Genomic DNA, 115,343 nt, shown 5'->3' on the forward strand with positions numbered 1-115,343 from the left:
TCGAGACGCGATATGCGACGAACGCCGATTACCTCCCTGCCGCCTACCCATCCACGTGGGCGCCCGCGACCGACTACACCTTCGACAGTGGTGTCGTGATCGTTAGCAGCTCGCGTTCTGCGTGCTACTGGGTGGCCGACGAAGACTGAACTCAGTGACTTAGGAGACGAGACCTAGACCGTCGGCCCCTTGCCCGGGTTGCCGCGGTCGCGGCGGCGCAGGTACCGCTCGAACTCGCGCGCGATCGCCTCGCCGCTCGCCTCGGGCAGCTCCACGGTGTCCTTCGCCTCCTCGAGCTGCTGGACGTACTCCGCGATCTCCGCGTCCTCCGCGGCGAGCTCGTCGACGCCGTGCTGCCACGCCTCGGCGTCCTCGGGCAGGTCCCCGAGCGGGATGGGCTCCGAGAGGAGCTCCTCGACGCGGGCGAGGATCGCGAGCGTCGCCTTGGGCGACGGCGGGTGCGCCACGTAGTGGGGCACCGCCGCCCAGAGCGACACCGACTGCAGCCCCCGCTCGGCGGCGGCGTGCTGGAGCACCCCGACGATCCCCGTCGGCCCCTCGTACGTGCTCGGCTCGACGTCGAGCACCGCCTGGAGACCGACGCTCTCCGACGTCGCGGTCATGGGGATGGGACGCGTGTGCGGGACGTCCGCGAGCAGCGCGCCGAGCGTGACGACCGTGCGCACGTCGTGCTCCTCCGCGATGTCGAGCAGCTCGCGGCAGTACCGGCGCCACCGCATCGACGGCTCGATGCCGTGCACGAGCACGACCCGGCGCCCGGTCGGCGACAGGACGGCGGACGCGATCGTCGTCGTGGGCCACGTGATCTCACGGCGCCCGTCGTCGTCGGTCGTGACGACAGGGCGGTTCACCTGGAAGTCGTGGTACTCCTCCGGGTCGAGCTCGTCGACGTCCTCGGCCCCCCACACCTCGTGCAGGTGCTGGAGGGCGGCCGTGGCGGCGCTCCCCGCGTCGTTCCAGCCCTCGAACGCCGCGATCATCACGGTCTGCCGGGTGCCCTCGGTCGCGTTCTCGGTCATCGCCCCAGCCTATGCGGCGGGGCCCGACGACGGCGGAGGTGGTTCGCGCGTGGCGTAGTCGGCGACTGCGGTGCCTCGGAGCCGCGCCGCGCGCCCTGTGCGGGGCGACCGCCCGGTCCTTCCTCGGGACGAGCCTCGCTGCGGCGGGGTCCGACCCCGGTGGGACGTCGCCCCGCGCCGGACGGTCGAGGATCGACGGGTGCCCTTCACCCTCTCCCACCCTGCCGCGGTGCTGCCCCTCGTGCGGGCCCCCTTCGTCCCCGCCGCCCTCGTGGCGGGAGCCGTCGCTCCGGACGTCCCGTACTTCGTCCGCGTCCCGCGGTCCGCGGACGCCTGGTACGAGCCGTTCGTCAACGCGACGACGACGCACGAGCCGCTCGGCGCGCTCGCCGTGGCGGTGCCGACCGCCGCGGTGCTCCTCGCGCTCTGGTCCGTCGTGCGCGCCCCGCTCCGCGCCCTCGCCGTCGGGCAGGAGCGCGCGGACGTCCGCAGGCTGCCCAGGAGCGGATCTTGGGGCGTCCGCGCGTGCTGGGTCGTCGTCTCGCTGGTGCTCGGTGTCGCGACGCACGTGGTGTGGGACGCGCTGACCGACGACGCCGGACTCCTCGTCGAGCTCCTCGTGCCGTCGCGCGAGCCCGCCGCGACGGGGTGGGACGGCAGCCGTGTGCTGCAGCACGCGAGCACGGCGCTGGGACTCGGGGTGCTCGGGGTGTGGTCGTGGCGCCGGTTCGCCGCGTGGCGAGGTGACGGGGGTCGCCTGCGGCTCACCTCGGGCCGGGCGGCGGTCGTCGCCGGGATCGTCGCGCTCGTCGTCGGGGTCACGGTCGCGGCCGCCGTGCACGCGGGTCAGGACGAGCTCGCCGGGGTCGAGGGGGTCCTCACCGCGGTCGCGAAGGCCGCGGGGTCCACGTTCGCCGCAGCGGTGCTCGTGTACGCCGTCGCGTGGTGGTGCTGGGCCGGTCGGCGGCGCTCGGCCACGAGCATCGGCACGCAGCCGTGACGAGAGCCCGCGCCGGGCGTCCCGGCGTGACGCGAGGGTCCGGCGCGTCCCGCGCGCCTGGGCCTGGGGCTGGGTCGATCAGCAGGGACGGTCCTGTGCGCGGCATCCTGGCCGGGGACGTGGTGCCCGGCGATCGTCGCGGGCGAGCGGCTAGGGTCGGATGCTGCACGACGTGTTGCACCGTTCCGTTGGGAGTATGTGATGGCCGCCCTTCATGGCGAGATGAACGCAGTTCACGGGACGTCTTCGAGCGTGGTGCTGCCTGACGCTGTCCTGTGGGACATGGACGGGACGCTCGTCGACACCGAGCCGTACTGGATCGCGGCGGAGCACGAGCTCGTCGAGGCGCACGGGGGCACGTGGACGCACGAGGACGCCATGTCGCTCGTGGGGAACCCGCTGCGCGAGTCCGCGCGGATCATCCGAGAGCGTGGGGGAGTGGACCTGCCGATCGACGAGATCGTCGCGTTCCTCCTCGGCCGGGTCGTCGAGCAGGTGCAGGCCGCGGTCCCGTGGCAGCCCGGCGCGCGCGAGCTCCTCACGGCGCTGCGCGAGGCCGGCGTGCCGTGCGCGCTCGTCACCATGTCCTACCGCGAGCTCGCCGCGCCCGTCGCGGAGCTCGCGCCGGACGACGCGTTCCAGGTGCTCGTGTGCGGGGACGAGGTCGAGCGCGGCAAGCCCGACCCCGAGCCCTACCTGCTCGCGGCCGAGCGCCTCGGCGTCGACGTCACGCGCTGCGTCGCCATCGAGGACTCGCCCGCCGGCATCGCCTCGGCCCGCGCGGCCGGCGCGGCCACGCTCGGCGTGGAGGCCGTGGTCCCCGTCCTCCCGGCGCCCGGCCTGAGCCGGACTCCGTCGCTGGAGCTCGTCGACCTCGACCTGCTCGCCCGGCTGGTCTCCGGCGAGGTCGTCGACCTCATAGCCGACGACGCGGCCTAGCCCCGGGGGAGGCGCGCCGCGTCGCGGCGGTGCAGCGCGGCGTGGTCGTGCAGGTCCAGACGATCGGTGTCCCGGGCGTGCGCGTCCGTCCAGTCGGCGAGGTCCAGGAGACGGTCGTGCATCGCCGACAGCACGTCGTCGGGAGCCGGCGCGCGGTCGCGGCCGTAGCCGGTGAGCAGCTCGGCGAGCCGCTCGTCTGGCGCGAGCCCGGGCGGGGCCGGCATGTCCTCGCACCAGCCGCACAGCCGGTAGGCGAGGTACGCGACGTCCCAGACCCGAGGCCCGGGCGACGCCATGTCCACGTCGATGAACCCGACGAGGGTGCCGTCCGCACGGACCATGTTGTACGGCGCGGCGTCGTTGAGGCACACGACCTCGGCCGGCTCGCGCACCGGGGAGCGCCAGACGGCCCGCTCGAGACCGAAGCCGACCGTCGCGTCGTGCCACGCCCGCAGCATCGCGCCCGACTGGCGGAGCGTCGCGCGGTCCCAGAGCCAGTCCGGGAGCGGCCAGCCGCCGACCTCGCCCTCGGTCCAGGTCAGCACCTCGCGCCCGGCCGCGTCGCGGCCGAGCGGCGCGGGGGCCACGGCGACCCCCTGGGCGCGGACCCAGGCGAGGAGCGCGTGGACCGTCGGCGTCCACGGCCCGGCCGTCCGCCGCACGGTGTCGCCGACGCGCACCACGGCGTTGACGTTCCCTCCGGTCAGCGGGACCTCGACCTGGTCGTCGTCGTGAGCGTGCACGGCCCGATCATCGCACCCGCCGCCCGCCCGACGTCCGGGTCGGCGCGCGGAACGCATAGGCTCTCAGGGTGGACGGACCCGAGCCCAGAGCCCCCCGCACGCCCGCACCGGCCGGCCCGCGCACGAAGGGCTGGGTCATCGGTCGCATCGTCGGCGCACCGGTCATCCTCACGCCGTCGTGGTTCCTCGCCGCGGCGATCCTCACGGTGCTGTTCGTCCCCACGGTCCGACGGCTCGCGCCGCAGCTGGGCAACGAGGTGTACCTCGTCTCGTTCGCGTTCGTGCTCCTGCTGTTCGCGTCCGTGTTCCTGCACGAGGTGGCGCACGCGCTCGTCGCGCGGGCCCGGGGGCAGCACGTCACCGAGCTCGCCGTCACGCTGTGGGGCGGCCACACGGCGTACTCCGGGACGTCGTCGCGCCCGCTCGACGGGTTCCTCATCTCCGTGGTCGGGCCGCTGACCAACCTGGCGCTCGCGGTCGTCTTCTGGGTGACGTTCCAGGCGCAGCCGACGTTCTCCGTGCCCGCGCTCCTCCTCTACGCCGGGGCGTTCTCCAACGCGTTCGTCGGGTTCTTCAACCTCTTGCCGGGCCTGCCGCTCGACGGCGGCCAGATCCTCGAGTCTGCCGTGTGGGCCGTGACGGGTTCGCGCACCAGGGGCACTGTCGCTGCCGGCTGGGTCGGGCGCGCGGTCGCGGTCGGCGTCGTCGCCTGGGCCCTGGTGTGGCCGCTGACCGTCGGCCGCCAGCCCGACCTGTGGACCGTCGCGTGGGCCGCGCTCATCGGCGCGTTCCTCTGGAGCGGCGCCGGGCAGGCGATCACCGCGGGCCGGGCGCGCGAGGCGGTCTCCGGCCTCTCCGTGCGCGGCCTCGCGCGCCCCGCCGTCGCGGTGCCCTCCACGGCGACGGTCGGGGCCGTGGGCCGGTCGGTCGCGCTCGCGGGCGGCCCGCACGTCCTCGCCGTGCTCGTCGACGGGACCGGCCGGCCCGTGGGGTACGCGGACCCTGGTGCTGCCGCCGCCGTGCCACCGGACGCCGCCGAGACCACGCCCGTGGGCGCCGTCGCCGTGCCGCTGCCCACGGGCGCGACGATCGACGCGCACCTCCAGGGTCAGGACATGCTCGCCGTGCTCTCGCGGGTCGGGCGGGACGGCGCCGTCGTCGTCGTGACCGACGACGGCCGCGTCGTCGGGGCGCTCGAGGTCGCGCGGGTCGTGGCCGCGCTGCGGGAGGCGCAGCGCGGTCGCTGACCGCGCGCGGCCCGTAGGATGGTCGCCCGTGACCTCCGAGCCCGCCGCCACGCCCGGCCCCCAGACGACACCACCCGGACCGGAGAGCACCGCCGTGCCCGCGGCCACCGCCTCGGACCGCCCCGGCGCGACGGGCGCCGGCGAGCGTCGCGGGCCCCTGCGCGTGGGCGACAAGGTCCAGCTCACGGACCCGCGCGGACGCCTGCACACCATCACGCTCGCGCCGGGCGCGACCTTCCACACGCACAAGGGCTACCTGCGGCACGACGACCTCATCGGGCAGCCCGAGGGGAGCGTGGTCCGCAACACGGCCGAGATCGAGTACCTCGCGCTGCGCCCGTTGCTTGCCGACTACGTGCTGTCCATGCCGCGCGGCGCCGCGGTCGTCTACCCCAAGGACGCGGGGCAGATCGTCGCGATGGCGGACATCTTCCCCGGTGCGCGCGTCGTCGAGGCGGGCGTCGGCTCGGGCGCGCTGACGATGTCGCTCCTGCGCGCCGTCGGCGACGCGGGCGAGCTGCACTCGATCGAGCGGCGCGAGGACTTCGCCGCGATCGCGCGCGGCAACGTCGAGACGTTCTTCGGCGGGGAGCACCCGGCCTGGACCCTGTCCGTCGGCGACCTCGCCGACGTGCTGCCCACCGTCGCCGGGGACGGCACGGTCGACCGCGTCGTGCTCGACATGCTCGCGCCGTGGGAGAACCTCGACGTCGTCGCGCGCGCGCTCGTCCCGGGCGGCGTGCTCGTCTGCTACGTCGCCACGACGACGCAGCTCTCGCGCCTCGCGGAGGACCTGCGCGCCGACGGCCGCTACGCCGAGCCGGTCGCGTGGGAGTCCATGGTGCGGGGCTGGCACCTGGAAGGCCTCGCCGTGCGCCCGCAGCACCGCATGATCGGGCACACGGGCTTCCTGCTCACCGCGCGCCGTCTGGCCGACGGCGTCGCGCCGCCCGAGCGCAAGCGCCGCCCGGCCAAGGGTGCGTACCCGACCGACGCCGAGCAGTGGTCGCCCGAGGAGCTCGGCGAGCGCCCGGTGTCGGAGAAGAAGATCCGCCGGGTGCGGCGCGACGTCGGCCAGGGGCCGGAGCCGGTCGTCGAGCAGGGCGAGCACCCGTCCGACGTGTCGGCGCCGTGACGGTCCGGTAACGATCGGGACCCGGTCGTCTCACCCTGGGTGTCGTCCGTGTGCACGGGCGAGAATTGTGCCTAAGGTCTACACCCGACCGCCGGACGGTGGTCGGCACGGGTCCTCCCGCGGGTCCGCCGCCTGCCGTCCACGACGCGGTCGGGCGAGCCGCCGGCGAGAGGGGACACCCCATGAGCGAGACATTCGGCCGTAGCGACGAGGCCCCGCAGAGCAGCGCGAGAGAGCTCGCGCTGCTGTCCGCGAAGAACGAGAGGCTCGCCGAGGCGCTCCGTGCCGCGCGCGACCAGATCCTCGACCTGAAGCGGCAGATCGACGACCTCGCCAAGCCCCCCGGGACGTACGCGGTGTTCCTCGCGGCGCACCCGGACGGGTCGGTCGACGTGTCCGCCGCCGGGCGCAAGATGCACGTCGGAGCCAGCCCGAGCCTCGACGTGGAGCGGCTGCGTCCCGGCCAGGAGGTCAAGCTCAACGAGGCGATGACGGTCGTCGCGGCGGGCGGGTACGAGCGCACGGGCGAGATCGTCACCGCCAAGGAGATCCTCGACGCCGACCGCGTGCTCGTCGTGGGTCGCGCCGACGAGGAGCGCGTCGTGCGCCTCGCCGGCTCGGTCGCGCACACGGCGCTGCGCGTCGGGGACTCGTTGACGATCGACACGCGCAGCGGGTTCGTGTTCGAGGTGATCCCCAAGTCCGAGGTCGAGGAGCTCGTGCTCGAGGAGGTCCCGGACATCGAGTACGAGGACATCGGCGGCCTCGGCCCGCAGATCGAGCAGATCCGCGACGCCGTGGAGCTCCCGTTCACGCACCCCGACCTCTTCCGCGAGCACGGGCTGCACCCGCCCAAGGGCGTCCTCCTGTACGGCCCGCCCGGGTGCGGCAAGACGCTCATCGCCAAGGCCGTCGCGAACTCGCTCGCGCACACCGTCGCGCGGGCGCGCGGTGAGGAGGTCGAGGCCGGGTCGGGCGCGGCGCGCAGCTACTTCCTCAACGTCAAGGGGCCGGAGCTGCTCAACAAGTACGTGGGCGAGACCGAGCGGCACATCCGCCTGATCTTCGCCCGCGCGCGGGAGAAGGCGTCCCAGGGCACCCCGGTCGTCGTGTTCTTCGACGAGATGGAGTCGCTGTTCCGCACGCGCGGCACGGGCCTGTCGTCGGACGTCGAGACGACGATCGTGCCCCAGCTCCTCGCCGAGATCGACGGCGTGGAGCGCCTCGACAACGTCATCGTCATCGGGGCGTCCAACCGCGAGGACATGATCGACCCCGCGATCCTGCGGCCCGGCCGCCTCGACGTGAAGATCAAGATCGAGCGGCCCGACGCCGAGGGCGCCAAGGAGATCTTCGCCAAGTACCTCACCGAGGACCTGCCGATCCACGCCGCCGACCTCGCCGAGCACGGCGGCAACCAGCGCGAGGCCCTCGACGCGATGATCCGGTCCGTGGTCGAGCGCATGTACTCCGAGGAGGACGAGAACCAGTTCCTCGAGGTCACCTACGCGAGCGGCGACAAGGAGGTCCTGTACTTCAAGGACTTCAACTCGGGCGCGATGATCCAGAACGTCGTCGACCGGGCCAAGAAGTCCGCGATCAAGGACTTCCTCGCCACCGGTCAGCGGGGCATCCGCGTCGACCACCTGCTCTCCGCGTGCGTCGACGAGTTCAAGGAGAACGAGGACCTCCCCAACACGACCAACCCCGACGACTGGGCGCGCATCAGCGGCAAGAAGGGCGAGCGCATCGTCTTCATCCGCACGATCGTCCAGAAGAAGGGCGAGGGCGGCTCTCCGCGCACCATCGACACGGTGACGAACACGGGTCAGTACCTCTGATCCGGCGGGGCGCGGCCTCGCCGGCCCGGCGGCCGCAGGGCCGGTGGGTCCTCGTGGTGCGGCTCCTGTGGGTCGCCGGCTTCCTCGTGGGGACGACGACGCACGTGCTCGACCTGACGGCGGGCGGGACCGGCGTGTACGCCGGCTTCCCGCCCGCCGTCCGCGCCTTCTGGGTCTCGCTCACGCTCCTCGACCCGCTCGTCGTGCTCCTGCTCGTGCTGCGTCGTCGGGCCGCCGTCCCGCTCGGGGTGGCGGTCATGGTCGCGGACGTCGCCGTCAACGCGACCGTGGCGGCCCGCGTCGGCGGGCTGGCTCCGTGGGGCCTCGTCAACCAGTCGCTGTTCTGCGTCCTCGTCCTGGTGACCGCCCGTGTCCTGTGGCGCGCCGACGAGCCGGGCGCTCGTGGACAGGACCGACGCGCCGTCGGTGGACCGGCATAGGGTGAGCGCGTGAGCGTCCGACGGGTCATGGGGATCGAGACCGAGTACGGCGTCCTGCAGCCGGGGAAGCCGATGGCGAACCCGATGCTCATGTCGAGCCAGGTCGTCACCACCTACCGGGCGCTCGCCGCGCGCAGCGACGGCGCGCGGGGCCGGGCGCGCTGGGACTACGACGACGAGGACCCGCTCCAGGACGCGCGGGGGTTCCACGTGCCGCGCGCGTCGGCGCACCCGTCGTTGCTCACCGACGACCCGACCCGGCCCGCGCCGTCGGGCCCCGCGGCGGAGCCCACGGGGGACGGGGCGCCCGAGAGCTCGCTCCAGGAGGTCGCGCGGCCCACGACGGACGAGTACGACGACCCGAGCGCGGCGAACGTCATCCTCACGAACGGTGCCCGGCTCTACGTCGACCACGCGCACCCGGAGTACTCCTCGCCCGAGGTCACGGTGCCGCACGACGTGGTGTGCTGGGACGTGGCGGGGGAGCGCGTGATGCTCGCGGCGTCGCGGGAGCTCGCCCAGGTACCGGGCGGGTCCGTGGTGCTGTACAAGAACAACGTCGACGGCAAGGGCGCGAGCTACGGCACGCACGAGAACTTCCTCGTGGACCGCGACGTCCCGTTCGGGGTGCTCGTGGAGATGCTCACGCCGTTCCTCGTGACCCGGCAGGTGTTCGCCGGCTCGGGCCGGGTGGGCCTCGGCCCCACGGGCGAGGAGCACGGCTTCCAGATCTCGCAGCGCGCGGACTACGTCGAGGCCGAGGTCGGGCTGGAGACCACGCTGCGCCGCCCCATCGTCAACACGCGCGACGAGCCGCACGCCGACCGGCAGCGCTGGCGCCGGTTGCACCTCATCATCGGCGACGCGAACATGCTCGAGACCGCGACGTACCTCAAGACGGGCACGACGTCGCTCGTGCTGTTCGTCGTCGAGCACCTCGAGGAGCTGGGGCCGCAGGTGCGGGCGCGGCTCGCGGGCCTGCGCCTGGCGGACCCGGTCGCGGACGTGCAGCGGGTCAGCCGCGACCTCGACCTCACCGGCCGCCTGACCCTCGCCGACGGGCGCGAGCTGACCGCGCTGGAGGTCCAGCGCGAGTACCTCGCGGTGGCCGCGGAGGCGTCGGAGCGGCTCGCCGGCACCGACGGCGTCGACGCGCCCACGCGCGACGTGCTCGCCCGGTGGGCCTCGGTCCTCGACCGGCTCGCGACGGACCGCGACGCGTGCGCGCGCGACGTCGAGTGGGTCGCGAAGCTGCGGCTCCTCGACCGGCTGCGCGAGCGCGACGGCCTCGACTGGGGCCACCCGCGGCTCGCGGCCATGGACCTGCAGTGGTCTGACGTACGGCCGGAGCGGGGGATCTACCACCGGCTCCTCGCGGCCGGCGCGGTGGACCGGGTCGTCACGGAGCGCGAGGTCGGGGCCGCCGTGCACCACGCCCCGGACGACACCCGGGCGTTCTTCCGTGGCGAGGTGATGGCCCGCTACGGCGACCAGGTCTCGGCCGCGAGCTGGGACTCCGTGATCTTCGACGTGCCGGGCGCGCCCTCGCTCCAGCGGGTCCCCATGATGGACCCCTTGCGGGGGACGCGGGCCCACATCGGCGCGCTGCTCGACGCGAGCCCGGACGCGGCGACGCTCCTGGCGGGTCTGGCGGGCCCGTCGTGATCCGCGGCGACTAGGCTGGACGTACGACGGCGCCCCGCTCCTCGCGGAACGGGCGCCGCGTGCGAGCAGGGCCGGGAAGGGCGCGAGCCCCGACCGGGTTGGAACGGACAGAGCGTCGGCGCGGCACCGGGCCGACGGACGAGGAGGCAGCCATGGCGGGTACCGAACGCACCCACGCGTCGCACGAGGACCGGCGCCCCGACGACGAGCCCGAGGGCCCCGAGGTCCCGGTCGCGCCGCAGGCGCAGTCGCGCGACGCGGAGGTCGACGCGCTCCTCGAGGAGATCGACGAGGTGCTGGAGACGAACGCGGAGTCCTTCGTCCGGGGCTTCGTCCAGAAGGGCGGCGAGTAGGAAGGGTGACGGCAACCCGATGAGCACGGACCAGCCAGGGCGCCTGCCCGACGCGTTCACGACCCCCGGGTCGTCGTCCTTCCTGGACTTCCTGTCCGGGCACGCCCCCGACCTGCTGCCGTCGCACCGCGCCGCCGGGCACGCGACCACGGGCGTCGTGCCCGACGCGCCGCACGCGACGACGATCGTGGCGCTCACGTTCGGCGCCGAGGGCGTCGCGGGCGGCGTCGTGATGGCGGGGGACCGCCGCGCGACGATGGGCTCGATGATCGCGAACCGTGAGATCGAGAAGGTCTTCCCGGCGGACGAGTTCTCGGCGGTCGGGATCGCGGGGACCGCGGGCATCGCGGTCGAGCTCGTGCGCCTGTTCCAGCTCGAGCTCGAGCACTACGAGAAGATCGAGGGCTCGCTGCTCTCGCTGGACGGCAAGGCGAACCGCCTGTCCACGATGATCCGGCAGAATCTCGGCCTCGCCATGCAGGGCCTCGCCGTGGTCCCGCTGTTCGCCGGGTTCGACCTCGACCGGGCCACGGGTCGCATCTTCTCCTACGACGTGACCGGCGGCCGGTACGAGGAGCGCGCCTACCACTCGGTGGGCTCCGGGTCGGTGTTCGCGCGCAGCTCGCTGAAGAAGCTCTGGCGGACGGAGCTCGACCGGGACGCGTCGGTGCGCGTCGCGGTCGAGGCCCTGTACGACGCGGCGGACGACGACTCCGCCACCGGCGGCCCCGACCCGGTGCGCCGGATCTGGCCCGTCGTCGCGGTCGTGACCCGGGACGGCTACGAGCGTGTCGCGGACGACGAGCTCGCGGCCGTCGTCGAGCAGATCGTGGCCGAGCGGTCCGGCACGGGCGTGCCGCGCCGCAGCCCCGCGGTGACGAACGCCGAGGCGGTCCCGCACGACCAGCCGCACGACCTGTCGCAGGGCCCCACGTCGGGAGGTGACGCCGAGTGAGCATGCCCTTCTACGTCTCGCCCGAGCAGCTCATGAAGGACCGGGCGGACTTCGCGCGCAAGGGCATCGCGCGCGGCCGCTCCGTCGTGGTCCTCGCGTACGAGGACGGGATCGCGTTCGCCACGGAGAACCCGTCGCGCGCGCTGCACAAGATCTCGGAGATCTACGACCGCATCGCGTTCGCCGCGGTGGGCAAGTACAACGAGTTCGAGAACCTGCGGGTCGCGGGGGTGCGCTACGCGGACCTGCGCGGGTACTCGTACGACCGTACGGACGTGAACGCGCGCGGTCTGGCGAACGCCTACGCCCAGACCCTGGGCACGGTGTTCACCACCGAGTCCAAGCCGCTCGAGGTCGAGCTCGTCGTCGCGGAGGTCGGCCGGACCGCGGCGCACGACCAGCTCTACCGGATCTCCTACGACGGGTCGGTCGCGGACGAGCAGGGCGTCGTCGTCATGGGCGGGCAGGCGGACCAGCTCGGCCGCGTGCTCGAGGACGCGTGGCAGCCCGGTCTCGGCCTGGCGGAGGTGCTGCGCCTCGCCGTGCGCGCGCTCGGGTCGGGCGGCGACGGCGAGGAGGCGCGGACCATCCCGGCCGCGCAGCTCGAGGTCGCCGTCCTGGACCGCACGCGCCCACGGCGCGCGTTCCGCCGCATCTCGGGGAGCGCGCTCGAGGACCTCCTCGCAGGCGGCGACGGCCCGACGACGGCCGCCGACGCCGCGACCGACGACGCGGGCGACGCGGCGGGCACCGGCCCCGCGACGGACGAGGGGTAGGACCGCATGGACCGCAGGATCTTCGGGCTGGAGACCGAGTACGGCGTCACGTGCGCGTCCGACGACGGCCGGGGGCTGTCGGCGGACGAGGTGGCGCGCTACCTGTTCCGCAAGGTGGTCGCGTGGGGCCGGTCGTCCAACGTCTTCCTGCGCAACGGCTCGCGGCTGTACCTCGACGTCGGCTCGCACCCCGAGTACGCGACCGCGGAGTGCGACGACGTGCACCAGCTCGTCGCGTACGACCGCGGCGGGGAGCGGATCCTGGAGGGTCTCGTCGCGGACGCGCAGCAGCGCCTCGAGCACGAGGGGCTGCCCGGCCGCATCCACCTGTTCAAGAACAACACCGACTCGGCGGGCAACTCCTACGGGTGCCACGAGAACTACCTCGTGCGGCGCCAGGGCGACTTCGCGCGCCTGTCGGACGTGCTCGTGCCGTTCCTCATCACCCGGCAGGTGCTCACGGGCGCGGGCAAGGTCCTCGCGACGCCGCGCGGGGCCGTGTACTGCTTGTCGCAGCGCGCCGACCACATCTGGGAGGCGGTCTCCAGCGCGACGACGCGTTCCCGCCCGATCATCAACACGCGAGACGAGCCGCACGCCGACGCGGAGAGCTACCGGCGCCTGCACGTCATCGTCGGCGACTCGTCCATGGCGGAGACGACGACGATGCTCAAGGTCGGCTCGACCGACCTCATCCTGCGCATGATCGAGGCGGGCGTGCCCATGCGGGACCTCGCGCTGGAGAACCCGATCCGGTCGATCCGCGAGATCAGCCACGACATGACGGGCAAGCAGCCGGTCCAGCTCGCGAGCGGACGGACCGTCACCGCGATCGACCTGCAGGGCGAGTACCTCCAGCGGGTGAAGGAGTTCGTCGAGCAGGACGTCTCGCCGACGCCCGTCGTGAAGCAGGTCCTCGACCTGTGGGAGCGGGGGCTGCGCGCGCTCGAGACGGGTGACCTCTCGCTGGTCGACCGCGAGCTCGACTGGGTCATCAAGTACCGGCTGATCCAGCGGTACCAGGCCAAGCACGGGCTCGAGCTCGACGACCCGCGGATCGCGCGCCTGGACCTCGCGTACCACGACATCTCGCGCACCGAGGGGCTGTACAACCTTCTCGCGGCGCGCGGGATGGTCGAGCGCGTCACGACGGACCTCGAGGTGTTCGAGTCGACGGCGGTCCCGCCGCAGACGACGCGCGCCAAGCTGCGCGGCGACTTCGTGCGCGCCGCGCAGGAGGCGCGCCGGGACTACACGGTCGACTGGGTGCACCTCAAGCTCAACGACCAGGCGCAGCGCACCGTCCTGTGCAAGGACCCGTTCCGGAACGTCGACGAGCGCGTGGAGCGCCTCATCGAGTCGATGTGATGCGGGACGTGATGTGACGAACCTGGTTCCTCCGACCGGGAGCCCCGTGCAGGGTTCCCGGTCCGCTCGTCGTCGCGCGCCGCGCGCCCGAGGGGCGCTCGCGCTGCTCGTGGCGTTCGTCGTCGCCGTCGTCCTCGCCGCCTGCACGGAGCCCGAGGACGCGACGCCGACGCCCCTGAACACCGACCTCACGATCGGCGGGTCGTCGGGCGCGCCCCCGGAGTTGCAGTACCGCGCCCCGCTCGACGTGCCGGAGGCGACGTCGGAGGTGGTGTGGCCGGGCGCCGGGGCCGAGCTCGTCGACGGCGGTCCGCTCCTGCTCAACCTCTACGCCCAGGACGTGAGCGACGGGACCGTCCTGCAGAACACCTACACCGACGCGCCGCGCTGGCGCGCGCTGACGGACGAGTCGATCGGACGGGACCTGCGCGACCTCCTGCGCGGCCAGCGGGTGGGCGCGCGACTCCTGCGGCTCGAGGAGGACGACGGCGTCCCCGTGGCGCTGGTCGTCGACGTGCTCCCGACCCGGGCATCGGGCGAGGCGGTCGCGCCCGTCGAGGGGCTGCCGACCGTGACGCTCGCCGAGGACGGCGCGCCGAGCGTCACGATCCCGCCCGAGACGACCCCGCCCACGGGGCTCGTCGTCCAGCCGCTGGTCCGCGGCGACGGCAACCAGGTCGAGGTGGGCCAGGTCGTCACGGTCCGGTACACGGGCGTGCGGTGGTCCGACGGCGAGGTCTTCGACACGACCTGGGCCGACGACACGGCGCCTCTGTCGGTCATGATCGGCATCGGCGAGGTCATCGAGGGGTGGGAGCAGGGGCTCCTGGAGCAGTCCGTGGGGAGCCAGGTGCTGCTCGTCGTGCCGCCGGACCTCGCCTACGGCGAGACGGCCAACCCGCTCGCGGGCGAGACGCTCGTCTACGTCGTGGACATCCTCGACGCCCAGTTCCCGGTGACCGCCGAGGAGGCCGCCGAGGGCGGCACCGACGGCGCCGGTACCGACACGACCGGCGAGGCGCCGGCCGACCAAGGAGAGTCCTCATGACCGTCGCGATCCGTGTGATCCCGTGCCTCGACGTCGACGCCGGGCGCGTCGTCAAGGGCGTGAACTTCGAGAACCTGCGCGACGCGGGCGACCCCGTGGAGCTCGCCTCGCGATACGACGCCGAGGGGGCCGACGAGCTGACGTTCCTCGACGTCTCGGCGTCGTCGGGGAACCGCGAGACGACGTACGACGTCGTGCGGCGCACCGCGGAGCAGGTCTTCGTGCCGCTCACCGTCGGCGGCGGCGTGCGCTCGGCGGAGGACGTGGACCGCCTCCTGCGCGCCGGCGCGGACAAGGTCGGCGTGAACACGGCGGCGATCGCCCGGCCGGAGCTCATCGCCGAGATCGCGGACCGCTTCGGCAGCCAGGTGCTGGTCCTGTCCGTCGACGCACGTCGCACGACGGGCGACGTGCGCACCGACTCCGGGTACGAGGTCACGACCCACGGCGGGCGCCGGGGGACGGGCATCGACGCCGTGGAGTGGGCCGCCCGCGCCGCGGGGCTGGGGGCGGGCGAGATCCTCCTCAACTCCATGGACGCCGACGGCACGACCGCGGGCTTCGACCTCGAGATGCTCGCGGCGGTGCGCTCCGAGGTCCAGGTCCCGCTCGTCGCGAGCGGCGGGGCGGGGACGCCCGAGCACTTCGTGGCCGCGGCGCGCGCCGGGGCCGACGCGGTCCTCGCGGCGAGCGTCTTCCACTTCGGGGCCCTGACGGTCGCCCAGGTCAAGGACGCGATGCGCGCGCAGGGCGTCGAGGTGCGCTGAGCGGGTCGCGCGCGGGGGCCTCCGGGGCCCGACCAGATCGCGCCGTGGAATACCGTCGGGCCCTGTCAGGGCTGCATGAGAGGATCGTGCAACCCCCTGAACGAAAGACGAGGACCGTCCCGTGCCCGGCAGCAGGACGCGCCCCACCGGCGCCGACGCCCCGCCCGCCCCGACCGACCTGCCGGCCCTGACGGACCGGCCCGACCCGCCCCGGGACCTGCTCCCCGACGAGCCGACGGTCCGGCGGCCGCACGCCCTGACCGGGTCGCGCGTGCGCCGGTCGCTGGCCCTCATGGGCCGCGGCATCCGCGACGAGCCGCGCACCTATGCGCTGGCGATCGGGTCCTCGGCCCTCTTCGGGGCGCTCACCGTCGCCGTGAGCAGCGCGATCGGCACCGCGACCGACGAGGTCGTCGTCCCCGCGATCGCGGGTGACGAGACCGCGCGCGGCCGCATCTGGGTCGCAGGCCTCGTCCTCGCCGGCATCGCGGTCTCCCTCGCGCTGAGCGTGGCCGCGCGCCGCATCTTCGCGGGCAACGGGTACGCCGCGCTCCAGGCCCGGCACCGCACCGCGGTGACGCGCCAGTACCTCCGCCTGCCCATGTCGTGGCACCGCTCGCACCCTGCCGGCCAGCTCCTGTCGAACGCGAACTCCGACGTCGAGGCCGCCACGGGGGTGTTCAACCCGCTCCCGTTCGCGCTCGGGGTCGTCGTCATGATCGGCGTCGCCGCGGTGATGCTGTTCCGGGTGGACGTCTGGCTCGCGTGCGCCGCGCTCGTCGTGATCCCGGTCGCGATCGCGGTGAACATCGTCTTCCAGCGCTACATGTCGCCCGCGATCACGCGCGCGCAGCAGCTCCGTGCCGAGGTCTCGGACGTCGCGCACGAGAGCTTCGAGGCCGCCCTGCTCGTCACCTCGCTCGGGACCGCGGACCGCGAGGAGCGCCGCTTCGCCGAGCGCACCGACGAGCTGCGCGCCGCGAACGTGCGCGTCGGCGTCGTCCGGGCGTTCTTCGACCCGGTCATCGAGCTGCTGCCGTCGCTCGGCACGCTCCTCGTGCTGGCCGTCGGGACCGTCCGGCTCACGTCCGGCGGTGTCGCGGCGGGAGACATCGTCACGGCCGCCTACCTCCTCACGGTCATGGCCGTCCCCGTCCGGGCGTTCGGGTGGGTGCTCGGCGAGCTCCCGCGCGCGCTCGTCGGGTACGAGCGCATCAGCCGCGTCGTCGACGCCGGCGGGGTGCTGCGCCCCGGGACCGGTGACCTCCCCGGTGGGGGCTCCGGGCTGGGCGTGCGCCTCGAGGGCGTCGGCGTGGACGTCCGCGCGGGCGGTCGGGTGATCACCCTGCTCGACGAGATCGACCTCCAGGTCGATCCCGGCACCACGGTCGCGGTCGTGGGCCCCACGGGCGCGGGCAAGACGACGCTCGTGTCGCTGCTCGCCCGGCTCTCGGACCCCACCCGCGGACGCGTCCTGCTCGACGGCACCGACGTGCGCGACGTGCGCGAGGCCGACCTGACGTCCCAGGTCGCGCTCGTGGCCCAGCAGGCGTTCGTCTTCGAGGACTCCGTGCGGGCGAACGTCACGCTCGTCGACGACGGCGACCCGGGCCCGGACGACGACCAGGTCTGGGAGGCGCTGCGCCTGGCGCGCGTGGACGACGTCGTCGCGCGCCTGCCGGAGGGCCTGGACGCGCCGCTGGGGGAGCGCGGAGCGAACCTGTCCGGCGGCCAGCGTCAGCGGCTCGCCATCGCGCGCGCCCTCGTGCGCCGCCCGCGCCTGCTCGTCCTTGACGACGCGACGTCGGCGGTCGACCCGCGTGTCGAGCAGCAGATCCTCGCGGGCCTCGCGCGCGAGGGGTCCGACCGCCCGACCGTCGTCATGGTGGCCTACCGCATGTCGAGCGTCGCGCTCGCGGACGTCGTCGTGCACGTCGAGTCCGGCCGGGTGGTCGACGTGGGCACGCACGACGAGCTCCTCGCGCGCGACCGTGGCTACCGCGAGCTCGCGACGGCCTACGCCCGCGAGGCGGAGCGGCGCGAGCAGGAGCGCGCGGACGCCACCGACGACACCGCGCTGGAGACGGCAGCGGACGCCGACGCCGACGAGAGCCGGGGCGACGACCTCGCGCGTCGGGGGGAGATCGAGGAGGACGACGTCGTGCGGCACGTCGAGACGGGGGCGCTGGAGGAATGAGCCGGACCACCACCACGGAGCGCTCTGCGACCCGGAGCGCGACCCCTGCGCCCGGCGGCACGCCGGGCCGCGCCGAGGCGCGCATCGCCGCGGCGAGCTCGCTCGGCGTCCTCGCCACCCTGCGTCGCGGCGTCCAGGTCTCGCCGCAGATCCTCGACGGCATCTGGATCACGCTCGGCCTCGCGGTCGCCGCCGCCCTGGGGCGCGTCGTCGTGCCCGTGACCGTCCAGCAGACCGTGGACACGGGCGTGCTCGCCGACGGCGGTCCGGACACGGCCCGCGTGGCCGTGCTCGTCGGCGTGGCGGCGGTCGTCATCGTCCTCGCGGGCCTCTGCTCGGCCTTCGTCAACGTCCGGCTGTTCCTCTCGACCGAGGCGGGGCTCGCCGGCCTGCGCGTGCGCGCGTTCCGGCACGTGCACGACCTGTCCGTCCTCACGCAGAACACCGAGCGGCGCGGCTCGCTCGTCTCGCGCGTGACGAGCGACGTCGACACCATCTCGCTCTTCGTGCAGTGGGGCGGCATCATGCTGCTCGTCTCGGTGCTGCAGATCGGCGTCGCGACCGTCCTCATGGCCGTCTACTCGTGGCAGCTCACGCTCGTGGTCTGGGCGTGCTTCGTCCCGCTGTTCCTCGTCCTGCGCCCCGCGCAGGCCCGGGTCAACGACGCCTACACGCAGGTCCGGGCGCGCGTCGGCGGGATGCTCGGCGCCATCTCCGAGTCGATCGTGGGCGCGGAGACGATCCGCGCCTACGGTGCGGGCGCGCGCACGGCGCGTCGCATCGACGCCGCCGTCGACGCGACGCGGCGGGCGATGGTCCGGGCGCAGAAGCTCGTCGCCGTCGTCTTCTCGAGCGGGGTGCTCGTCGCGAACCTCGTGCTCGCGGTCGTCGTGGTGGTCGGCTCGTACCTCGGGGTGGCCGGCGACATCTCGGTCGGCCAGCTCCTCGCCTTCCTCTTCCTCGTCCAGCTCTTCACGGGCCCCGTGCAGATGGCGACCGAGATCCTCAACGAGCTCCAGAACGCCGTCGCCGGATGGCGCCGCGTGCTCGCGGTGCTGGAGACGCCCGTCGAGGTCGTCGACAAGGGCGCCGACGGCGAGCGCAGCCCCCGCGGACCGGCCCACGTGCGGCTCGAGGGCGTCCGGTTCGCCTACCCCGACGGCCCGGAGGTGCTGCACGGCGTCGACCTCGACCTCCCGGCCCGGGCCTCGGTCGCCGTCGTGGGGGCGACGGGGTCCGGCAAGACGACCATCGCCAAGCTCGTCACGCGCCTCATGGACCCGACCGCGGGGCGCGTGCTGCTCGACGGCACCGACCTGCGCGACCTCGCCGTCGAGTCCTTGCGCGAGCGCGTCGTGCTCGTGCCGCAGGAGGGCTTCCTCTTCGACGGCACGCTCGCGGACAACGTCGCCTACGGGCTGCGGGGCGACGCGGAGCGGGAGCCGGAGGCCGCGCGTCGCACCCGGATCGCGGCCGCCGTCGGACGGCTCGGGCTCACCGACTGGGTCGCGGACCTCCCCGACGGGCTCGACTCCGCGGTCGGCCAGCGTGGTGAGTCGCTCTCGGCGGGGGAGCGGCAGCTCGTCGCGCTCGTGCGTGCGTACCTCGCGGAGGCCGACCTGCTCGTCCTCGACGAGGCGACGTCCGCCGTCGATCCCGCGACCGAGGTCCGCATCGCCCGCGCCCTCGCGTCGCTCACCGCGGGCCGCTCCACCCTCACCATCGCGCACCGGCTCTCCACCGCCGAGGCGGCCGACCTCGTCGTCGTGGTGGACGCGGGCCACGTCGTCGAGATCGGTCACCACGACGACCTCGCCCGCGCGGACGGCGTCTACGCCCGCATGCACGACGCCTGGGTCTCGCAGACCCGCTGAGCCGCCCGTCGCCGGGTCGGGGCGTCGTGGGGCGCGTGGTGGCGCGGGACGCGACCCCGGCCCGACCGGGGACGAGGCGAGACGGCGGACCGGGGAGGGCACGGCGTCTGGCAGGATTCTCAGGTGCCCGACTCCACGACCGGCCCGCAGCCCACGACCGACCTCTCGCTCGACCCCGAGATCGCCGCGCGGCTCAAGCGCGACGACGCCGGGCTGGTCGCCGCGATCGTCCAGCAGCACGACACGGGCGACGTGCTCATGCTCGGCTGGATGGACGACGAGGCGCTGCACCGGACGCTGACGACCGGGCGCGTGACGTTCTGGAGCCGGTCCCGCCAGGAGTACTGGCGCAAGGGCGACACCTCGGGCCACGTGCAGGTCGTGCGCTCGGTGGCGCTCGACTGCGACGGGGACGCGCTGCTCGTGCGGGTCCACCAGGTCGGGGCCGCGTGCCACACCGGCACGCGCACGTGCTTCGAGGCCGGGGGAGACCTGGGCGCCGTCGTCGGCGACCTGCCGCCCGGCGCCGTCGACCCCTCGACCACGCCCGACCCCGATCCTGAGGAGGAGAACCAGTGAGCGCGACCGTCGACCCGGCCGAGACCACCACCGTCCCCGCGGGCGGTCCCGCGTGGGGCGAGACGTGGCCCGTGCTCGACGGCTTCCGCGCGCTGGCCACGTCCCGACGGGTGGTCCCCGTCGTCCGGCGCCTGCTCGCCGACGACGTCACGCCCGTGGGCCTGTACCGCACGCTCGCGCAGGGCCGGCCGGGAACGTTCGTCCTCGAGTCCGCCGAGTCGGACGGCCGCTGGGCGCGGTACTCGTTCGTCGGCGTCGCGTCCCGCGCGACGCTCACGGCGCGCGGCGGCCGCGCGGTCTGGTCCGGTGACGTGCCCGCCGGCGTCCCGCTCGCGGGGGACGTCGTAGACGTGCTGGAGGCGACGCTCGAGGTGCTGCGCACGCCGGCCGTCGAGGGCCTGCCGCCGCTCACGGGCGGCCTCGCGGGCGCGATCGGCTGGGACGTGATCCGGCACTGGGAGCCGACCCTGCCCTCGGACGCGCCGGACGAGCTCGGCGTGCCCGAGCTGACGTTGTGCCTCGCGACGGACCTCGCGGTCGTCGACCACGCGGAGGGCAGCGTGTGGCTCGTCGCCAACGCGATCAACTTCGACGACACGGACGAGCGCGTCGACGAGGCGTACGCGGACGCCGTCGCACGGCTGGACGCGATGCAGGACCGGCTCGTGGCACGCGGCGCGCACGTCGCGTCGGTCCTCGCTCCGGACGTCGCCGAGCCGGAGCTCGAGTTCCGCTCCACGCGCGAGGAGTTCGAGGCGTCCGTCGTCGCGGGCAAGGACGCGATCCGCGAGGGCGAGGTGTTCCAGGTGGTGCTGTCCCAGCGACTGGACCTCGACTGCCCGGCGGACCCGCTCGACGTCTACCGCGCGCTGCGGACGATCAACCCGAGCCCGTACATGTACTACTTCCAGCTCACGGACGCGGACGGGCGGGACTTCGCGGTCGTCGGGTCCAGCCCCGAGACGCTGGTGAAGGTCGAGGACGGGCGTGTCACGACGTTCCCGATCGCCGGCTCGCGCCCGCGCGGCGCGACGCCCGAGGAGGACGTCGCGCTGGGCGAGGAGCTCCTGCAGGACCCGAAGGAGCTCGCCGAGCACATCATGCTCGTGGACCTGTCGCGCAACGACCTCGTGAAGGTGTGCGAGCCGACGTCCGTCGAGGTCGTGGAGTTCATGGCGACCAAGCGGTTCAGCCACATCATGCACCTGTGCTCGACGGTCGTCGGGACGCTGCGCGACGGCGCGACCGCGCTGGACGCCTTCCGGGCGACGTTCCCGGCCGGGACGCTCTCCGGCGCGCCCAAGCCGCGGGCGATCGCCCTCATCGACGAGCTCGAGCCGGCGTCGCGCGGGATCTACGGTGGGACCGCGGGGTACTTCGACTTCGACGGGAACATGGACATGGCCATCGCGATCCGGACCGCGCTCATCCGCGACGGCCGGGCGAGCGTCCAGGCCGGCGGCGGCATCGTCGCGGACTCGGTGCCGGCACTGGAGTACGCGGAGTCGCGCAACAAGGCGGCGGCCGCGGTCCGGGCCGTCCAGGTCGCCGCGCGGCTGCGGGGGCTGGCATGAGCCGGCCGGCCGGGCCGAGCCGGCGCACCGCGATCTGGGTCCTGCTCCTGCTCGGCGGCGCGACCCTCGCGACGGCGGTGCCGACGTGGCTGAGCACGACCGGCGCGACGGCGCTCGACCCGGAGGTCGAGGTGGCCGTCGCCGGGACGTCGGCAGCGCCGGGGGTGAGCGCGTCGGCGCTCGTGCTCGTCGCCGCCGCGCTCGCGCTCGGGCTCGTCGGCCGCGTCGGCCGGTGGGTCGTGCTCGCGGTCGCCGCGGCGAGCGGTGTCGTCGCGACCGTCTCCGCGCTCGGCGTCGCGCTCGACCCGGAGCCGAGCGCCCGGTCGGCCGTCGCGGACGCGACGGGCGTCACGGAGCTCACCGCGCCCGTCGAGCTGACCGTCGCGCCCTGGCTCGCCGCGGCGCTCGGCGTCCTCACGGTGCTCGCGGTGGTCTGGGTCGCCGTCGGCTCGCGGTCGTGGGCGGGCGCCTCGACCCGGCACGAGCGCGCGTCCGGCGCGACGGCGCCCGCCGCCCCAGCGGCGGGGACGGCGGTGCCCGAGGAGCGGCCGGACCGGTCCCGGGCCACGGAGCCCACCGCCCCCGACGACCTCACCGACCACGACGCGTGGGACGCGCTGTCCCGCGGCGAGGACCCCACGGACCGCTGAGCAGCGCGGACGCCCGCTCGCGTCGCCGTCCGCCGCGGCCGTGCGGGGGACGGGCACCAGCCCGGTCCGATAGGCTCTGACCACATCTTGACGAAAGGCACGACCCTCATGGCCGAGAACCAGCAGACCACCGAGATCGCCTACCTGCCGCCCGCGGCACCGCCCACGAACCACGGCCACACCGTCGCCGCGTGGTTCACCATGATCGGCATCATGGTCGGGTCCCTCGTGGCCGCGATCGGGGTGGTCATCGCCGCCGTCTGGCTGTTCTGGGTCGGCATGGGCGTCGTGGCCGTCGCGCTGATCGGCGGGCTCGTGCTGCGGAACGCGGGCTACGGCCAGAAGCAGGCCACGCGGTGACGCAGCCGCCGGGTCCCGGCCCGTACGATCCCGCAGGCCCCCAGGACGGGTCGCAGGCGCCGTACGGCTCGTCGGCGCCCGGCGGCTCTCCGCAGCATCCCGGGGGTGACCCGGCGGGCGCCTCGTACGCGGCGCAGCCGCAGTACCCCGGCGAGCAGTACCCCGGTCAGCAGTACCCCGGACAGCAGTACCCGGCGGGCGCCTACGGGGCGCCGCCGTACTACCCCAAGAACAGCCTGGCCATCTGGTCGCTGGTGCTGGGGATCGCGTCGTTCGTGCTGAGCTGCGGGTTCTTCACGGGCATCCCCGCCGTGATCGTCGGCAATGCCGCGAAGCGCGCGGTCGCGGAGGGCCAGGCGGACAACGACGGCATGGCGACGGCGGGGATCATCCTCGGTTGGGTCGCGATCGGGCTGTCGGTCGTCGGTGTCCTCTTCCTCCTCCTCTTCTTCCCTGCCTTCCTCGCCTGGGTCGGCACGATCCCGGACCAGTACTGACGGGTGCGCACGTGACGTCCGAGGCCGTCCGACGTCGACGGGTCCCGCGCGCGGCGCAGGCACCGGTCGTCGTCGGCGCGCTCGTCGCCGCGGCGACGGCCTACGTCGGTGCCGTCGACCCGAATCGTCCGGGGCACTACGTCACCTGCCCCCTGCTCGCGCTGACCGGCCTCGCGTGCCCGGGGTGCGGCGGCCTGCGCGCCACGCACGACCTCGTGCACCTCGACCTCGCCGCGGCCTGGTCCATGAATCCCCTGTGGGTCCTCGTCGCGCCGCTGCTCGTCGTGCTGTGGGCCACGTGGCTCGTCCGGGCCTGGCGCGGGCGCCCGGCCCCCCGCCTCCCGGCCTGGCTCGCGTGGGTCTCGCTCGGCGTCCTCGTGCTCTTCGGCGTCCTGCGGAACGTGCCCGCCCTCGCCCCGTGGCTCGGCCCGGTGGCGGTCTGAGACGGTCGGGCAGCCCCGCGACGGTCGTCTCGGGGGCTGGGCCGTGGTCATCGTCACTCGGGGGCGGCTCTACGATGGCAGGTACCTCCCTGTCAACGGGTCGGCCCGAACCTGTGGGTGCACGATGGCCGACCGGCCCGGCCGGGGGGCGGGACGACACGGGGAGTGGTGGGACGATGACGGTTCTGGACGACATCGTCGCGGGCGTGCGCGAGGATCTCGCGGTACGGCAGGCGGCGACCTCGCTCGACGAGCTGAAGGAACGTGCGTCCCGCGTCCCCGGCGCGCTGGAGTGCGTGAGCCGCCTCAAGGCGGACGACGCCGTCGCGGTCATCGCCGAGGTGAAGCGCTCGAGCCCCAGCAAGGGCGCGCTCGCGGCGATCTCCGACCCGGCGGAGCTCGCGGGGGAGTACGAGAAGGGCGGCGCGGCCGCGATCTCGGTGCTCACGGAGCAGCGGCGGTTCAACGGGAGCCTCGCCGACCTGGACGCCGTGCGCGCCCGGGTCGACGTCCCCGTGCTCCGCAAGGACTTCGTGGTGACGCCGTACCAGGTGTGGGAGGCGCGGGCGCACGGCGCCGACATCGTCCTCCTCATCGTCGCCGCGCTCGAGCAGACGGTCCTCACGTCGCTCGTCGAGCGCGTCCACTCGCTCGGCATGACCGCGCTCGTCGAGGTGCACACGCTGGACGAGGTCTCGCGCGCGCTCGACGCCGGCGCGCGCGTCGTCGGCGTGAACTCGCGCGACCTCAAGACCCTCGACGTGGACCGCACGACGTTCGCGCGCCTCGCGCCCGCCATCCCGGACGAGGTCGTCCGCGTCGCCGAGTCCGGCGTGCGCGGCCCGCACGACGTCATGGACTACGCCCGTTCCGGTGCGCACGCGGTGCTCGTCGGCGAGGCGCTCGTGACGGACGACGCCCCGCGCTCGTCCGTCGCGGACCTCGTCGCGGCCGGGTCGCACCCGTCGCTGTGGTCCGTGCGGCCCTGAGGCACGACGGCACCGTCCGTCACGCCGCAGGCGCCGCGCCCCGGCCCAGCACACCCCACCACGCAGGAGGACCGGCCCCGTGCCCGACTCGACACCTTCGACCACCTCCCGGAGTGCCGAGCACTCCGTGCGCGCCGACCTGACGCGCTCCCTCGCGACCCAGGAGGGTCCCTACTTCGGGGAGTTCGGCGGACGGTTCGTCCCCGAGGCGCTCATCGCCGCCCTGGACGAGCTGGAGACCGAGTACCGCAAGGCGCTCGACGACCCGGCGTTCGTCAACGAGCTCGCGCGGCTCCAGCGCGAGTACACCGGGCGTCCGAGCCCGCTCACCGAGGTGCCGCGCTTCGCGCAGCACGCGGGCGGCTCGCGCGTCTTCCTCAAGCGCGAGGACCTCAACCACACCGGATCGCACAAGATCAACAACGTGCTCGGCCAGGCGCTGCTCGTCAAGCGTATGGGCAAGACGCGCGTGATCGCCGAGACCGGGGCGGGTCAGCACGGCGTCGCGACGGCGACGGCCGCGGCCCTGCTCGACCTCGAGTGCGTCGTGTACATGGGCGAGGAGGACACGCGGCGCCAGGCGCTCAACGTGGCCCGCATGCGCCTGCTCGGCGCGGAGGTCGTCCCCGTGACGATCGGGCAGCGCACGCTCAAGGACGCGATCAACGAGGCGCTGCGCGACTGGGTCGCGAACGTCGACACGACCCACTACCTCCTGGGCACGGTGACGGGCCCGCACCCGTTCCCCGAGATGGTGCGCGAGTTCCACCGCGTCATCGGCGAGGAGGCGCGCACGCAGATCCTCGACCGCATCGGTCGGCTGCCGGACGCGCTCGCGGCGTGCGTCGGTGGCGGGTCCAACGCGCTCGGCCTGTTCAACGCGTTCCTCGACGACGACGCGGTCGAGCTCTACGGCTTCGAGGCCGGCGGCGAGGGCGTGGAGACCGGGCGGCACGCGGCCCGCTTCAGCGGCGGCGCCCCGGGCGTCCTGCACGGTGCTCGCTCGTACCTGCTCCAGGACGACGACGGCCAGACCCTGCCCAGCCACTCCGTCTCGGCGGGGCTGGACTACCCGAGCGTCGGTCCGGCGCACTCGTGGCTGCACGACCTCGGTCGCGCGACCTACGAGCCCGTGACCGACACCGAGGCGATGGACGCGTTCCGGCTGCTGTGCCGCACGGAGGGCATCATCCCCGCGATCGAGTCGGCGCACGCGCTCGCGGGCGCGCTGCGGGTCGGTCGCAGGGCTGCCGAGGCCGGCCGTACGGACCACGTGATCCTGGTGAACCTCTCGGGGCGCGGGGACAAGGACGTCGCGACCGCCGCCCGGTGGTTCGACCTCGTGGACGACGACGCGATCGCCGAGACGGCGACGGGCACGGAGGGACAGCTGTGAGCGCGGCGCAGACCAAGGACGCCCCCGGGGCGCCGACCGCAGGGACGGCGTCGGTCACGGCGCGGCGCCTGCTCGAGCTCCGCGCGGAGGGACGTGCGGCGCTCGTGGGCTACCTGCCCGTCGGCTTCCCGACCGTGGACCGCTCGATCGAGGCGGCGCTCGCCCTCGTCGAGTCGGGCGTGGACGTGCTGGAGCTCGGCATCCCGTACACCGACCCCGTGATGGACGGCCCGGTCATCCAGGCCGCCGCGCAGACGGCGCTCGACGCGGGCGTGCGCGTCGCGGACGTGTTCCGCGTCGTGGCGGCGGTCACGGAGCGCACCGGCGGGCGAGTCCCCGTCCTCGTCATGACGTACTGGAACCCGGTCCTGCGGTACGGCGTCGACGCGTTCGCGCGCGACCTCGCCGCCGCCGGGGGTGCCGGGCTCATCACGCCCGACCTCATCCCCGACGAGGGCCGCGCCTGGCTGGACGCCTCGGAGGCGCACGGGCTGGACCGCGTCTTCCTCGTCGCGCCGAGCTCGACCGCCGAGCGGCTGCGGCTCACCGCGCGCGCGTCGCGCGGGTTCGTCTACGCCGCCTCGACGATGGGCGTCACGGGCGTGCGTGCCGCCGTCGGGCCGCAGGCGGCACGGCTCGTCGCCGACACGCGCGCTGCCGGGGCAGACCTCGTCTGCGTCGGGCTCGGGGTGTCCACGGGCGAGCAGGCTGCCGAGGTCGGCCGCTACGCCGACGGCGTCATCGTCGGCTCGGCGTTCGTCCGCCCCCTGCTGGGCGACGCCCCGTGGGACGAGCGCATCGCCGCCCTGAAGGTCGTCGCGGCGGGCCTCGCCGCAGGCGTCCGTTCGGGGCGGGAAGGGGCCGGTGACGACGTCCCGACCGGCACGACGACGTCCGGAGGGGTGGTCGCATGAGCGCCGTGCTCGCCGTCGGGCAGCTCGTGGAGGCCGCGGGCACCCTGCCCGCCGCGCTCCCGAGCCCCCCGCAGCACACGTGGTACGTCGGCCCGTTCCCGATCCGGGCGTACGCGCTCGCGATCCTCGCGGGCATCGCCGTGGCTCTCTGGCTCACCCGGCGCCGCTGGGTTGAGCGCGGGGGAGAGGCGGACGACGTCCTGGAGATCGCCTTCTGGGCGGTGCCCTTCGGCATCGTCGGCGGCCGGCTCTACCACGTCTTCTCGACCCCGGACCCGTACTGGGGACCGAACGGTGACCCCGTCCGCGCGCTCTACGTGTGGGAGGGCGGGCTCGGGATCTGGGGCGCGGTCGCGCTCGGAGCGGTCGGTGCGTACATCGGGTGCCGTCGCCAGCGCGTGAGCTTCCCCGCGTTCGCCGACGCCCTCGCGCCCGGCCTGCTGCTCGCGCAGGCCGTCGGCCGGCTCGGCAACTGGTTCAACCAGGAGCTGTTCGGCGCCCCGACGACCCTGCCCTGGGGGCTGCGCGTCGACGACTCGGTGGCCGCCGCCGCGGGGTACCCGCCAGGCACCTTGTTCCATCCGACGTTCCTCTACGAGATGGTCTGGAACATCGGTGCTGCCCTGCTCCTGATCTACCTGGACCGTCGGTTCCGGCTGGGTCATGGTCGGGTATTCTGGCTCTACGTCTTCGTCTACACGCTCGGTCGTGTGTGGATCGAGATGCTGCGCATCGACGAGGCCGAGCACGTCCTCGGCCTCCGGCTGAACGTCTGGACCTCGATCCTGGTCGGCGTCGGTGCGTTGATTGCGTTTATCGTTGTCGGGCGTCGCCACCCCGGGCGCGAGGAGACGGTGTCCCTCGACGCTCCGGACGAGGCGTCCACCACGGGGTCCGAGGAGCCGGTCGAGGAGTCGACCGACGACGAGGACCCCTCGACGACCGAGGACTCCGACGACTCGGAGGAGTCCGAGCAGGCAGGTGCCGCGCGACCAGACCCCGGTCGCTGAGCATCCGTCATTCATAGGCGAATCCGCCGGGCGACCGCCCGGTGGGTTCTGTCATGTCCATAGGGCCGACGACGTCCCGAATCCCCCAGCTGGAAACCAGCCCGGCCGTCTCGGTCGGGCGCCTGTGAGGACGGTGTTGATGACCACGCCGCAGTATCGGGACGCGCACCGGGCACCCGCCCTGTCCGCCCCTCCCACGGCATCCGGTCTGTACGACCCCGCCGCCGAGCACGACGCGTGCGGCGTCGCCTTCGTGGCGACGCTCCGCGGCACGCCCGGACGCGACATCGTTGACGCGGGCCTGACGGCCCTGCTCAACCTCGACCACCGCGGCGCCGTCGGCGCCGAGGAGAACAGCGGCGACGGCGCCGGGATCCTCACGCAGATCCCCGACGCGTTCGTGCGCGACGTGGTCGACGCGGAGCTCCCGCCCGCCGGGCACTACGCCATCGGCATGGCCTTCCTCCCGCAGGACGCCGGCGCGGCCGCGGAGGCGGCCCGCGGCGTCGAGGCGATCGCGGCCGAGGAGAAGCTCGAGGTCCTCGCGTGGCGCGACGTGCCCGTGACCGCAGACCTCGTCGGCCCGAGCGCACGCGCGTCCATGCCGTTGTTCCGCCAGGTCGTCGTCGCGGACCCCGCGCGCGAGCTGTCCGGCGTCGAGCTCGACCGTCGCACCTACCGCCTGCGCAAGCGGGCGGAGAACGAGCTCGGCCTGTTCTTCGCCTCGCTCTCGGCGCGCACCCTCACGTACAAGGGCATGCTCACGACGGCGCAGCTCGAGCCGTTCTTCCCGGACCTGTCCGACCCGCGGTACGCGAGCGAGATCGCGCTCGTGCACTCGCGGTTCTCGACGAACACGTTCCCGTCGTGGCCGCTCGCGCAGCCGTTCCGGATGATCGCGCACAACGGCGAGATCAACACGGTGCGCGGCAACCGGAACTGGATGGCGGCGCGCGAGGGCACCCTCGCGAGCGACGCCGTCGGCGACCTCGCGCCGCTCCTGCCCGTGTGCTCGGAGGGGTCGAGCGACTCGGCCAGCTTCGACGAGGTGCTCGAGCTGCTGCACCTGTCGGGCCGCTCGCTGCCGCACGCGGTGCTCATGATGGTCCCCGAGGCGTGGGAGAACCACGCCGACATGGACCCGGACCGGCGCGCGTTCTACGAGTACCACTCGACGCTCATGGAGCCGTGGGACGGGCCGGCGTGCCTCAACTTCACGGACGGCACCCTCATCGGCGCGGTCCTCGACCGCAACGGCCTGCGCCCGGGGCGCTACTGGGTGACCGAGGACGGCCTCGTCGTGCTCGCGAGCGAGGCGGGCGTGCTCGACCTCGACCCCGCGACGATCGTCCGCAAGGGCCGCCTCGAGCCGGGCCGCATGTTCCTCGTCGACACCGGTCAGGGCCGGATCATCGAGGACGAGGAGATCAAGTCCCAGCTCGCCGCGCAGCGCCCGTACGCGCAGTGGGTCGCCGAGAACGCGGTCTACCTCGACCAGCTCCCCGAGCGCGAGCACGTCGCGCACAGCCCCGCGTCCGTCGAGCGGCGCCAGCGTGCCTTCGGGTACACGCAGGAGGAGCTCAAGGTCATCCTCACCCCGATGGCCAACACGGGTGCCGAGCCGCTGGGCGCGATGGGCACGGACACGCCGATCGCCGTCCTCGCACAGCGCCCGCGCCTCCTGTTCGACTACTTCACGCAGATGTTCGCGCAGGTGACGAACCCGCCGCTCGACGCGATCCGCGAGGAGCTCGTGACGTCCATCGGCGGCGCGATCGGCCCGGAGCCGAACCTGCTCGTCGACACGCCCGAGCACGCGCGCAAGCTCATGCTGCCGTTCCCCGTGCTCGACAACGACCAGCTCGCGAAGATCATCCGCGTCGACAAGGACCCGAAGCTCGCCGGCGTCTTCCGCGCGGTGACGATCAAGGGCCTGTACCGCGTCGCGGGCGGCGGCGAGTCGCTGCTCGCCCGGCTCGAGGAGATCTTCGCCGAGGTCGACGAGCACGTCGCCGCGGGCGCGAGCTTCATCGTGCTGTCGGACCGCGACTCGGACGCCGAGCACGCCCCGATCCCGTCGCTGCTGCTCTCGAGCGCGGTGCACCACCACCTGCTGCGTCGGCACACGCGCACCCAGGTGTCGCTCGTCGTCGAGGCCGGCGACGTGCGCGAGGTGCACCACGTCGCGCTGCTCATCGGCTACGGCGCCGCCGCGGTCAACCCGTACCTCGCCATGGAGACGGTCGAGGACCTCGCGCGCCGCGGCTACCTCACGGTCGACCCGGCGAAGGCCGTCGCGAACCTCATCAAGGGGCTCGGCAAGGGCGTGCTCAAGGTCATGAGCAAGATGGGCATCTCGACCATCTCCTCGTACCGCGGCGCCCAGGTCTTCGAGGCGGTGGGCCTGTCCCACGACCTCGTGCAGGCGTTCTTCACGGGCACGACGTCGCGCCTCAGCGGCATCGGGCTCGACGTGGTCGCGGCCGAGGTCGCGGCGCGGCACGTCGACGCGTACCCCAAGTCCGGCAACCACCGCCCGCACGTCCGTCTCACGACGGGCGGCGAGTACCAGTGGCGCCGCGACAGCGAGGAGCACCTGTTCGACCCGGAGACGGTCTTCCGGCTCCAGCACGCCACGCGCGAGCGCCGGTTCGACATCTTCCGTCAGTACACGCACCGCGTGGACGAGCAGTCCTCGCGGCTCATGACGCTGCGCGGCCTCCTCGCGCTGCGCGAGGGCGAGCGCCCCGCGGTGCCGCTCGACGAGGTCGAGCCCGTGAGCGAGATCGTCAAGCGCTTCAACACCGGCGCCATGTCGTACGGGTCGATCTCCGCGGAGGCGCACGAGACCCTCGCGATCGCGATGAACCGCCTCGGCGGCCGGTCGAACACCGGCGAGGGCGGCGAGGACCCGGAGCGCCTGTACGACCCGGAGCGCCGCTCCAAGGTCAAGCAGATCGCATCGGGGCGCTTCGGCGTCACGAGCGAGTACCTGACGAACGCGGACGACATCCAGATCAAGCTCGCCCAGGGCGCCAAGCCCGGCGAGGGCGGTCAGCTCCCGGGCCACAAGGTGTACCCGTGGGTCGCCAAGACCCGGCACTCGACGCCGGGCGTCGGGCTCATCTCGCCGCCGCCGCACCACGACATCTACTCGATCGAGGACCTCGCGCAGCTCATCCACGACGCCAAGAACGCGAACCCGGCGGCGCGCATCCACGTCAAGCTCGTCTCCGAGTTCGGCGTCGGGACGGTCGCGACGGGCGTGTCCAAGGCGCACGCGGACGTCGTCCTCATCTCGGGTCACGACGGCGGCACGGGCGCGAGCCCGCTGACGTCGCTCAAGCACGCGGGCACGCCCTGGGAGATCGGACTCGCCGAGACCCAGCAGACGCTCGTGCTCAACAACCTGCGCGACCGCATCGTCGTCCAGGTCGACGGCCAGATGAAGACCGGCCGCGACGTGGTCGTGGCGGCGCTGCTCGGGGCCGAGGAGTTCGGCTTCGCGACCGCCCCGATGGTCGTCTCGGGGTGCGTCATGATGCGCGTGTGCCACCTGGACACGTGCCCGGTGGGTGTCGCGACGCAGAACCCCGAGCTGCGCGCCCGGTTCACGGGCAAGCCGGAGTTCGTCGTGAACTTCTTCGAGTTCATCGCCGAGGAGGTGCGCGAGTACCTGGCTCGGCTGGGGTTCCGCACCATCGAGGAGGCCATCGGCCACGTCGAGTACCTCGACACGCGCAAGGCCGTCGACCACTGGAAGGCCCAGGGTCTCGACCTCGGCCCGGTGCTCGAGAAGCCCGTGCCCGTCGAGGGCGCGTCGCTCCGCAACACCACGACGCAGGACCACGGTCTCGACAAGGCGCTCGACAACCAGCTCGTCGCGCTCGCCGAGGACGCGCTCGAGCGGCGCGAGCCGGTCCGCATCTCCCTGCCGGTGCGCAACGTCAACCGCACCGTGGGCACGATGCTCGGCCACGAGGTCACCAAGCGGTTCCGTGGCGAGGGCCTGCCCGACGACACGATCGACGTGACCCTCACCGGGTCCGCCGGCCAGTCGCTCGGCGCGTTCCTCCCGCGCGGCGTCACGCTGCGCCTGTTCGGCGACGCGAACGACTACGTCGGCAAGGGCCTGTCGGGCGGGCGGATCGTCGTGCGCCCGGACCGCAACGCGGTCCTCACCGGGTCGAGCAACGTCGTGGCGGGCAACGTCATCGGCTACGGCGCGACGTCCGGCGAGATCTTCCTGCGCGGTCGCGTCGGGGAGCGGTTCGGCGTGCGCAACTCGGGCGCGACGCTCGTCGTCGAGGGCGTGGGCGACCACGGGTGCGAGTACATGACGGGCGGCACGGTGCTCGTGCTCGGTCCGACCGGGCGCAACTTCGGCGCCGGCATGTCCGGCGGCACCGCGTACGTGCTCGACCTGCGGGAGGGCGCCGTGAACACGAGCGCGCTCGCGACGGGCGAGCTCGGCCTGAGCCCGCTCGAGGACGCCGAGGTGGCGCTCGTCGAGCAGCTCGTGCGTCGTCACCACGAGGAGACCGGGTCGCCGCTCGCGGCCGAGCTCCTCGAGGACTTCTCTGCGGCCGTCCAGCGCTTCACGCGCGTGCTGCCGACCGACTTCGCCCGTATGCGCTCGGCGCTCGAGAAGGCCGAGTCGGCCGGGCTCGACCCCGCGGCCCCGGGCGTGTGGGACCAGATCTTGGAGGTGGCCCGTGGCTGACCCCCGCGGATTCCTGAAGGTGCGGGAGCGCGAGCTCCCGCCCAACCGCCCGGTGGCCGTGCGCCTGCGGGACTGGAAGGACGTGCACGCGCACCTCGAGGAGGGCCAGGTCTTCCTCAAGGAGCAGGCGGGACGCTGCATGGACTGCGGCATCCCGTTCTGCCACCAGGGGTGCCCGCTCGGCAACCTCATCCCCGAGTGGAACGACCTCGTCTACCGCGACCAGTGGGCCGACGCGATCGACCGCCTGCACGAGACGAACAACTTCCCGGAGTTCACGGGTCGCGTCTGCCCGGCGCCGTGCGAGTCGAGCTGCGTGCTCGGCATCAACCAGCCGGCCGTGACGATCAAGAACGTCGAGGTCTCGATCATCGACGAGGCGTTCGCGCGCGGCTACGTCACGCCGCAGGTGCCGCAGCGCCTCACCGGCTCGACCGTCGCCGTCGTGGGCTCGGGTCCGGCCGGCCTCGCGGCAGCGCAGCAGCTCACGCGCGCCGGCCACACGGTCGCCGTGTACGAGCGGGACGACGCGATCGGCGGGCTGCTGCGCTACGGCATCCCCGACTTCAAGCTCGAGAAGCTCCACATCGACCGTCGCGTGGCGCAGATGGAGGCCGAGGGCACGCGCTTCCGCCCGGGCGTCGAGATCGGCGTGGACATCACCTGGGACGACCTCCGCGCACGGTACGACGCCGTCGTGGTCGCCACGGGTGCGACCGTCCCGCGCGACCTGTCGATCCCCGGGCGCGAGCTCGACGGCATCCACTTCGCGATGGACTTCCTGCACCAGGCGAACGCCGTCGTGGCCGGGCGCGAGGTCGCCGACCAGATCACGGCCACGGGCAAGCACGTGATCGTCATCGGTGGCGGCGACACCGGGTCGGACTGCCTCGGCACCTCGCTGCGCCAGGGCGCGGCGAGCGTGACGACGCTCGCGATCGGCAAGCAGCCGCCGCTCGAGCGGTCCGCGACCCAGCCGTGGCCGACGGACCCGATCCTGTTCGAGGTGTCCTCGTCGCACGAGGAAGGCGGTGAGCGCGAGTTCCTCGCGTCCACCGTCGAGTTCCTGGGCGACGAGAACGGGGCCGTGCGCGCGCTGCGCGTCGCGGAGACCGAGTACCTGCCCGACGGCCGTCGCGTGCCCAAGGAGGGCACCGAGCGCGAGATCCCCGCGGACCTCGTGCTCGTCGCGATGGGCTTCACCGGGCCGGAGACGGCGACCATCACGACCCAGGCCGGCGCGGACCTCACGGGCCGCGGCCTCGTGGCGCGCGGCGACGACTTCGCGTCGTCGCTGCCCGGGGTCTTCGTGGCCGGCGACGCGGGTCGTGGGCAGTCGCTGATCGTGTGGGCGATCGCCGAGGGTCGGGCGGCGGCGGCATCCGTCGACGCCTACCTTCAGGGAGGGACCGAGCTGCCCGCGCCTGTGCGCGCGAACACCGTGTCCTTGCGCGCTTGACGTGCACCCCGGCGTCGGGTGTCCGGCGCCGGGACGATGAGCGGGGCATCCTAGGGAGGGGCACCCCGCGACGACCGGCTCCCGGCCGGTCGGAAGACTAGAGGCTGGAGATATGCGCAGAGCAAAGATCGTCTGCACCATCGGACCCGCGACCGAGTCGAAGGAGCAGCTCCGCGCGCTCGTCGACGCGGGGATGGACGTGGCGCGGATCAACCGCAGCCACGGCAGCGCCGAGGAGCACGCGGCCGTCTACCAGGGCGTGCGCGAGGCCGCCGCCGAGTCCGGCCGCTCCGTGGCGGTGCTCGTCGACCTCCAGGGGCCGAAGATCCGCCTGGGCCGCTTCGGCGGCGACGAGAAGCACTGGCTCGAGGAGGGTGACACCTTCACGATCACGACCGAGGACGTCGTCGGCACCAAGGAGCTCGTCTCCACGACGCACAAGGGCCTGCCGGGCGACGCGCGCGTCGGCGACCCGATCCTCATCGACGACGGCAAGGTGCTCGTCCGCGTCACCGCCGTCGAGGGCCCGCGCGTGGTCACGCGCGTCGAGGTCGCCGGCCCGGTGTCGAACAACAAGGGCCTGAACCTCCCGGGCGTCGCGGTCTCCGTGCCGGCGCTGTCCGAGAAGGACCAGGACGACCTGCGCTGGGCGCTCCAGCTCGGTGCGGACATCATCGCGCTGTCCTTCGTGCGGTCCGCGAAGGACTTCGACGACGTCAAGCGGATCATGGACGAGGAGGGCCGCACGGTCCCCGTCGTCGCGAAGATCGAGAAGCCGCAGGCCGTCGACAACCTCGCCGAGATCGTCGACGCGTTCGACGGCGTCATGGTCGCCCGCGGCGACCTCGCGGTCGAGCTCCCGCTCGAGCAGGTCCCGCTCGTCCAGAAGCGCATCGTCGAGCTCGCGCGTCGCAACGCCAAGCCCGTCATCGTGGCGACGCAGGTGCTCGAGTCCATGACGAACTCGCCGCGCCCGACGCGCGCCGAGGCGTCCGACTGCGCCAACGCCGTCCTCGACGGCGCCGACGCGGTCATGCTCTCGGGCGAGACCAGCGTGGGCGAGTACCCGATCCTCACGGTCGAGACCATGGCTCGCATCATCGAGGCGACGGAGGAGGCCGGCCGCGAGCGCATCGCGCCGCTGGGCTCGACCCCGCACACGCGCGGTGGCGCCATCACGCGTGCCGCCGCCGAGATCGGCGAGATCCTCGGCGCGAAGTACCTCGCGACGTTCACCCAGTCGGGCGACTCCGCGCGCCGCATGTCGCGCCTGCGCTCGTCCATCCCGCTGCTCGCCTTCACGCCGCGCGAGCACGTGCGCAACGTCCTGTCGCTCACGTGGGGCACCCAGACCTACCAGGTGCCCGAGGTGGAGAACACCGACGCGATGGTCGGCCAGGTCGACACGACCCTCCAGGCCAACGGCCTCGCCGAGGTCGGCGACCTCGTGGTCGTCGTCTCCGGCGCCCCCGTGGGCCAGCCGGGCACGACGAACTCGATCCTCGTGCACAAGATCGGCGACCACTCCGACACGCGCGCCTGACGCCGTCGCGCCCGTGAGGGCGCGGTCTCGCGCGACGCCCGACGGCGGCGCCCCTCTCGCGGGGGCGCCGCCGTCGTCGTCTCGCCGTCGAGCCCCGCGACCACCCCGCGCGTGGGTGGCCAGGGACGGAAAGACCACGACACGCAGGTCGCGGTGTCCCTACCCTCGCGGGATGCGTGCCGTGCCGGACTCCCTGGACCCTGCGGTCGTGCGTCGGGTCGACGCGCGGCTGGACGCCGTCATGCGCGACGAGCAGGTCGCCCTGCCGCTCGCAGTGGAGAGCGGGAGCCGTGCGTGGGGGTTCCCGTCGCCGGACTCGGACTACGACTGCCGGTTCGTCTACGTGCGTTCAACGGCGGACTACCTGGACCCGTGGCCGCGGCGCGACGTCGTCGAGACGCCGCTCGACGCCGTGCTCGACGTGAACGGCTGGGACCTGGTCAAGGCGGTGCGGCTGCTCGTGCGGGGCAACGCGACGCTGCTGGAGTGGCTGCGGTCGCCGATCGTGTACCGCGCGGACGACGCGTTCCGGGCGGACCTGCTCGCGCTCGCGGAGCGCGTCGTCGACCGTCACGCGCTGCGGCGCCACTACCTGCACGTCGCTCGGGGACAGCGGGAGCGGTGGTGGTCGAACCCTGAGGTGCCGCTCAAGAAGGTGTTCTACGCCGTGCGCCCGGCGGCGACGCTGCGCTGGCTCCGGGTGCGGGCCGAGGCGGCGGTCCCGCCGATGGACCTCGGGACGCTGCTCATGGAGGGCGAAGCCCCCGAGACCGTCGTGCGGGCGGTGTCCGAGCTCGTGGCCCTCAAGGCGGTGTCGCGCGAGATGGGTGCCGGCCTCGTCCCGGAGCCCCTGGCGCACCTCGTGGCCGACGAGCTGGCGCTCGCCTCCGAGGTGGTGGAGCGCGACGGCGACCGCGCCAGTGCGCGCGCGGTCGCCGCGGAGTCCTTCCGGATGCTGGTGTCGCGCTACGGCCCGGACGCGCCGCCGTCGGACTCCGGCCTCAGGCGCGTACCGGACGTAGCTCGTTGACCCACCGGGGCGCGGTGGGGGACGCCACGAGACGGGCGAGCATCGCGTCGAGCACGGCGGCCCGGTCGAACTGCAGCGCGTACGTCCGGGCCGCGTCGGCGCGCGCCCGACGCGCCGGGGGGTCGAGGGAGAGAACCACGTCGAGCGCGTGCGCGACCGCGGCAGGGGAGTGCGTCGGGACGATCGTCGCGTGCGGCCCGACGGCCTCGCCGATACCTCCCGTGTCCGTGGTGATGACGGGCCCTCCGCCGGAGAGCATCGCCTCGGCGAGCGCGATGCCGAACGTCTCGACGAACTCGGGGCGCGGCTTGCTCGGGAGGACGAACGCCGCGCTGCCGGCCATGAGGTGTGGCTTGGTCGCGTCGTCGACGTCGTCGAGGAAGTCGATCCGGTCGGCGGCCGCGCTCGCCGCGGCGCGTGCGCGCAGGTCGGCCTCGGCCGGACCGCGGCCGGCGACGACGAGGCGGGCACCGACGGCGCGGGGGGACTGCGCGAACCCGTCGATCAGGTCGTCGACGCCCTTCGCGGCGGCGAGCCGGGACAGGAAGAGCACGTACGGGCGGTCGTCCAGACCGCGCCCGGCGAGCACGTCGCGCGTGACGGCCGGGTCGAGACCGGTGTACGCGCCGGTGTCGATCGCGGGGTAGGAGACCTGCACGCGCTCGGCGCACTGCTCCGCGAAGAACGTCCCGTGCCGGTCGTCGATCTCTTGGGCGCACGCCACCACCAGGTCGCGCGTGTACCAGGAGACGGCGACGCACAGGTCGCTGGCCAGATACCCGGACAGGACGTGCGCGGCGGCCCCGAAGCGGCCGTCCTCGACGCACGAGCGGACGACGTTCGTCACGTCGGAGCCGACCGCCTCGGCGATCGTGGCCACCTCGACGGGGAGGCCGGTGCTGCGTGCCACGCGCACGGCGTCGGTCACCGCGGTGGTGTGCGGGCTGAGGTACAAGGAGAGGCAGACGGTGGGCACGCCGTCGGTGAACAGCTCGACGAGGCGGCCGGTGAGCCCGGCGAGGTATCGGCCGTCGGGCACCTTGTAGTCGCCGACGGGACCTGGCCGCTCGACCGTGATGCCCGGGCCGTAGGGGAGGACGGAGTCGAGGGGCTTGAGCGGGAGCCCGGCGGCCTCGAGGCGCTCGACGGGCCAGGTGACGATCCGCACCTCGGAGAACCCGCGGTGCAGCGCGGCCTCGGCGAGGTTGCGGGCCTCGCCCGAGTGGCCGCAGATCACGGGATCGGCGCGGACGACGACGACGAGGCGGCGGGCGGGCGTCGGGCGCGGGATGGTGGTCATGACGTCTCCGGGGTCTGGTCGGTCGGGTGGTGGAGGGGGCTCCCGTCGGGGTACGACGGCGGCCGGTGCTCGGGCGCGGTGCCCCAGCCCGTGGGGTGCGGACCGAGCTCGAGGAGGAGGCGCCCGCCGCGACGCACGCGCGTCGCGGGGAGCCAGGTGCGGTCCAGGGGCTGTCCGTCGAGCCACGCGGCGCGCACGTACTGCGGCCCGGTGGTCGGCTCGGGCTCGACGAACCCGGTGGTCTCGACGGTCAGTACGCCGCCCGGGAGGCGGAGGCGGGACTCGGCGAACGACGGCGCGCTCACGAGGAAGAGGCCCTGCCCGGCGACGGGGAAGAGCCCGAGCGAGGCCCAGACGTACCACGAGCTGAGCGCCCCCGAGTCGTCGTTGCCCGGGAGGCCGCCAGGGCCCGTACCGAAGCGTTGGTGGACCGCGGCGTGCACCACCTCGGCGGTCCGGTCCGGGCGGCCCGCGTAGTGGTAGGACCACGGGGCCTCCATGTCGGGCTCGTTGTTGAGGCCCTCGAACCGGTTCAGCGCGTACCCGGCGGCCATCTCCGTGGCGCCGGGCCGTTCCCCGGGCTGGGTGACGGGCGGGGCGCCGAACCCGAAGAACCGGTCGAGCAGCGCGACGAACGCGTCGTCGCCGCCCGCGAGCGCGATCCTGGCCGCCATGTCGTGCACCAGGCGGAAGGAGTAGTTCCACCGGCCGCCCTCGTAGAAGGTGGAGTCGCGCAGGAGCCCGGTGGCAGGGTCGAACGCCGCGGTCCAACCGTGCGCCCGCAGCGCGAGCTCCTCGGCGAGCGCGCGGTCTCCGACGCGGCGCGCCACGCGCGTGGTGCACCAGTAGCCGAACGCGAGGTCGAGCGTGTGGCTGATCGGGTGCGCGACGCCGTGGAGGAGGTAGTCCTCGCCGTAGGTCCGGCGCAGGTCGTCGTGCAGGTGCACGAGCGCCCAGTCCCAGTCGATGCCCGGGACGTCGAGGGCGCACAGGTCGGCGAGGAACGTGTGGGCGAGCGCGCTCGCCTGGCGTGAGAACCGGTCCGCGCCGCGGGCCATCCGGTACCCGATGGGAAAGTTCCCCTCCTCCTCGCAGACGTGCAGGAGTGCGGTCGCGAGCTCGACGGCGCGGTCCGGCCAGAAGGTCGTGAGGAGCGGGAGCTGGGTCCGGTAGACGTCCCACATCGTCGAGACGTCGAAGGCGAACGGCGTGTCGCCGGGCCAGAACGGGCTCTCGTCCGGGGCGAGGCAGGGCTTGAGCAGCGCGTGGTACAGGGCGGTCGCGAAGACCGTGCGGCGTGCCGGGTCCGGGCACTCGACCTCGATCCGGTCGAGGTGCTGCGCCCAGGTCGTCGTGGTGCCCTCGTGTCGGGCGACGAAGGCCGCGGGGCCGGGGCCGCAGTCCGCGCGGAGGTTCGCGCGGGCCTGCTCGGTCCCGCGCAGCGAGAAGCCGAGCCGGACCTCGACGACCTGACCGGCCGTCGTCGGGCCCGCCCAGAGGAGACCGAAGGGGCGCAGCGTCGTCGGCCGGATGTCCGCGAAGTCCAGGCGGGTGCTGCCGGGCATGAGGCGCCGGTCGTACCAGAGCATCTGCCGCCACGGGTGCGCGTCGCACTCGAGGTGGACTGCGAGCGGCGCACCCTCGACGACGATCTCGCCCGCGGCCGTCCCCGGCCCGAGCGTCGCGAGATGGGCGCGGAGCGGGACGGTCGCGCCGTACGGGATCGCCAGGCCGCCGAGCGAGAGGTCGACGACGAGGCGCGCGTCGGGGTGCGCGGGGAACGTGTAGCGGTGGACGGCGCTCTTGGGCCCGACCGTGACCTCGCATCGGACCCCGTTGCCGAGCGTGGCGGCGTAGTAGCCGGGGGAGGCCTCCTCGTCGAGCAGGTCCCAGTGCCGGCCGAGCGCGTCGAGCGGCTCGAGCATGGGCGTCACGCGCACGTAGTTGTAGTACTTGCGGATCGCGCCCGTGCCGGACTGCTGGAAGTGCGTGACGCCCGACGCGACCGGGTGGTCGAACAGCGTGGGTGGCACGCCCTCGGTGCCGAGGTCGTACCGGCCGTACCCCGTCGGGTAGGCGCCCGAGTAGGCGCACGCCGAGACCATCCCGAGCGGGTGGGTGGCCCCGGGGTGGGTGTTCCCGACGAGCGGCTTGGGGGACCACCACGTCGCTGCGAGGCCGGTCGACGCCGGGAGATCGGTCACACCCGTCCCCACGAACGGGTCCACGTGCTCGAGCACGGTCACCTCCGTCCCGGGCACGAGGAACGTGCCCTGCTCGGGACGGTACGAGCGAGGTGTGTCGAGGGTGTTTCCTGCGGTTTCCTGCGCGTCACGACGCCGGGACGAGGTCAGGAGGTAGAGGGTGCCCCGGGTGGGATTCGAACCCACACTGGATCGGGTTTGAGCCGAACGCCTCTGCCGGTTGGGCTACCGGGGCGGTGCGCGTCAGGACCGGTCCGAGCTGGTCCGCAGCGCGTGCACCATCGAACCACACGCGTGCGCCTTCACGAGAATCACACTCCTCCGAGGGTGAAACACGGGGGCGGCAGGGGGTGCGGCGCACTACAGTGAACCCCGTGAGTGACCAGACAGCGCAGCCCGAGGACAAGCAGCCGCTCGACCTGCCCCCGATGATCGAGCCCGAGCCCGCCGCGACCCCCGCCCCGTCGGGCCGTCCCGCGCGACGCGCGGTCGTCGCCGAGGACGAGGCCCTGATCCGTCTCGACGTGGTCGAGACGCTGCGCGACGCCGGGTTCGACGTCGTCGGCGAGGCCGGCGACGGCGCCACGGCGGTGAAGCTGGCGCTCGAGCTCAAGCCGGACGTGGTCGTCATGGACGTCAAGATGCCCGAGCTCGACGGCATCTCCGCCGCGGAGCAGATCGGCAAGGCGCACGCGGCGCCCGTCGTCCTGCTGACGGCGTTCTCGCAGGCGGAGCTCGTCGAGCGGGCGCGTGACGCGGGGGCCATGGCCTACGTCGTCAAGCCGTTCACGCCGGCGGACCTGCTGCCCGCGGTCGAGATCGCGATCTCGCGCTACTCGCAGATCACGGCGCTCGAGTCCGAGGTCGCGGACCTGGCGGAGCGTTTCGAGACGCGCAAGCGCGTGGACCGGGCCAAGGGTCTGCTCATGACCAAGATGGGCCTGTCGGAGCCGGAGTCGTTCCGCTGGATCCAGAAGACGTCGATGGACCGCCGCCTCACGATGCGCGAGGTCGCGGACGCCGTCATCGAGCAGGTCGGCGGCGCCTGAGCCTGCACCGGCGACCGATCGGCCGTGGCCGGGGTCCTGAGCAGGACCTTTGTCACGGCGCCCTGGGCGGGCTATCGTCTTGGACTGGCGTCCAGTAGTTCCCGGGGCGGTGGACACGCGGTCGCCACGTAGTGCTCAGTCGACGGCCGACGGCGCCGTCCGAGCGACGTGGACCATCTCACCCCCCACGTCCCTCGGTGCCGTCGGTCCCACGGTGCGAACGAGGAGGAGCGCGGTGCGCCCAGCAGTGGAGGTCAGGCCCGCGGTCGGTGACGACCTGCCGGGGATCGCTGTGCTGTGCTCGGAGGCGCGCCGCGAGTCGGCGTCCGGGGCGCAGATCTGCGCGCCCGACGAGGACCGCCTGGTCCGGCACCTGTCGGTGCTGCTGACGCTCCCCGGCGGCAACGTCCTCGTCGCCCTGCACGACGGCCGCCCCGTCGGGTTCGTGCTGGCGCGCGTGCTCGACCCGCACCTGTTCGCCGACGAGCCGAGCCTGTACGTCGAGGCCGTCTACGTCGGCGAGGACGCGCGCCGTCGTGGCGTGGGCCACGCGCTGCTCAGCGCCACCGCCGACCTCGCCGCCACCGCCGGCGCGACGCACGTCTACTCGGTGCCGATCCCCGGCTCGCGGGGCGTCCAGCGCTTCCTCGCGCGGCTCGGCTTCGGCCCGGTCGCGGGCCACCGCGTCGTGTCGACCGCGGTGCTGCAGCGCCGCCTCGCGGCCGACCTCACGCCCACCCGCCGGGGCACCCGATCCCTCGAGGACCTCATCGCGCGCCGCCGTCGCGCCCGGACCGAGACGATGTCCGGCCCGGTCGACCTGCGCGAGTTCCAGGCGGAGTACCGCAGCCGCAGCGGCGTCGTGACGCCGGTCGAGGCCCGCGAGACCCTGCCCGGCTGAGCCGGCGACCGTGCGGACCCGGCGGACGGGCGCCCGCGGCGTGGTCAGTCCAGGCTGAGGATCATGCACGTGAGGCGCGCCGTGCACACGCGACGCCCCTCGTCGTCGGACACCACGATCTCGTAGCTCGCCGTCGTGCGGCCCCGGTGCACCGCGACCGCCTCCCCGTGGACCCAGCCGTCGCGCACGCCCCGGTGGTGCGTCGCGTTGACCTCGATCCCCACGGCGGCGCGCCCGGGCCCGCCGTGGAGCTGGGCGGCGATCGACCCCAGCGTCTCGGCGAGCACGACCGACGCGCCCCCGTGCAGGAGCCCGGCGGGCTGGGTGTTGCCCGCGACCGGCATGCGAGCCGTGACGCGCTCGGCGCTCACGTCCTCCAGCTCGATGCCCATGCGCTCGATGAGCGTGCCCGCGGTGCGCAGGCCCATGGCCTCGTAGGCGTGGCGCGGGGCCTCGACGGCTCCTGTCGAGGCGGGCGCGGGCGCGGTGGGGTCGGTGGTCCGGTCGGGGCCGTGCGTGTCGGTCATGGACTGTAGGTTGGCACCCGTGACGACCTCCGCGCGACCTCGCCTCCTGCTCATCGACGGACACTCCATGGCCTACCGCGCGTTCTTCGCGCTCCCGGCGGAGAACTTCTCGACGACCACGGGGCAGCACACCAACGCGGTGTACGGGTTCACGTCGATGCTCATCAACCTCCTGCGGGACGAGGAGCCGACGCACGTCGCGGTCGCGTTCGACGCGGGGCGCCAGTCGTTCCGCACCGAGATCCTGCCGAGCTACAAGGGGACGCGCGAGTCCTCGCCCGAGCCGTTCCGCGGCCAGGTCCCGCTCATCAAGGAGATCCTGGAGACGCTGCACATCCCGACCCTCGAGCGCGAGGGCTACGAGGCGGACGACATCTTCGCGACGCTCGCCACGCAGGGTGCGGCGGCCGGGATGGAGGTCCTCGTCTGCTCGGGCGACCGTGACTCGTTCCAGCTCGTCGGCCCCGACGTCACGGTGCTCTACCCCAAGAAGGGCGTCTCCGAGCTCGCGCGCATGGACAGCGCCGCGGTCGTCGAGAAGTACGGCGTGCCGCCCGAGCGCTACCCGGACCTCGCCGCGCTCGTGGGCGAGACGTCGGACAACCTGCCGGGCATCCCGGGCGTCGGCCCCAAGACCGCCGCCAAGTGGATCACCGCGTACGGCGACCTCGACGGCCTGCTGGACCACGCCGACGAGATCAAGGGCAAGGCAGGGGAGAACCTGCGCGCGCACCTCGACCAGGTCCGCCTCAACCGGCAGCTCAACGCGCTCCTGCGCGACCTCGAGCTGCCTCTCGGCCCGGACGACCTCGTGACGCGCCCCTGGGACCGCGAGGCCGCGCACCGCGTGCTCGACGCCCTGGAGTTCCGCGCCCTGCGCGACCGGCTCTTCGCGATCGCCCCGGAGGGCGAGGTCGAGACGGAGGCCGGGTTCGACGTCGAGCTCGCCGACGTGCTGCCCGGCGGGCTCGGTGCGTGGCTCGCCGAGCACGGCGACCGACGGCTCGGGGTCGAGGTGGCCGGCAAGGCGGTGCCCGGCGGCGGGGACGCCTGGGGGCTCGCACTGTCCGACGACGCGGGGGCGGCGGTCGCGCTCGAGCTCGCCGACGTCGCGGGTGCCGACGACGAGGCGCTCGCCGCCTGGCTCGCCGACCCGGAGCGGCCCAAGGTCGTGCACGGCGCCAAGTCCGCGTGGCACGAGCTCGCGGCGCGCGGCTACGACCTCGCGGGCGTCACGTTCGACACCGAGCTTGCGGCCTACCTGTGCCACCCGGACCAGCGCGGCTACGACCTGGGGGACCTCGTCGTGCGCCATCTGCACCGCGAGCTGCGCCCCGACACGGAGTCCGGCAACGACGCGCAGGGTGCGCTGGACCTCTCGCTCGACGGCAGCGGCGAGCAGGAGCGCGACGCCGTGCGTGCGCTCGCCGTCGCCCAGCTCGGGGACGTCCTCGCGGGCGAGCTCGAGGACCGCGACGCCACCACGCTCCTCGCCGACCTGGAGCTCCCGCTCTCCCAGGTGCTCGCGCGCATGGAGCAGCGCGGCATCGCGGCCGACGTCGAGTACCTGCGCGAGCTCGAGCAGCACTTCGGCGACCTCGTCGCGACGGCCGCGGCCGAGGCGTACGCCGTCATCGGGCGTGAGGTGAACCTGGGCTCGCCCAAGCAGCTCCAGGAGGTCCTGTTCGACCAGCTCGGCATGCCCAAGACGAAGAAGATCAAGACGGGCTACACGACCGACGCGTCGGCGCTCGCGGACCTCTTCGTCAAGACGCAGCACCCGTTCCTCGAGCACCTGCTCGCGCACCGCGACGCCTCGCGACTGCGCCAGACGGTCGAGGGGCTGCTCAAGTCCGTCGCGGACGACGGCCGCATCCACACGACGTTCCAGCAGACCATCGCGGCGACGGGCCGGCTCAGCTCGACCGACCCGAACCTGCAGAACATCCCGATCCGCACGGAGGCCGGGCGCCGGATCCGGCGCGCGTTCGTGGTCGGTGAGGGCTACGAGACGCTCCTGACCGCCGACTACAGCCAGATCGAGATGCGCATCATGGCGCACCTGTCCGGCGACGAGGGGCTCATCGAGGCGTTCCGCTCGGGGGAGGACCTGCACTCCTACGTCGGCTCGCGGGTGTTCGAGGTGCCGGCGGCCGAGGTCACGCCCGCGATGCGGTCGAAGATCAAGGCGATGTCGTACGGTCTCGCGTACGGGCTGTCGGCGTTCGGGCTCTCGCAGCAGCTCACCATCGAGGTGGGCGAGGCGCAGAAGCTCATGGACGACTACTTCGAGCGCTTCGGCGGCGTCCGCGACTACCTGACGGGCGTCGTCGACGAGGCGCGCGCCACGGGGTACACGGCGACCATCCTCGGGCGCCGCCGGTACCTGCCCGACCTCACGAGCGACAACCGCCAGCGTCGCCAGATGGCCGAGCGCATGGCTCTCAACGCCCCCATCCAGGGGAGCGCCGCCGACATCATCAAGGTCGCGATGCTGGGCGTCCAGCGCGCGATCGACGAGCGGGGGCTGCGTTCGCGCCTGCTCCTGCAGGTGCACGACGAGCTCGTGGTCGAGGTCGCCCCGGGCGAGCGCGACGCCGTCGAGGACGTGCTGCGCACGCAGATGGGCGCGGCGGCAGACCTCGACGTGCCGCTCGACGTCTCGGTCGGCGTCGGCGCCACGTGGCACGACGCGGGGCACTGACGAGGGTTCGTCAGCCCGGGAGGCGCGTGCGGAAGATCGCCGTCCCGGGCAGGTAGGCGCCGCGCACCGGGCCCCAACCGCCCCAGACCTCGGTGTTGTCGGCGGGCCACTCGGGCTCGACGACGTCGCGCACCTCGAGCCCGGCGGCGACCACCTCGCGCACGTGGTCGCCCAGCGTGCGGTGGTACTCGGCGTAGACGACGCGGCCGGCGTCGTCCGTCTCGACGTACGGCCGCCGGTCGAAGTAGGAGCGGTTCGCAGTCAGCCCGTGCGCGCTCGGGTCGTCGGGGAAGGCCCAGCGTGTGGGGTGCGTGACCGAGAACGTCCACGTGCCGCCGGGCCGCAGGACGCGCGCGACCTCGCGGTGGATCGCGTCGGCGTCGGGGACGAACGGGATCGCGCCGAACGACGTGAACGCGACGTCGAAGACGTCGTCCGCGAACGGCAGGCGGCGCGCGTCGGCCTGCACCGCCGGGACCCGGACCCCGGTGGCCCGATCGAGCGCCGTCCCCGCAGCGAGCATCCCCCGGGAGACGTCCGTCGCGACCACGTGCGCCCTCTGCGTGGCGAGCCAGCGCGAGCACTGAGCCGCCCCGGCGCCGACCTCGAGCACGCGGAGTCCCGCGACGTCGCCGAGCAGTCGGGCGTCGCGCTCCCGCAGCCCCTCGGGGCACCAGCAGAAGTCGGCGGCGCCGAGGAACGCTCCGTGCTCGTCGAGGTACTCGGCGGCGTTCGCGTCCCACCACCCGCGCCCGGCGTTCCCGCCCTCGGCGGCGGGCACGTCGCGGTAGCCGGCGTCGGCCGTCGGACCGGGCGGGGCGACGTCGTCCGGCGGGACCTGGGACGGCACGGGGGGTGGGGTCGCGCTCATCCGGCCATTCTCCCGGGCGTCACCGGTACCGGGCACCGCGGGGCGCCGCACGACCCGGACGCTCGGGACCTTGGTCGTCGGCGTGCCCGAGGACCGGGACGGGCCGTGACCCACGCCGCGGGGTTGACTAGGGTTGTGGGTGACGCGGTGCCGCGGAGGTCGGCACCTCCGTCGACGCCGGGCACGCGCGAGGACGCGCGACGCGACGACGAGACGGAGGAAACAGGTGCGCATCGGACTTCTCACCGGCGGAGGCGACTGCCCCGGCCTGAACGCGGCGATCCGGGCCGTGGTCAAGCAGGGGACGGGGGAGTACGGGCACACCATCATCGGTTTCCGCAACGGGTGGCGCGGCGTGGTCGACGGCGACGTGCACCCGCTCGGGCGGCAGGACATCCGCAACGTGCTGCCGGTCGGCGGGACGCTGCTCGGCACGGCGCGGTTCCACCCCCGCGAGGAGGACGGCAGCATGGACGCCGTCCTCGCGACGGTCGAGGCCGAGCACCTGGACGCCCTCATCTGCATCGGTGGCGACGGCACGCTGCACGCCGCGAGCCGCGTCGCGGAGGCGGGCGTCAAAATCGTCGCGATCCCCAAGACGATCGACAACGACGTCGAGGGCACGGACCTGTCGATCGGGTTCCACACCGCGGTGAACATCGCGACCGAGGCCCTCGACCGTGTGCACACGACGGCGGAGAGCCACAACCGCGTCATGGTCGTCGAGGTCATGGGCCGTCACGCCGGGTGGATCGCGGTCAACGCGGGCATCGCGGGCGGCGCCGAGGTCGTCCTCGCCCCCGAGGAGCCGTTCGACATCGACCAGCTCGTGAAGTTCCTGCGGCACCGGCACCGCGCGCACGCGAACTTCTCGATCGTCGTCGTCGCGGAGGGCGCGGTCCCGCGCGAGGGGTCGTCGATGGAGTTCACGCAGCAGCTCGGCCGCTTCGGCGAGATCGTCGCCGGGTCCATCGGAGAGCGCGTGAGCGCGGAGATCGCGGAGCGCACGGGGTTCGACACGCGGCTCACGGTGCTCGGGCACGTGCAACGCGGTGGCGAGCCCACGCCCACCGACCGCATCCTCGGCAGCCGGTTCGGCGTTGCCGCCGTCGACGCCGTGAGCGCGGGGACGTCGGGCGTGATGACGGCGCTGCGCGGCGAGCGCGTCGAGCTCGTGCCCCTGGCGGAGGTCGCCGGCCGGCCCAAGCGCGTGCCCGAGGAGCTGCTGCGCGTCGCGCGCGTGCTCGCCTGAGGCGACCCCGGGTGAAGGACGCCGGGCCGCCGCGCTCGCGTTGACCACCGGGGTGACACCCGGATAAGGTGGACGGCGGTGCGTTGCGCCTGCCTTCGTCCCGGACCATGACGCCAACCATGACGTCACCTGGTCCACGGACCAGCGGCAGCGGCGCGCCGAGAACCCTACCCGCTCGACTACACCTGTCCGCATCGGAGCATCGAACTCAATGACCATCTCTACCCCCGCGAAGTCCGCACCCCAGGTTGCCGTCAACGACATCGGCACCGAGGAGGACTTCCTCGCCGCCGTTGACGCGACCATCAAGTACTTCAACGACGGCGACATCGTCGAAGGCACGATCGTCAAGGTGGACCGCGACGAGGTCCTCCTCGACATCGGCTACAAGACCGAGGGCGTCATCCCCTCCCGCGAGCTGTCCATCAAGCACGACGTGGACCCCGGTGAGGTCGTCAACGTCGGCGACGCGGTCGAGGCCCTCGTCCTCCAGAAGGAGGACAAGGAAGGCCGTCTGATCCTGTCCAAGAAGCGCGCCCAGTACGAGCGCGCCTGGGGCACGATCGAGAAGATCAAGGAGGAGGACGGCGTCGTCACCGGCACCGTCATCGAGGTCGTCAAGGGTGGTCTCATCCTCGACATCGGCCTCCGTGGCTTCCTCCCGGCCTCCCTCGTGGAGATGCGTCGCGTCCGCGACCTCCAGCCGTACGTCGGCAAGGAGATCGAGGCGAAGATCATCGAGCTCGACAAGAACCGCAACAACGTCGTCCTCTCGCGCCGCGCCTGGCTCGAGCAGACGCAGTCCGAGGTCCGCTCCACCTTCCTGCAGACGCTGCAGAAGGGTCAGGTGCGCCCCGGTGTCGTCTCCTCGATCGTCAACTTCGGTGCGTTCGTGGACCTCGGCGGCGTCGACGGCCTCGTGCACGTCTCCGAGCTGTCCTGGAAGCACATCGACCACCCCTCCGAGGTCGTCGAGGTCGGCCAGGAGGTCACGGTCGAGGTCCTGGACGTCGACTTCGACCGCGAGCGCGTCTCGCTGTCGCTGAAGGCGACGCAGGAGGACCCGTGGCAGACGTTCGCCCGGACCCACGCGATCGGTCAGGTCGTGCCGGGCAAGGTCACCAAGCTCGTCCCGTTCGGTGCGTTCGTGCGCGTCGAGGACGGCATCGAGGGCCTCGTGCACATCTCGGAGCTGGCCGTGCGCCACGTCGAGCTGCCGGAGCAGGTCGTCAACGTCGGCGACGAGGTCTTCGTCAAGGTCATCGACATCGACCTCGAGCGTCGTCGCATCTCGCTCTCGCTCAAGCAGGCCAACGAGGGCGTGGACCCGGAGTCGGACGACTTCGACCCCGCGCTCTACGGCATGGCGGCCGAGTACGACGAGCAGGGGAACTACAAGTACCCCGAGGGCTTCGACCCGGAGACCAACGAGTGGCTCGAGGGCTTCGAGACGCAGCGCGAGGCGTGGGAGGCGGAGTACGCCAAGGCCCACGAGCGCTGGGAGGCGCACCGCAAGCAGGTCGCCGAGGCCGTCAAGGCCGACTTCGACGCCGCGTCGGGCGACTCGGGCTCCTCGAGCTCGTCGTCGTCCTCGAGCAGCACGTCCTACTCGTCGGCCCCGGCCGCCGAGGCGACGGGCACGCTCGCGTCGGACGAGGCGCTCGCCGCGCTCCGCGAGAAGCTCACCGGCAACTGATCTCCTGACGCCCTTCGCCGATCAGGCGGAGACGTCGCAGGTCGCAGAAAGGCCCGCCACCCCCAGGGTGGCGGGCCTTTCGCCGTTCCCGGCAACCGACCCTGCCCCGCCGAACATGGGGTTGCCGCCCGTCCGGGCCCAGGACGGGCCGCAACCCCAAGTTCGGCGGTCAGCAACCGCATGCTCGGCGTCAGGCCACGGGCACCGGGGAGTCGGCGAACTGGGTGTGGTAGAGCGCGGCGTACCGGCCGTTGCGGGCGAGCAGCTCGGTGTGCGTGCCGGTCTCGACGACGCGTCCTGCGTCGAGGACGACGATGAGGTCTGCCTCGCGCACGGTCGAGAGCCGGTGCGCGATGACGAGCGACGTCCGGCCGCGCAGCGCCTCGGCCAGGGCCGCCTGGACCGCAGCCTCGGAGCCCGAGTCGAGGTGTGCCGTCGCCTCGTCGAGGACGACGAGCCGCGGCGCCTTGAGGAAGACGCGCGCGATCGCGAGGCGTTGACGCTCGCCGCCGGACATGCGGTACCCGCGGTCGCCGACCACGGTGTCCATCCCGGACGGCAGCGTCGCGACCACGTCCCACACGTGCGCGCGCCGCAGCGCGGCCTCGAGCTCGGCGTCGGTCGCGTCGGGCTTCGCGTACCGGAGGTTGTCGGCGATGGAGTCGTGGAAGAGGTGCGCCTCCTGCGTGACCACGCCGACGGCGTCGTGCAGGCTCTCCTGCGTGACGTCGCGCAGGTCGCGCCCGGCGATCCGCACGTGCCCGGAGGTCGGGTCGTACATGCGCGTGACGAGCTGGGACACGGTGGTCTTGCCCGCGCCGGACGAACCGACGAGCGCGACCATCGCCCCCGCGGGGACGGAGAACGTGACGTCGCGCAGGGTGTCGGTCGTGGGGTCCGTCCCCTCGACGGCGACGGACTCGAGCGAGGCGAGGGAGACCTCCGAGGCGCTGGGGTAGCGGAACGTCACGCCGTCGAGCTCGAGGCTCGCTCCCTCCGTCTCGAGGTCGTCGGCGAGGTCGACCGCGTCGGGCGCGTCGGTCACGGTCGGCTCGAGGTCGAGGACCTCGAGCACGCGCTCGAAGCTGACGAGGGCGGTCATGACGTCGACCTGGACGTTGGACATGGCGGTGAGCGGGCCGTAGAGGCGCCCGAGATAGGCGGTGAGCGCGACGACGGTGCCCACCGTCAGCGACCCGGAGATCGCCATGACGCCGCCGAGCCCGTAGACGATCGCGACGGCGACCGAGGCGACGACGGTGAGGCCGACGCGGAACACCGTGCCGTACATGGCCTGCTTCACGCCGATGTCACGCACGCGGCCGGCCTGGGTGGCGAACCGGGACGACTCGCGGGCCGGGTCGCCGAAGACCTTGACGAGGTGGGCGCCCGCGACGTTGAACCGCTCGTTCATCGTCTGCGCCGCCTCGGCGTTGAGCTCGTAGCTCTCGCGCGTGATCGCGGCGAGGCGCTTGCCGACCCAGCGGGCCGGGAGCACGAAGGCGGGCAGCAGGGTCAGGGCGAGGAGGGTGAGCTGCCAGGACATGGAGAGCATCGCGGCGAGGACGAACACGACGGTGAGGAGGTTCGAGAAGACGTTGGAGAGCGTCGACGTGAACGCCTGCTGCGCGCCGAGGACGTCGCCGTTGAGCCGCTGGACGAGGGCGCCGGTGCGGGTCCGGCTGAAGAAGGCGAGCGGCATGCGCTGCACGTGGTCGAAGACGGCGGTGCGGAGGTCGACGATGAGGCCCTCGCCGATGCGCGAGGAGAACCAGCGCTGGGCGACCCCGAGCGCGCCGGAGAGCACGGCCAGCCCGGCGGCGACGAGGGACAGGCTGACGACGACGTCGACGTCGCCGGCGGTGATGCCGTCGTCGATGATCCGCTGGAACAGGAGCGGCGTGGCCGCGCCCGCGGCGGCGTCGATCGAGATGAGCACGAGGAAGGCCGCGAGCTGGCGGCGGTAGGGCCGGGCGAACGTCAGGACGCGTCGGATCGTGCCGCGGTGCAGCCGCCGGGACGCGACGGAGGAGTCCTGGCGGAACGAGCGCATGCCGCGCCCGCCGCCGGAGCCGGGGAGAGGTGAGGTGAAAGACATGGGGCCTCCTGGGTGGGGGAGGGGCGCGGTCGTCCGCGGGCGTGGTGGCCGGGCGCGCGCGGCCGGCTGGTGGGCACGGTCGCGCGGGCCGCACGCGAAACGATAGTGAGTCTAACTCACAATGAGCGTGCTCCACAAGACCTCGTCCGCCCGGTACGCTCGGCATCGTGACGAGCGATGCGAGCGCGCGCCCCGCGCGGGGCGCGGTGGGCGGCCCGACCTCCACGGACGAGGCGGGCGAGTTCCTCTCGCTCCTGCACGCGGCGCTCCGGAGCGTGCGGCGCGAGGCGAGCGAGCGCGCGGAGCCGGCGGGCACGACCCCCGGCCAGTACCGGATGCTGCGGTTCCTCGCCCGCTGCGACGAGCCCTGCCGGCTCGGTGCGGTCGCGTCCGCGCTGGACGTCGCCCCCCGGTCGGTGACGTCCAAGGTCGACGACGCCGAGCAGGCCGGGCTCGTCCGGCGGACCCCCGACCCGCACGACCGGAGGGCGACGCTCGTCGAGCTCACGCCACGGGGACGTGAGGTCGTCGCGCAGGTAGGAGCGGAGCGGTCGTCGAGCGCCGGCACGCTCCTCGCGCGCCTCGACGCCGCCGAGCGCGCCGAGCTCCTGCGGCTCCTGCGTGCCGTCGCGGGCGAGCGGTCGGACGGCCAGTCCGCCGATGACCGACCGGCGGACGGCGCGGGCGAGCCGGCGGTCGGGCGCCGCTGAGCCGTCCGCGCGCTCGGCCGTCCCGGCGCGAGGTCGCCCACCGGCTGGCAGGATGGGGCGCATGTTTCGCATCGGCCTGACCGGAGGAATCGCGGCGGGGAAGTCCGTCGCGCTCGCACGCTTCGCCGAGCTCGGCGCCGTCGTCGTGGACTACGACGCGCTCTCCCGCGACGCGGTCGCGCCGGGGACGGTCGGCCTCGACCAGGTCGTCGAGGCGTTCGGGCCGGGCGTCCTCGACGGTGACGGCGCGCTCGACCGGGCCGCGCTCGGTCGGCTCGTGTTCGGCGACGCCGCAGCGCGCGAGCGCCTCAACGCGATCGTTCACCCGGAGGTGCGCCGGCTCGCGGCCGAGCGAGAGGCCGCCGTCGGCGCGGCCGACCCCCGGGCCGTCGTCGTGCACGACATCCCGCTCCTCGTCGAGACGGGCGACCCCGCGCGGTTCCACTGCGTCGTGGTCGTGCACACGCCCACGGACGTCCGGGTGGGCCGGATGGTCGAGGGGCGCGGGCTGAGCGAGGACGAGGCCCGCGCCCGCCTCGCCGCCCAGGCCGACGACGCGTCGCGCCTCGCCGCGGCGGACGTGACCCTCGACGGTTCCGGCTCGCCCGAGGCGCTGCGGGACCAGGTCGACGAGCTCTGGACACGGGTGCGTGCCGAGGTCGACGCCGAGGTCCAGGCGGAGATCGAGGAGCACGAGGCGTGACCGTCGTCGTCAGCGGGTTCGAGCCGTTCGACGGCGCCGTCGCGAACCCCTCGTGGGAGACGGCCGCGCGCCTCGCCGAGCGCGGGGAGGGTCTCGTGGCCGAGCGGGTGGTCGCGGTCCGGCTCCCCGTGACCTTCGCCGGGGCGTGGCCGGTGCTCGACGCCGCGATCCGCGAGCACGACCCCGACGTCGTCGTGGCGCTCGGCCTCGCGAGCGGTGCGCCGGGCGTCCGCCTCGAACGGGTCGCCGTGAACGTGCGCGACGCACGGATCCCCGACAACGCGGGCGCGCAGCCCGTCGACGTCCCCGTCGTCGCCGGTGCGCCCGTCGGGTACTGGTCGACGCTCCCGCTCAAGGCGTCCCTCGCGGCGATCCGCGCAGAGGGTGTCCCTGCAGGGGTGTCGAGCACGGCCGGGACCTACGTGTGCAACGACGTCTTCTACGCGCTCATGCACCACTGGGGCGGGCCGGGGCGGCGTGCCGGGTTGGTCCACGTCCCTGACGCCGACGTGGTCCCGATCGAGGACCAGGTCGCCGCGGTGGCCGCGGTCGTGCGGCACGCGCTCCTCGGCACCCCCGAGCCGGTCCTCGCGGGCGGCACGGAGAGCTGAGCCGGACGAGGACGCAGCGAGGGCCCGGCAGGTCGTCCTGCCGGGCCCTCGCCGCGTGCTCGTGCTCGAGGCGTCAGCTCGTCGCGCGCCGACGTGCCACGACGAGGACCGTCGCGCCCCCGGCGAGCAGCAGCGCAGCGACCACGGCCAGCACGACGACCGAGGCGCCCGTCGTCGCGAGGCCGCTCCCCGGCGTGTCGTCACCCTGCTCGGCCGACACGGGGGTCGCGCCGGTGCCGGGAGCCGGGGTCTCGGCGGCAGGGGTCGCCTCCACCGTGGGCTCGCCCGGCTCCTCCGTGGACGGGGTCTCCTCGGCCGTCGGCGGCGTGGTCACACCCTCGCCCGGGTTCGGGCCCTCGGGCGACGGCTCGGGCTGGGGCTCCTCGACGAACGGCGTCGACTCGCACGGGCCGGCGAACGGGTAGTTGTGGTGCTCGATCCCGGCGCCACCGGTGTAGGAGACGGCGCCGTTCGACAGGATGCGTCCGTTGGTCGAGGTCGCGACGGTGAGGGTCGCGTCCGTGCGCGGCACGACGATCGTCCCGGGGAACTGGTCGTTCGTGCCGAGCGTCACCTGCGTCGCGTCCGGGAAGCTCCACAGGAAGTGCGCCGACAGGTGCTGGGTGGCCTGGTAGACGCGCACGCCGCCGTACTCGACGTGCTGCAGCCGCGACACGTCCACGGAGGGGCCGGTGACGGTGAGGAGCACCGGGCCGCTCCCGGTGACGTGCAGCGTGGACAGGCTGGAGGCCTGGGTGGCCGTGAGCGTGTACCGCGCTCCCGCCTCGACCGTCAGGACGCCGTCCTGGGGCGTGGCGGCGACGGCACCGTCGGCGGCGTCGGCCGCGAGGCCCGTGACGAGCCCGGGGAGCGCGACGTAGGGACTCAGCGCGGCCTCGCGGCCGACGCCCTGCGTCACCGTGCCGGGGCGGCCCGGGGCGTTGCGGCCCTCGGTGCTCGGGGTCGCGCCGGTGATCGCGCCCCCGACGACGACGTTGCCGCCGCTGGACGCGTGGAAACCGACCTGGGTGTTCGTCGCCGTCGCGAGGTCGCCACCGACGACGAGCATGTCGGTCCCGCCGGCCGGCGTGATGGCCGAGCCGCCGCCCCCCGCGGTCCCGACGTTGAGGCTCCCGGCCCCGGAGAGGTCGGCGTCCCCGCCCACGACGACCCGGCCCTCGAGCTCGGTCGCCGTCGTGACGGTGAGCCCGCCGCCCGCCCAGATGCCGACGCCCGCGTCCTCCACGGCGGTGAGCTCGTAGACGCCGACCGGTCGCGTGGACGGGTCCGCGGTGCAGACCTCGTCGGCGGTGACCGGCGCGCCGGCCAGCGGCGCGGCGGTCGCGGGTGCGGCGAGGCCGACGGTCGTCAGGGCGAGCGCGGTGAGGGCGAGCAGGGGGATTCCGCGGGGGCGCGCGGGGTGAAGGCGCATGGTGTCGGCTCCAGGTCGAGGGTTCGCTAGCGGCGCTGACTTACTGCGGACGGACTCCGTCGCCCGTGATCCGTGCTGTCGTGCTGCTCCACGGGCGTCGGGGAGCGCGGCAGGGTCGAGGCGACCCTAGAGGTTGCGAATGACACCTTCCAAATTACGTCGGGGTGATTTCCCCGCGCGGTTCCGAGCGCGTGCGTCGATCGCGCGCGAAGGGTCCGTGTGGGTGGCTCGACGTACCGTGGAGGCATGCGTCCCGTGACCGATCTCCAGCGTGCGACCACCCCGTTCGAGGTCATCTCCGAGTACCAGCCGTCGGGTGACCAGCCGACGGCGATCGCGGACCTCTCCCAACGCATTCGCGCGGGGGAGAAGGACGTCGTGCTGCTCGGCGCCACCGGGACGGGCAAGTCGGCCACGACGGCGTGGCTCATCGAGGAGCTGCAGCGCCCGACGCTGGTCATGGCGCCCAACAAGACCCTCGCGGCGCAGCTCGCGACGGAGTTCCGGGAGCTGCTCCCCAACAACGCCGTCGAGTACTTCGTCTCCTACTACGACTACTACCAGCCCGAGGCGTACATCGCGCAGACGGACACCTACATCGAGAAGGACTCGTCCATCAACGACGAGGTCGAGCGGCTGCGGCACTCCGCGACGAGCTCGCTGCTCACCCGGCGCGACGTCGTCGTGGTCGCCTCCGTGTCGTGCATCTACGGCCTCGGCACGCCGCAGGAGTACGTCGACCGCATGGTCCGGCTCGACGTCGGCATGCAGGTCGAGCGCGACGACCTGCTCCGGCAGTTCGTGACCATGCAGTACACGCGCAACGACATGGCGTTCACGCGCGGCACCTTCCGTGTGCGCGGTGACACGGTCGAGATCATCCCGGTGTACGAGGAGCTCGCGGTCCGCATCGAGTTCTTCGGGGACGAGATCGAGAGCATCCAGACCCTGCACCCGCTCACGGGCGACGTGATCCGGTCGGAGCCGAGCATCCACGTGTTCCCGGCGACGCACTACGTCGCGGGGCCGGAGCGCATGGAGCGCGCGATCTCCTCGATCGAGGCCGAGCTCGCCGAGCGGCTCGACGAGCTCGAGCGGCAGAACAAGCTGCTCGAGGCCCAGCGGCTGCGCATGCGCACCACCTACGACATCGAGATGATGCGCCAGATCGGCACCGCGTCCGGGATCGAGAACTACTCGCGGCACATCGACGGCCGCGAGCCGGGATCGGCGCCGAACACGCTGCTCGACTACTTCCCGGAGGACTTCCTCCTCGTCATCGACGAGTCGCACGTGACCGTGCCGCAGATCGGCGCGATGTTCGAGGGCGACATGTCGCGCAAGCGCAGCCTCGTCGACCACGGGTTCCGGCTGCCGAGCGCGATGGACAACCGGCCCCTGCGCTGGGAGGAGTTCGTCGAGCGGATCGGCCAGACCGTGTACCTGTCGGCGACCCCCGGCGACTACGAGCTCTCGATGGCGGACGGCGTCGTCGAGCAGATCATCCGCCCGACCGGCCTCGTCGACCCGGAGGTGCTCGTCAAGCCGACCACGGGGCAGATCGACGACCTGCTGCACGAGATCCGCGAGCGGGTCGAGCGGAACGAGCGCGTCCTGGTCACGACCCTCACCAAGAAGATGGCCGAGGACCTCACGGACTACCTGCTCGAGAAGGACGTGCGGGTCCGGTACCTGCACTCCGAGGTCGACACGCTGCGGCGCGTCGAGCTCCTGCGCGAGCTCCGCCTCGGCGAGTACGACGTCCTCGTCGGCATCAACCTCCTGCGCGAGGGCCTCGATCTGCCCGAGGTGTCGCTCGTCGCGATCCTCGACGCGGACAAGGAGGGCTTCCTGCGGTCGCCCAAGTCGCTCATCCAGACGATCGGCCGCGCGGCCCGCAACGTCTCCGGCCAGGTGCACATGTACGCGGACAAGATCACGCCGGCGATGGCCGCGGCGATCGAGGAGACCGAGCGTCGTCGCGAGCGGCAGATCGCGTACAACACGGAGCACGGGGTCGACCCGACGCCGCTGCGCAAGCGGATCTCCGACGTGACGGACATGCTCGCGCGCGAGGACGTCGACACGGCCGAGCTCCTCGCGGGCGGGTACCGGCAGCCGGGCAAGGGAGCGAAGGGCAAGGCACCGGTGCCGGGAGCGCCCAAGGAGGGCGCGTCGTCGGGCAACCGGCTCGCGGGCGCGGCGGCGAGCGACCTCGCCGAGCTCATCCAGGAGCTCAGCGACCAGATGCACGCGGCCGCGGGCGAGCTGCAGTTCGAGCTCGCCGCCCGGCTGCGCGACGAGATCTCCGGGCTCAAGAAGGAGCTGCGGCAGATGCAGGCCGCGACGGCCTGACGCGGAGGTCCGGGGCCGCCGTCGGGCGACGAGCCCGTCGGCCGGCCGCGGGGGAGGAGGCGACGTGACGTTCGGGGTGCAGGTGACGTTCGACGCGGCCGACCCGCGTTCGCTGGGCGCGTTCTGGTGCGTGGCGCTCGGGTACGTGGAGCCGCCGCCGCCCGAGGGCTTCGGGTCGTGGGAGCACGCCCTGGAGGCGTGGGGCGTCCCTCCGGAACGACGCGGCGACCGGTATGCGATCGTCGACCCCGACGGGGTCGGCCCGCGTGTGTACCTCCAGCGCGTGCCGGAGCCCAAGACCGCGAAGAACCGCGTCCACCTCGACGTGGACGTCGGGGCGGGAGCGCCCGACGCAGAGACCCGGGTCGCGCGGGTGCGCGCCCATGCGGCGCGGCTCGTCGAGCTCGGTGCCCGCGTCGAGCGCGAGGTCGAGGAGATGGGCGAGTTCTGGGTCGTGCTCCAGGACCCCGAGGGGAACGAGCTCTGCCTCCAGTGAGCGGCCGGGGTCGAACCGGCGGCGAGGCCGAGGAACATCTCGCCCGCGCGTCACGTTGTCCCGTGCGGAGGGGCGATGGCCTATGCTGGCTCCTCGTTGAAGGGGAGTATTCCTCCGCGGTGATGTCGTCATCACGGCCGGCGCAGTCGTCGGCCCGGTGTCACCGGTCCCACAACCACCAGCCCGCGTCCCGTGCGGGTGCGGGTGGCGGTGCGTGGCGGAAGAGACCTTCGGTACACAGTGCTCCCCACGTACCGGAGGAATCTTCATGGATGTGCCCGTCTGGGTCTGGCTCGTCACCGTCGGCGTGATCCTCGCGATGCTCGCCGTCGACTACGTCGGGCACGTGCGCACGCCCCACGCCCCGAGCCTGCGCGAGGCCACCTGGTGGTCCGCCGGCTACGTCGCCGTCGCGGTGGCCTTCGGCGGCATCGTCTGGGCCGTCTGGGGCTCGACGTACGGCGGGGAGTACTTCGCCGGCTACATCACCGAGAAGAGCCTGTCGGTCGACAACCTCTTCGTGTTCGTCCTCATCATGACGAGCTTCCGCGTCCCACGGCTCTACCAGCAGAAGGTGCTGCTCATCGGCATCACGATCGCGCTGGTCCTGCGGACGATCTTCATCTTCCTCGGCGCGGCCCTCATCGAGAACTTCAGCTGGGTCTTCTACGTCTTCGGCGCGTTCCTGCTCTACACCGCGTGGACGCAGGTCAAGGCGGGCTCGGGCCACGACGAGGAGTTCCACGAGAACGGCGCGCTGAGGCTGACCCGCCGCCTGTTCCCGACGACGGAGACGTACGTCGAGGACAAGATGACGACGAAGATCGACGGGAAGCGCTACATCACCCCGATGCTCATCGTCATGATCGCGATCGGCAGCGCCGACCTGCTCTTCGCGGTCGACTCGATCCCCGCGATCTTCGGCCTCACGCAGGAGACCTTCCTCGTGTTCGCCGCCAACGCGTTCTCGCTGCTCGGCCTGCGCCAGCTCTACTTCCTCATCGACGGCCTCCTCGACCGCCTCGTCTACCTCGCGTACGGCCTCGCGGCGATCCTCGGGTTCATCGGCGTCAAGCTGCTCATCCACGCGCTGCACAAGAACGAGGTGCCGTTCATCAACGGCGGTGAGCACATCACCGCCATCCCGGAGATCTCGACGGCGCTGTCGCTCGGGTTCATCGTCGTCGTGCTCACGATCACCACGGTCGCGAGCCTCGCCAAGGACCGCGCCGACCGTCGGCGTTCCGTCGAGAGCTCGGAGGGCTCACGCTGATGGTTCACGAGCTTCCCGTCTGGTTCGAGTGGGCGTCGCTGTCGGCGCTCGCGATCCTGCTCCTCGTCGACCTGTTCGTCGTGGGGCGCCGCCCGCACGTCCCCTCGATGCGCGAGAGCGCGCTGTGGGTCGGGTTCTACGTCGCGCTCGCGCTGGTCTTCGGGGCGATCGTGGGCGCGGTCGGCGGGGCGGCACCGGCCGGGGAGTTCTACGCGGGCTGGCTCACGGAGTACAGCCTGTCGGTGGACAACCTCTTTGTGTTCGTCATCATCATGGCGAGGTTCGCGGTCCCGCGGGACCAGCAGCAGCGCGTGCTGATGGTCGGCATCATCGTCGCGCTCGTCCTGCGCGGGGCGTTCATCCTCGCGGGCGCGGCGATCATCGCCCAGTTCGTGTGGGTGTTCTACCTGTTCGGCGCCTTCCTCATCTACACGGCGATCAAGCTCGTGGCCGGCGGGGACGAGCCCGAGGAGTATCACGAGAACCGCGCCGTGCGGGCGCTGCGGAAGGTGCTGCCGCTGGGTACGCAGTACGACGGCGGCCGGCTGCGCACGGTCGAGGACGGCAAGCGGGTCTTCACCCCGCTCGTCATCGTGTTCCTCGCGATCGGCAGCACCGACCTGCTCTTCGCGTTCGACTCGATCCCGGCGATCTTCGGGCTCACCCAGGACCCGTTCATCGTCTTCACGACGAACGTCTTCGCGCTCATGGGCCTGCGCCAGCTCTACTTCCTCCTGGGCGGCCTGCTCGAGCGGCTGGTCTACCTGCCGATCGGCCTCGCGGTGATCCTCGGGTTCATCGGCGTGAAGCTCATCCTCGAGGCGCTGCACGAGAACACGCTGCCGTTCATCAACGGCGGCGAGCACCTCGACGCGGTCCCGACGGTCCCGATCTGGCTGTCGCTCGTCGTGATCATCGGAGCGCTCGCCGTCACGACCATCGCGAGCCTGCTGCGGACGCGGGCGCTGCACGCCCAGGACGGCCCGGCCGCGACGGCCGCCGCGAGCGACGCCGGTCCCGTCGAGAACGCGGTCGAGGCCATCGCGGACGAGACCGTCGACGAGGTCTCGACCACCGGCGAGGCGCCGCCGTGGGGCACAGGCCCGCAGGACGGCGCTGCGCGGTAGCGCGTGCCCGACGAGCCGCGGAGCGAGACGGTGCCCGCCCGGCCCGACAGGTCCCGCGCCTCCCGACTGGCCACGCACGCAGCGGTCGCCACCGCGCTGTCGCTGCGCAGCGACCACGAGCTGCGCGCGCTCGTGGACGAGGCCCCACGGATCGGTGCCGGCATCGGCGGGGAGACGGTGCTGCTCGACCTCGACGGCACGCCCGTGTTCGTCAAGCACGTGCGACTGACCGACCTCGAGCGACAGGCGGAGAACGTCCGCTCCACGGCGAACCTGTTCGACCTCCCGACGTTCTGCCACTACGGAGTCGGCACCATCGGCGCCCCGGGGTTCGGGGCCTGGCGGGAGCTGGCCGTGCACGGCATGACGACGGGCTGGGTGATCGCGGGGGAGCACGAGGGCTTTCCCCTGATGCACCACTGGCGGGTGCTTCCCGACGGGGGCCGGCCGCTGCCCGGCGAGCTGGCCGACGTCGAGCGTGCCGTCGAGTACTGGGGCGGCGGCGAGGCGGTGCGTCGCCGGATCGAAGCCCTGCGAGACTCCTCGGCGAGCATCGTGCTGTTCCTGGAGTACGTGCCGCAGACGCTGCACGACTGGCTCGGCGCCCAGATCGAGACCGGTGGTGAGGCCGCCGAGCGGGCCTGCGCGCTCGTGGAGGAGGAGCTGAGCACCGGGATCTCCTTCATGAGGTCGCGGGGCTTGCTGCACTTCGACACGCACTTCGAGAACGTCCTGACCGACGGCGAACGGCTGTACGTCGCCGACTACGGCCTCGCGATCTCGTCAGGCTTCGACCTCTCGCCCGACGAGGTCGACTTCGCCGACGCGCACCAGGAGTACGACGACTGCTACAGCGTCACCCACCTGGTGAGCTGGCTGGCCGTCGCGCTGTACGGGTGCGGGCCCGAGGAGCGCCGCGCGCTGGTGCGTTCCTGGGCTCAGGGCAGCCTTCCGACGGGCGCTCCCACGGCGGTCGCCTCGACGTTGTCCCGGCACGCCCCGGTCGCGGCGGTGGTCGGGGACTTCTACCGCGCGTTCCAGCGGGAGAGCCGGGAGACGCCGTACCCGTGGGAGGCGATCCGTCGGCTCGACCGGGACCGCCGTCCGGGCGCGACCGCGTGGTGAGCCGCCCCGGCGTGCTGGCCCTCGTCCCGGGCGAGCGTGCGCAGGGCGGGTGAGACCCCGGTCAGGCGCGGTCCGCCCAGTCGCCGATGACCGGCGCCCACGGGCGGACCGTGCGCTCGGCGACGAGGCCCGCCCGCCCGAACGGGTCGTCGTCGAGGACCGCGGCGACCGCGTCGGGCGTCTCCCCGTCGAGGACGAGCAGCGCCCCGGCGGGTGCGCCCTCGTGCGCGGGCAGCGGGCCGGACGCCAGGAGCGTGCCCCGGGCGTACAGGTCGCCCAGGAACGCGCGGTGCTCCGGACGCAGGGCGTCGAGCTCCGGGGCGCGGTCGGCGTAGACGTAGGTGACGGCGTGGATCGGCATGCTGTCAGTGAACCAGGCCCGCCCGACGGCGCGCGGTCGGGTCCGCGCCTCGGTCGTCAGCGCGGTGGCGTCCCGGGCTGGTCCGCCCTCCGCTACCAGCCCCGCTCGCGCCACTCGTCGAGGTGCGGGCGCTCGGCGCCGAGGGTCGTGTCCGCGCCGTGGCCGGGGTAGACCCACGTCGCGTCGCCGAACCGGTCGAAGACGCGCTCCGTGACGTCCGTGAGCAACCGCTCGAAGCGGGCCGGGTCGCGCTGGGTGTTCCCGACGCCGCCCGGGAACAGCGAGTCGCCCGTGAACAGGTGCACCCGGCCCGCCACCGCCTCCGGTTCGTGCACCTCGGCGGGTTCACGGTAGGCCAGAGCGACGGATCCTGGCGTGTGGCCGCGCAGCGCGACGACCTCGAGCGCGAGGTCGCCGGCGCGGACGACGTCGCCGTGACGGAGACGGCGGGCGACGTGCACGTCCGCGGCCGCCGCGACCGCGTCGGCGTCGAGGTCCCCGGCGGCCGTCGTCGCGCCGGTGACCGCGACGATCGAGGCGAGCGCGCGCAGGTGGTCCGGGTGGCGGTGCGTCGTGACGACGACGTCGAGGCGCGCGGTCGGCGACCCCTCGCGGACGAGCGCGAGGACGTCGTCGGGCGCGTCTGCCGCGTCGATGAGGACCTGCGCGCCCGTGCGCCGGCACGTGAGGAGGTAGACGTCGTTGGCGAGCGGCCCGACGGCGAGCTTGCGGACCTCGACCTCGTCGAGGCGGCGCACGTCGCCGGGGCCGCCCACGACGACCTGTCCCGTGTACACCATGGGGTCAGTCTGCCGCGGCCGGGTCCGCGTCGGGACCTCGGGCGGGGCCCGCCGTGAGCGTTCGTCGGAGGACGCGCGAAGGTGACGTCGAACACCTGTGCGAATGTGGGCGGTCGGTCGTACGATGCTGCGGTGAGCAATCGCCTCGTCATCTCCGGTGCCCGCGAGCACAACCTCCGCAACGTCGACCTCGACCTCCCGCGGGACAAGCTCATCGTCTTCACGGGGCTCTCCGGCTCGGGCAAGTCGTCGCTCGCGTTCGACACCATCTTCGCGGAGGGGCAGCGCCGCTACGTCGAGTCGCTGTCCGCGTACGCGCGCCAGTTCCTCGGGCAGATGGACAAGCCCGACGTCGACTTCATCGAGGGCCTGTCGCCCGCGGTCTCGATCGACCAGAAGTCCACGAACCGCAACCCGCGGTCGACCGTCGGCACCATCACCGAGGTCTACGACTACCTGCGCCTGCTCTTCTCGCGCGCGGGGACGCAGCACTGCCCGGTGTGCGGCGAGCGCGTGACCGCGCAGACGCCGCAGCAGATCGTGGACCGCCTCCTGGAGCTGCCGGAGGGCACGCGGTACCAGGTGCTCGCACCGGTGGTGCGCGGGCGCAAGGGTGAGTACTCCGAGCTCTTCAAGGAGCTGCAGACCAAGGGCTTCGCCCGTGCCCGCGTCGACGGCGAGGTGCGCACGCTCACCGACGTCCCCGCGCTCGAGAAGAAGCTCAAGCACGACATCGAGGTGGTCGTCGACCGCCTCGTGGCGCGCGAGGGCGTGCAGCGCCGGCTCACCGACTCGGTCGAGACCGCGCTCGGCCTCGCGGGCGGGCTCGTCGTCATCGAGCTCGTCGACGCCGACGCCGACGACCCGGCGCGCGAGCGCCGCTTCTCCGAGAAGCGCGCCTGCCCCAACGACCACGAGCTCGCGCTGGACGAGATCGAGCCGCGCACGTTCTCCTTCAACGCGCCCTACGGCGCGTGCCCGGAGTGCACCGGCATCGGTTTCCGCCTCGAGGTCGATCCCGACCTCGTGGTGCCGGACGTCGAGAAGTCGCTGGGCGAGGGCGCGGTCGCGCCGTGGGCGCAGATCTCCTCGGAGTACTTCGAGCGGGTCCTCACGGCGCTCGCGGACGACCTCGGGTTCTCCATGGACACGCCGTGGCGCGCGCTGCCCGAGCGCGCGAAGAAGGCGGTCCTGCACGGGCAGAACCACCAGGTCCACGTGCGGTACAAGAACCGCTGGGGCCGCGAGCGGCAGTACTCGACCGGGTTCGAGGGCGTCATCACGTTCCTCGAGCGCCGGCACACGGAGACCGAGTCGGACTGGTCCAAGGAGAAGTACGAGGCCTTCATGCGCGAGGTCCCGTGCCCCGTGTGCCGGGGCGCGCGTCTCAAGCCCGAGGTCCTCGCGGTCAAGGTGGGCGGCAAGTCCATCTGGGACGTGTGCCGTCTCCCGCTGCGCGAGGCCGCGGCGTTCCTCGGGTCGCTCGAGCTCGGCGCACGGGAGCGCGCGATCGCGACCGAGGTCCTCAAGGAGATCGACGCACGCCTGGGCTTCCTGCTCGACGTCGGCCTCGACTACCTCTCGCTCGAACGACCGGCCGCGACGCTCTCCGGCGGCGAGGCGCAGCGCATCCGGCTCGCCACGCAGATCGGCTCCGGCCTCGTCGGCGTCCTCTACGTCCTCGACGAGCCGAGCATCGGCCTGCACCAGCGCGACAACCGTCGCCTCATCGAGACCCTCACGCGCCTGCGCGACCTCGGGAACACCCTCATCGTCGTCGAGCACGACGAGGACACCATCCGCACCGCGGACTGGGTGGTCGACATCGGCCCGGGCGCGGGCGAGCACGGCGGGCGCGTCGTGCACTCGGGCGACTACGCCGGCCTGCTGGAGGCGCCGGAGTCGGTGACGGGCGCCTACCTCGCGGGTCGTCGCAGCATCCCGCTCCCGGCGGAGCGCCGCCCGACCGACCCGGGCCGTCAGGTCAAGGTCGTCGGCGCGCGCGAGCACAACCTCACGGGCATCGACGTGAGCTTCCCGCTCGGGACGTTCACCGCGGTGACCGGGGTGTCGGGGTCGGGCAAGTCGACGCTGGTGAACTCGATCCTCTACACGGTCCTGGCCAACGAGCTCAACGGCGCACGCCAGGTCGCGGGCCGCCACACGCGCGTGACGGGCCTCGACCACCTCGACAAGGTCGTGCACGTGGACCAGGGACCGATCGGGCGCACGCCGCGGTCGAACCCGGCGACGTACACGGGCGTGTGGGACCACGTGCGCAAGCTCTTCGCGGAGACCACCGAGGCCAAGGTGCGCGGGTACACGCCCGGCCGCTTCTCGTTCAACGTCAAGGGCGGTCGCTGCGAGGCGTGCTCGGGCGACGGCACGCTGAAGATCGAGATGAACTTCCTCCCGGACGTCTACGTGCCGTGCGAGGTGTGCCACGGCGCGCGCTACAACCGCGAGACGCTCGATGTGCACTTCAAGGGCAAGACCGTGGCCGACGTCCTCGACATGCCGATCGAGGAGGCGTCGGAGTTCTTCGCGGCCGTGCCGGCGATCTCGCGGCACCTCAAGACCCTCGTCGAGGTCGGCCTCGGGTACGTCCGCCTCGGGCAGCCCGCCCCGACCCTCTCGGGGGGCGAGGCGCAACGCGTGAAGCTCGCGAGCGAGCTGCAGAAGCGCTCGACGGGGCGCACGATCTACGTGCTCGACGAGCCGACCACGGGCCTGCACTTCGAGGACATCCGCAAGCTGCTCGGCGTGCTGCAGTCGCTCGTCGACAAGGGCAACAGCGTCCTCGTCATCGAGCACAACCTCGACGTCATCAAGAGCGCGGACTGGGTCGTCGACATGGGGCCCGAGGGCGGCTCTGGGGGCGGCAAGGTCGTGGCGCAGGGCACGCCCGAGCAGGTCGCGCGTGTCGAGGCGAGCCACACCGGCCGCTTCCTCGCGGAGATCCTCGACCAGCACGACCCCGTGCCGGTCGGTGCGCCGGCGAAGCCCGGCGCCGCGCAGGCGCCCGCCGCGAAGGGGGCAAAGGGTCGCTCGGCGAAGGCTCGTCGGGCGACCGACGAGGGCACGACGCGCGCGCGCCGCAAGGCGTCCGCTGCCTAGCCGCGTCCCGACGAGGGTGCGGCGGCACGCTGCCCGGTCATGACTCCGCGGCGACGCGTCGTCGGCGCGCCGCCGCGGACGTCGGCGACCACGGACGGAGTGCTCAGGCTGCCGCGCGCCGCGCCGGCGCCGGCTCGACGAGCACGCGGAAGTTCACCGAGCGCGCGATGAAGCAGTGGTCGTGCGCGCGGTGGTGCAACGTTGCCAGCGACTCCTCGTCGGTCCCCGGGCCGTCGTCGACCACGACGCGGGGGTGGAGCGTGACGTCCGTGAACTGCCCCTCGCCGCCGGACTCGACGCGCATCGTGCCGGTGACGTCGTCCACGTACTCCCGCACGACGACGCCCGCCGCCGCGGCGAGGTGGAGGAACCACAGCATTTGGCACTGCGAGAGGCTCACGACGAACAGCTCCTCGGGGCTGTAGCGCGTCGGGTCGCCCCGGAACGCCGGGTCCGCGGACCCGGGCAGCGGCGGCCTCCCCTCGAGGAGCACGTCGTGGTCCCGGCCGTAGGCCGTGTAGGAGGCGGTGCCCCTGTCGCCCGCGCCCGTCCACCGGACCGTGGCGGCGTACCCGTGCTGTGCGCTCATGGCCGCCACCCTAGCGGGCGGTGGTGCAGGTCACACCACCTCTTCGCCGGGTCGCCGCGGCCCCGTGCGTCCCCTGCCACCCGACCGTCGGTGGCCTGACCTAGGGTGGAGAACATGGCTGATCCCGCGACGTACCGCCCGGCGCCGGGGGAGATCCCCACCTCGCCAGGCGTCTACCGGTTCCGTGACGACCACGGGCGCGTGATCTACGTCGGCAAGGCCAAGAACCTGCGCGCGCGCCTGTCGAACTACTTCCAGGACGTCGCGAACCTGCACCACCGCACGCAGACGATGGTGACGACCGCGGCGTCCGTCGAGTGGACCGTCGTGGGCACCGAGGTCGAGGCGCTCGCGCTCGAGTACTCCTGGATCAAGGAGTTCGACCCGCGGTTCAACGTCAAGTACCGCGACGACAAGTCCTACCCCTACCTCGCGGTGACGATGGGGGAGGAGTTCCCCCGCGCCCAGGTCATGCGCGGCGCCAAGCGGCCCGGCACCCGGTACTTCGGCCCCTACGGACACGCGTGGGCGATCCGCGAGACGCTCGACCTCCTGCTCCGCGTCTTCCCGGTGCGCACGTGCTCGGCGGGCGTGTTCAAGCGCGCTCACCAGACGGGCCGGCCGTGTCTCCTGGGGTACATCGACAAGTGCTCGGCACCGTGCGTCGGGCGCATCACGCCCGAGGACCACCGGGCGCTCGCCGAGGACTTCTGCGACTTCATGGCGGGCGACACGCAGCGCTTCGTGCGCCGTCTGGAGCGCAAGATGAACGAGGCCGCCGCCGCGATGGAGTACGAGGCCGCGGCGCGCCTGCGCGACGACATCGTCGCTCTCCAGCGCGCGACCGAGAAGAACGCGGTGGTGCTCGGCGACGGCACGGACGCGGACGTGTTCGCGCTCGTCGGCGACGAGCTCGAGGCGGCCGTCCAGGTGTTCCACGTGCGCGGCGGGCGGATCCGCGGCCAGCGCGGCTGGATCGTCGAGAAGGTCGAGGACGTGACCGACGCGGAGCTGGTCGAGCACCTGCTCCAGCAGGTCTACGGCGCGGCCGAGGAGGCCGCCGCGGCAGACCCGGGGACCGGCCAGGGTCGGGCCGGCGCGCGCGACGTCGTCCCGCGCGAGGTGCTCGTCCCCGTGCTGCCGCCCGACACCGAGCAGGTCACGACGTGGCTCTCGGGGCTGCGGGGCGCGCGCGTCGACGTCCGGGTGCCGCAGCGCGGCGACAAGAAGGAGCTCGCCGCGACCGTGCGGGCGAACGCGGAGCACGCGCTCGCCCTGCACCGCACGCGCCGCGCGGGCGACCTCACGACGCGCAGCCAGGCGCTGCGCGAGATCCAGGAGGCGCTCGACCTCGACACCGCCCCGCTGCGGATCGAGTGCTACGACGTCTCGCACAACCAGGGCACGTACCAGGTCGCGTCGATGGTCGTGTTCGAGGACGGCCTCGCGCGCAAGAGCGAGTACCGCCACTTCACCGTGCGCGGGCCCGACGGCGACGGGGCCGCGGACGACACCGCGGCGATGTACGAGGTCATCACGCGCCGGTTCAAGCGCTACCTGTCCGACCGCTCGCGCTCGGGCGAGGTCGAGCTGGACCTCGAGGCCGACGACGTCGCGACCGGGTCCGACGCCGCGGGCAGGCGCGCGGAGCGGGCCGCGGAGGCTGCGGGGTACGTGCCGCGCAGCGGCGAGGTCGACGCCGACACCCCCGTCGACAAGCGAGCGCGGTTCGCCTACCCGCCGAACCTCGTCGTGGTCGACGGCGGCCCCCCGCAGGTCGCCGCCGCCGCCCGGGCGCTGGCCGACCTCGGGATCGACGACGTCGCGCTGTGCGGCCTCGCCAAGCGCCTCGAGGAGGTGTGGGTCCCGGGGGACGACTACCCGGTGATCCTCCAGCGCTCGTCGGAGGGCCTCTACCTGCTGCAGCGCGTGCGCGACGAGGCGCACCGGTTCGCCATCGCCCAGCACCGCAGGCAGCGCAGCAAGGGCATGACCGCGTCCGCGCTCGACGACGTGCCGGGCCTCGGGCCGGCGCGTCGCACCGCGCTCCTCAAGCACTTCGGCTCGCTCAAGCGGCTGCGCGCCGCGAGCGTCGAGGAGATCGCGACCGTGCGGGGCATGGGTGAGCGCACGGCGCGCGCCGTGGTCGCCGCCCTGGGCGGAGCCGCCGAGCCGTCCGCGGGCGCAGCCCCCACGGTGCCGGCGCCCGCCGAGGGCGCCGCGCGCCCGGAGGACGTGCCCGGGCGCGCCCGGGACACTCCGGTGGGTGACGGGGCCACGGCCCGGGCGTGAGCGGCTGGCATGCTGGTGCCATGACCTCGGAGCCGACCCCGGACCTCAGCCCGCAGGGGCCGCCCGCCCGCGTGCCGGAGCCCTCACCGACCACGGTCCCCAGCGGGATCCCCGCGATCGAGGCGGCGACCCACGCCCCGGAGCCGCGCGAGGCCGAGGTGCTCATCATCACGGGCATGTCCGGCGCCGGACGCACCCGGGCCGCGGCCGTGCTCGAGGACCTCGACTGGTACGTCGTCGACAACCTGCCGCCGCGCATGATCGTCCCGCTCGTGGACCTCATGACGCGGTCGGGCTCGGCGCTCGAGCGCATCGCGGCGGTCGTCGACGTGCGCGGCCGCGAGTTCTTCACCGACCTCGTCGAGGTGCTCGACCACCTCCGCCAGAGCGGGGTGTTCTACCGCATCCTGTTCCTCGACGCGTCCGACGAGGTGCTCGTGCGCCGGTACGAGCAGGTCCGACGCCCGCACCCGCTGCAGGGGGAGGGGCGCATCCTCGACGGTCTCGCCGAGGAGCGGCGCCTGCTCGCGAGCCTCGAGGAGCGCTCCGACGTCGTCATCGACACGTCCGAGCTCACCGTGCACGACCTCGCGCGCGAGGTCCGCGCCGCCGTCGCCGACGGCACGCCGGAGACTCTGCGCATCAACGTCGTGTCGTTCGGGTTCAAGTACGGGCTGCCGCTCGACGCCGACCACGTGGTCGACGTGCGGTTCCTCGCGAACCCGTACTGGATCACCGAGCTGCGGCACCTCACGGGGCGCGACGCACCGGTGCGCGACTACGTGCTGGGTCGCCCCGGCGCGCTGGAGTTCGTCGACCGGTACGTGAGCGCCCTGGAGCCGGTCCTGGCCGGCTACCTGGGGGAGGAGAAGCGCTACGTGACGATCGCCGTCGGCTGCACCGGGGGCAAGCACCGCTCCGTCGCGATCAGCGAGGCGATCGCCGCGCGCCTGCGCGCGCAGGGCCAGCGCGTCATCGTCACCGCCCGCGACCTCGGCAAGGAGTGATCGTGGTCGCCCAGCGCAACCCTGCCGTCGTCGCCCTGGGCGGCGGCCACGGCCTGTCCGCGAGCCTGTCCGCGCTGCGCCTCATGTCCGACCGGCTCACCGCCGTCGTGACCGTGGCCGACGACGGCGGGTCGTCCGGACGCCTGCGCGCCGAGCTCGGCGTGCTGCCCCCGGGCGACCTGCGCATGGCGCTCGCCGCCCTGTGCGACGACTCGGAGTGGGGCCGCACGTGGAGCGCGCTCCTCCAGCACCGGTTCACGTCGGAGGGGGACCTCGACAACCACGCGGTGGGCAACCTGCTCATCGTCGCGCTGTGGGAGCTGCTCGACGACCCGGTCGCCGGGCTCGACTGGGTGGGCAAGCTCCTGGGCGCGCGGGGGCGCGTGCTGCCGATGGCGGCGGTCCCGCTCGGGATCGAGGCCGACGTACGGACGGGCGACCGGCTGGAGACGGTCGTCGGGCAGAGCCACGTCGCGGTGACCCACGGCCGCATCGAACAGCTCCGGCTCGTCCCGGCGGACCCGCCGGCCTGCGCCGAGGCGGTCCAGGCGGTCGAGGAGGCGGACTGGGTCGTGCTCGGCCCGGGGTCGTGGTTCTCGTCGGTGATGCCGCACCTGCTCGTGCCCGAGCTCGCGCGCGCCCTGCACGAGACCTCCGCGCGGCGCTGCGTGACGCTCAACCTGTCGAGCGAGACGGGGGAGACCTACGGGCTGTCGGCGACGGACCACCTGGAGGCGCTGCACAAGCACGCACCCGGTCTCCGGATCGACGCCGTCGTCGCGGACCCGTCCGCCGTCGAGGACACGGAGCAGCTCGCGGAGGCGTCCGCGAGCATGGGAGCGCGTCTCCTCCTGCGGCAGGTGCGCCGCGGGGACGGCACCCCGCGGCACGACGCGCTGCGCCTGGCGGCGGCGTACCGGGACGTGTTCGACGACTTCCTCGGCGACGTCGGCTCGCCCGCCCGCTGAGCCGCGCCGGGACGCGTCGGGTGGCCCTCGGGGCGCCCGGCCAGCCGCCGCGACGCGTCGGCATCGGTGGCAGGATGTCCCGCATGGCGCTCACGGCACAGGTGAAGGACGAGCTGGCTCGACTGCGGGTGGACAAGACCTCGTGCCGCAAGGCGGAGGTCTCGGCGATGCTCCGCTTCTCGGGCGGGCTGCACCTCATCTCGGGTCGCGTCGTCATCGAGGCCGAGCTCGACACGGCGATCGCGGCGCGCCGCCTGCGCGAGACCATCGCGGACGTCTACGGGCACACGAGCGAGCTGATCGTCGTGTCGGCGGGCGGGCTGCGCAAGAGCAGCCGGTACGTCGTGCGCGTCGTGCGCGACGGCGAGTCGCTGGCCCGCCAGACGGGCCTCCTGGACCAGCGCGGGCGGCCCGTGCGGGGACTCCCGCCGCAGGTCGTCTCCGGCGGGGTGGAGGAGGCCGAGGCGGCGTGGCGCGGCGCGTTCCTGGCGCACGGCTCGCTCACCGAGCCGGGCCGGTCGTCGGCGCTCGAGATCACGTGCCCCGGGCCCGAGGCCGCGCTCGCGCTCGTGGGTGCGGCGCGCCGGCTCGGCGTCTCCGCGAAGTCCCGCGAGGTGCGCGGCGTCGACCGCGTCGTGATCCGGGACGGGGACGCGATCAGCGCGCTCCTCACGCGCCTGGGCGCGCACGAGGCGGTGCTGGTCTGGGAGGAGCGGCGCGCCCGGCGCGAGGTGCGCGGCACCGCGAACCGGCTCGCGAACTTCGACGACGCGAACCTGCGTCGGTCGGCCCGGGCCGCGGTCGCGGCAGGAGCGCGCGTCGAGCGGGCCTTCGAGATCCTCGGCCCGGACCTGCCCGACCACCTGCGCGAGGCCGGCGAGCTCCGTCTCGCCCACAAGCAGGCGTCGCTCGAGGAGCTGGGGCAGCTCGCGGACCCGCCGCTCACGAAGGACGCCGTCGCGGGCCGCATCCGCCGCCTGCTCTCGACGGCGGACAAGCGCGCGGCCGAGCTCGGCATCCCCGACACCGAGGCGGGCCTGAGCCCGGAGCTGCTCGACCTCTGACCCTGCCGGTCTGCGACCAGCACGGTGACCAGCCCGGCGACCGCCCGGCACCTGGACGTCATGCACCGACGGGACGATGGTCCCGAACCGTGGGATCCAGGTCACACGCTGGCGTGGTGTTGGTATAGGCTCGGATGCGTCAGGTGACAACGACGTGCTCCTTCGCTGACACCCCTCGTGGGCGTGGGTGGTCCCGGCTGTCGCCGTGACGGTCCACGGGCACGGTGGGTGCTGTGCCGGGATCCCGGGCAGCGGGGCACGGGCGCGATCACCACCTGCGTACGACGGCGTACGTGATCGTTCGGCATCAACCGTGTGCGTCGGGACAACCGGCGCGCCCTGAGGAGGGCATTGTGACCATCCGCGTCGGTATCAACGGCTTCGGTCGTATCGGACGGAACTTCTACCGCGCCATCGTGGCGTCGGGCGCCGACATCGAGATCGTGGGCGTCAACGACCTCACGGACAACAAGACGCTCGCGCACCTGCTCAAGTACGACACGGTCCTCGGCCGTTTCCCCCTGAGCGTGGACTTCGACGACGACAACATCATCGTCGACGGCAAGAAGATCCGTGCCCTCGCCGAGCGTGACCCCGCGAACCTTCCCTGGGGCGAGCTGGGTGCCGACATCGTCATCGAGTCGACCGGGTTCTTCACGGACGCCACCAAGGCGAAGGCCCACATCGACGGTGGCGCCAAGAAGGTCATCATCTCCGCCCCGGCGAAGAACGAGGACGCGACGTTCGTCGTCGGCGTGAACTCGGACCAGTACGACCCGGCCGCGCACCACATCATCTCGAACGCGTCGTGCACCACGAACTGCCTCGCCCCGCTCGCGAAGGCGCTCAACGACTCGATCGGCATCGAGCGTGGTCTCATGACCACGATCCACGCCTACACGGGTGACCAGAACCTGCAGGACGGCCCGCACCGCGACCTGCGTCGCGCCCGCGCCGCCGCGCAGAACATCGTCCCGACCTCGACGGGTGCGGCCAAGGCCGTGTCGCTCGTCCTCCCGGAGCTCAAGGGCAAGCTCGACGGCTTCGCGCTGCGCGTGCCGGTCATCACGGGCTCGGCGACGGACCTCACGTTCACGGCCTCCAAGGAGGTCACGGTGGACGAGGTCAACGCCGCGGTGAAGGCTGCCTCGGAGGGCCCGCTCAAGGGCATCCTGTCCTACGTCGAGGACGAGATCGTCTCGAGCGACATCGTGACGGACCCGCACCAGAGCATCTTCGACTCGAAGCTCACCAAGGTGATCGGCGACCAGGTCAAGGTCGTCTCCTGGTACGACAACGAGTGGGGCTACTCGAACAGCCTCGTCGCGCTGACGCAGCTCGTCGGCGACAAGCTCTGAGCCACCCGCTGACGCAGCACGACCCTGCGTAGCAACCATGCGTCCGCGTGCGCGTCCCGGCACCGCCCGGTGACGCGCACGCGGACGTCCTCATGTGCGGGCCCGGCCGGTCCTCGGCAGGCGCCCCGTACGACGGCGACCGAACCGTAGGAGACCGCATGAACACCATCGACTCCCTGGGCGACCTGCGCGGCAAGCGCGTCCTCGTCCGCTCCGACTTCAACGTCCCGCTCGACGGGACGACCATCACGGACGACGGCCGCATCCGCGCGGCGCTGCCGACGCTGAAGAAGCTCACCGACGCCGGCGCGAAGGTGATCGTCACCGCGCACCTGGGTCGCCCCAAGGGCGAGCCGGACGCGAAGTACTCGCTCGCGCCCGTCGCGGCCCGCCTCGGCGAGCTGCTCGGCGTGCCGGTGCACCTCGCGCAGGACGTCGTCGGCGACTCGGCCCGCGAGACCGTCGCCGCCCTCGGCGACGGCGAGGTCGCGCTGCTGGAGAACATCCGGTTCGACCCGCGCGAGACGTCCAAGGACGACGCGGAGCGCCAGTCGCTCGCACGCGACCTCGCGCAGCTCGCGGACGTCTTCGTCTCCGACGGCTTCGGCGTCGTGCACCGCAAGCAGGCGTCGGTCTACGACGTCGCCCAGGTGCTCCCGTCCGCGGTCGGCGAGCTCGTCCTCAAGGAGGTCGACTCCCTGCGCAAGGCGACGGAGGACCCGGCCCGCCCGTACGCGGTCGTGCTCGGCGGCTCCAAGGTCTCGGACAAGCTCGGCGTCATCGCGAACCTGCTCACCAAGGCGGACCGCCTGCTCATCGGCGGCGGCATGGTGTTCACGTTCCTCGCCGCCAAGGGCTACGGCGTCGGCAAGTCCCTCCTCGAGGAGGACCAGATCGACACGGTCAAGGGCTACCTCGCGGACGCGGAGAAGAACGGCGTCGAGATCGTCCTGCCGACCGACATCGTCGTGGCGGACGCGTTCGCCGCGGACTCCCCGCACGAGGTCGTCGCCGCGGACGCGATCCCCGCGGACAAGATCGGCCTCGACATCGGCCCCGAGTCGGCGAAGCTCTTCGCGAGCAAGATCGTCGACGCGAAGACGGTCGTGTGGAACGGGCCCGCGGGCGTGTTCGAGTTCGAGGCGTTCTCGGGCGGCACGCGTGCCGTGGCCCAGGCGCTCGTCGACGCGACCGCGAACGGCGCGTTCACGATCGTGGGCGGCGGCGACTCGGCCGCCGCCGTCCGCATCCTCGGCTTCGACGAGGCGGGCTTCAGCCACATCTCGACCGGTGGTGGCGCGAGCCTGGAGTTCCTCGAGGGCAAGGACCTGCCGGGGATCTCCGTCCTCGAGGGCTGAGCGCCCCTCCCGAACCATCCTCACGCACCGCCCGCGGCCCGTCGTGCGCGGGCGGTGCGACCCCCACAGAGAGAAGAAGGACCGTGGCGAACAGCCGTACCCCGCTCATGGCGGGCAACTGGAAGATGAACCTGGACCACCACCAGGCGACCCACACCGTGCAGAAGCTCGCGTGGACCCTCAAGGACGCGAAGCACGACTACGCGGCCGTCGAGGTCGCCGTGCTGCCGCCCTTCACCGACCTCCGGTCGGTGCAGACGCTCGTCGACGCGGACAAGCTGGAGCTGAAGTACGGCGCGCAGGACGTGTCCGCGCACACCGAGGGCGCCTACACGGGCGAGATCTCGGCGACGATGCTCGCCAAGCTCGGCGTGAGCTACGTCGCGATCGGCCACTCCGAGCGCCGGCAGTACCACGCCGAGACGGACGCGCAGGTCAACGAGAAGATCGTCGCCGCCGTGGGTCAGGGCGTCGCCCCGATCCTGTGCGTGGGCGAGGGCCTCGACGTCCGCAAGGCCGGCGAGCAGATCTCCTACACGCTGGCTCAGGTCGAGGGCGCCCTCGCGGGCATCCCGGCAGCGCAGCTCGCGACGCTCGTCATCGCGTACGAGCCCGTCTGGGCCATCGGCACGGGCGAGGTCGCGACGCCGGAGGACGCGCAGGAGGTCTGCGGTGCGATCCGCGGTGCCCTGGGCGACCTGTACGACGCGGACCTCGCGGACGCGACGCGCATCCTGTACGGCGGCTCGGTGAAGTCGTCCAACGTCGCCGCGATCATGGCGCAGCCCGACGTCGACGGCGCGCTCGTCGGCGGCGCGAGCCTCGACCCCGAGGAGTTCGCCAAGATCGCGCGCTACCAGTCGCACGCGACCGGGGCCTGACCTCCGCGAGACCCTCGCACCGACGGCCCCGGGAGCGGATCCCGGGGCCGTCGGTCCCTGGCGTGAGACGCTGCCGGCCGGGGTTGGCCGGAGCGGCCCCGCGTCGCCTACTCTTGTCCCCTGTGCAGCAGGTCACGCCTGCGCATGACAACCGTGCGGTCGCGCTCGACATCGGTCGGGACGGCCCTGAGCCTCAAGGACGTACTCGTGGACGTGCTGCGCATCATCCTCCAGATCCTGCTGGTCCTGACCAGCGGCTTCCTCACCCTGCTCGTGCTCATGCACAAGGGCAAGGGCGGCGGCCTCTCCGACATGTTCGGCGGCGGGATCTCGAGCTCGGTGGGCAGCTCCGGCGTCGCCGAGCGCAACCTCAACCGGATCACCGTGTCGTTCGCCCTCGTCTGGGCCGTCGTCATCGTGCTCCTGGGGCTGCTCCAGAAGGTCAGCTGACCTCGGACGTCCCACCGGGGACGTCGCAGGGTCGGGCAGGGCTCGAGGAGTCGGCAGGGGGCAGCCGCGCCGGACGGCGCGGTACGGGCAGGATCGAGTGCCGACGACGGCACGGACGGGGGAGAGCACGTGGCAGGTGGTAACGCGATCCGCGGGTCGCGCGTCGGGGCGGGACCGCTCGGGGAGTCCGAGCGCGGCGAGATCGCGCCGCGCTTCTGGGTGTCCTACTGGTGCGCGAACGGCCACGAGACGCGGCCCAGCTTCTCCTCGGAGGCGGAGATCGAGGCGCCCGAGACCTGGGACTGCCCGCGGTGCGGGTTCCCGGCCGGGCAGGACCGGGAGAACCCGCCGACGCCGTCGCGCAACGAGCCGTACAAGACGCACCTCGCGTACGTGAAGGAGCGTCGCAGCGACGAGGACGGCGTCGCGATCCTGGACGAGGCGCTCGCCGCGCTGCGGGCCCGCCGCGGTCGCTGACTCGCTGACGAAGGGTCCCTGGGCTGCAGGGCCGGGCGTCGCCCGTCTCAGCGCACGCGCGCGAGCACGAACCCGTCGTAGCCCTTGGACCCGACGGTCTGCACGGCCGTGGCGTCGAGCCGCGGGTCCGCGACGACGTGCTCGACCATCTCCCGTACCCCGAGCACGTTCGGGTCGGTGCTCTCGGCGTCCGCGACGGCTCCACCGCGGACGGTGTTGTCCACGACGATCAGGGTGCCGGGGCGGGACAGGCGGAGCGCCAGGTCGAGGTAGACGGGGTTCGACGGCTTGTCGGCGTCGACGAAGACGAGGTCGAACGGGTCCGCACGCTCGTCGACGAGGCGGCGCAGGGTGTCGGCCGCGGCCCCGACGACGACGTCCACCACCCCGGAGAGCCCCGCGGTGTCGAGCGACTCGCGCGCGACCGCGGCGTGCGCCGGGTCGATCTCGCACGTGACGAGAGAGCCTCCCGCAGGCAGCGCGCGAGCGAGCCAGATCGTCGAGTAGCCGCCGAGCGTCCCGACCTCGAGCACCCGGCGCGCGCCTGACGCGAGCGCAAGGAGCTGAAGGAGCCGACCCTGTGCGGGGGAGACCTGGATCTCCGGCAGGCCGGCGGCGCGCGCCCTGGAGCTGGCGGCGGTGAGCACGTCGTCCTCGGCCACGAGCGGACCGAAGTACGCGTCGACCGCGTCCCACGTCGCCGTGGGGTCCACGTGCTCGCCGCCGGACGTCATCGGTCGGCGTCCCGCGTGCCCGCCGCGGCGGCGTCCACGAGCCACAGCGTGCGCTCGGTGCCGGTGACCGCGGCCGCCGGGGTCTCGGACGCGGGCGCCCCGCCCAGCGCCGACGCGACGGCCGGTGCCTTCTCCGCGCCCGCGGCGACGACCCACACCTGGCGGGCGCGTGCGATGGCCTCGAAGGTCAGCGTCACGCGCTCCGGCGGGGGCTTGGGCGAGCCGTGGACGCCGGCGGTCGGGACGCCCGTCACGTCGAGCCCCGGGTGCCCGGGGAAGAGCGACGCGACGTGGCCGTCAGGCCCCATCCCGAGCAGGAGCACGTCGAACGCGGGCACCTCGGCGCCGTCCGGGGCGTGCGCGGCGAGCGTCGCGGCGTAGGCGGCGGCCGACTCCTCGGGGGTCGCCGCCACGTCCGCCGCGGGCATGGGGTGCACGTTCTCGGCTGGGAGCTGAGGCAGGTGGGCGAGCAGCGCGTCGCGTGCCTGCGACTCGTTGCGGTCCGGGTCCCCGGTGGGCAGGAATCGCTCGTCGCCCCACCAGAGGTGCACGCCCGACCAGTCGACGGCGTCGCGGGCCGGGTGGCGCTCGAGCGCCGCGAGGCTCGCGATGCCGACGGTGCCGCCGGTGAGCACGACATGGACGGGGCGGCGGACGGACTGCACGTCGAGCAGCCGCGTCACGAGCCGTGACGCGACCGCCTCGGCGAGGACGCCGGCGTCGGGGTGCACGACTACGAGGCGTGCGTGCGAGGCGTGCGCCGCGTCAGGCTGTGCGGTCATGCGCCCACCTTCTGCAGGCCCTTGGTGAGCACCTCGCCGTAGATCTCGTCCGGGTCGAGGCGACGGAGCTCCTCGATGAGGGCCTCGCTGAGCGTCCGGATGGGCAGCGCGACGCGGCGGTCGGGCTTCCCCGGCTGGCTGATCGTCACGGTGCGGCCGTCCGGGCGGTCGAGGATGATCGGCCCGCTCTTGCGCTCGAGCGTGACACGCGTGATCGCCTCGGCCCCGCGACGGCGCACGACCGAGGCCGGGCAGCGCAGGCGCGAGCCCAGCCAGGCCGCGAGCAGGTCGAGCGACGTGTGCTTCGCCTGCCCCTCGACCACGACGCTGGTCACCGGCTCGTACGGGGGCTGGTCGAGCGCCGCCGCGATGAGGCCGCGCCACAGGGTGACGCGAGCCCACGCCAGGTCGGAGTCGCCGGGACCGTACGTCGTCGCGAGCTGCGCGAGCATCGCCTCGGGGTCCTTGGACGTGATCGAGTCGGTGATGCGGCGCTGGGCCATCGCCCCGACGGGGTCGTCGTCGACCGAGGCGGGCGGCTGACCGGGCCACCACACCACGATCGGCGCGTCCGGGAGCAGGAGCGGCATGACGAGCGTGTCGGCGTGCTCGAGCAGCGGGCCCGCGGTCCGCAGCACGACCACCTCGGACGCGCCGGCGTCGCCGCCCACGCGGATCTGGGCGTCGAGGTGCGGGACCGTGCTCCGGCCGGACGGCGCCACGACGATGACGCGGCACGGGTGCTCGCGGCTCGCGTCGTTCGCCGCCTCGATCGACGTCTCGACGTCGGACTCGCGCGCGATGACGACGAGCGTGAGGACGCGGCCGAGCGCGATCGCGCCGCCCTCGTCGCGCAGCCGCACGAGGCGCTTGTTCACCGCGTTCGTCGTCGTGTCGGGCAGGTCGATGATCATCGCGGGGTCCTCGCCGGTCGGAGGGTCGTGCCGCCCTGCGGCGCACGACGGGGTCGGGGGGTCTCTCTCAGGGGCGCCGCGCTCCGCGGGGCCGACGCCGGGACGGCGGCCGTCACGGGCGCCGCCACGAACGGCCGTCGCGCGCGAGCATCGCGTCGGCCGACTCCGGCCCCCACGTGCCGGACCGGTACTGGTCGGGCGTGCCCTTGGCCGCCCAGTGGGCGGTGATCGGGTCGAGGATCTTCCACGAGAGCTCGACCTCCTCACGCGTCGGGAAGAGCGGCGGGTCGCCGAGCAGGACGTCGAGGATGAGCCGCTCGTAGGCCTCGGGGGAGGACTCGGTGAACGCGTGCCCGTACCCGAAGTCCATCGTGACGTCGCGGACCTCCATCGCGGTGCCGGGGACCTTCGCGCCGAACCGCATGGTCACGCCCTCGTCGGGCTGGACGCGGATGACGAGGGCGTTGTTGCCCAGGTCGGACGCCTGTGACGTCTCGAACGGCAGGTGCGGGGCCTTCTTGAACACGACCGCGACCTCGGTCACGCGACGCCCGAGGCGCTTGCCGGTCCGCAGGTAGAACGGGACGCCCGCCCAGCGGCGGTTGTCGATGTCGACGCGGATCGCGGCGTACGTCTCGGTCGTCGAGTCGGCGGGGATGCCGTCCTCGTCGAGGAAGCCGATGACCTCCTCGCCGCCCTGCCACCCGGCCGCGTACTGGCCGCGCGCGGTGTGCTTGGACAGCTCGCGCGGCAGGCGCACGGCCGAGAGCGCCTTGATCTTCTCGGCGCGCAGCGACGGGGCGTCGAACGACACCGGCTCCTCCATCGCGACGAGCGCGAGGAGCTGCAGCAGGTGGTTCTGGATGACGTCGCGCGCGGCGCCGATGCCGTCGTAGTAGCCCGCGCGCCCGCCGATGCCGATGTCCTCGGCCATCGTGATCTGCACGTGGTCCACGTAGTTGGCGTTCCAGATGGGCTCGAACATCTGGTTGGCGAACCGCAGCGCGAGGAGGTTCTGGACCGTCTCCTTGCCGAGGTAGTGGTCGATGCGGAAGACCGAGTCGGGCGGGAAGACCTCCGACACGACGGCGTCGAGCTCGCGGGCGCTCTCGAGGTCGTGGCCGAAGGGCTTCTCGATGACGACACGGCGCCAGGCGTCTCCTTCGGAGCGGGAGAGCCCGGAGCGGGAGAGCTGCCGGCACACGACCGGGAACGCGCTCGGCGGCACCGAGAGGTAGAAGGCGTGGTTGCCGCCCGTGCCACGCTCGGCATCCAGCGTCTCGACGGTCTCGCGCAGCCGCTCGAAGGCGTCCTCGTCGTCGAACGTGCCCTGGACGAACCGGATCCCCTCGGCGAGCTGCCGCCACGTAGCCTCACGGAACGGCGTGCGCGCGTGCTCCTTGACGGCGTCGTGCACCACCTGGGCGAAGTCCTGGTCCTCCCAGTCGCGGCGCGCGAAGCCCGTGAGCGCGAAGCCCGGGGGGAGCAGGCCGCGGTTGGCCAGGTCGTACACCGCGGGCATGAGCTTCTTGCGCGCGAGGTCGCCCGTGACGCCGAAGATGACGAGCCCGCAGGGGCCCGCGATCCGGGGCAGGCGCAGGTCGAGGGGGTCGCGCAGCGGGTTGTGCTCTGGCGTGATCTTGGCCGGTCTCACCTGGTGGCACCGTTCCGTTTCGAGGAGGGGTCGGGAGGACTGCAGAAGGACTGAGGCGTGTGCGGATGATACGGGCGGCTCGCGCCGGCGCGCCGTCGTTCCCGCAGGTCGGACGCGTGCCCGCCGGGGCGGGCGCGCGTCGGTGGGTCAGGAGCCGGCGGCGTCGCGCAGGCCGTCGCGCGTCGTGGCGAGGAGGTCGTTCCAGCTGTCCTCGAACTTGCGCACGCCCTCCTGCTCGAGGCGGTCGGTGACCTCCACGAGCGAGATGCCGAAGGACTCGACGGTCTCCAGGGTGCGGCGGGAGGCGGCGGCCGTCCCGGTGATCGTGTCGCCCGTCACGACGCCGTGGTCGGCGAACGCCTGGAGCGTCGCCTCGGGCATGGTGTTGACGATCCCGTCGGTGACGAGCTCGTCGACGTACATCGTGTCGCGGTACTCGGGGTTCTTCACGCCGGTCGAGGCCCACAGCGGGCGCTGCGGCTGCGCGCCGGACGCGACGAGGGAGCGCCACCGATCGGTCTGGCGGAACTCCTCGTACGCCTCGAACGCGAGACGGGCGTTGGCGATCGCGGTCTGGCCGCGCACGTCGAGCGCCTCCGGCGTGCCGACCTTCTCGAGCGCGGCGTCCACCGCGGTGTCGACGCGGGAGACGAAGAACGAAGCGACGGAGCCCACGGGCGCGAGGTCGATGCCGTCCGCGCGCGCCTGCTCGAGCCCGATCGCGAAGGCCTCCATGACCGCGCGGTAGCGCGCGAGCGAGAAGATGAGCGTCACGTTGACGCTGATGCCCTGCGCCAGCGTCCGGGAGATCGCGTCGAGCCCGGCGACCGTCGCGGGGATCTTGATGTAGACGTTGGGCCGGTCGATGGTGGCCCACAGGCGCTCCGCCGTGACGACGGTCTTGTCGGCGTCGTGCGCGAGGCGCGGGTCGACCTCGATCGACACGCGCCCGTCGACGCCGTCGGTCGCGTCGTACACGGGGCGCAGCAGGTCGGCGGCGGCCCGGACGTCGTCCGTCGTGATGCGCTCGACCGCGGCCTCGACCGCCGCGTCGTCGACGCCGGCGGGCGCGAGCTCGGCGAGCTGCGCGTCGTACGCGTCACCCTTCGAGAGCGCCCCCGCGAAGATCGTGGGGTTGGTCGTCACCCCGACGACGCCGCGCGTCGCCACGAGGTCGGCGAGGTTGCCCGTGCGCAGCCGTTCTCGCGAGAGGTCGTCGAGCCAGATCGAGACGCCCGCTCCCGTGAGCTGCTCGACGGGGCCGGGGACGGTGGGGGACTGCGTCATCGGACTTCCTCTCGGTGGTGCTCTCGCTGCGGGCGTGCTCCCGGGACGCCGCGCAGGGCGGTCGGTCCCCGGGGCAGTCCGGGGTAGGGCCGCGCACGGCCCTACCCCGGAATCTACGAAGGGTCAGCGCTGGTCGCCAGTGCCGCCCTCCGAGGGGGTCGGCGCGGCGCCCGGGGCGTCGCCACCGCGCGCGGCCGCGATCGACTCGCGCGCCGCCGAGGCGACGGCCTCGGACGTGATCCCGAACTCGCGGTACAGCACCTGGTAGTCCGCCGAGGCGCCGTAGTGCTCGAGGCTCACGGTGCGGCCGGCGTCGCCGACGAGCTCGCGCCAGCCCTGCGCGACGCCCGCCTCGACGGAGACACGGGCGCGGACGGCGGCCGGGAGCACCGACTCGCGGTACGCCGCGTCCTGGCCGTCGAACCACTCACGGCTCGGGACCGAGACGACGCGCGCCTGGACGCCCTCGCCCGCGAGGATCTCGCGCGCCTCGACGGCGAGCTGCACCTCGGAGCCGGTGCCGATGAGGATGACGTCGGGCGTCCCCTCGGTGTCGAGCAGGACGTAGGCGCCGCGGGCGGTGCCCGACGCGTCGGCGTAGCCCTCGGTGCCGCGCGGGAACGTCGGGACGTTCTGGCGCGTGAGGATGATGCCCGCCGGGCGCTCGGTGTTCTCGAGGATCGTGCGCCAGGCCCACGCCGTCTCGTTCGCGTCGGCCGGGCGGACGACGTCGAGGCCTGGGATCGCGCGCAGCGCCGCGAGGTGCTCGACGGGCTGGTGCGTCGGGCCGTCCTCGCCGAGGCCGATCGAGTCGTGCGTCCAGACGAACGTCGTCGGGATCTCCATGAGCGCGGCGAGGCGCACCGCGGGGCGCATGTAGTCGCTGAACTGGAGGAACGTGCCGCCGTAGGCGCGCGTGCCGCCGTGCAGGACGATGCCGTTGAGGATCGCGCCCATGGCGTGCTCGCGGATGCCGAAGTGCAGCGTGCGGCCGTACTCGTGGCCGGGGAACTTCTTGGTCGCGTGCTCGACGGGCACGAACGACGGCTCGCCGTCCATGGTCGTGTTGTTCGAGCCGGCGAGGTCGGCCGAGCCGCCCCAGAGCTCGGGCAGCACGTCCTTGAGCGCGGTGAGGACCTTGCCCGACGCGGAGCGCGTCGCGACGGCCTTGCCCGCCTCGAACGTGGGGAGCGCGTCCTCCCAGCCGGCGGGCAGCTCGCGCTTCTGGAGCCGGCCGAGGAGCTCGGCGCCCGAGGGGTTCGCCGTCGTCCACGCCGCGAAGGCGGTCTCCCAGGCGGCGCGCGCGTCGCCCTGGCGCTCGCCGACGGCGCGCGTGTATGCGAGCACCTCGTCGTCGATCGCGAAGCTCGCCTCGGGGTCGAGGCCGAGCTCGATCTTGAGGCCCTTGATCTCGTCGGCGCCCATGGCCGAGCCGTGGATGCCGCCGGTGTTCTGCTTGGTCGGCGACGGGTAGCCGATGATCGTGCGCAGCGCGATGATCGACGGCTTGCCGGTCTCCGCCTTGGCGGCCTCGATCGCGGCGTGCAGCGCGTCGACGTCCTCGCCGTAGCCCGTGCCGCCGTTGGTCCAGTCGACGCGCTGGGTGTGCCAGCCGTACGCCGCGTAGCGCGCGAGGACGTCCTCGGTGAACGCGATGTCCGTGTCGTCCTCGATGGAGATCTTGTTGTCGTCCCAGATGACGACGAGGTTGCCGAGCTGCTGGTGCCCGGCGAGCGAGGAGGCCTCGCTCGTCACGCCCTCCTGCAGGTCGCCGTCGGACGCGATGACGTACACGTGGTGGTCGAACGGCGACTCGCCCGGGGCGGTCGACGGGTCGAGCAGCCCGCGCTCGCGGCGCGCCGCGAAGGCCATGCCGACCGAGGACGCGAGGCCCTGGCCGAGCGGGCCCGTCGTGATCTCGACGCCCTTCGTGTGCTTGTACTCGGGGTGGCCCGGGGTCTTCGAGCCCCACGTGCGCAGCGCCTCGATGTCCGCCATCTCCAGGCCGTACCCGGCGAGGAAGAGCTGGAGGTAGATCGTGAGCGACGAGTGGCCCGCCGAGAGCACGAACCGGTCGCGGCCGACCCAGTGGTCGTCCGACGGGTCGTGGCGCATGACCTTCTGGAACAGCAGGTAGGCGGCCGGGGCCAGCGAGATCGCGGTGCCGGGGTGGCCGTTGCCCACCTTCTCCACCGCGTCGGCGGCGAGCGCCTTGATCGTCTTGACGGCCCGGTCGTCCAGGTCCGTCCAGTCCAGGGGCGTGTGAGCAGGGGACAACGCGTTCACCGAACCTCATTCCCGTCCGGAGCGCGCGCCCCGGATCCTCGCGACAACTCGAAACAACCGTTGAACATTTCCCGGCCTCACGCCTCAGGGGGCGGGGCGGCCCGGTGCCGGTCACGTCGTCCGCGGGCCACAGGTCCTGACGGGCGGTCCGACGCGGGACGGTTGCAGGTCCAGCCTATACGCGGACGCCGTTCGTGCCCGGGCGGTGCCCACGTGCTGGATTTCGGTCGGATGTCACACAATCGCCCGGCCCGTCCGGTCGGCCCCGGCGCAGGCGGGGACGTACGATGAGCGAGGACGACCGGCGGTCCGTCCCAGCCCGCCCCCCACCTCAGAACGGAACACCGAAGCGCGTGCACACCACGAGCCAGGCACCGATCGACGGGACCGGAAGCCCGTCTGGCGCCGCGTCGACCCAGCAGCCGTCCTCGCCGACGAGCCCCGCGACCTCCGTCGGCCCGACGGCCGAGGCGGTGGGCGCGGCCCGCACCCTGCGTGAGCGACTCGGCGCCTACGTCGCGCTGACGAAGCCGCGCATCATCGAGCTCCTCCTCGTGACCACGGTGCCGACGATGATCCTGGCTCAGCGTGGGCTGCCGGGCATCGGGCTGATCCTCGCGACGCTCGTGGGCGGCACCCTCGCCGCGGCGTCGGCCAACGTCTACAACTGCTACCTCGACCGCGACATCGACGAGGTCATGAACCGCACCAAGCGGCGCCCCCTCGTCACCGGCGAGGTGACGCCGCGGGCCGCGCTGGTGTTCGCGACCGTCCTCGGCGTCGTGTCCCTCGTCTGGTTCGCGCTCCTGGTCAACGTCGTCTCGGCGTGGCTGACGTTCGCGGCGATCGCGATCTACGTCGTCGGCTACACGATGATCCTCAAGCGCCGCACGCCGCAGAACATCGTCTGGGGCGGCATCGCGGGCTGCATGCCGGTGCTCATCGGCTGGTCGGCGGTCACGGGATCGCTGAGCTGGGCGGCGCTCGCGCTGTTCCTCGTCATCTTCTTCTGGACGCCGCCGCACTACTGGCCGCTGTCCATGAAGTTCAAGCGCGACTACGCCAACGCCGGCGTGCCGATGCTCCCGGTCGTCGCGGACGACCGCAAGGTCGCACGCGAGATGATCGTGTACAGCGTCGCGATGATCGCCTCCTCGCTCGCGCTGTGGCCCCTCGCCGGCATGACCTGGGTCTACGGCGTCGTCGCCACCGTGCTCGGGGTCTGGTTCCTGTCCTCGTGCGTGACCATGCTGCGCCGCGCCCGCGACAAGGCCGACGGCAAGGGCGGCAAGGTCGGGGAGATGAAGGTCTTCCACGCCTCGATCACGTACCTCACCCTGCTCTTCGTCGCGGTGGCGGTCGACGTCTTCCTCCCGCTGTGAGCCCGACCGTGCCGGGAGGACGGTAGGACCATGGGCTCCGGCGAGGCGCACGTGCCCGAGGCGCTGGACCGCGCCGCGCGCGAGTACCTCGCGCACCTCGCCGTCGAGCGCGGCCTGTCCGCGAACACCGTCGCCGCCTACCGGCGCGACCTCGCGCGCTACGTCGCGTTCCTCGCCGCGCGCGGCAACCATGCCGTGCGCGAGGTCGAGGCCGACGACGTCGCGGCGTACGTCACCGCGCTGCGCACCGGTTCCGACGGCGGGGCGAGCCTCTCGCCGTCGTCGACGGCGCGGTCCGTGGCCGCCGTGCGCGGCTGGCACCGCTTCTGCGCCGCGGAAGGCCTGGCCGACGCCGACGCGTCCGCCGACGTGCGCCCGCCCGCCCAGGGCAAGCGGCTCCCCAAGGCGATCTCGACCGACGAGGTCGCGCGCATCCTCGAGGCCTCCGGCGTCGGCGACGGCTCCGGGCCCCTGCGCGACCGGGCGCTGCTCGAGCTCGTCTACTCGACTGGTGCCCGCATCACCGAGGCCGTGAGCCTCGACGTCGACGACCTCGACCTCGGGACGGGGGCCGTCCGCCTGCTCGGCAAGGGCGGCAAGGAGCGCGTGGTGCCCGTCGGCTCGTTCGCGCGGCGCGCGCTGGAGGCGTACCTGGTGCGGGGGCGCGCGGGTCTGGCCGCGCACGGCCGTGGCACGCCCGCCGTCTTCCTCAACACGCGCGGCGCGCGCCTGTCGCGGCAGAGCGCCTGGGCCGTGCTGCGCACAGCCGCGGAGCGCGCGGGGATCGACCACCCGGAGCGGATCTCGCCGCACACGCTGCGGCACTCCTTCGCGACGCACCTGCTCGCGGGCGGCGCCGACGTGCGTGTCGTCCAGGAGCTCCTGGGGCACGCGTCCGTCACGACGACCCAGATCTACACGCTCGTCACCCCGGACACGCTGCGCGAGGTGTACGCCGCCGCCCACCCCCGCGCGCTGGGCTGACGGAACCCGTTCCCGGGGCGACGGGCGGGAACGCGGCGCGCGGGCGCGTGCGCACGAGCGGCGGCGAGGTCCTGCGATACCGTGGCGAGCGTGAGCAGCCAGGCCGAGACCCAGCCCGAGACGCGCGGCGCGCAGAGCTCGCACGGCGACGCCGTCCGTCCGGCCGCCCCCGTGACCTCCTCCGAGCGCGACGTCGCACCCGTCGTCGACCACGCCACGAACGGCGAGAGCCGCGAGACGACCGACGCGCCCACCGACGTCGTGGGCCGCCCCCTGCCCGAGTTCCCGGTCCCTGCGCCGCTCGCGGCGCACGGCCCCGGGCGCATCATCGCGATGTGCAACCAGAAGGGCGGCGTCGGCAAGACGACGACCACCATCAACCTCGGTGCGACGCTCGCCGAGTACGGCCGCAAGGTCCTGCTCGTCGACTTCGACCCGCAGGGGGCGGCGTCCGTCGGGCTCGGCGTCAACCCGCACGAGCTCGACCGCACCGTCTACAACCTGCTCATGGAGCGGGGCGCGGACATCCACGACGTGCTCGTCCCGACGGACGTCGAGAACCTCGACCTCCTGCCCGCCAACATCGACCTGTCGGCGGCCGAGGTCCAGCTCGTCGGCGAGGTGGCGCGCGAGTCCGTGCTGTCGCGCGTGCTGCGGCCCGTCGTCGACGACTACGACGTCATCCTCGTGGACTGCCAGCCCTCGCTCGGACTGCTCACGGTCAACGCGCTCACGGCCGCGCACGGCGTCCTCATCCCGCTCGAGTGCGAGTTCTTCGCGCTGCGCGGCGTGGCGCTGCTCGTCGAGACGATCGAGAAGGTGCGTGACCGGCTCAACCCGCGTCTCGAGGTCGACGGGATCCTCGCGACGATGTTCGACTCGCGCACGCTGCACTCGCGCGAGGTCGTGGCGCGCGTGCACGAGGCGTTCGGCGACAAGCTGCTCCAGACCGTCATCGGGCGCACGGTGAAGTTCCCCGACGCGTCCGTCGCGGCCGAGCCCATCACCGTCTACGCGCCGACCCACCCCGGCGCCGTCGCGTACCGGCAGCTCGCCCGGGAGCTGGTCGCCCGTGGCGACGCCGCCTGAGACCGAGCCGGCACGTCGAGGGTTCGAGGTCCGCCTCGACAACTTCAGCGGCCCGTTCGACCTGCTGCTGTCGCTCATCACCAAGCACAAGCTCGACATCACCGAGGTCGCGCTGGCGCGCGTGACGGACGACTTCATCGCCTACATCCGCGACGCCGAGCGCGCGGCCGCCGCAGCCCGCGCCGCGGGCGAGGAGCACCCCGGGTGGGACCTCGGGACCGCGAGCGAGTTCCTCGTCGTGGCCGCGACGCTGCTCGACCTCAAGGCCGCGCGCCTGCTGCCCACGGGCAGCATGGAGGACGACGAGGACCTCGCCCTGCTCGAGGCGCGCGACCTCCTGTTCGCCCGGCTGCTGCAGTACCGGGCGTACAAGGACGTGTCGGGCGTGCTCGCCGAGCGGTTCGAGAGCGCCGGGCGGCGCTTCCCGCGCGTCGTGCAGCTCGAGCCGCACCTCGCCGCGCTCCTGCCGGAGCTCGTGTGGACCATGGGTCCCGACCAGCTCGCCGCGCTCGCGGCCCGCGCCCTCGCGCCCAAGGCGCCCCCGCCCGGCGTCTCGCTCGACCACCTGCACGCGCCCGCGGTGAGCGTGCGCGAGCAGGCGGGCATCGTCGTCGACCGCGTGCGCAGCCACGGCACGACGACGTTCCGCGCCCTCGTCGCGGACGCGGGGGAGACGGCCGTGGTCGTCGCCCGCTTCCTCGCCCTGCTCGAGCTGTTCCGCCAGGCGCTCGTCGCGTTCGACCAGGTGACGCCGCTCGGCGAGCTCACCGTGCGGTGGTCGGGTGACGACGACGCGCCGGAGCCCGCCCTGGCCGACGTCGGCAGCGAGTTCGACGAGGGCGACGACGCCGACGCGGGCGAAGCCCTCGCCCCGATCGACCAGGAGGTCCCCGCGTGACGCAGCCCGACGGCGCACCCGTCCTCGACGAGGTCCTCGCGCCCGCCGTGCACGACCTCCCGGGAGGCCTGCCCGCCGCCCTGGAGGCGGTGCTCATGGTCGCGGACGAGCCGATCCCGGTCGTCGAGCTCGCCGCGGCGCTCGAGGTCCCCGTCGACGACGTGCTGAGCACGCTGCACGACCTCGCCGCCGAGTACCGCGGCGACGACGGCGCCCGGCCGCGCGGGTTCGAGCTGCGCGAGGCGGGCGGCGGCTGGCGCGTGTACTCGGCGCCCGCGCACGCGGAGGTCGTGGGCCGGTTCGTGCAGGGCGGTCAGACGGCACGGCTCACGCAGGCGGCGTTGGAGACTCTGGCCGTGATCGCGTACCGTCAACCGGTCAGCCGCGGCCAGGTGTCGGCGGTGCGAGGGGTCAACGTGGACGGCGTGGTGCGCACTCTCGTGGCGCGCGGGCTCGTGGCCGAGGTCGGTCAGGACCCGCACACCGGCGCCGGCCTGTTCGGCACCACGGGCTACTTCCTCGAGCGCATGGGCTTCACGTCGCTCGACGAGCTGCCCCCGCTCGCGCCGCACCTGCCGGACATGGACGACCTCGAGGGCCTGGACGGGCTCGCCGACCTGCGCGGTACCGCGCGGGCGGGTGCCGTCGTGGCCGCGACGGGCCTCTCCGACGGCGCGGCTGACGACGGGGACGACGCACCGGCGTCGGCCCCGAGGCTGCACGACGTGGCGCACGACGCCGCGCGGGACTCGACGGACGAAGGACACGCATGAGCTCGAAGGACGGACGCCAGCCCGGTGACGGGGGCCGCGGGCGCGCCCCGCGCGACGGGGCGGGCGACGCGCGTCGCGGTGGCCCGCGACGCGGGGACGCCGCACGCTCGGGCGGTGCCCCGCGGGGGGCAGGGTCAGGGTCGACGGGCACGTCCGCGGGCCGTGGCGCGAGCGCCGGCCGCGGTGGTCGCGGGGGCCAGGCCGCGGGGCGCGGCACGACGCCGTCGCGCGGCGGCCAGCAGCCCGGTCGACAGCAGCACGGTCGGCCGCGACGCGGGCAGCAGCCCACGGAGCCGCAGCGGGACGTGCACGTCGAGGACGGTGTGCGCCTGCAGAAGGTGCTCGCCTCGGCGGGGCTCGGCTCGCGCCGCGCGTGCGAGGAGCTCATCTCCCAGGGCCGCGTCGAGGTCGACGGCGTCCGCGTGACCGAGCTGGGCGTGCGGATCGACCCGGAGCGCGCCATCGTGCACGTGGACGGGATGCGGCTCCAGCTCGACTCGTCGCGCGTGACGCTCGCGCTCAACAAGCCGCGCGGCGTGGTGTCGACCATGCACGACCCGGACGGTCGCCCGTCCATCGCCGAGCTCGTCGCGGACCGCCCCGAGCGCCTCTTCCACGTCGGGCGCCTCGACGCGGACAGCGAGGGCCTGCTCCTGCTGACGAACGACGGCGAGCTCGCGAACCACCTCGCCCACCCGTCGCACGAGGTCGCCAAGACGTACCTCGTCACGGTGCGCGGCAAGGTGCCGGGCAACGTCGCCAACAAGTTCCTGCACGGCATCGAGCTCGAGGACGGGGTCGTGCGCGCGGACGCGTACCGCGTCGTCGACCAGGTCGCGGACCAGACGATGATCGAGGTCGTGCTGCACTCGGGGCGCAACCGCGTGGTGCGGCGCATGTTCGAGGAGGTCGGCTTCCCCGTGACGCGCCTCGTGCGCACGCGCATCGGCCCCATCGCGCTGGGCAACCTGCGCCCGGGGACGACGCGCGTCCTCGGCCGGACGGAGCTCGGCAGCCTCATGGCGGGCGTCGGGCTCTAGGGCCGAGGTCCCCACGCGACCTGCACCACCCTCCGACGGACCGCCGTGAGGCGGGCCGTCCCGTACTGAAGGAGCACCACCCATGCCGGTCCGGGCGATCCGGGGCGCGACCCAGCTCGACGTCGACGAGCGCGAGCACCTCTTCGAGCGCACGCGCGAGCTGGTCCAGGAGGTGCTCGACGCGAACGCGGTCGACACCGACGCGCTCATCTCGATCCTCTTCACCTGCACGCCCGACCTCGTCGCCGACTTCCCGGCGGCCGCGGCACGCGAGATGGGGCTCGGCGACGTGCCGCTCATGTGCGCGACGGAGATCGCGGTGCCGGGCGCGCTGCCGCGCGTCGTGCGCCTCATGGCGCACGCCGACCTCGACGTGGAGCGGTCGGCCGTCCAGCACGTGTACCTGCACGGCGCCACGTCGCTGCGTAAGGACCTGGCCCAGTGAGCGCGGGGGAGACGGGCGCCGTGGGCATGGTAGGCGCGACGGGCACCGCGCTGACGATCGCGGTCGACGGCCCCTCGGGGTCGGGCAAGTCGAGCGTGTCCAAGGGCGTCGCGCGCCGGCTCGGGCTCGCGTACCTCGACACCGGCGCGATGTATCGCGCCGCGACCTGGTGGTGCCTGCACCGGGGCGAGGACCTCGCCGACCAGGCGGCGGTCGCGCACGCGGTGCGCGTGATGCCGCTGGTCATGGGCCTGGACCCGTCCGGGCCGACGGTGCACGTGGACGGCGTCGACGTCGGCGAGGCGATCCGTTCCACGGAGATCTCGACGGCCGTGAGCGCGGTCGCGACCAACCTCGACGTGCGCGCGGAGCTGCGGCGCCTGCAGCGGGCGGTGATCGAGGCCGAGCGCACGCCGTCCGGGTTCGCCGGGGGGCGCGGCGTCGTGGCCGAGGGCCGGGACATCACGACGGTCGTCGCGCCCGACGCGGACGCGCGCGTCCTGCTCACGGCGAGCGAGGAGGCGCGCCTGGCGCGCCGCTCCCTCGACGTGCACGGGACGGCGGACGCCGCCGCGGTCGAGGCGACCAAGGACCAGGTGCTGCGCCGGGACCGCGACGACGCGACCGTCTCGCAGTTCCAGGTCGCGGCCGACGGGGTCGTGACGGTCGACTCGTCCGAGCTCGACCTGGAGCAGACGATCGACGCCGTGCTCGCCGTCGTCGAGCAGGTCACCGGGCGGGTGGTCGGTCCGCGCCAGGGCTCGTGAGCGCGAGCTCCGCGGGCGAGCGGGTGCCGTCGCCCGCCGGTCCGGCCTGGTCGCGCTGGGTCGGCCGCTTCCTCGCGCGCGTCGTCTGGTCGACCCGGGTCCTCGGCGCGGAGAACGTGCCGGTGGACGGCCCCGTCGTGCTCGCGGCGAACCACACGGGCGTGGTCGACGGGCCGATCGTGCTCGGCGTCGCCCCCCGCCCACTGCACGTCCTCGTCAAGGAGGAGATGTTCGTCGGGCCGGTCGGGTGGGTCCTGCGCGCGGCGGGCCAGATCCCCGTCGACCGCAGCGGCGGCCGGAGAGCGCTCGCGACCGGGCTGGGCGTGCTGCGCCGGGACGGCGCGGTCGGCGTGTTCCCGGAGGGCAACCGCGGTCGCGGCGACGCGGCGTCCGCCCGGGCCGGGGTCGCGTGGCTCGCGCTCAACGGGGGAGCGCGCGTCGTCCCCGTCGCCGTGCTCGGCACCCGCCGCACGGGCGAGGGCGTCAACCGGATCCCGGGCCTGCGCCGCCGGCTCGTGGTCCGGTTCGGCGAGCCGTTCGCCGTCGAGCGGGCGCCCGGGGTGAGCGGCAAGCAGGCGCTCGAGGACGCGAACGAGCGCATCCGCACCGCCCTCGCGGAGCTCGTCGCGGACACCGTCGCCTCGACGGGCGTGGCGCTGCCCACGGACGACCCGAACCGGGAGCGGCGGGCGGCGTCGTGAGCACCGGCGGGCCGGTGGCGCACGTCGTGGGCGACCGCCCGGGCACGGGAGTCCTCGTCGGCCTCGCGTCCGCGCTCGCGTTCGGCGCGAGCGGCCCGTTCGTGAAGCCGCTGCTCGAGGCGGGGTGGTCGCCGGGCGCCGCCGTCTTCGCGCGGGCGCTGTGCTCGGCGCTCGTCCTCGCCCCGGTCGCGGCGGTCGCCCTGCGGGGGAGCCACCGGCTGCTGCGCGAGGAGTGGCGTCTGGTCCTCGGCTTCGGTCTCGTCGCGGTCGCCGGGACGCAGCTCTGCTACTTCGCGGCCGTCGCGCGCATGCCGGTCGGCATCGCGCTGCTCGTCGAGTACCTCGCGCCGGTGCTCCTCGTCGGGCTGGCATGGTTGCGCACGCGGCACGTCCCGCCGCGGCTCACGCTCGCGGGCTGCGTCGTCGCGGTCGCCGGCCTCGTGCTCGTCGTGGACCCCGCGGGTGCGCGCCCCGACCTCGTCGGGGTCCTCTTCGCCCTCGGCGCGGCCGTGGGGCTCGGCGCCTATTTCGTCCTGTCCGCGCGCCCCACCCGGCTGCCGGCCGTCGCGCTCGCCGCGTCGGGGCTGGGCGTCGGGGCGCTCGCGCTCGGCGCCGCCGGACTCGTGGGCGTGCTGCCCTTCGCCGCGCCGTTCGTCGACGTCACGCTCCTCGGGACGTCCGCGCCCTGGTACGTGCCGCTCGCCGTCGTCGTGCTCGTGGCGACGGCGTTCGCGTACGTCTCCGGCGTGGCCGCGACTGTGCGCATGGGGGAGCGCCTCGCATCGTTCGTCGGGCTGTCCGAGGTGCTGTTCGCCGTCGTCATCGCGTGGCTGCTCCTCGGCGAGGCGCCGAGCCTCGTGCAGGCGGCCGGAGGTGTCCTCGTCGTCGCCGGCGTGGTGCTCGTGCGCCTCGCGGGGTCGCCCGGCGCGCGGTAGGTTCGCGCGTAGCCGGCCGTGGAGCCGTGCCGTCGTCAGGTCGTGGACGCCAGCCAGCACGCGCGGAGAGGAGAGCGGATGACCGACGCTCCGGGCAAGCCCACGACCGTGGACGAGTACCTCGCGACGCTGACACCCTCGGCGCGGGACGTCGTCGCCCACCTGCGCGCCGTCGTCCACGACACCGTTCCCGGCCTCGGCGAGCGCATCAGCTACGGCATCCCGACGTTCACGCTCGACGACCGGTACGTCGTCTACCTCGCGGGCTGGGCCCACCACGTCTCGCTTTACCCGGTACCCGAGACCGACGACGAGCTGGCGCGGCGGATCGCGCGCTACCAGGACGGCAAGGGCACCCTGCGGTTCTCGCTGGCCGAGCCCGTGCCCGACGACGTCGTGCGCGCCGTCGTCCTCCGGCTGGCCGCCCGCGCGGCGGTGGCGCGCGACGGCCGGGCCGGTTGATCCGGCCCGCCGCGGAGACCCGCGAGGGCGCGCCGACGGGCCGGGTTCGGAGCCTGGCCCGCGGCCTGGGAGAATGGACGCCATGACCACACCCGACCCCGCCCAGCCCGGCACGCCCGGACAGATCGACGCCGCCGGGCAGGCCGAGGAGCCCCTGGCGCCCGCGGACCTCGCGGACTCGGCGGACGACACGGCGCGCGAGCGTGCGCTGCGCGCCGGCCTCGAGGACTACGAGCTCGAGGACACCGACCTCGTCCTCCTCGACGCCGACGGCGAGGTGATCGAGGGCTACGAACCCGAGGCGCCGCTGCCCGTGCTCGCGGTGGTCGGCCGCCCGAACGTCGGCAAGTCGACGCTCGTCAACCGCATCATCGGCCGTCGCGAGGCCGTCGTCGAGGACAAGCCGGGCGTCACGCGCGACCGCGTCAGCTACCCCGCGGAGTGGGCCGGGCGCCGGTTCACGCTCGTGGACACGGGCGGCTGGGAGGTCGACGTCGCGGGCATCGAGTCGAAGGTCGCCGAGCAGGCCGAGGTCGCGATCTCGCTCGCGGACGCCGTGCTGTTCGTCGTCGATGCGACGGTCGGCGCCACCGCGACGGACGAGCGCGTCGTGCGCCTGCTGCGCGAGTCCGGCAAGCCCGTCGTGCTCTGCGCCAACAAGGTCGACGGGCAGTCCGGCGAGGCCGACGCCGCGTACCTGTGGGCGCTCGGTCTGGGCGAGCCGCACCCCGTGTCGGCGCTGCACGGCCGCGGGACCGGCGACCTGCTCGATGCCGCGATGCGCGCCCTGCCGACCGAGTCCGAGCACGGCGAGGTGCGCCCGACCGGCCCGCGCCGGGTCGCGCTCATCGGGCGACCGAACGTCGGCAAGTCGTCGCTGCTCAACAAGATCGCCGGCAGCGACCGTGTCGTCGTCGACGAGACCGCGGGCACGACCCGCGACCCGGTCGACGAGCTCGTGACGATCAAGGACGTCCCCTACGTCCTCGTCGACACCGCGGGCATCCGTCGCCGCGTGCACCAGACGAAGGGTGCCGACTTCTACGCGTCGCTGAGGACCCAGGCCGCGATCGAGAAGGCGGAGCTCGCGGTCGTGCTCGTCGACGCGTCCGTCCCGCTCACCGAGCAGGACACGCGCGTCATCTCGCAGGTCGTCGACGCCGGCCGCGCGCTCGTCATCGCCTACAACAAGTGGGACCTCATGGACGAGGACCGCCGTCCGTTCCTCGAGCGCGAGATCGAGAAGGACCTGGTCCAGGTGCAGTGGGCGCCGCGCGTCAACGTCTCCGCGCGCACCGGCTGGCACACCGACCGGCTCGTCCCCGCGATCCAGCGCTCGCTCGAGTCGTGGGACACGCGCATCCCGACCGGGCGCCTCAACGCGTTCCTCGGCGAGCTCGTCGCCGCCCACCCGCACCCGCTGCGCGGCGGCAAGCAGCCCCGCATCCTCTTCGCGACCCAGGCCTCCACGCGCCCGCCGCGGTTCGTCATCTTCGCGACGGGCTTCCTCGAGGCCGGGTACCGCCGGTTCATCGAGCGTCGCCTGCGCGAGACGTTCGGGTTCGAGGGCACGCCTATCGAGATCAGCGTCCGCGTGCGGGAGAAGCGCAAGCGGTGAGCGACGGCGCGGCACGCGTCCCCGCGGGGGTCTCCCGGCGGGGGCGCGCGCTGCGCCTCGGCGTGGCGCGCGACACCGCCGCTACCCGTCATCTCGTGACGTTCCTCGTCGTGACCGTCGCGACCGTGCTCGTCACCCGCTTCCTCCTCGCCGCCTCGGGGTACCCGCAGGTCGGCGGGGGAGACCTGCACGTCGCGCACGTGCTCTGGGGCGGGCTGGGCATGGCGCTGGCGGTCGTCGTGCTGCTGTCGTTCGTCGGCCCGGCGCTGCGCTCGTTCGGGGCCGTGGTCGGCGGCGTGGGCTTCGGGCTGTTCGTCGACGAGATCGGCAAGTTCGTCACCGCGGACAACGACTACTTCTACCAGCCCACGGCGGCGCTGATCTACGCGACCGTCGTGGTCCTCGTGCTCGTGGTCGAGGCGGTGCACGGGCGGCGCCGGCACCACCCGGCCGAGTACCTGGCCGTCGCGACGGACCGCGCGGTCGCCGGCGTCGCGGGCGGGTTCACCGACGACGCGCGAGACGAAGCGCGGGCGCTCGCGGCGCGGGGCCGGGGCGAGCCCGCCGCGGCGGAGGTGTCGGCGCTCGTCGAGGCCGTGCCGCGCGACGACGTCGACGTGCCCGACCCCGTGCGCGCGCTCGTCCGTCGTGCGTCCGCCTGGTTCGCCGCGGCGCTGGGACGGCCCTGGGCGGCTGTCGTCGTCGTGGTCCTCGTGCTCGGGACGGCGCTGGGGTCCCTCCTGGCCGGGATCCGCGTGCTGGGCGGCGGGATCGACGTGCCGACGTGGGTGGGCGCGGGGATCGTCGTCGGGGTGGCCGGGACGGTCGCGTGCGTCGTGGCGGGCGTCGTCGTGGCTCGCGGCGGGTCGCCCGAGGACCACCGGGCGGGCGCCGTCTGGGTGCGCCGCGGGGTGCTCGTGTCGCTGCTGCTCACCCAGCTCCTCGTGTTCCGCGCGCTCCAGTGGGTCGGCGTCGGGGGTCTCGTCGTCGACCTGCTGGTGCTCGCGGCGCTCGGTGCCGCGCTGGGCCGGGACGACGAGCGCCGTCGGGCGTCGGTGAGGACGGAGCGACGCGTCTGACGCCGCCGACCTGGCGCCGAGCCCGCGGTGGGCGGTGACGACCCGTCACCGAACCCGTGGTTGCGTGCCAGGGGGAGGCTGAGGTGCCGCGCAACCCCGGGTTAGGCGATCAGGCGACCACGACCGGGCGGACGAGGTCGGCGAGACGCCGGACCTCCGCGAGCAGGCGAGCGGCGGCCGGGGCGAGGGTGCCGTCGTCGTGGATCCGGCCGTCGTCGTCGAGCCAGCGGCGCAGGTGGATCGTGACGGCGCTCGCGGTGGGCAGCATCCCGAGCGCGACGACCACCGGCGTGATCGCCTCCACCGCGCGCATCCCGCCCGACGACATCCCGTACGACACGAACCCGACCGGCTTGTCGCGCCACTCGTCGGCGAGGTAGTCCAGGGCGTTCTTCAGCGGCGCGGGGTAGCCGCGGTTGTACTCCGGCATGACGAGCACGACGGCGTCCGCCGCCTCGACCCGGGCGCTCCACGCGATCGTGTGGGCGTGCACGTAGCCGCCGGAGTGCGCGTCGACCGGCTCGTCGAGGAACGGCAGGGCGATCTCGGCGAGGTCGGCGACGTCGACCTCGAGGTCCGGGTCGGCGGGCACCTGGGCGAGGAACCAGTCGGCGACGGCGGGGCCGACGCGGGTGGGGCGGGTGCTGGCGACGACGACGAGCAGCTTCACGAGCGGTCTCCTGAGGTGGTGGGGAGGGACTCCGCGGACGGGTGGTCCGTGGAGGGTCGGGTCGGGGCGGTGAACAGGGCGAGGAACGGCTGGACCAGCGGTCCGACGGCGAGCGCGTAGACGACGGTGCCGACGCCGACCGTCCCGCCGAGCGCGAAGCCGACGGCCAGGACGCCGAGCTCGATCCCGAGGCGCGACCAGCGCAACGACCAGCCGCGCGCGGCAAGTCCGGTCATGAGGCCGTCGCGGGGGCCGGGCCCGTACCCGGCGCCGATGTAGAGGCCGGTGGCCGCGGCGTTGACGACGACGCCCGCGACGAGCAGGGCGATGCGCCAGGGGAGCGCCTCGACGGTCGGGAGGACCGCGAGGGACAGGTCGACGGACACACCGACGAGCACGACGTTCGCGACCGTGCCGAGACCGGGCCGCTGGCGCAGCGGGATCCAGAGCACGAGCACGAGCACGCTCGCGAGGATCACGACGGCGCCCAGCGGCAGACCGGTCGCGCGGGCGACGCCCTGGTGCAGGACGTCCCACGGGAACAGCCCGAGCTCGGCGCGCACGAGCAGCGCGATGCTCGCGCCGAAGAGTGCGAGCCCGAGGACGAGCTGGGCGAGGCGACGTGTCGTTGACATGTCATCGATACAAGCACGCGACTCGATGACATGTCAACGAGTGTGCGATGCTGGCCCCATGACCGACGTAGCCGAGCCTCGATGGCTCTCGCCCGACGAGGAGCGCGCGTGGCGCGCCTACCGCCGCATGCAGACTGTCCTGCCTGTCGCGCTCGCGCGCGACCTCGCGCGGGACTCGGGACTGTCCGAACCGGACTACGACGTGCTGTCGACGTTGTCCGAGCAGCCCGGCCACCGGTGGCAGCTCCGCGACCTGGCCACCCGCATGCTCTGGTCCCGCAGCCGGCTCTCGCACCACCTCGCGCGCATGGAGACGCGCGGGCTCGTACGGCGGGAGGCGGACGTCGACGACGGACGCAACGCCGTCGTCGTCCTCACCGACCACGGGTTCGCGACGCTCGAGGCCGCCGCGCCCGCGCACGTTGCTTCCGTGCGCCGGCACCTCGTCGACCTCGCCACGCCCGGCGAGCTCGCGGCGCTCGCGGCCCTCGCCGAGCGGGTCGTCGCCGAGGTGGGCGACCTCTCGTAGGGTCGGCGCACGTCGATCGTCTGGGACTGACGAGCACCGGTACCGCCGCCGCGGCCTCGCGGACGGTCCGACCCCGTCGCCCTAGGATCGGTGCCCATGACCGACCTCCCGCTCGCCGCCAGCCACGACGCCTTCCCGAACCACGTCTTCGACGCGTTCGGCGTGCCGCTGGGCCTGTTGGACGAGCGCATCGGCGGATCCGTCATGATCGTGGCCAAGCGTCCCTCCGACGGCCCCCTCACTCTCCTCACGGCCGGCGTCTCCCGGCTGCCGGTCGACGCCGGGGCGCCGGTCGAGCTCGCGGTCGAGGTGGTCGAGGGTCAGGAGGGCGCCGCGCTCGTCGCCCTGCGGATCGTGTGCGACGACATCGCCGTCAACCGCCGCACCCCACCGTTCGAGACGCCGTGGCGCAACGGGGACCCCTTCCTCTCCGGGACGCAGATCTCCGCGATCATGGCGACGGGCTCGCGGTGGGGCTCTGCGCTCGACGACGTGCTCGACGCCGCGGGGAACGTGGTCGGCCACGTCCGCACCCTACGGCTGCTCACCGACGCGGAGGCGCAGACCGCCTCGCGGGTCGGGTGGTCAGGTCTCGTCGAGGAGGTCGGGTCGATCGACGCCCTCCTCGACGTCACCCGCCCCTGACGTCACCGCCCTCGGCGTCACCCGCCCGCGAGGTCACGAGGAGCGCCGACCGGGCGCACGCGCCGGTGGCGCAGCCGCTCGTCCGACGCGAAGCCCGCCCGGTCGTAGGCGGGGACGGCGCGCTGGCTGCTGTGCACGACGACGCGCTCGACACCGAGCCGGTCCGCCTCGGTCACCACCGCCTCCACGAGCCGCGTCCCGAGGCCCTGGTCCCGCGCGTCGGGCACCACGTAGACGCACTGCAGGTCCCCGCTGAGGCGGTGCGGCGCTCGCGGGCTGGGCACGCGCGCGGTGAGGGCGAGCCAGGCCATGCCGCGGACGACGCCGTCGCGCTCGGCGACGAAGCACCGGTGCGTGTCGGAGCGGTCCGCGGCCCACGCGACGAAGGTCTCGACGAACTCGTCCTCGCCCAGCACGTCTGTCGCGCCGTTCTCCTCGGCGACCCAGCGCCAGCGCAGGCGCGCGACGGTGGGCAGGTCGGCACAGGAAGCGGGGCGGACCGTCATGTCGGGCACGAGGACCATCCTCGACCACGGCCGACGGTCACGGCGTCCCTGCGAGAGCCTCTGTCAGCAGGTGGGTGCGGCGTGCGCGACCTGCTCGACCCGTTCGGGGCCGGTGCCTCCCGACGTGCGGGCCGTGACGGTCACGACCCCGGCGTCGGGCGCCGATCGGACGGCGAAGGCCTGGTACGCGCTCGACCCGGGTGCCACGTCGGCGAAGCTCCGCGACCCGTGGGCGGTCGCGACGTCGACGTCGAGCGCGACGTCGTCCTGGTTGGCGACGCGGACCGCGACGTACGGGGTGCCGGCGAGGCACCGCAGGCGCACGTCCGTGGCGACCGACGGCCGGTCGCCGACGAGGAGGGCGAGCGGGATCGAGTCGGCGATGGCCTGCTGCCCGGCGACGTTGGCGTGGATGCCGTCGCCGGTGTCGTAGGGCGGGTAGATCGAGTCGGGGTTCGCCGGGTCCTGGAGGACCGCGTCGAAGTCCAGGACGCCGTCGCACGACCCGTCGCAGTCGCCGCCCGCGCGCACGACGTCGTTGACGGCGCGGCGGTACTGGTTCTGCAGCGCGGTGTACCCGGGGCGCGGGGTGACAGGAGTGACGAAGACTCTGATGCCCTCGGCGCGCAGCCGCTCGAAGATCTGCTCGTAGCTCGCCAGGATCGTCGCGTCCGTGCAGCCGTTCGCCAGGTCGTTGGTGCCGTAGTAGAAGATCACGCCGAGCACCCCGTGCAGGGCGAGCACGTCGCGCTCGAGGCGCGAGACGCCGTCGTTCCCGCCGCCCCCGCACGCGGGCGAGGAGGTCGTGCCGCTGATGCCCTCGTTGACGATCGCGACCTGCTGCGACGGCGGCAGCTCGGCGGCCACGCGGCGCGCGAGGTCGTCGGTCCAGCGGCGGTCCTGGCCGAACGCGTCGCAGCCCGGCCCGCAGCTCTCGCTGCCCACGCCGTCGACGACGGAGCTCCCGTAGGCGACGATCGTGCCCGCGACGTCCGCGTCGAACACGTCGACCGCGCTGACGAAGTACGTCCACGGCAGGTTCTCGGTGAACGACGCACCGGAGACCTCGGCGTTGCGGTTGCCCGACCCGATCGGGGCGCCGTAGTTGTTGCGGCCCGCGCGGTCGTGCAGGCTCGCGACGGTCGGCCGGGCGAGGTAGAAGGTCACGGCGACCTCGTCCAGGTCGTCGGTGGCGATGCTCGTCGGGTCGCTCCAGACCTCCCCGCCCACGGGGATCGTGACGCTCTCGGCGCCGCCGAAGGTGAGCACACGGTCGGTGCCCGCGACGATCGCCGGTCCTCCGGCGCTCAGGGCGAGCGACGTCTGGTCGATGACGACCGGCCCGACCCCGTACTGGTTCTGCAGCCGGATCCGCACGGCGTCCCCGCCCTGGCTCAGGCGGGTGACCATCCGCATCGACTGGTCGTCGAAGTTCTTGGTGGAGACGCGCTGCTGCGACTGCGCCCAGCTCGTGAACCAGCCGGCGTCGTCGGCCCCCGGGGCGTCGGCGGCGGAGGCCGTGCCGAGACCGGTCAGGGCGAGCCCGAGCGCCGTCAGGGCGGCGAGCAGGGCTCGGCGTGCGCGCCGCGGGGCGCGCGTGGTGCGGTCGGGTGGGGTGTGCGTGCGCGGCATCCGGGTGTCCCTCGGCGTTGAGGTTGATAGCGGTGTCAGGGGGAACCTAGCACCGTTCGCCCCGGTCCGGTCCCGAGATGCGGACGGCGGCCGGACCCGCGTGGGTCCGGCCGCCGTCGGGCGGCGTGTCACCCGGCCGCCATGGCCTCCTCAGCCGAGCGGACCGTACAGGGCAGGGGACGTGCGCGCGTGCACCGACTGCTCGAGCGCGAACGCGAGGCCGAGGAGCGGGCCCTCGTCGAAGTCGCGGCCGAGCAGCTCGAGGTTGACGCCGCCTCCTGTGACCGTCGCGTCGGCCGCGGTCGCCTGGCCGATCGGCACGGTCACCGCAGGGAGCCCCGTGTTGGGGCTGAGGCGCAGGTTGGTACCGATCGTCCCGTAGGGGTTCGCGCTGGGGTAGACGAGCGCGTCGAGGTCGGCGTCGTCGAGCATCGCGGTGACGAGGTCCTTGCCCTCGGCGAGCACCCGGGTGTGCGAGCCGTCGGGCCCGGCCCACGCCAGGTACGTCTCCTCGGAGATCGCCGCGCGCGAGACGTAGGTGCTGCGCCGCGAGGGGACGAAGCGGCCGGAGTCGACGATGCCCTGCAGTGTCCGCGCCTCGACCTGCGGTGCGAGGTGGTTCGCGACGTAGGCGTCGAGGTCGTGCCGGAACTCGTTCGTCGAGCCCGAACCCTCGTTGAGGACGCTCGCGAAGCCGTTCGGCAGCACGGGCGACCACGTCGTGGGCGGCGCGACCTCGACGACGGTGGCGCCGAGCGACTCGAGCGTGGCCCGCGTCTGCGCCCAGAGGCGCAGGGTCGTGGCGTTGCTCCCCAGCATGGACGGCACGTAGCCGATGCGGGCACCGTCGAGCGCGTCCGCGTCGAGGAACTGCGCGTACGACGCCGGCACCTCACCCTCCTGGCGTGACGTGACCGGGTCCGCGGGATCGACGCCCACGACCGCGTCGAGCGCGACGGCCGCGTCGAGGACGCTGCGAGCCATGGGCCCGCCGGTGTCCTGGCTCAGCGCGAGCGGGACGATCCCGTCCCGGCTCGCGAGGCCGACGGTCGGTCGCACACCCACGAGCTGGTTGTACGACGACGGCACGCGGATCGAGCCGCCCGTGTCCGTGCCGAACCCGAGCCCTGCGAGGTTGGCGGCGATCGCCGCGCCCGTGCCGCCGCTCGACCCGCCGGCCGTGCGGCTCGTGACGTACGGGCTCGCGACGAGCGTGCTCGTCCCCGCGTCCTGGTACGCCGAGAACTCGGACACGAAGCCGAACGCGAACTCGTCGAGGCTCGCCTTGGCGAGGATCACGGCGCCGTCGGCGCGCAGCCCGTCGACCATCGTCGCGTCGGTCGTCGTCTGGTTGCCGTCCCAGCACCCGCAGCCACCCGTGGTGGGCATGTCCTTCGTGTCGTAGTTGTCCTTGACCGCGACGGGCACACCGAGGAGCAGGCTCGTCATCCCGTCGGTCTCGCGGACGGCGTCCGCGCGGGCCGCGGCGTCGAGCGCGACGCCGCTCGTCGTGATGATCGAGTGCAGGGGCCGCCCGCCGGCACCCGTGTCGACGAGCGTCGTGTCGTAGGCCGCGATGCGGTCCAGGTACTCCTGGGTGATCGCGACCGACGACGTGACCCCGGCGTTCATCGCCGCCTGCATGTCGAGCGTGGAGGCCTCGACGAGCTCGAAGGGTCCGTCGTCGTAGACCATCCGCTGGGAGACGGCGGCGAGGTCCGCGACGGTGATCGTGCCGTCGCCGTCCGTGTCGGCCGCGGCGACGTCGTCCCACGTGGCGTCGTCGGTCGTCGCGCCGAACGCCGCGGCGACGACGTCGAGGTCGTCGGTCGTCACCTGCTCGTCGCCCGTGAGGTCGAGCTCGGTCCAGTACGGCGGGAGGAACAGCGCCGTGGCGGGGGCCGCCGTCGCGACTGGAGCGGCGGCGACGCCGAGCACGAGGCCGGTGACGGTGAGCGCGGCGAGCCCGCCCGCTGCGACTCGCCGGTGGGTGGTGGGCACGGGCTGCTCCTTCGTGGTGGTGCACCGTCGGTGCGCGGGGACGGCGGGCGCGCCGGGCGTCGGGTCGTGGCTCATCGGGAGACCACCGCCCGGCGCCGCGCCCAGAGGATCCCGGCGCCCACCACGACGGCGAGCAGCGCGGCACCCGCGAACCAGGCGACGCTCGCGCCCGTCGAGGCGAGCGAGCCCGAGCCGGTCGAGGTCGACGGCGAGTCGGACGCGTCGTCGGCCCCGGGAGCGGTGGTGTCGTCACCCCCCGGGGTCGGAGAGGTCGCGCCGTCCGTCGGGTCGTCCGTGGGCGGCGCCGTCACGGCGGCCGTGATCGTCGTCGTGGCGGACGCGAGGTCGGTCAGGGAAGCGGTCGTGGCGTCGGCGCCGACGAGGGTGGCCGTCGGGACGGTGAACGGGGCGTCGCCGTCGGCGACGGCCGTGAACGTGAGCGTCGCGAGCGTGACGTCGCCCTCGAGGCCGGGGGACGTGCCGAGCCGCGTGTGCGCGACGGCGACGGTCCCCGCACCGTCGTCGGCCACGTCGGAGTACCCGCCGTCGGGCGTGACCGCGGAGTCCTCGACGAGCTCGACGAGGTCGGGGTCGTAGGAGACCGCGAGGTCGTAGGCGTAGAGGTCGACGACGCCCGTCGCGGCGACGGTCACCGTGACCGGGGCGCCGACCTCGACGCTCGACGGCGCGTCGAGGGTCACGGCGGAGACTGACGGCGCGGCGTGCGCCGGGGCGGTGAGGGCGGTCGCGGCGACCGCCAGGCCGCCGACGAGCGCGGCGCGCCGGCCGAGCCGTCGGCGCGAGGGGGATCGGGTCATGGGGGAGCAGGTCCTTCCTCGGGCGCGCGCCGACCTGCGCGCACGACCGCGGTGGTGGTGGGGCCCCCTGCCGGGACCGATGCTCACAAGTCCCTGTTTCCCGGGCGTTTCACGACGGTTAGCGCGAGCAACGAAGGGTGTCTCGGTCCGGTCACGGACGCCGCGGGCGGTGCGCCCCGGCGACGGATCGTCGGCGAGGGTCGTCCCGGGTGGCCTCAGCCGAGGACCGGCGGCGCTTCCGTCCGCGTCTCGGGATCGGGGATGCGCCGCATGCGCAGCGCGGCGACCACCCCGAGCAGGCCCGCGACGAGCGGGACGAGGAGCGCGACCTGGAGCGCGCGGGCCCGGACGTCGTCGTTGATGCGCAGGATCTCGTCCTGCACCTCGGGCGGCTCGTCGGCGAGCAGCTCGACGAGCTGGGCGTCGCTCATGATCTCGGCGTCGTCCTCGAGCACCGCCGCGACCTGCTGCTTGTCGTCCGGGGGCAGGACGGTGCTCGACCCGGCCTGCGCCGTGAAGCCCGCGGCGAGCGACGCGAGCATCACCGCGCCCGCGACCGCGAGGCCGAGGGAGAGCCCGAACGAGCCCGCCGCCGAGCTGACGCCGGCGGCCTCGCTCGCGCGTTCCTCGGGGACGGGCGAGAGCGTGTACGCGTTGAGCTGCGACACGAGCAGACCGAGCCCGGCACCCGCGACGACGAGCGGCAGCGCCAGCCACCAGCCCGACGTCGCGCGCGGCACCACCAGGACCGCGCCCGCGATCCCGAGGACGAGCAGGACGAACCCCGCGAGCACGCGCGTCGCGGGTCGGCGCCGACCGGGGCGCTTGCCCGCGACCAGGGCCGCGGCGAACATCGTCAGCGAGAGCGGCGCGAGCGAGAGACCCGCCAGGAGCGCGTCGTAGCCGAGCGCCATCTGGAGGAAGATCGGTAGCGCGATCATCGCGCCGCCGAGCGCGACCTGTTGCAGGAGCTGCTGCGAGACCCCGATGCGGAACGCGGGGGAGCGGAACAGGCCCGGGTCGACGAGCGTCGTCCGCCCTGCCCGCGCGCGCCGCACGAGCCAGGCTGCGAGACCCACGAGGCCCGCGGCGCCGACGACCACCAACGCCCCGACGGCCTCGCCGCCCTCCTGCCAGACGAGGACGCCGAGGACGATGCCGCCCATCCCGACGACCGACAGGATCGTCCCCACGACGTCGACCGCGCGGTCGCCGGTGTACGGGACGTCGCGCACGAGCCGCACGCCCAGGAGCACCACCACGATCACCACGGCCTCGAGGCCGAAGGCCACGCGCCACGACAGCGTCGTGGTGATGACGCCGCCGAGCAGCGGCCCGACGGCCGCCGCGATCGACGCCGCGGCCCCCACGAGCGCGTAGGCGGACTTGCGCGCGGCGCCGTCGAAGTTGCCGTGCACGAGCGACTGCATGGCGGGGAGCAGCAGCGCGGCGCCCAGGCCGCCGATGACCGACCAGAAGATCACCACCGCCACGAGGCTCTGCGCGAGCGTCATCGCGACCGCGCCCGCCCCGTACGCGAGGAGCCCGACGACGTACGCCCGGCGCCGTCCGACGAGGTCGCCCACCTTGCTGCCCACGAGGATGAACGACGCGGACACGAGCGCCTCGAGCGCGATCGCCGTCTGCACCCCGCTGACGGTCGTGCCGAGGTCGCGCACGACGGCCGAGATCGAGACGTTCATGAACGACGTGTCGACGACGAGCACGAACATCGCGGCCGCGAGGAGCAGCGCGAGACGCCGGGCGGCAGCGGTCGGCCGGCCGGCGGTGTTCTCGGTGCTCTGCTCCACGTCGACCCCCGTCCGCCGTCCATGCTCACGGGCCGCGCGGCACTCGCGCCTCACCCGCCGAGGGTGCTCCCGCTGCCCGGGCGCCGCGCCGCGCGCTCTGCCACCATCGGCCTATGGCTGCTGACCGGTGGCGCTCGCGCCACGTCGACGTGGAGGGGCACGACGTGTTCGTGCGCGTCGGGCCGGACGTGCCGGGCGCCGTCCCGATCGTGCACGTGCACGGGTTCGCGGTCTCCGGCACCTACCTGCTCCCGACAGCCGAACGCCTGGCCCACCGGGCGACCGCCGTCGTGCCCGACCTGCCCGGCTACGGCCGCAGCGAGCGCTGGGGGCACACCCTCGGGATCCCGTCGCTCGCCTTCGCGCTGCTCTCGCTGCTCGACGCGCTCGAGCTCGAGCGCGTGATCCTCGTCGGCAACTCCATGGGCGGCCCGATCGGCCTCGAGGTCGCGCACGCCGCACCAGAGCGCGTCGCCGGCATCGTGCTCGCCTCGCCCGCCGGCGGCGTGCACAATCAGCCGTTCGCCCGCGCCCTCACCCAGCTCGCGCGCGACGCCGGCCGGGAGAGCCCGCGCATGGCGCGCATCGCCGTGCCCGACTACGTGCGGTTCGGCGCCGTCAACGCGCTGCACCTGTTCTCCGAGCTGGTCCGGTTCCCGTCGCTCGAGCGCATCGTCCGCGTGCCGGTCCCGACGCTCGCCGTCGTCGGCACGCGCGACCCGCTCATGCCGCCGCCCCGGCGCGTGCGCGAGGTCGGCACGCTCGCGCCCCCGCACGTGACGATCGTCGCGATCGACGGTGCCGCCCACGCCATGAACTTCAGCCACCCCGGCGAGCTCGCCCACGTCATCGAGAGCTGGCTCGACGGACGGGAGATCACCGACGACCCGGACCAGCCGGGCGTCTCCCGCGTCCTCCAGATCGCCCAGGGGTCCGGCCCCGTGGTCTGACCCGCGCGTCTGTCGGCACCCAGGGCTAGCCTGCGGACGTGGCGATCACGTGGGCGCAGGCGCTCGCCTGGCGCGCGCGGCGGCACCTGCTCGACCCGGTCGGCGACCACCGGGCCGAGGACGTCGTTCGGCGGCTGGGCGTCGTCCCTGCAGCCTCCGACGACGCGGCCGAGCTCGCGGTCCGCGTCCGGCAGCGCGCGTCCGAGGCGGGCGAGGTCGGGCAGGCGCTCGCGGACGGGCGCCTCGTGCGCACGTACGCGTTCCGGGGGTCGACGCACCTCGTCACGCCCGAGGATGGCGGGGCGTACCTCGCGCTGCGCCGCGCGGGCCGCATGTGGGAGCGCGCGAGCTGGCGCGAGTACTACCGGCTGGAGCCGGCGGACTGGCCCGACCTGCGCGCCGTGGTGCGCGACGCGCTCGCCGACGGCCCGCTCACGCGCGCCGACCTCGGCGACGCCGTCGCGGCGCATGACCGGTTCGCGCACCTGCGGCCGTCGTTCGGCGACGGCACCGACACCCTGCTCAAGCCGCTCACGTGGTTCGGCGACATGAGCTTCGGGCCTGCGCGCGACGGTCGCACGACGTTCCAGCGGCTCGACACCAATCCCCGCTGGGTCGACTGGCCCGACCTCGACGCCGCGGGTCGGCACGCCGTCCTCGCCTACCTCGGCACGTACGGCCCCGCCACCCCGGACCACGTGCACTCCTGGCTCGGGCAAGGGCTGGGTGCCGGTCGCGCACGGCTGAACCGATGGATGGCGGAGATGCGTGGCGACGAGCTCGCGGAGGTCGACGTCGAGGGAGACGCGGCCCTCGTGCTCCGGGAGCACGTCGACGAGCTCGCCGACACCCGCCCGTCGTCGGCGGTGCGGCTCCTTCCTGCGTTCGACCAGTGGGTGCTCGGGCCCGGCACCGCGGACCCGCGCGTGGTGCCGCCCGCGCACCGTGGCGTGGTGAGCCGCGGGGCCGCCGTCGTCACCGTGGGCGGGGCCGTCGCTGGGACCTGGGCGCTCGCGGGCGAGGACGTGCGCGTCGCGTGGTTCGACGACGGCGGTGCAGAGCACGCCGTGGCGGTCGCGCGGCTGGGTAGTGTGCTCGGGCGGGACCTGCGCCTCGTGACGGACGGGTGAACGGGGCCGGCGGAGGGAGCGGCAGGTGGCGACGACCGGGGTCGAGCTGAGCATGGACGACCTGCGCGAGGTCGCCGGGTACGCGGCCCGGTGCGCGGGGCAGGCGCTGGAGATCGTGGAGGCGGTGCGGCCCGACGACGCCCGTCCTCGCGAGGCGGTCGACGCGGCGTGGGCGTTCGCCCGTGGCGGCGCGCGGGGCAAGACCTTGCGGGACACCGCGTGGGCGGCGCTCCGGGCCGCGAAGGAGGCGGGCGACCCGGCGGCTGCCGAGGCCGCGCGAGCCGCGATGGCGGCGGCCGGCGCCGCGTACCTGCACCCGATCGCCGACGCCCACCAGGTCAAGCACGTCCTCGGCTCGGCGGCCCACGCGGCGCACGCCGCCCAGCTCGCCGCGGGCGGGGACGAGTGCGCTGCCACCGCACGACTCGCCGTGGCGCTGTCCTACGCGACGCCCGCGCTCGTCGACGTGCTGCGCCGCTACCCGTCGGCACCCGGTGGAGGCGGCCGGGTCGGCGAGCTGGTCCGCCGGCTCGACGCGGCCCTTCGGGACGGCACCGCGCTGGACGGCACCGCACCCGGTGCCGGGGGCGACAGCGCCTGAGCCGGGTCCGCGCCGGGCCGCGAAGGCGCCGGGCGATGAGTTCCGGCCGCCTCGCGGGTCGTTGCGGATGACCGCGGCCGGCGGCGTGCGCCGGCCGGCACCGACACCGTGGAGGACACCATGACGCCCACGACCAGCAGCCCCACCGTCTCCCTGCCCGGCCGACCACCCGTCGTCGACCTCGCCACCTGGCAGACCGCCCGGGACGAGCTCCTCGTGCGCGAGAAGGCGCACACCCACGAGGGCGACGCCATCGCTGCCGCGCGGCGTCGGTTGCCCATGGTGGAGATCGACGGCTCGGTGGAGGTCGTCGGCCCGGAGGGGCCGGTCCCGTTCGTCGACCTGTTCGAGGGACGCGACGAGCTCGTGGCCTACCAGCACATGTGGCACGACGGCGCCCCGCACCAGGGGCAGTGCGAGGGCTGCACCTGGACGGCGTGGGGCCTGCGTGACGCCGTGTACCTCAACGCACGTGGCGTCTCGTTCGCGATCCTCACCGTCGGCCCGTGGGAGGAGGTGGAGCCCTACGTCGACTTCATGGGCTACACCCAGCCGTGGTACTCGGTGCGCGGGCTGGACGAGCCGGTCGGGGGCGAGATGGGCTACGTGAGCTGCTTCCTCCGCGACGGCGACCGCATGTTCCTCACGTACCGCACGACGGGGCGCGGCAACGAACCGACCAGCCCGCACTTCGCCCTGCTCGACATGACGCCCTACGGCCGCAGGGAGTCGTGGGAGGACACCCCCGACGGCTGGCCCGAGGGCGAGGGCGTGTGCTGGTACTGGCGCGCGGACGCCGACGGCGTCGCGGGCTGGGGCCCGACCACCCGGCCTGTGCCGCAGTGGACTCGTCCCGGTGCGACGCCGGAGATCACGCTCGGCCGGAGCGGGCACCACCACTGAGGTGCGCAAGGGCGTGCTCAGCGGCGCCGGATCCCCTGCGCGAAGACGTCGAGGACGGCGAGGATCCCGTCGTGCTGCCAGACGCGGTTGCGTCGGAGCCCGCTGCGCTCTCGAAGGACACCCGCGTCGGTGAGCTGGCTCAGTGCGCGCTGCGCGCTCACGTCGTGGAAGCCCAGGTGGTCGCGGAGGAAGGCGGCGTTGACCACCGGGTGGGCGACGAGGTGCGGGACGACCTTCCAGGCGGAAGCCTGCGGGCGAAGGCCGGAGAGACGGTCCCTCGCGTCGGTGACCTGTGCCGCGAGGTCGTCGACGAGCCGCGCGCCGGCGGTCGCGGCGAACCTGCTCGCACGCGTGAGCTGCTCCACGATCGGCCAGGCGTTCCCGGCGCGATAGGAGGTCAAGGCATCGAAGTAGGCCTCGGTGTCCACGAGCAGTCCGGCGGAGACCGGGGCGATCGTGCTTCGGGTGAGTCCCTTGGAGCGGAGCATGGCGTGCACGAGGGCGCGACCGGTGCGCCCGTTGCCGTCCGTGAACGGGTGGATCGTCTCGAGCTGGGCGTGCGCGACGGCCGTCTGGACCAGGATGGGGAGGTCCTCCCGGCGGACGAAGGCGACGAGGTCGGCCATGGCCGCGGGCACCAGTGCGGGCTGGGGTCCGACGTGCGTCGCTCCCCGCGGGCTGATGCCCGACGACCCGACCCAGACGAGCGTGCTCCGGTATCGACCCGCGTGAAGCTCCCACCCGGGCTGCCCTTCGAGAAGCTCGCGGTGCATCGTGAGGATCGAGCTCTCGTCGAGCCTGTCGGCGAGGTCGAGCGCCGCCTTCATGGCGCGCACGTTCGCGATGACTGTGCGTGCGTTGGCGCTCGTCGTCTGGTCGATCTCGGCGAGCGCGAGCTGCTTGGCACCGACGGTCAGGTTCTCGATCTGCGACGAGGAGGCTGACTCCGTGCGCAGCAGGATCGACGCCATCGGACCGAGGGCAGGGTTCTCCGGGCCGAGCGTCGCGCTCGCGTACGAGTCGAAACGTGCGAGGGCGGCCGCGGCCTCTTCGGCGTCGGCAGACTGCTGCGGCGAGAGCGCAGGAGCGTAGTCCGCGATAGGGGCGGGGACGCTCGACTCGTACGGACCCGAGCCGGAGGCGACCTGGGCACGGGTCGAGAGCCCGTCGTTCTCGGCGACCCAGTAGTGGGCCTCGCGGGCGACAGGTGCGACGGAGAGTGCGTCATGTGCTTCCACGAGAGTCACCTTACTAACAGCTTCTCTGAAACTGTTAGTAAGCGTGGTCCTCAAGCATCGCTTGAAGGCTGGCGCACGGATGTGGCGAGCGCCACGCGCGTGCGGTGCGACTCCGGTCGAAGTCGCACACCAGATGGATGCATCATGTATCTATGCCCCGGACGACCAGCGGTTCTGCCACCGAGCAGGCCTATCGGCACGTGAAGTCCCTCGTCCTCGACGGGAGCCTGCCCGGCGGGTCCATGACGAGCGAGGGCGAGATCGCCGAGCAGCTCGGCGTGAGCCGCACGCCCGTGCGCGAGGCGTTCCTGCGGCTGGAGACCGAGGGGCTGCTGCGCCTCTACCCGAAGCGGGGAGCGCTCGTCGTCCCGGTCGCCCCGCGAGAGGCGGACGACGTCCTCGACGCGCGCCTGCTCGTCGAGTCCCACGCGGCGCAGAACGTCGTCCGCTTGCCCGACACGGAGCTCGCCACGCTCGTCGCGCTCCTGCGCGACCTCGTCGCCGCGCAGGAGGCGGCGGTCGCCGACGGCGACGTCGCCGAGTACGCGACGCTCGACGCGCGCTTCCACCAGGAGATCGTCGCCGCGGGCGGCAACACTCTCCTCACCACGTTCTCCGTGAGCCTGCGCGAGCGTCAGCAGCGCATGGTCGCGCACAGCGTCCGGTGGGACCCGCGGCGGGCCGCGACCTTCGTCGCGGGCCACCGCGCCCTCGTCGACGCGCTCGAGGTACGCGACACCCGCACGTACAAGCGCCGCATCCAGCGTCACCTCGAGGACGCGAGGGCGGGCCTGTGAGCGCAGCGACGTCCGCGACCACCTCGATGGCGGCCGAGGACCGGGCGGCCGCGTCCGCCCCCGGGGCTGGGGTTGCCGTCGGGCCGCGCGCGTGGCTCGCCGTCGCGGCCGTGATGTTCGCCGTCGCGTGGGGCGGCAACGAGTTCACGCCGCTGCTCGTCATGTACCGGGAGGTCGGACACTTCTCGGCCGTGACGGTCGACGCGCTGCTCGCCTCCTACGTGCTGGGCATCGTCCCGGCGCTCCTGCTCGGTGGGCCGCTGTCCGACCGGTACGGGCGCCGACCCCTGCTGCTGCCCGCGGCGCCGATCGCGCTCGTCGGATCGCTCGTGCTCGCCGCTGGAGCGTCGTCGGCCGCGCTGCTCGCGACGGGGCGCGTGCTGTGCGGCGTCGCGCTCGGGCTCGTCATGGCCGTCGGCACCACGTGGGTCAAGGAGCTCACCGACGCGGCGGCGGTCGCGTCCGGGGTGCCCGACGGCGGCTCGGGTGCCCGGCGCGCGGGGCTCGCCCTCACGCTGGGGTTCCTCGTCGGCGCAGGCGTCGCGGCGGTGCTCGCGCAGTGGGCACCCTGGCCCACGCACACGGCCTACCTGGTGCACGGCGTGCTGGCGGTGGCGGCCGGGGTCTGGGTGCTCGGCGTGCCGGAGACGAGGTTCGCGCCCGACGGAGCGGCACGCGGCCGGCTGCGGGACGACCTGCGCGTGCCGGCCGTCGCCCACCGCCGGTTCCTGCGTGTCGTCGTGCCCGTGGCGCCCTGGGTGTTCGGGTGCGCGGGCAGCGCCTACGCCGTGCTGCCCGGGCTCGTGTCCGCGAGCGCGGGCAGCGCGCCCATCGCGTTCTCCGGCCTCATGACCGTGCTCGGCCTCGGCTGCGGCGTCGGGATCCAGGTGCTCGGACGGCTGATCGACACCCGGCACAGCGCGCGGGCGTCCGTCGTCGCGATGTCGATCGTCGTCGTCGGCATGGGCTTCGGCGCCTACGCCGCTGCCCGGCTCGACCTCCCGACGGCGCTCGTCGCCGCCGCCGTGCTCGGCGCCGGGTACGGGCTCGCGCTCGTCGCCGGGCTCAGCGAGGTCCAGCGCATCGCGACGCCCGACGACCTCGCCGGCCTCACGGCGGTCTACTACTCGATCACCTACGTCGGATTCTGCGTGCCCGTGGTGCTCGCCGCGCTCTCGGTGCGGTGGACCTACACGCAGATGTTCTTCGGCGGCCTGGTCATCGCCGCGATCTGCCTGGCGGTCGTCGCGACCGCGTGGCGAGCGCACCTGCCGACGGGGGAGCGGGACGCCGGCGCGGGCGGTGCGGACGAGACCGACCGCACAGCCCCGACCGGGGCAAACGGTGCGCTGGCGGCGTCGCGGATGGGGTAGAGTATCCGAGGCTTCACGGGGCCGGGGCACGCGACGTTAGGTCGAGTGTCACGCCTGGTGATCCAGCCGCGGGCTGTGGCGCAGCTTGGTAGCGCACCTGACTGGGGGTCAGGGGGTCGCAGGTTCAAATCCTGTCAGCCCGACAGTGTGATGTCGCAGGACATCGAGATGGCCGGTCCTACGTTTTCGTAGGCCCGGCCATCGTCATTTCCACGCGAGTGGAGCGGTCCTGGTCAGAGGGAGTTGGGCGAGGCCGTCCTCGGGGACGGTGAGGAACACCGTGGCTCGCACGCGTCCGTGACCGACGTGCGCGAGCGACGCCGCCGTGTCGCGGGCGGTCCGCTGAAGCTGTCTCCCGAAAGCGTCACGGCCCGCTCCTCGCGAACGTCGCGGAATCGACGGGGCCTCGGTGAGCAGCAGAACACCTTGCCCCGCACCGTGTGCACCTCCCGGTCCGGCCCGAAGGGGTGCTCTGGCTCGGCGCCGGGAAGTTCCTCCACGCAGTCCTTCGCGTGCCGCTGCAGCGTGTCGCCGTGCATGTGTTCCGAGGGGCACGGTGTGGTGAGGCTTTCCTTTCTTTTATTCTTCCAGAATTGCTGTTCGGCAAGGCTTTGCTTGCTTGAGAGAATGTGAGTCCTCGGCAATCCTTTTCTGTATGAACCGCATTCTCTGCGCCGCGCGTGCCTTTCCTCACCTGGCCGCGACCCTCGCCGTGGTCGCGGTCGCAGGGGCGCTGTCGGCAGTGTGGCCGCAGGCTGTGCCGTGGGTGCTGGGGTTCTACGCGGGTGCGATGGCGCTTCGTGCCGCGGTCGCGATGGTCAAGGAGCTGCGCTCGGGGACCTTCGGCGTCGACGTCCTCGCGGTCACGGCGATCGGGTCGACGATCGCGGTGGGGGAGTTCTGGGCGGCCGCCGTCATCGTGCTCATGCTCACGGGCGGCGAGGCCCTGGAGGAGTATGCGTCCGGCAGGGCGCGCAAGGACCTGACCTCGCTCGTGTCCAACGCACCGCGCACCGCGCACCTCCTCACCGCCGACGGGGCGGTGCGTGACGTCGCCGTCGCCGACGTCGAGGTGGGCGAGCGGGTCCTGGTCCGTGCGCACGAGATCGTGCCGCTCGACGGCACCCTCGTGTCCGACGCCGGGGTGTTCGACGACTCGTCCCTCACAGGAGAGCCGCTGCCCCAGGAGCGCGTCGCGGGGGACACCGTGTACTCGGGGGCGGTCAACGGCGCGGGCGCCGTGAGCATCGAGGTCGCCCGGCGAGCCGAGGACTCGCAGTACCAGCGGATCGTCGCGCTCGTCGAGGAGGCTGCGGCGAGCCGTGCCCCGATGGTGCGCCTCGCCGACCGGTACGCCCTCCCGTTCACGGCGCTCGCGCTCGCGATCGCGGGGATCGCCTGGTGGGTGTCGGGCGACCCGCTCCGGTTCGCCCAGGTGCTCGTCGTGGCGACGCCGTGCCCGCTGATCATCGGCGCGCCGGTGGCGTTCATGGCGGGCATGAGCCGCGCGGCCCGCCGTGGCGCGGTCATCCGGTCCAGCGCCACCCTGGAGAAGCTGCACCGGGTCGCGACCGTCGCCTTCGACAAGACCGGCACGCTCACCCGCGGCACGCCCGCGCTGGTCGACGTCCGCCCGGCGGGCGGTCTCGACGCGGACGCCCTCGTGCGCTTGTCCGCCGCCGCCGAGCAGGCGTCCGTGCACGTGCTCGCCGACGCGATCGTGCGAGGCGCGACAGCTCGCGGCATCACGCTGCCGGTGCCGCAGGACGTCACGGAGACCACGGCCGGCGGTGTGACCGCGACCGTCGCCGGCGTCCGGGTCGTGGTCGGCAAGCGGACGTTCGTGGCAGAGCAGATCGGAGCCGACGTGCCGGCGCCCGGGCTGGCTCCCGGTGAGCTCGCCGTCCACGTCGCGACCGACGGCGCCTACGCCGGGTGCCTCGTCCTGCGCGACGAGGTGCGCGCCGACGCTGCAGCGACCGTGGCCCGCCTGCGCGCCGGCGGCGTCGGCCACGTCCTCATGGTCACGGGCGACGAGGAGGCGACGGCCCGCGCCGTCGCCGAACAGGTCGGCATCGACGACGTCCGTGCCGGGTGCCTGCCCGCGGACAAGGTCGCGGCCGTGCGCGACGTGTCCGGGCGACCCGTCGTCATGGTCGGTGACGGGGTCAACGACGCCCCGGTGCTCGCAGCGGCCGACGTCGGTATCGCCCTGGCGGCCCGGGGCTCGAGCGCGGCGACCGAGTCCGCCGACGTCGTCATCCTTCCCGACGAGGTCGGGCGCGTGGCCGAGACCGTGGAGATCGGGCGCCACACCGTCAACGTCGCGCTCCAGAGCATCTGGATCGGGATCGCCGTCAGCGTCGCACTCATGCTCGTCGCGACCACGGGTGCGCTGCCCGCCGTGGTGGGGGCCTGGCTCCAGGAAGCCGTCGACGTCGTCGCGATCGCCTGGGCTCTGCGCGCGGCCGGTCGTGCGTTCCGGGTCTCCGGCCTACGCGGGAGCATGTCCGACGGAGGAGTCCCGGCGCCGGCCCCGGGGCCCGCGACGAGCGCGCGCACCGCAGCCTGACGAACTCGGGTGCGGGCCCCCGCCACCCCGCCTTCGCCCGCCGGCGGCGTTGTGGGTCCCGGGTCACGCTCCCCGAGACGTCGCCGCGCGAGCACCGGATCGCTCGCGTTCGGCCGGTCGCCCCCGGAGCCGGGTGACGCCGTCCTGGACGAGCACGGCGACCAGTGCGAGGAGCGTCCCGAGGCAGATCCCGGCCAGGGTGTCGGTGAGCCAGTGGAAGCCCAGGTACGTGCGGCTCACCGCCATGACGGCCGCCCAGACGAGCGCGAGAGCGAGGAGCCAGCGGCGGCCCAGCAGGACCGCGAGCAGGACGGCGACGGTCGCCGCGTTCGTGACGTGCCCCGAGGGGAACGCGTACGACGTGTCGAGCGATCCGGCGCCCGGCCGGGGGCGCGCGATCAGGTCCTTGAGAGTCCAGACGATCACGGCCGACGCTGCGACGGTGACGGCGAACGTCAGGGCGTCCGCCCATCTGCGACGGGCCAGGAAAGCCAGGACGACGACGACGGGTACGACGAGCTTTCCGATGAGTCTGCTGCTCATGTCGGACACGACCGTGAGGACCGATGTCGCCGGAGGGCTGTGGAGAGTGGCCACGACCGGTTGCCACCACCGGTCGATCGCCAGCGGTCCACGGTCCGCGAGGAGCGTGAGCGCCAGGAGGAGCAGGAACGAGGACGCGGCGACCGCGGCTCCGAAGATCAGTGGTCGTCGGTCTCGCACCCGGTGACGGTAGGCGCGGGCACCTGCCAGCCACCTGACCGGCCGGCCGTGCGGCGACCTCGTCGATCGCGCTCCCTCCGCGAGGTCATCGGGCCGCCGGCAGCGTCAGCCGGAACCGCGGCGGGGTCGTGGTGACGAGCTCGACGTCTCCACCGCTCGCCCGGGCGACGCGCCGCGCGAGCGGCAGTCCCAGCCCCGCCCCGGGAGAGTCGGGCGCGCGGTGCCCGGGGACGAACACCGCCTCCGCCTGGTCCTCGGGCACGCCGGG

At 73.6% G+C, this 115,343-nt stretch carries 101 protein-coding genes, 2 tRNA genes and 1 pseudogene (2 of these 104 cut by a window edge); 76 read left to right on the forward strand and 28 right to left on the reverse strand.

Annotated features, from left to right (window positions below):
* A protein-coding gene (locus NF338_RS07385) for a hypothetical protein (RefSeq protein ID WP_264030179.1) crosses the window boundary here: on the forward strand, positions 1-149 show its final stretch. 271 nt of this gene lie to the left of the window's left edge; 149 of the gene's 420 nt are visible here — the last part of the coding sequence; its start codon lies off the left edge, out of view; the stop codon is at positions 147-149.
* A 24-nt stretch (positions 150-173) separates the two neighbouring features.
* Here NF338_RS07385 and NF338_RS07390 read toward each other — a convergent pair whose 3' ends face one another.
* Entirely contained in the window at positions 174-1,040 is an 867-nt protein-coding gene (locus tag NF338_RS07390) for a PAC2 family protein (RefSeq protein ID WP_087472196.1), read from the reverse strand.
* A 199-nt stretch (positions 1,041-1,239) separates the two neighbouring features.
* Here NF338_RS07390 and NF338_RS07395 point away from each other — a divergent pair, with 199 nt between their 5' ends.
* Positions 1,240-2,040, forward strand: coding sequence for a DUF4184 family protein (locus tag NF338_RS07395; protein WP_264030180.1), 801 nt, complete (start codon positions 1,240-1,242; stop codon positions 2,038-2,040).
* Between the two features lie 222 nt (positions 2,041-2,262).
* The gene (locus NF338_RS07400; protein ID WP_264030181.1) at positions 2,263-2,979 is read left to right on the forward strand and encodes an HAD family hydrolase; all 717 of its coding nucleotides are present in this window, start codon (positions 2,263-2,265) and stop codon (positions 2,977-2,979) included.
* On the opposite strand, the gene NF338_RS07405 is transcribed toward NF338_RS07400, so the two are convergent.
* Positions 2,976-3,722: an aminoglycoside phosphotransferase family protein gene (locus tag NF338_RS07405; RefSeq protein WP_264030182.1), complete on the reverse strand. Its 747-nt coding sequence runs from the start codon at positions 3,720-3,722 to the stop codon at positions 2,976-2,978. The two genes, NF338_RS07400 and NF338_RS07405, sit on opposite strands and share 4 nt — an antisense overlap.
* 68 nt (positions 3,723-3,790) lie before the next feature.
* On the opposite strand from NF338_RS07405, the gene NF338_RS07410 reads away from it, so the two are divergent.
* The 27 genes from NF338_RS07410 (at position 3,791) to NF338_RS07540 (ending at position 36,555) form a co-directional block, all read left to right on the forward strand.
* Positions 3,791-4,969, forward strand: a complete 1,179-nt coding sequence (locus tag NF338_RS07410) for a site-2 protease family protein (protein WP_264030183.1) — start codon at positions 3,791-3,793, stop codon at positions 4,967-4,969.
* A gap of 94 nt (positions 4,970-5,063) precedes the next feature.
* Positions 5,064-6,104, forward strand: coding sequence for a tRNA (adenine-N1)-methyltransferase (locus NF338_RS07415; RefSeq protein WP_204543707.1), 1,041 nt, complete (start codon positions 5,064-5,066; stop codon positions 6,102-6,104).
* A gap of 182 nt (positions 6,105-6,286) precedes the next feature.
* Positions 6,287-7,945, forward strand: a complete 1,659-nt coding sequence (arc, locus tag NF338_RS07420) for a proteasome ATPase (protein WP_087472191.1) — start codon at positions 6,287-6,289, stop codon at positions 7,943-7,945.
* A 53-nt stretch (positions 7,946-7,998) separates the two neighbouring features.
* On the forward strand, positions 7,999-8,385 hold the full coding sequence (locus NF338_RS07425) for a hypothetical protein (RefSeq protein WP_264030184.1): 387 nt from the start codon (positions 7,999-8,001) through the stop codon (positions 8,383-8,385).
* 27 nt (positions 8,386-8,412) lie between these two features.
* Entirely contained in the window at positions 8,413-10,050 is a 1,638-nt protein-coding gene (gene dop, locus NF338_RS07430) for a depupylase/deamidase Dop (RefSeq protein ID WP_264030296.1), read from the forward strand.
* 152 nt (positions 10,051-10,202) lie between these two features.
* Positions 10,203-10,403 carry a ubiquitin-like protein Pup gene (locus NF338_RS07435; protein ID WP_047232853.1) on the forward strand — a complete coding sequence of 67 codons (201 nt, stop codon included), beginning with the start codon at positions 10,203-10,205 and terminating at the stop codon, positions 10,401-10,403.
* Between the two features lie 19 nt (positions 10,404-10,422).
* Positions 10,423-11,358 carry a proteasome subunit beta gene (gene prcB, locus NF338_RS07440; protein WP_264030185.1) on the forward strand — a complete coding sequence of 312 codons (936 nt, stop codon included), beginning with the start codon at positions 10,423-10,425 and terminating at the stop codon, positions 11,356-11,358.
* Positions 11,355-12,134, forward strand: coding sequence for a proteasome subunit alpha (prcA, locus tag NF338_RS07445; RefSeq protein WP_264030186.1), 780 nt, complete (start codon positions 11,355-11,357; stop codon positions 12,132-12,134). Before prcB ends, prcA begins: the two co-directional genes overlap by 4 nt.
* Positions 12,135-12,140: 6 nt before the next feature.
* Positions 12,141-13,502: a Pup--protein ligase gene (gene pafA / locus NF338_RS07450; RefSeq protein ID WP_264030187.1), complete on the forward strand. Its 1,362-nt coding sequence runs from the start codon at positions 12,141-12,143 to the stop codon at positions 13,500-13,502.
* A 46-nt stretch (positions 13,503-13,548) separates the two neighbouring features.
* A complete protein-coding gene (locus tag NF338_RS07455) occupies positions 13,549-14,550 on the forward strand; it encodes an FKBP-type peptidyl-prolyl cis-trans isomerase (RefSeq protein WP_264030188.1) in 1,002 nt (333 codons plus the stop codon).
* Entirely contained in the window at positions 14,547-15,317 is a 771-nt protein-coding gene (hisF, locus tag NF338_RS07460; RefSeq protein ID WP_264030189.1) for an imidazole glycerol phosphate synthase subunit HisF, read from the forward strand. Before NF338_RS07455 ends, hisF begins: the two co-directional genes overlap by 4 nt.
* Before the next feature lie 292 nt (positions 15,318-15,609).
* Positions 15,610-17,514 (forward strand): ABC transporter ATP-binding protein, encoded by a 1,905-nt coding sequence (locus tag NF338_RS07465; RefSeq protein WP_264030297.1) that lies wholly within the window; start codon positions 15,610-15,612, stop codon positions 17,512-17,514.
* The gene (locus NF338_RS07470) at positions 17,511-19,388 is read left to right on the forward strand and encodes an ABC transporter ATP-binding protein (RefSeq protein ID WP_264030190.1); all 1,878 of its coding nucleotides are present in this window, start codon (positions 17,511-17,513) and stop codon (positions 19,386-19,388) included. The genes NF338_RS07465 and NF338_RS07470 overlap by 4 nt, the downstream gene beginning before the upstream one ends.
* Before the next feature lie 123 nt (positions 19,389-19,511).
* Complete coding sequence (gene hisI, locus NF338_RS07475; protein ID WP_204541888.1) at positions 19,512-19,967, forward strand: phosphoribosyl-AMP cyclohydrolase; 456 nt, start codon at positions 19,512-19,514, stop codon at positions 19,965-19,967.
* Positions 19,964-21,541: an anthranilate synthase component I gene (locus NF338_RS07480; protein ID WP_264030191.1), complete on the forward strand. Its 1,578-nt coding sequence runs from the start codon at positions 19,964-19,966 to the stop codon at positions 21,539-21,541. Before hisI ends, NF338_RS07480 begins: the two co-directional genes overlap by 4 nt.
* A complete protein-coding gene (locus NF338_RS07485; protein ID WP_264030192.1) occupies positions 21,538-22,191 on the forward strand; it encodes a Trp biosynthesis-associated membrane protein in 654 nt (217 codons plus the stop codon). The genes NF338_RS07480 and NF338_RS07485 overlap by 4 nt, the downstream gene beginning before the upstream one ends.
* 108 nt (positions 22,192-22,299) lie before the next feature.
* On the forward strand, positions 22,300-22,551 hold the full coding sequence (locus tag NF338_RS07490; protein WP_047232845.1) for an HGxxPAAW family protein: 252 nt from the start codon (positions 22,300-22,302) through the stop codon (positions 22,549-22,551).
* The gene (locus NF338_RS07495; RefSeq protein ID WP_264030193.1) at positions 22,548-23,048 is read left to right on the forward strand and encodes a DUF4190 domain-containing protein; all 501 of its coding nucleotides are present in this window, start codon (positions 22,548-22,550) and stop codon (positions 23,046-23,048) included. Before NF338_RS07490 ends, NF338_RS07495 begins: the two co-directional genes overlap by 4 nt.
* Before the next feature lie 11 nt (positions 23,049-23,059).
* On the forward strand, positions 23,060-23,491 hold the full coding sequence (locus tag NF338_RS07500; protein WP_264030194.1) for a DUF2752 domain-containing protein: 432 nt from the start codon (positions 23,060-23,062) through the stop codon (positions 23,489-23,491).
* 176 nt (positions 23,492-23,667) lie between these two features.
* On the forward strand, positions 23,668-24,480 hold the full coding sequence (trpC, locus tag NF338_RS07505; RefSeq protein ID WP_087472178.1) for an indole-3-glycerol phosphate synthase TrpC: 813 nt from the start codon (positions 23,668-23,670) through the stop codon (positions 24,478-24,480).
* 127 nt (positions 24,481-24,607) lie between these two features.
* Complete coding sequence (gene trpB / locus NF338_RS07510) at positions 24,608-25,876, forward strand: tryptophan synthase subunit beta (RefSeq protein WP_412846385.1); 1,269 nt, start codon at positions 24,608-24,610, stop codon at positions 25,874-25,876.
* Positions 25,873-26,790 carry a tryptophan synthase subunit alpha gene (gene trpA / locus NF338_RS07515; RefSeq protein WP_412846338.1) on the forward strand — a complete coding sequence of 306 codons (918 nt, stop codon included), beginning with the start codon at positions 25,873-25,875 and terminating at the stop codon, positions 26,788-26,790. Before trpB ends, trpA begins: the two co-directional genes overlap by 4 nt.
* Positions 26,787-27,800, forward strand: coding sequence for a prolipoprotein diacylglyceryl transferase (gene lgt, locus NF338_RS07520; RefSeq protein WP_264030195.1), 1,014 nt, complete (start codon positions 26,787-26,789; stop codon positions 27,798-27,800). The genes trpA and lgt overlap by 4 nt, the downstream gene beginning before the upstream one ends.
* 139 nt (positions 27,801-27,939) lie before the next feature.
* The gene (gene gltB / locus NF338_RS07525; RefSeq protein WP_264030196.1) at positions 27,940-32,523 is read left to right on the forward strand and encodes a glutamate synthase large subunit; all 4,584 of its coding nucleotides are present in this window, start codon (positions 27,940-27,942) and stop codon (positions 32,521-32,523) included.
* Positions 32,516-33,982, forward strand: coding sequence for a glutamate synthase subunit beta (locus NF338_RS07530; RefSeq protein ID WP_264030197.1), 1,467 nt, complete (start codon positions 32,516-32,518; stop codon positions 33,980-33,982). Before gltB ends, NF338_RS07530 begins: the two co-directional genes overlap by 8 nt.
* Before the next feature lie 112 nt (positions 33,983-34,094).
* Positions 34,095-35,525: a pyruvate kinase gene (gene pyk / locus NF338_RS07535; RefSeq protein ID WP_087472173.1), complete on the forward strand. Its 1,431-nt coding sequence runs from the start codon at positions 34,095-34,097 to the stop codon at positions 35,523-35,525.
* Between the two features lie 172 nt (positions 35,526-35,697).
* On the forward strand, positions 35,698-36,555 hold the full coding sequence (locus NF338_RS07540; protein WP_264030198.1) for a nucleotidyltransferase domain-containing protein: 858 nt from the start codon (positions 35,698-35,700) through the stop codon (positions 36,553-36,555).
* Here NF338_RS07540 and NF338_RS07545 read toward each other — a convergent pair.
* The 3 genes from NF338_RS07545 to NF338_RS07555 form a co-directional block, all read right to left on the reverse strand.
* Positions 36,527-37,855: a glycosyltransferase gene (locus NF338_RS07545; protein WP_264030199.1), complete on the reverse strand. Its 1,329-nt coding sequence runs from the start codon at positions 37,853-37,855 to the stop codon at positions 36,527-36,529. The genes NF338_RS07540 and NF338_RS07545 overlap by 29 nt on opposite strands.
* Positions 37,852-40,116 (reverse strand): glycoside hydrolase domain-containing protein, encoded by a 2,265-nt coding sequence (locus NF338_RS07550; RefSeq protein ID WP_264030200.1) that lies wholly within the window; start codon positions 40,114-40,116, stop codon positions 37,852-37,854. Before NF338_RS07550 ends, NF338_RS07545 begins: the two co-directional genes overlap by 4 nt.
* Positions 40,117-40,220: 104 nt before the next feature.
* Positions 40,221-40,294, reverse strand: a tRNA-Leu gene (locus NF338_RS07555).
* A gap of 193 nt (positions 40,295-40,487) precedes the next feature.
* On the opposite strand from NF338_RS07555, the gene NF338_RS07560 reads away from it, so the two are divergent.
* Positions 40,488-41,108, forward strand: coding sequence for an ANTAR domain-containing response regulator (locus NF338_RS07560; RefSeq protein WP_053370758.1), 621 nt, complete (start codon positions 40,488-40,490; stop codon positions 41,106-41,108).
* Between the two features lie 235 nt (positions 41,109-41,343).
* A complete protein-coding gene (locus NF338_RS07565; protein ID WP_157759639.1) occupies positions 41,344-42,009 on the forward strand; it encodes a GNAT family N-acetyltransferase in 666 nt (221 codons plus the stop codon).
* Between the two features lie 44 nt (positions 42,010-42,053).
* Here the strand turns inward: NF338_RS07565 and NF338_RS07570 are convergent, their stop codons facing one another.
* Positions 42,054-42,437 (reverse strand): hotdog fold thioesterase, encoded by a 384-nt coding sequence (locus NF338_RS07570; protein WP_264030300.1) that lies wholly within the window; start codon positions 42,435-42,437, stop codon positions 42,054-42,056.
* 97 nt (positions 42,438-42,534) lie between these two features.
* Between NF338_RS07570 and polA the strand changes: the two genes are divergently transcribed.
* Positions 42,535-45,240: a DNA polymerase I gene (gene polA / locus NF338_RS07575; RefSeq protein ID WP_264030201.1), complete on the forward strand. Its 2,706-nt coding sequence runs from the start codon at positions 42,535-42,537 to the stop codon at positions 45,238-45,240.
* A gap of 10 nt (positions 45,241-45,250) precedes the next feature.
* Here the strand turns inward: polA and NF338_RS07580 are convergent, their stop codons facing one another.
* The gene (locus NF338_RS07580) at positions 45,251-46,111 is read right to left on the reverse strand and encodes a class I SAM-dependent methyltransferase (protein WP_264030203.1); all 861 of its coding nucleotides are present in this window, start codon (positions 46,109-46,111) and stop codon (positions 45,251-45,253) included.
* Between the two features lie 226 nt (positions 46,112-46,337).
* On the opposite strand from NF338_RS07580, the gene NF338_RS07585 reads away from it, so the two are divergent.
* Together NF338_RS07585 and rpsA are read left to right on the forward strand one after the other, a co-directional pair.
* Entirely contained in the window at positions 46,338-47,363 is a 1,026-nt protein-coding gene (locus tag NF338_RS07585; protein ID WP_204541848.1) for a 6-phosphofructokinase, read from the forward strand.
* Between the two features lie 211 nt (positions 47,364-47,574).
* The gene (gene rpsA / locus NF338_RS07590; protein ID WP_047232834.1) at positions 47,575-49,059 is read left to right on the forward strand and encodes a 30S ribosomal protein S1; all 1,485 of its coding nucleotides are present in this window, start codon (positions 47,575-47,577) and stop codon (positions 49,057-49,059) included.
* A gap of 190 nt (positions 49,060-49,249) precedes the next feature.
* Here the strand turns inward: rpsA and NF338_RS07595 are convergent, their stop codons facing one another.
* On the reverse strand, positions 49,250-51,157 hold the full coding sequence (locus NF338_RS07595) for an ABC transporter ATP-binding protein (RefSeq protein WP_264030205.1): 1,908 nt from the start codon (positions 51,155-51,157) through the stop codon (positions 49,250-49,252).
* Between the two features lie 167 nt (positions 51,158-51,324).
* Between NF338_RS07595 and NF338_RS07600 the strand changes: the two genes are divergently transcribed.
* From NF338_RS07600 to NF338_RS07610, 3 genes are all read left to right on the forward strand, one after another.
* On the forward strand, positions 51,325-51,867 hold the full coding sequence (locus NF338_RS07600; RefSeq protein ID WP_264030206.1) for a MarR family winged helix-turn-helix transcriptional regulator: 543 nt from the start codon (positions 51,325-51,327) through the stop codon (positions 51,865-51,867).
* Positions 51,868-51,928: 61 nt separating this feature from the next.
* Positions 51,929-52,570: a dephospho-CoA kinase gene (gene coaE, locus NF338_RS07605; protein ID WP_264030207.1), complete on the forward strand. Its 642-nt coding sequence runs from the start codon at positions 51,929-51,931 to the stop codon at positions 52,568-52,570.
* Positions 52,567-53,181 (forward strand): pyroglutamyl-peptidase I, encoded by a 615-nt coding sequence (locus tag NF338_RS07610; RefSeq protein WP_264030208.1) that lies wholly within the window; start codon positions 52,567-52,569, stop codon positions 53,179-53,181. Before coaE ends, NF338_RS07610 begins: the two co-directional genes overlap by 4 nt.
* 73 nt (positions 53,182-53,254) lie before the next feature.
* Here NF338_RS07610 and NF338_RS07615 read toward each other — a convergent pair whose 3' ends face one another.
* Positions 53,255-54,613 (reverse strand): choice-of-anchor A family protein, encoded by a 1,359-nt coding sequence (locus tag NF338_RS07615; protein ID WP_264030209.1) that lies wholly within the window; start codon positions 54,611-54,613, stop codon positions 53,255-53,257.
* A gap of 246 nt (positions 54,614-54,859) precedes the next feature.
* Between NF338_RS07615 and uvrB the strand changes: the two genes are divergently transcribed.
* The 5 genes from uvrB (at position 54,860) to NF338_RS07640 (ending at position 60,989) form a co-directional block, all read left to right on the forward strand.
* Positions 54,860-56,968, forward strand: a complete 2,109-nt coding sequence (gene uvrB, locus NF338_RS07620; protein ID WP_264030210.1) for an excinuclease ABC subunit UvrB — start codon at positions 54,860-54,862, stop codon at positions 56,966-56,968.
* Positions 56,969-57,032: 64 nt separating this feature from the next.
* Positions 57,033-57,464, forward strand: coding sequence for a VOC family protein (locus NF338_RS07625; RefSeq protein WP_264030211.1), 432 nt, complete (start codon positions 57,033-57,035; stop codon positions 57,462-57,464).
* A 268-nt stretch (positions 57,465-57,732) separates the two neighbouring features.
* Positions 57,733-58,737, forward strand: coding sequence for a TerC family protein (locus tag NF338_RS07630; protein WP_264030212.1), 1,005 nt, complete (start codon positions 57,733-57,735; stop codon positions 58,735-58,737).
* Positions 58,737-59,864 (forward strand): TerC family protein, encoded by a 1,128-nt coding sequence (locus tag NF338_RS07635; RefSeq protein WP_264030213.1) that lies wholly within the window; start codon positions 58,737-58,739, stop codon positions 59,862-59,864. The genes NF338_RS07630 and NF338_RS07635 overlap by 1 nt, the downstream gene beginning before the upstream one ends.
* A 30-nt stretch (positions 59,865-59,894) precedes the next feature.
* A complete protein-coding gene (locus NF338_RS07640; protein WP_264030214.1) occupies positions 59,895-60,989 on the forward strand; it encodes a protein kinase family protein in 1,095 nt (364 codons plus the stop codon).
* 61 nt (positions 60,990-61,050) lie between these two features.
* Here the strand turns inward: NF338_RS07640 and NF338_RS07645 are convergent, their stop codons facing one another.
* Positions 61,051-61,350, reverse strand: a complete 300-nt coding sequence (locus NF338_RS07645) for a YciI family protein (RefSeq protein ID WP_264030215.1) — start codon at positions 61,348-61,350, stop codon at positions 61,051-61,053.
* A gap of 92 nt (positions 61,351-61,442) precedes the next feature.
* Complete coding sequence (locus NF338_RS07650) at positions 61,443-62,150, reverse strand: MBL fold metallo-hydrolase (protein ID WP_264030216.1); 708 nt, start codon at positions 62,148-62,150, stop codon at positions 61,443-61,445.
* Positions 62,151-62,282: 132 nt separating this feature from the next.
* On the opposite strand from NF338_RS07650, the gene uvrA reads away from it, so the two are divergent.
* A complete protein-coding gene (gene uvrA / locus NF338_RS07655) occupies positions 62,283-65,267 on the forward strand; it encodes an excinuclease ABC subunit UvrA (protein WP_264030217.1) in 2,985 nt (994 codons plus the stop codon).
* A gap of 103 nt (positions 65,268-65,370) precedes the next feature.
* On the opposite strand, the gene NF338_RS07660 is transcribed toward uvrA, so the two are convergent.
* A complete protein-coding gene (locus NF338_RS07660) occupies positions 65,371-65,856 on the reverse strand; it encodes an OsmC family protein (RefSeq protein ID WP_264030218.1) in 486 nt (161 codons plus the stop codon).
* 114 nt (positions 65,857-65,970) lie between these two features.
* Between NF338_RS07660 and uvrC the strand changes: the two genes are divergently transcribed.
* From uvrC to NF338_RS07705, 9 genes are all read left to right on the forward strand, one after another.
* On the forward strand, positions 65,971-68,148 hold the full coding sequence (gene uvrC / locus NF338_RS07665) for an excinuclease ABC subunit UvrC (protein WP_264030219.1): 2,178 nt from the start codon (positions 65,971-65,973) through the stop codon (positions 68,146-68,148).
* Positions 68,149-68,168: 20 nt separating this feature from the next.
* Entirely contained in the window at positions 68,169-69,155 is a 987-nt protein-coding gene (gene rapZ / locus NF338_RS07670; RefSeq protein WP_087472156.1) for an RNase adapter RapZ, read from the forward strand.
* 2 nt (positions 69,156-69,157) lie between these two features.
* Entirely contained in the window at positions 69,158-70,123 is a 966-nt protein-coding gene (locus tag NF338_RS07675) for a gluconeogenesis factor YvcK family protein (RefSeq protein WP_087472155.1), read from the forward strand.
* A gap of 83 nt (positions 70,124-70,206) precedes the next feature.
* A complete protein-coding gene (gene whiA, locus NF338_RS07680; protein ID WP_047232822.1) occupies positions 70,207-71,187 on the forward strand; it encodes a DNA-binding protein WhiA in 981 nt (326 codons plus the stop codon).
* A gap of 353 nt (positions 71,188-71,540) precedes the next feature.
* The gene (gap, locus tag NF338_RS07685; protein WP_087472154.1) at positions 71,541-72,545 is read left to right on the forward strand and encodes a type I glyceraldehyde-3-phosphate dehydrogenase; all 1,005 of its coding nucleotides are present in this window, start codon (positions 71,541-71,543) and stop codon (positions 72,543-72,545) included.
* A 158-nt stretch (positions 72,546-72,703) separates the two neighbouring features.
* Positions 72,704-73,903 carry a phosphoglycerate kinase gene (locus tag NF338_RS07690; RefSeq protein ID WP_264030220.1) on the forward strand — a complete coding sequence of 400 codons (1,200 nt, stop codon included), beginning with the start codon at positions 72,704-72,706 and terminating at the stop codon, positions 73,901-73,903.
* 107 nt (positions 73,904-74,010) lie between these two features.
* Entirely contained in the window at positions 74,011-74,784 is a 774-nt protein-coding gene (gene tpiA / locus NF338_RS07695; protein WP_239577902.1) for a triose-phosphate isomerase, read from the forward strand.
* A gap of 207 nt (positions 74,785-74,991) precedes the next feature.
* Positions 74,992-75,234, forward strand: coding sequence for a preprotein translocase subunit SecG (gene secG / locus NF338_RS07700; protein WP_087472975.1), 243 nt, complete (start codon positions 74,992-74,994; stop codon positions 75,232-75,234).
* A gap of 129 nt (positions 75,235-75,363) precedes the next feature.
* Positions 75,364-75,711: an RNA polymerase-binding protein RbpA gene (locus NF338_RS07705; RefSeq protein WP_047232819.1), complete on the forward strand. Its 348-nt coding sequence runs from the start codon at positions 75,364-75,366 to the stop codon at positions 75,709-75,711.
* A gap of 47 nt (positions 75,712-75,758) precedes the next feature.
* Here the strand turns inward: NF338_RS07705 and NF338_RS07710 are convergent, their stop codons facing one another.
* The 6 genes from NF338_RS07710 to tkt form a co-directional block, all read right to left on the reverse strand.
* Entirely contained in the window at positions 75,759-76,445 is a 687-nt protein-coding gene (locus NF338_RS07710; protein WP_264030221.1) for an O-methyltransferase, read from the reverse strand.
* Positions 76,442-77,227: a 6-phosphogluconolactonase gene (gene pgl, locus NF338_RS07715; protein ID WP_264030222.1), complete on the reverse strand. Its 786-nt coding sequence runs from the start codon at positions 77,225-77,227 to the stop codon at positions 76,442-76,444. Before pgl ends, NF338_RS07710 begins: the two co-directional genes overlap by 4 nt.
* Entirely contained in the window at positions 77,224-78,141 is a 918-nt protein-coding gene (opcA, locus tag NF338_RS07720; protein WP_264030223.1) for a glucose-6-phosphate dehydrogenase assembly protein OpcA, read from the reverse strand. The genes pgl and opcA overlap by 4 nt, the downstream gene beginning before the upstream one ends.
* 112 nt (positions 78,142-78,253) lie before the next feature.
* Positions 78,254-79,795: a glucose-6-phosphate dehydrogenase gene (gene zwf, locus NF338_RS07725; protein WP_047232815.1), complete on the reverse strand. Its 1,542-nt coding sequence runs from the start codon at positions 79,793-79,795 to the stop codon at positions 78,254-78,256.
* A 147-nt stretch (positions 79,796-79,942) separates the two neighbouring features.
* On the reverse strand, positions 79,943-81,082 hold the full coding sequence (gene tal / locus NF338_RS07730) for a transaldolase (RefSeq protein WP_264030224.1): 1,140 nt from the start codon (positions 81,080-81,082) through the stop codon (positions 79,943-79,945).
* A gap of 123 nt (positions 81,083-81,205) precedes the next feature.
* Complete coding sequence (gene tkt / locus NF338_RS07735) at positions 81,206-83,368, reverse strand: transketolase (protein ID WP_264030225.1); 2,163 nt, start codon at positions 83,366-83,368, stop codon at positions 81,206-81,208.
* Positions 83,369-83,841: 473 nt separating this feature from the next.
* Here tkt and NF338_RS07740 point away from each other — a divergent pair, with 473 nt between their 5' ends.
* The 13 genes and pseudogenes from NF338_RS07740 to NF338_RS07800 all read left to right on the forward strand — a co-directional run bounded on the left by NF338_RS07740 (position 83,842) and on the right by NF338_RS07800 (position 95,541).
* On the forward strand, positions 83,842-84,750 hold the full coding sequence (locus tag NF338_RS07740; protein ID WP_264030301.1) for a heme o synthase: 909 nt from the start codon (positions 83,842-83,844) through the stop codon (positions 84,748-84,750).
* A 30-nt stretch (positions 84,751-84,780) separates the two neighbouring features.
* Complete coding sequence (gene xerD, locus NF338_RS07745; protein ID WP_264030226.1) at positions 84,781-85,734, forward strand: site-specific tyrosine recombinase XerD; 954 nt, start codon at positions 84,781-84,783, stop codon at positions 85,732-85,734.
* A gap of 261 nt (positions 85,735-85,995) precedes the next feature.
* On the forward strand, positions 85,996-86,823 hold the full coding sequence (locus tag NF338_RS07750) for a ParA family protein (RefSeq protein WP_244286435.1): 828 nt from the start codon (positions 85,996-85,998) through the stop codon (positions 86,821-86,823).
* Positions 86,807-87,721, forward strand: coding sequence for a segregation and condensation protein A (locus tag NF338_RS07755; protein WP_264030227.1), 915 nt, complete (start codon positions 86,807-86,809; stop codon positions 87,719-87,721). Before NF338_RS07750 ends, NF338_RS07755 begins: the two co-directional genes overlap by 17 nt.
* Before the next feature lie 95 nt (positions 87,722-87,816).
* Positions 87,817-88,326: pseudogene (gene scpB / locus NF338_RS07760) on the forward strand (SMC-Scp complex subunit ScpB); the annotation flags it as partial.
* A gap of 164 nt (positions 88,327-88,490) precedes the next feature.
* Complete coding sequence (locus tag NF338_RS07765) at positions 88,491-89,534, forward strand: pseudouridine synthase (protein WP_264030228.1); 1,044 nt, start codon at positions 88,491-88,493, stop codon at positions 89,532-89,534.
* An 82-nt stretch (positions 89,535-89,616) separates the two neighbouring features.
* A complete protein-coding gene (aroH, locus tag NF338_RS07770; RefSeq protein WP_087472142.1) occupies positions 89,617-89,979 on the forward strand; it encodes a chorismate mutase in 363 nt (120 codons plus the stop codon).
* Positions 89,980-90,005: 26 nt separating this feature from the next.
* Positions 90,006-90,746 carry a (d)CMP kinase gene (gene cmk, locus NF338_RS07775; protein ID WP_264030302.1) on the forward strand — a complete coding sequence of 247 codons (741 nt, stop codon included), beginning with the start codon at positions 90,006-90,008 and terminating at the stop codon, positions 90,744-90,746.
* Positions 90,743-91,447 carry a lysophospholipid acyltransferase family protein gene (locus tag NF338_RS07780; RefSeq protein WP_264030229.1) on the forward strand — a complete coding sequence of 235 codons (705 nt, stop codon included), beginning with the start codon at positions 90,743-90,745 and terminating at the stop codon, positions 91,445-91,447. The genes cmk and NF338_RS07780 overlap by 4 nt, the downstream gene beginning before the upstream one ends.
* Entirely contained in the window at positions 91,444-92,382 is a 939-nt protein-coding gene (locus NF338_RS07785) for an EamA family transporter (protein WP_264030230.1), read from the forward strand. The genes NF338_RS07780 and NF338_RS07785 overlap by 4 nt, the downstream gene beginning before the upstream one ends.
* Before the next feature lie 78 nt (positions 92,383-92,460).
* Positions 92,461-92,844 (forward strand): iron chaperone, encoded by a 384-nt coding sequence (locus NF338_RS07790; protein WP_264030231.1) that lies wholly within the window; start codon positions 92,461-92,463, stop codon positions 92,842-92,844.
* Positions 92,845-92,926: 82 nt separating this feature from the next.
* Positions 92,927-94,462 carry a ribosome biogenesis GTPase Der gene (gene der / locus NF338_RS07795; protein ID WP_264030232.1) on the forward strand — a complete coding sequence of 512 codons (1,536 nt, stop codon included), beginning with the start codon at positions 92,927-92,929 and terminating at the stop codon, positions 94,460-94,462.
* Positions 94,459-95,541: a hypothetical protein gene (locus tag NF338_RS07800; RefSeq protein ID WP_264030233.1), complete on the forward strand. Its 1,083-nt coding sequence runs from the start codon at positions 94,459-94,461 to the stop codon at positions 95,539-95,541. Before der ends, NF338_RS07800 begins: the two co-directional genes overlap by 4 nt.
* Before the next feature lie 109 nt (positions 95,542-95,650).
* On the opposite strand, the gene NF338_RS07805 is transcribed toward NF338_RS07800, so the two are convergent.
* Positions 95,651-96,211 carry an NADPH-dependent FMN reductase gene (locus NF338_RS07805; RefSeq protein ID WP_264030234.1) on the reverse strand — a complete coding sequence of 187 codons (561 nt, stop codon included), beginning with the start codon at positions 96,209-96,211 and terminating at the stop codon, positions 95,651-95,653.
* The gene (locus NF338_RS07810; protein WP_264030235.1) at positions 96,208-96,846 is read right to left on the reverse strand and encodes a YczE/YyaS/YitT family protein; all 639 of its coding nucleotides are present in this window, start codon (positions 96,844-96,846) and stop codon (positions 96,208-96,210) included. The genes NF338_RS07805 and NF338_RS07810 overlap by 4 nt, the downstream gene beginning before the upstream one ends.
* A 58-nt stretch (positions 96,847-96,904) precedes the next feature.
* Between NF338_RS07810 and NF338_RS07815 the strand changes: the two genes are divergently transcribed.
* Both NF338_RS07815 and NF338_RS07820 read left to right on the forward strand, forming a co-directional pair.
* Entirely contained in the window at positions 96,905-97,375 is a 471-nt protein-coding gene (locus tag NF338_RS07815) for a MarR family winged helix-turn-helix transcriptional regulator (protein ID WP_264030236.1), read from the forward strand.
* A gap of 96 nt (positions 97,376-97,471) precedes the next feature.
* Positions 97,472-98,020 (forward strand): hypothetical protein, encoded by a 549-nt coding sequence (locus NF338_RS07820; RefSeq protein ID WP_264030237.1) that lies wholly within the window; start codon positions 97,472-97,474, stop codon positions 98,018-98,020.
* Between the two features lie 17 nt (positions 98,021-98,037).
* Here the strand turns inward: NF338_RS07820 and NF338_RS07825 are convergent, their stop codons facing one another.
* The 5 genes from NF338_RS07825 to NF338_RS07845 all read right to left on the reverse strand — a co-directional run bounded on the left by NF338_RS07825 (position 98,038) and on the right by NF338_RS07845 (position 104,710).
* Entirely contained in the window at positions 98,038-98,544 is a 507-nt protein-coding gene (locus tag NF338_RS07825; protein WP_412846361.1) for an N-acetyltransferase family protein, read from the reverse strand.
* 45 nt (positions 98,545-98,589) lie between these two features.
* A complete protein-coding gene (locus NF338_RS07830; protein WP_264030238.1) occupies positions 98,590-100,158 on the reverse strand; it encodes a GDSL-type esterase/lipase family protein in 1,569 nt (522 codons plus the stop codon).
* 150 nt (positions 100,159-100,308) lie between these two features.
* On the reverse strand, positions 100,309-102,159 hold the full coding sequence (locus NF338_RS07835) for an amidase family protein (protein ID WP_264030239.1): 1,851 nt from the start codon (positions 102,157-102,159) through the stop codon (positions 100,309-100,311).
* 71 nt (positions 102,160-102,230) lie between these two features.
* Positions 102,231-102,977 carry a cohesin domain-containing protein gene (locus tag NF338_RS07840; RefSeq protein ID WP_264030240.1) on the reverse strand — a complete coding sequence of 249 codons (747 nt, stop codon included), beginning with the start codon at positions 102,975-102,977 and terminating at the stop codon, positions 102,231-102,233.
* Between the two features lie 215 nt (positions 102,978-103,192).
* Positions 103,193-104,710 carry an MFS transporter gene (locus NF338_RS07845; protein ID WP_264030304.1) on the reverse strand — a complete coding sequence of 506 codons (1,518 nt, stop codon included), beginning with the start codon at positions 104,708-104,710 and terminating at the stop codon, positions 103,193-103,195.
* A gap of 191 nt (positions 104,711-104,901) precedes the next feature.
* On the opposite strand from NF338_RS07845, the gene NF338_RS07850 reads away from it, so the two are divergent.
* The 4 genes from NF338_RS07850 to NF338_RS07865 all read left to right on the forward strand — a co-directional run bounded on the left by NF338_RS07850 (position 104,902) and on the right by NF338_RS07865 (position 108,372).
* Positions 104,902-105,738 (forward strand): alpha/beta fold hydrolase, encoded by an 837-nt coding sequence (locus NF338_RS07850; protein ID WP_264030241.1) that lies wholly within the window; start codon positions 104,902-104,904, stop codon positions 105,736-105,738.
* 38 nt (positions 105,739-105,776) lie between these two features.
* Positions 105,777-106,868, forward strand: a complete 1,092-nt coding sequence (locus NF338_RS07855; protein WP_264030242.1) for a winged helix DNA-binding domain-containing protein — start codon at positions 105,777-105,779, stop codon at positions 106,866-106,868.
* 25 nt (positions 106,869-106,893) lie between these two features.
* Entirely contained in the window at positions 106,894-107,469 is a 576-nt protein-coding gene (locus tag NF338_RS07860; protein WP_264030243.1) for a putative immunity protein, read from the forward strand.
* A 120-nt stretch (positions 107,470-107,589) separates the two neighbouring features.
* Entirely contained in the window at positions 107,590-108,372 is a 783-nt protein-coding gene (locus NF338_RS07865) for a DUF899 domain-containing protein (RefSeq protein WP_264030244.1), read from the forward strand.
* A 17-nt stretch (positions 108,373-108,389) separates the two neighbouring features.
* Here the strand turns inward: NF338_RS07865 and NF338_RS07870 are convergent, their stop codons facing one another.
* Positions 108,390-109,610, reverse strand: a complete 1,221-nt coding sequence (locus tag NF338_RS07870; RefSeq protein WP_264030245.1) for a Fic family protein — start codon at positions 109,608-109,610, stop codon at positions 108,390-108,392.
* Between the two features lie 152 nt (positions 109,611-109,762).
* On the opposite strand from NF338_RS07870, the gene NF338_RS07875 reads away from it, so the two are divergent.
* The 4 genes from NF338_RS07875 to NF338_RS07890 all read left to right on the forward strand — a co-directional run bounded on the left by NF338_RS07875 (position 109,763) and on the right by NF338_RS07890 (position 114,352).
* Positions 109,763-110,407, forward strand: a complete 645-nt coding sequence (locus NF338_RS07875; protein WP_264030246.1) for a GntR family transcriptional regulator — start codon at positions 109,763-109,765, stop codon at positions 110,405-110,407.
* Positions 110,404-111,780 carry an MFS transporter gene (locus tag NF338_RS07880; RefSeq protein ID WP_264030247.1) on the forward strand — a complete coding sequence of 459 codons (1,377 nt, stop codon included), beginning with the start codon at positions 110,404-110,406 and terminating at the stop codon, positions 111,778-111,780. The genes NF338_RS07875 and NF338_RS07880 overlap by 4 nt, the downstream gene beginning before the upstream one ends.
* 69 nt (positions 111,781-111,849) lie before the next feature.
* Positions 111,850-111,923: transfer RNA gene (locus NF338_RS07885), tRNA-Pro, on the forward strand.
* A 512-nt stretch (positions 111,924-112,435) separates the two neighbouring features.
* On the forward strand, positions 112,436-114,352 hold the full coding sequence (locus NF338_RS07890; protein ID WP_264030248.1) for a heavy metal translocating P-type ATPase: 1,917 nt from the start codon (positions 112,436-112,438) through the stop codon (positions 114,350-114,352).
* Positions 114,353-114,415: 63 nt separating this feature from the next.
* On the opposite strand, the gene NF338_RS07895 is transcribed toward NF338_RS07890, so the two are convergent.
* Together NF338_RS07895 and NF338_RS07900 are read right to left on the reverse strand one after the other, a co-directional pair.
* Entirely contained in the window at positions 114,416-115,075 is a 660-nt protein-coding gene (locus tag NF338_RS07895) for a phosphatase PAP2 family protein (protein ID WP_264030249.1), read from the reverse strand.
* A gap of 85 nt (positions 115,076-115,160) precedes the next feature.
* A protein-coding gene (locus NF338_RS07900) for a sensor histidine kinase (protein WP_264030250.1) crosses the window boundary here: on the reverse strand, positions 115,161-115,343 show its 3' end. Its footprint extends 1,122 nt past the window's final position; only the last 183 of its 1,305 coding nucleotides appear in the window; its start codon lies beyond the right edge, outside the window; its stop codon occupies positions 115,161-115,163.

It is taken from the genome of Cellulosimicrobium sp. SH8, from assembly GCF_025818875.1.
GTDB classification, from domain to species: Bacteria; Actinomycetota; Actinomycetes; order Actinomycetales; family Cellulomonadaceae; genus Cellulosimicrobium; species Cellulosimicrobium cellulans_D.

Coding starts and splice junctions, on each gene's coding strand:
- NF338_RS07570 (WP_264030300.1), bottom strand. CDS start 42,437: ATGGGCCTGCGCACCGCGGGCACGCTCATCGAGCGCATGGGCATCGAG.
- pafA (WP_264030187.1), top strand. CDS start 12,141: ATGGACCGCAGGATCTTCGGGCTGGAGACCGAGTACGGCGTCACGTGC.
- NF338_RS07650 (WP_264030216.1), bottom strand. CDS start 62,150: ATGGTGTACACGGGACAGGTCGTCGTGGGCGGCCCCGGCGACGTGCGC.
- trpC (WP_087472178.1), top strand. CDS start 23,668: ATGACGGTTCTGGACGACATCGTCGCGGGCGTGCGCGAGGATCTCGCG.
- NF338_RS07595 (WP_264030205.1), bottom strand. CDS start 51,157: ATGTCTTTCACCTCACCTCTCCCCGGCTCCGGCGGCGGGCGCGGCATG.
- gltB (WP_264030196.1), top strand. CDS start 27,940: ATGACCACGCCGCAGTATCGGGACGCGCACCGGGCACCCGCCCTGTCC.
- tal (WP_264030224.1), bottom strand. CDS start 81,082: ATGACGCAGTCCCCCACCGTCCCCGGCCCCGTCGAGCAGCTCACGGGA.
- coaE (WP_264030207.1), top strand. CDS start 51,929: ATGTTTCGCATCGGCCTGACCGGAGGAATCGCGGCGGGGAAGTCCGTC.
- NF338_RS07470 (WP_264030190.1), top strand. CDS start 17,511: ATGAGCCGGACCACCACCACGGAGCGCTCTGCGACCCGGAGCGCGACC.
- NF338_RS07865 (WP_264030244.1), top strand. CDS start 107,590: ATGACGCCCACGACCAGCAGCCCCACCGTCTCCCTGCCCGGCCGACCA.
- NF338_RS07580 (WP_264030203.1), bottom strand. CDS start 46,111: ATGAGCGCGACCCCACCCCCCGTGCCGTCCCAGGTCCCGCCGGACGAC.
- NF338_RS07560 (WP_053370758.1), top strand. CDS start 40,488: ATGATCGAGCCCGAGCCCGCCGCGACCCCCGCCCCGTCGGGCCGTCCC.
- NF338_RS07790 (WP_264030231.1), top strand. CDS start 92,461: ATGACCGACGCTCCGGGCAAGCCCACGACCGTGGACGAGTACCTCGCG.
- lgt (WP_264030195.1), top strand. CDS start 26,787: ATGAGCGCCGTGCTCGCCGTCGGGCAGCTCGTGGAGGCCGCGGGCACC.
- whiA (WP_047232822.1), top strand. CDS start 70,207: ATGGCGCTCACGGCACAGGTGAAGGACGAGCTGGCTCGACTGCGGGTG.
- hisF (WP_264030189.1), top strand. CDS start 14,547: ATGACCGTCGCGATCCGTGTGATCCCGTGCCTCGACGTCGACGCCGGG.
- NF338_RS07545 (WP_264030199.1), bottom strand. CDS start 37,855: ATGACCACCATCCCGCGCCCGACGCCCGCCCGCCGCCTCGTCGTCGTC.
- rapZ (WP_087472156.1), top strand. CDS start 68,169: ATGACCTCGGAGCCGACCCCGGACCTCAGCCCGCAGGGGCCGCCCGCC.
- aroH (WP_087472142.1), top strand. CDS start 89,617: ATGCCGGTCCGGGCGATCCGGGGCGCGACCCAGCTCGACGTCGACGAG.
- NF338_RS07690 (WP_264030220.1), top strand. CDS start 72,704: ATGAACACCATCGACTCCCTGGGCGACCTGCGCGGCAAGCGCGTCCTC.
- NF338_RS07465 (WP_264030297.1), top strand. CDS start 15,610: ATGGGCCGCGGCATCCGCGACGAGCCGCGCACCTATGCGCTGGCGATC.
- NF338_RS07815 (WP_264030236.1), top strand. CDS start 96,905: ATGACCGACGTAGCCGAGCCTCGATGGCTCTCGCCCGACGAGGAGCGC.
- uvrC (WP_264030219.1), top strand. CDS start 65,971: ATGGCTGATCCCGCGACGTACCGCCCGGCGCCGGGGGAGATCCCCACC.
- NF338_RS07485 (WP_264030192.1), top strand. CDS start 21,538: ATGAGCCGGCCGGCCGGGCCGAGCCGGCGCACCGCGATCTGGGTCCTG.
- NF338_RS07645 (WP_264030215.1), bottom strand. CDS start 61,350: ATGCCGATCCACGCCGTCACCTACGTCTACGCCGACCGCGCCCCGGAG.
- NF338_RS07630 (WP_264030212.1), top strand. CDS start 57,733: ATGGATGTGCCCGTCTGGGTCTGGCTCGTCACCGTCGGCGTGATCCTC.
- NF338_RS07850 (WP_264030241.1), top strand. CDS start 104,902: ATGGCTGCTGACCGGTGGCGCTCGCGCCACGTCGACGTGGAGGGGCAC.
- NF338_RS07635 (WP_264030213.1), top strand. CDS start 58,737: ATGGTTCACGAGCTTCCCGTCTGGTTCGAGTGGGCGTCGCTGTCGGCG.
- NF338_RS07830 (WP_264030238.1), bottom strand. CDS start 100,158: ATGCCGCGCACGCACACCCCACCCGACCGCACCACGCGCGCCCCGCGG.
- NF338_RS07390 (WP_087472196.1), bottom strand. CDS start 1,040: ATGACCGAGAACGCGACCGAGGGCACCCGGCAGACCGTGATGATCGCG.
- prcB (WP_264030185.1), top strand. CDS start 10,423: ATGAGCACGGACCAGCCAGGGCGCCTGCCCGACGCGTTCACGACCCCC.
- NF338_RS07825 (WP_412846361.1), bottom strand. CDS start 98,544: ATGGTCCTCGTGCCCGACATGACGGTCCGCCCCGCTTCCTGTGCCGAC.
- der (WP_264030232.1), top strand. CDS start 92,927: ATGACCACACCCGACCCCGCCCAGCCCGGCACGCCCGGACAGATCGAC.
- NF338_RS07490 (WP_047232845.1), top strand. CDS start 22,300: ATGGCCGAGAACCAGCAGACCACCGAGATCGCCTACCTGCCGCCCGCG.
- NF338_RS07840 (WP_264030240.1), bottom strand. CDS start 102,977: ATGACCCGATCCCCCTCGCGCCGACGGCTCGGCCGGCGCGCCGCGCTC.
- NF338_RS07615 (WP_264030209.1), bottom strand. CDS start 54,613: ATGCGCCTTCACCCCGCGCGCCCCCGCGGAATCCCCCTGCTCGCCCTC.
- xerD (WP_264030226.1), top strand. CDS start 84,781: ATGGGCTCCGGCGAGGCGCACGTGCCCGAGGCGCTGGACCGCGCCGCG.
- NF338_RS07890 (WP_264030248.1), top strand. CDS start 112,436: ATGAACCGCATTCTCTGCGCCGCGCGTGCCTTTCCTCACCTGGCCGCG.
- tpiA (WP_239577902.1), top strand. CDS start 74,011: ATGGCGGGCAACTGGAAGATGAACCTGGACCACCACCAGGCGACCCAC.
- pgl (WP_264030222.1), bottom strand. CDS start 77,227: ATGACCGCACAGCCTGACGCGGCGCACGCCTCGCACGCACGCCTCGTA.
- NF338_RS07765 (WP_264030228.1), top strand. CDS start 88,491: ATGAGCTCGAAGGACGGACGCCAGCCCGGTGACGGGGGCCGCGGGCGC.
- NF338_RS07710 (WP_264030221.1), bottom strand. CDS start 76,445: ATGACGTCCGGCGGCGAGCACGTGGACCCCACGGCGACGTGGGACGCG.
- opcA (WP_264030223.1), bottom strand. CDS start 78,141: ATGATCATCGACCTGCCCGACACGACGACGAACGCGGTGAACAAGCGC.
- NF338_RS07845 (WP_264030304.1), bottom strand. CDS start 104,710: ATGTTCGTGCTCGTCGTCGACACGTCGTTCATGAACGTCTCGATCTCG.
- cmk (WP_264030302.1), top strand. CDS start 90,006: ATGGTAGGCGCGACGGGCACCGCGCTGACGATCGCGGTCGACGGCCCC.
- NF338_RS07820 (WP_264030237.1), top strand. CDS start 97,472: ATGACCGACCTCCCGCTCGCCGCCAGCCACGACGCCTTCCCGAACCAC.
- NF338_RS07875 (WP_264030246.1), top strand. CDS start 109,763: ATGCCCCGGACGACCAGCGGTTCTGCCACCGAGCAGGCCTATCGGCAC.
- arc (WP_087472191.1), top strand. CDS start 6,287: ATGAGCGAGACATTCGGCCGTAGCGACGAGGCCCCGCAGAGCAGCGCG.
- NF338_RS07810 (WP_264030235.1), bottom strand. CDS start 96,846: ATGTCAACGACACGTCGCCTCGCCCAGCTCGTCCTCGGGCTCGCACTC.
- NF338_RS07435 (WP_047232853.1), top strand. CDS start 10,203: ATGGCGGGTACCGAACGCACCCACGCGTCGCACGAGGACCGGCGCCCC.
- dop (WP_264030296.1), top strand. CDS start 8,413: ATGGGGATCGAGACCGAGTACGGCGTCCTGCAGCCGGGGAAGCCGATG.
- NF338_RS07660 (WP_264030218.1), bottom strand. CDS start 65,856: ATGAGCGCACAGCACGGGTACGCCGCCACGGTCCGGTGGACGGGCGCG.
- rpsA (WP_047232834.1), top strand. CDS start 47,575: ATGACCATCTCTACCCCCGCGAAGTCCGCACCCCAGGTTGCCGTCAAC.
- polA (WP_264030201.1), top strand. CDS start 42,535: ATGGACTGTAGGTTGGCACCCGTGACGACCTCCGCGCGACCTCGCCTC.
- pyk (WP_087472173.1), top strand. CDS start 34,095: ATGCGCAGAGCAAAGATCGTCTGCACCATCGGACCCGCGACCGAGTCG.
- NF338_RS07540 (WP_264030198.1), top strand. CDS start 35,698: ATGCGTGCCGTGCCGGACTCCCTGGACCCTGCGGTCGTGCGTCGGGTC.
- NF338_RS07400 (WP_264030181.1), top strand. CDS start 2,263: ATGAACGCAGTTCACGGGACGTCTTCGAGCGTGGTGCTGCCTGACGCT.
- uvrB (WP_264030210.1), top strand. CDS start 54,860: ATGCGTCCCGTGACCGATCTCCAGCGTGCGACCACCCCGTTCGAGGTC.